Origin of the sequence: Vibrio sp. Isolate25 (genome assembly GCF_022398025.1) — a bacterium.
GTDB classification, from domain to species: domain Bacteria; phylum Pseudomonadota; class Gammaproteobacteria; order Enterobacterales; family Vibrionaceae; genus Vibrio; species Vibrio coralliilyticus_A.
The window spans coordinates 230,687-346,029 of record NZ_JAKEUT010000001.1; the positions used below are offsets into that span (position 1 = coordinate 230,687).

Consider the following 115,343-nt stretch of genomic DNA (forward strand, 5'->3'; position numbering starts at 1 on the left):
AGGCTATTGAACCAGAGGGTGTTCTTTTGCATGTCTTTCTCCAGAAACATTGCAGCTTTGTAGGGAAAGGCAAACGATTACGCGTGGGCTCAAAAAATTTTAACAATTTTTCAAAGCTGTGGGGGACGTAACTGTCAGCCGGGTTTTATTATCGATATTATGGTGACCATCCTACTCAAAAGAATTTTAAAGTTTAAATAAAACATGCAAATTGATATTCAAAGTCGTGATGTATTCTATGTTTCTGACGGAACGGCCATAACATGTGAGACATTAGGCCATGTTGTTTTGGGTCAATTCCCGTTTAACGCTAACGAAAAAACGTTTCCGTTTGTCGAAAGTGAAGATAAATTGGCTGATCTTCTCAAAGAGATTGAGCTGTCTTACCAAGAGCATGGAGTGAAACCTTTAGTGTTCTTTTCCATCGTCATTCCAGAGATCAAGCAGAAGCTACTCGAGGCTCCCGCATTCGGTTATGACGTATTGGCGAGTATTGTCCAGCAGGTTAAGGACGATATTCAAATGGAGCCGAAGCCGAAGCTGCAGCGCTCACGGAGTGTGGGTAAAGATTCTGATACTTATTTTGATCGTATCGCAGCAATTGAGTACACCTTAGCGCATGATGATGGAATTACGCTTAAGGGGCTAGATAAAGCTGACATTATCTTATTGGGTGTATCGCGAAGTGGTAAAACGCCAACCAGCCTTTATATGGCGATGCAATTTGGCCTGCGAGTTGTGAACTATCCATTCATTGAAGAAGACATTCGTCGCCTAAGACTGTTGCCAGAATTCGAAATTCATCGCCATAAGTTGTTTGGCTTGACGATAGATCCTGAAAGATTGACGGAAATTCGCGAGAACCGTTTGGCAGGTAGTGAATATGCCAGCACCGAGCAGTGCATCAATGAACTCGAGAGCGTGGAGGCGCTATTCCGTAGAGAAGCGATTCCGTATATCAATACTTCATCGTTATCAGTTGAAGAGATTTCAACTCGTATCCTTGAGAAAGCAGGGTTAAGAAGACGTTTACTGTAAAATGAGTCGGCTTGTCGTTGGATCAGACAGTCTTCACTTGGTCTGACGTTCTCTCAAACCTTTATCGAGAATCCTTTTCAGCGCTGGCCCATGCTCATACTGCTTAGAAATCAGCATATAAAACTTATGCTTAGGCATATTTGGAATCGGCTTAGATTCAATGTCTTCACTGACGTAAGTAATTCCCCAAACGTTTCTAATGCCTTCCAGTATCTCTTGCCAAGACAGAATAACCTCGCATCGTTGTTCTTTGAGTTCTGTAACGAGTTCATGCATGTTGTGTGAGTATTGGTCAACATTGTTAAGCCAGAAATCGCCATAGTTGTAGCCGTGGATCCCACAGACCTTGTATTGCTCTAATTCTGCGACGCTATCAATGTTTAACCCCTGAGGGAATCTCGACTTTTTGTATAAGTAGTGGGGGGTGACGTGATAGTACCAAGTTGTATACAGGTAGTGCTTGGCACGCTCTTCTGAGTGTGAAGCGCTGACTGCAATTTGGAATTCACCGCTCTTCGCACCTTTAAGGCAACGGGTCCACGATGTCATAGTAAAATTGAATGTGATGTTTTGTGGCAGCAAAAGCTCATTAAGTACTTCGAGATCAAGGCCTTTGACATCTTCTCCATCTAGGTATGTATAGGGAGGCCAGTCAATAGAGTCGCCGCAGATACTCAGGTGCACATCACGTAACTCTATCGCCTTTGCTAGGGTGTTAGAGCTCATCAGAAGAATCAGAAGGCAAAAACAAACTCGTAAATTCATCGGGGTGTTTTCATTGTCACTGTTAAAGACAAGTATAGGCACCCCGAGAGGGTTTAAGCTACCTTGCGCGCTGAAACGGTCTTAGGTGTTGGCCGAAAACGTTAATCAGTGCGCCAATAACGATGAGTGAGCCGCCTAAATATGTCCAATAGGATGGGATTTCGTTAAACACCCAAGCGCCAAGCAGAGCTGAGAAAACAATTTGTATATACGAGTAGGCTGAGGCTTTCCCTGCGGCTTGAGTCTGCATCGCTTTGGTTAGCCCATACTGACCTATCTGAGTAAAGACGCCAACTAGGATCAGCATCATGGTCAAAAATAGACTTGGCCACACAAAATCATCGCCTATCAACATCAGAGAGGTTGGCAAGGCCATTAGTGGAAAATAGAAAATAATCACTGAGCTGTCTTCTGTTTGACTTAACTTTCGAACGATGACATAAGCAATAGAACTACCCATCGCCCCAAGCAGTGCCATCATCACGCTGAATAGCGGTAAGTCTGAGCTGGAACCGGCTTGCATGCTGGGTTGTACCATGACGCCTAACCCTAAAAGGCAAAGTGCGATGCAAAGCAGGGTAGAGAATTGAATACGCTCTTTTAGGAAGAAAACGCCCAATAATGCAGTAAATACAGGATGAACATATTGAAGTATGGTTGCTTCCGCGAGCGGAAGGGTTGTCACCGAATAGTAAACACACATGAGAGCGACCGTACCGACTGCACCGCGAAGCATTAACAAGGGCTTATTGTGCCCCCATACTGAAATTCGCTTGCGCTTGACATCCAAGTAACTGATCACCAAAGAAACTAGTGCCCGAGCAGCAACTATCTCAAACACGGGAATACCATAGTTGCTTACGTACTTCACGCAGGCTGACATCAAGGCAAAGCCAAGTGCAGAAAGCAACATAAAGCGCACCCCGACAGGAATGATAGAGAAAGTGGTATTCATAGAAAATAGGTCGCTAGCAGAAAGTAGAAGTCGAACTTTAACATATTTGCCAGTTTGAAAGCGTTAGGCAGATGAAAGAAGGGTTGGGATATAAAAAAGCGGCCGTTCAAGCCGCTTTAAAACCATTACTGTTTCTACTCTTGTATTTTAGTGGTCGAGGCTTGTCTGGTGTTCACTAATCAACATGTCCAGTGCAAGCTCCGCTTTTTCTTCCGCCACTGCGAAGCTATCTGCCTCATCAAATGCTTCGACGACTTCGTAGTAGCACTTCAGCTTAGGCTCTGTGCCTGATGGGCGAACGATGACGCGTGCACCGCCAGATAGGTGATAAATCAGTACATCACTCGTTGGTAGGTCAATAGATTCAATTTTTCCGTCTGCAAAGGTACGTGTTGAAGACTTCAAATCTTCAATCACTTCGACTTTACGGCCCGCGATTTGACTTGGCTGCGCGGCTCGAAGCTTATCCCCAACAGGTGGCGCTTTCGGATCCAGTGCAGTGCTATGTTGAGCGTTAATATACATGCCGTGCTCGCGATAAATGCTTTCCAATTGATCCCACACCGTTTTCCCCTGACTCTTTAACTCGGCGGTTAGCTGAGAGAAAGCGACCAGAGCAGACAAGCCATCTTTATCCCACACTTTATTACCCACGGTGTAGCCTAGTGCTTCTTCATAAGCGAACAAGAATTGCTTCTCTGCGGTTTGTTTTTGCATGGCGATATTGGTCAGCCATTTGAAACCAGTTAGAGTTTGGTAGTATTCAGCCCCATGAGAAAGCGCAATCTTCTTGAGTAGAGTGGAGGACACTATGGTGTTACCAATCAGTTGTTTGGTTGCATCAGTACGGTTCAGTAGGTAGTGACCAAAGAGAGAGCCCACCTGATCGCCAGTCAGCATCTGGTATTCGCCATCAGGTCGACGAGCAGCCACTGCAAAGCGGTCTGCGTCAGGGTCATTGGCGCAAGCGATGTCGGCGTTGTTAGCTTTTGCCAACGCGACCACCATATCCATGGCACCAGCTTCTTCTGGGTTAGGGAAGTTGACGGTTGGGAAAGCACCATCCGGTTCACGCTGCTCAGCGACACTGTAAACTTTGCTGAAGCCAGCATCTTTTAACAATGTTTCTGCCATATCAGCACCGACACCATGCATTGCGGTATAGGCAATGCCAACCGCCTCTGGCTGTTGATGATTAGCCAGCAGTGGGTTGTCATTCATCGTTTGACGATAAGTCTCGTAGTAGTCTTGTTTTAGCCACACGAGAAGATCATGCTTTTCTGCATCATCAAGATTCATCAGAGGGATGGGTTTTGTGGCGGCTTCGTCGATTTCTCCAGCAATACCAGAGTCATGAGGAGGAATGATTTGAGCGCCATTTTCCCAATACACTTTAAAGCCGTTGTACTCGGGTGGGTTGTGGCTGGCCGTGACGACAACAGCAGCGGCGGCATTAAAATGACGAACACCAAATGCAGCGATAGGTGTCGCAGCTACATCGTGTGTCAGGTATACCTTGATACCTAAAGAGGTCAATACAGAGGCGGTATCATGAGCGAATTGCTTTGAATCTGGGCGTCCATCATACCCAATGACAACACCGCGTTTTTCCGCGTCTTGCACCTGTTGGGTGAGGTAGTGGCCAAGTCCAGCAGCAGTTTCCTGAATAACCAGTCGGTTCATGCGGTTTGGACCACAGCCCACTTTTCCGCGTAAACCTGCAGTACCAAACTCTAGCCTCTGACTGAATCTGTCTGTTAATTCTTGGTATTGCTCTTCATCAATTAAACGCTGAAGTTCTTCACGTGTACGTGGATCCGGATCTTTTTCCAACCAACGAGTAACTTGTTCCATCATAACTTATTTCTACCTTTGACTATTGTTATCCCAAGTGTATGACATTTGAGAAATAATGGATGGATATTAAATGATATTGATTATCACTTGCGAGAGCGCAATCGTTAAATCAAGTATTGTGATCAATCTTCAATTTAACCTGCTCAAATAAGCAACATTTCCATTAGCACTTTCTTGCACAATTCTTAAAGGCCAACTAGCTTTTATTAACATAACTATAACAAAATACGTCAAATTTGCTGTTTACAAGGAATTTTCCGCACCCATTTGCCCAATAGGACTTTTTTGTGTCATTTAGGCTTAGGGCGCCTTGACTAAATCATCAGAGATGATGCCTCAGGCAGAGGAGAGGTCTTTTGAAAAGATTACAGGTTTCACTGTGGCAACTGATCAATTTTTTGTTTGTTGGTTTTGCTACTTCAGTTAATGCTGAAGAAAACACCTTGAACATGACTAAAGGTGTGACAGGTATCAGTAATGAAGTCTATGACTTACACATGCTGATTTTCTATATCTGTTGCGCTATTGCTGTCGTAGTCTTCGGGGCCATGTTCTATTCCATGTACCATCATAGAAAATCAAAAGGGGCAGTGGCAGCCAACTTCCATGAAAGTACCAAAGTGGAAGTGATCTGGACGGTCATTCCTATTATCATTTTGGTTTTAATGGCGATTCCGGCAACGCGCACACTGGTGGCGATGGAAGATACTTCCCAATCCGATCTGACGGTCAAAATTACAGGTTCTCAATGGAAGTGGCATTACAGCTACTTTGGTGAAGATGTCGAATTTTTCAGCTTGTTAGCAACCAGCCAAAAAGCCATTGATGGTATAGAGGACAAAGGCGCACATTACCTTCTTGAAGTTGATAACCCTCTCGTGTTGCCAATCAATCGAAAAGTACGATTCCTCCTGACTTCCGATGATGTGATTCACTCTTGGTGGGTCCCTGATTTTGCAGTGAAAAAAGACACTATTCCTGGGTTTATTAATGAAGCATGGACACGTATTGATGAGCCTGGTGTGTATCGAGGTCAGTGTGCAGAGTTATGTGGCCGAGCCCACGGATTTATGCCAATTGTCGTTCATGCCATGGAAGAGGATAAATACGACGCTTGGTTGTTGGCGAAAAAAGCAGAGATAGAGAAAGCGAAACAAGAAGCTGCCGCCTCTTTGACCGCATCGCTGTCGCAAGAAGAATTGATGACGATAGGCGAGAAAGTGTATGTCGACCGATGTGCCGTCTGTCATCAGGTCAGTGGTGCGGGTATTCCGGGGGCATTCCCTGCAATCACTGGTAGTAAAGTCGTGAATGGTGATGTTTCGAATCACATTGATATCGTGGTCAATGGCCGATCAGGAACAGCGATGCAGGCATTTGCTAATCAGTTATCTGACAAAGAAATTGCCGCTGTCGTGACTTACCAACGTAACGGTTTAGGAAACAGTACGGGTGATGTGGTGCAAGCATCCGATGTGAATGCATTTAAGGCATCCAAGGAGGGACAATGAAAACGTCCAAACCTGAGTCAATGAATTCTGAATCAGTAAAATCAGCACCAGCGGCTGATGCCGAGTTAGGAAGAGCAAACAGTGCGATTGCCATTGATGAACACGATGATCATGAGCATCACGAAGCGCCTTCTGGCATAGCCCGCTGGATTTATTCGACCAACCACAAAGACATCGGGACGCTTTACCTTTGGTTCAGTTTCATTATGTTCCTGACCGGTGGAGCGATGGCGATGATCATTCGAGCTGAGTTGTTCCAACCCGGTCTGCAATTGGTCGAGCCTCAGTTCTTTAACCAGATGACCACAGTTCATGGTTTAATCATGGTGTTTGGTGCTGTCATGCCAGCCTTCACTGGCTTAGCCAACTGGATGATTCCGATGATGATTGGCGCACCAGATATGGCGTTGCCACGGATGAACAACCTCAGTTTTTGGATCTTACCTTTTGCGTTCTTAATCCTGATTGCTTCGTTATTTACCGAAGGTGGAGGCCCTGATTTCGGCTGGACATTCTATGCGCCGCTTTCTACGACTTATGGGCCTGACAGTACTGCGCTGTTTGTGTTCTCAGTTCACATTATGGGGATTAGCTCGATCATGGGCGCGATCAATGTGATTGTCACCATCGTCAATATGAGAGCGCCGGGGATGACTTGGTTTAAGATGCCTATGTTTGTTTGGACTTGGTTGATTACTGCTTTCTTGTTGATTGCCGTCATGCCTGTACTGGCAGGGGCGGTGACGATGGTGCTTACCGATAAGTACTTCGGCACATCATTCTTTGATGCCGCGGGTGGTGGTGACCCTGTTATGTTCCAGCATATCTTCTGGTTCTTCGGTCACCCGGAAGTGTACATTATGATTTTGCCATCGTTCGGTATTGTGTCGGCAATTATTCCTGCGTTCAGTGGTAAAAAGCTGTTTGGTTATCACTCGATGGTGTATGCCACTTGTAGTATCGCGCTGCTGTCATTCTTGGTTTGGGCGCACCATATGTTTACAACAGGGATGCCCGTGTTCGCCGAACTATTCTTTATGTATTGCACCATGCTGATTGCGGTGCCCACTGGTGTCAAAGTGTTCAACTGGGTGGCTACGATGTGGCGGGGCGCAATGACGTTTGAGACACCGATGTTGTTCGCCATTGCTTTCATCATTCTGTTTACCATAGGTGGGTTTTCTGGTCTTATGCTGGCGATTGTTCCTGCTGACTTCCAGTATCACGATACGTATTTTGTGGTTGCGCACTTCCATTATGTGCTGGTTTCAGGAGCGGTATTCTCGATTATGGCAGCCGCTTATTATTGGTTACCGAAATGGACGGGGCATATGTATGACCACAAGTTGAGCTTGTGGCATTTCTGGTGCTCAGTAATTTCGGTAAATGTCTTATTCTTCCCGATGCATTTCCTTGGCTTAGCTGGGATGCCACGACGTATTCCAGACTATGCGATTCAGTTTGCCGACATCAATCAGATAGTGTCGATTGGTGGTTTTGCCTTTGGTTTGTCTCAGCTCATTTTCCTCTGGTTAGTAATTAAGTGTATCCGTGGAGGAGAAAAAGCCGAGGCAAAACCGTGGGATCGTGCTGAAGGGCTGGAGTGGACAGTGCCAAGCCCAGCACCGCACCATACATTCTCTACCCCACCGAAAGTGGATTGAGGGAAGCGCTATGGATGGACAACAGCAATCCAATAACAGATTAACCTTAAAGCTGCTGGCAGCAGTGGTGGCGATGTTTGGCTTTGGTTTTGCTCTTGTCCCGTTATATGACGTGATGTGCGAAGCTTTAGGAATCAACGGAAAAACCAATACTGAGTCTGCGCTACAGCCACAGGGTATGGTTCCTGACACATCACGTCTTATTCGAGTTGAGTTTATGGCACACAGAAATCAGGGTATGCCTTGGTTGTTCGAACCTAAGCAACAGTCAATGGATGTACATCCCGGAGAAGTGATTCAGACGGCCTACATAGCAACAAACCAGTCATCCATAGCAACGATTGGCCAAGCCGTTCCTTCGGTATCACCGGGCATGGGGGCGTCATATTTCAACAAAATCGAATGTTTCTGCTTTAATCACCAACCACTGGAAAGTCAGGCCAAGGCCGAGATGCCTTTAATTTTCTACATTGAGCCAGATATTCCGGAGTCGATTCATACATTAACGCTGTCGTATACCCTCTACGACATTACGGATAAGGTTCCACGACCCGTTGAAGTAGCACGAATGGAACCGAGTGGCGACCTCACACAGCAAGGAGCTAAGCCATGAGTTCAAAACATCAATCATATTATGTTCCCGCTCAAAGCAGCTGGCCAATTGTCGGAGCGGTTGCGCTGTTTCTTATCGCGGTTGGCGCGGGGATCACGGTGCAGAACATGGCCGAAGGTGGAGAAGGCAGTATCTTCGGTAAGTTGATTCTTCTGGCTGGATTCCTGTTCCTGCTCTATATGTTTGCGGGCTGGTTTAGCAATGTGATTACCGAGTCGATGACGGGTAAGTATTCTGAGCAAATCTCTCGCTCTTTCAGGCAAGGGATGAGCTGGTTTATCTTCTCTGAAGTGATGTTCTTTGGCGCCTTTTTCGGAGCACTGTTTTATGCACGCATGATTTCCGTTCCTTGGTTAGGTGGGGCGAGCAATAATGCCATGACTCATGAAGTTTTGTGGCCCGCGTTTGAAGCACTTTGGCCGCTGACGACTACACCTGATGGTGGTACGACACAAGCGATGGGATGGCAGGGGATTCCTCTGATCAACACCCTGATTCTTCTGACTTCCTCTATTACTTTACATATGGCACATACGAGTCTCGAGCAGAACAAACGTATGGCGCTTATTGTCTGGCTTGAAATTACAATTGTATTGGCGGTTTTTTTCCTTTACTACCAAGGTGTTGAATATGCACACGCTTATCAGGACCTCAATCTTACTCTCCAGTCAGGTATTTATGGCAACACCTTCTTCTTATTAACCGGCTTCCACGGCATGCATGTTTTGTTAGGAACGACGTTCCTGATTATCTTGCTTGCGCGGGTAGCGAAAGATCACTTTACTCCCAAGGACCATTTTGCGTTTCAGGCGGGCAGCTGGTATTGGCACTTTGTTGATGTGGTTTGGCTATGTCTGTTTGTTTTTGTTTATGTATTGTAAATACGCCCTTTAATAAGGGCGGACATTGGGTTCAATGAGACCAGTAAGAAGAGCGGCAATTAACAATACGACGGCGAGCGCAGAGAGGAATACTCGGCGGCCAAGATAGTAGCTCATGGGTTTATCTTGGCGGGGCTCCTCATCATGATCATCTTGAGGTCCCTTGACCATTTCGAACATCGCCCTTGCGAGGTTGATGATGATAAACAGCAGTAATACTACTAATAGTGATTTGAAGATGAATACCATAAAGTCTTCCCTATCCGTTCAGATGAAGTCGTACTCGTTTTGGGTTGGTCTGCTATTAACTGTGGTTGCCTTTTCGATTTTGGTCAACTTAGGGCTGTGGCAGCTTTCTCGAGCAGATGAGAAACGTCAAATGGAGCAGTTTTTGGCTGAAAGGGAGCGTGCGTCTGCTATCGAACTTGAACAGCTGAATACCACGGATAATGTTTATCTGACAGGTACTTTAGTTAGGGTTGAGCTACGACCCATCAAGGGAAAATACTTATTGCTGGATAATCAGACATATCAAGGGGAAGTGGGCTATTTGGCTTATCAACTTATGGCATTTGGGGTTGATCGCGCGGTTTTGGTGGAGCGTGGCTTTATTCCTTCAAAGGGCCAGCGAGATAGCCTGCCCAGCGTTGACTGGCTGAACAGCCCACTGATATCAGAAGCGAGAGTTTACCAGCGCTCTTCGAACCCGCTGAGTGATGAGCTGTATATTGAGCCGAGTGTTCCGCATCGAATTCAAAACCTCAATATTGCTGAACTTGAACAATATTGGCAGCACCCAATAGAGCCTTACATTTTACAGCCCCACACGTCAGATTGGCCCTATGGGCAGCCTTGGAAACCTGTCCCGCTGGGTTCCGCTAAACACACAGGATATGCCGTTCAGTGGTTTAGTATGGCCGTGGCCCTAGTGCTGTTGAGTGGCTGGGTTTTTATCAGAGCATTAAAACAAGGAGGTCAGGATGGCTAATCCAGTTACAAGAGGCAGAATCATTCTGGTTGCCTTGGTACTAATGTTTGCTTTGCCCGCAGTCATTGCCAAGACATTTCTCGCCAATCATTGGTATGAGTCTGGCGTGACAAACAAAGGCCAATTGATTGAACCAAAGCAAAGTTTTGACGGGCTTGGAATCAGCAACCCTTATGCAAGTGAGCAATGGCAATTGGGGTATTTGATTCCGCAGCAGTGTGATGAATTTTGCCAGAAGCAGGTGTATTTGCTGGGGCAAAGTCATTTAGCGCTGGGGAAATATCAGAGCCGGGTCGCACCTGTGCTGCTTATCTCTGAGCTCAGTGATACATCGGTATTGGAAAAGGGTGGGTTTGAAACCATCAAAGTGAATCAAGCCTTCCATCAGGTTGTGTCTGACTTTGAGTACGTCATTGTCGACCCATTGGGCCAATTGGTGATGCGTTATCCCAAAGTGGGATCAAAAGGCGATTTGGTCCGCCAAAGCAAAGATGTACTGGCGGACTTAAGGAAGCTACTTAAGTTATCAAGAGTAGGCTAACAGCAGGGAAGGAGTTTGGTTATGGGATTGACCAATTTAGTTCGCCTAAGTCTCGTATTGACGTTCATCGTCATCATGCTTGGTGCCTATACTCGACTGGCTGACGCTGGGTTAGGATGCCCGGATTGGCCGGGATGTTATGGCCAGTTGACCGTACCTAACGATCAACAAGAAATAGCACTGGCAAAATCCTTGTATCCAGAGCTCACTGTTGAAGCGAATAAAGCTTGGCTGGAAATGATCCACCGTTATTTTGCGGGCACACTAGGTCTGGTGGTATTCGCTATTTCATTTCGAGTGATTAAAGAGAAGTCGTTGCCTAACGTTTTACCGATTGTTATCTCTCTGGTCGTGGTTTTTCAGGCGCTCTTGGGTATGTGGACGGTAACCATGAAGCTGATGCCGTTGGTGGTGATGGGGCATCTTATTGGCGGGTTTACGCTATTTTGCTTACTTGCGCTTTTGTATTGGCGCTTACTCGCCCAAAAAGCACCGATTGAAGATGTCGCTTCTGTGCCGAGTTGGTTAAAGATCTTGGCGTCTGCCACTTTAGGTTTGATTATTATACAAATCGCTTTAGGAGGTTGGACATCATCCAACTATGCCGCCCTGATGTGTACAAGCCTTCCTGTCTGTGAGGGAAACTGGGTGGCTTATCTCGACTTTGAACGTGCTTTTCAATTAATTCAACCGAAGCAAGAAACCTATGAGTTTGGCACGCTAGATTATGGCTCTCGGATGACCATTCATGTGACACACCGATTCGGTGCAGCTCTAGTTACTCTGTTCTCTATTAGTTTAATTTGCGCTTTGTTATGCGCCAGAAATCCTAAGTTAACAAGTGCCGCTTTCAAAGTGGGTGTGTTGCTGATTCTACAAATTAGTTTAGGTATTGCTAATGTCTTACTTAGCTTACCGCTTGTGGTGGCGGTAGCGCATAACCTAGTTGCCGCTTTGTTGCTGCTTTCAGTCCTTCATGTCAATTATCTGCTGCGACAGAAAGTCACTGCTAATGCCTATTCCACTCGATTTTTTCGTAAGGAGAGTTCGCGATGAGTAATTCTATCAGTCACATTTCTGAACAAGACAGATCGTTATGGCGAACCTACCTAACTCTGACTAAGCCGAAGGTGGTTGCTTTAATGCTGCTTACGGCTCTGGTCGGTATGTGCTTGGCGGTGCCAGGATCTCTGCCTGTTCAGCAGTCGATTCTTGGTATGTTGGGGATTGCCTTGATGGCAGGTTCTGCTGCAGCATTTAACCACCTGATTGACCGACGAATTGATGCAGTTATGGCTCGAACGTACAAGCGACCTCTGCCATCTGGTGAACTCAATGTGCGCAATGTGTTTGCGTTTGCCACTGGAATCGGGCTCGCTGGATTTGTGGTCTTGTATGTGTGGGTGAATGCGTTGACGGCTTGGCTGACTTTTGCCAGTTTGCTGGGTTATGCCGTTATCTATACCATGTACTTAAAGCGCGCTACGCCACAAAACATCGTCATTGCGGGGATTGCTGGTGCGATGCCGCCATTACTTGGTTGGACGGCTGTCACAGGTGAAATGCATGCCAATGCCTGGTTGCTTGTGATGATTATCTTTATATGGACCCCTCCGCATTTTTGGGCATTAGCGATTCATCGCAAAGAGGATTATGCCAAAGCCGATATACCAATGCTGCCTGTCACGCACGGTGAGGAATATACAAAAACATCAATACTGCTTTACACTGTATTATTACTTATCGTTTGCCTATTCCCTGTGTTGGTTGGGATGGCAGGAGTCTTCTACCTAGCCTCCGTAACAATACTGTCTGCGTTGTTTGTCTATCACGCTTGGAAGTTGAAATTTGGTTCTGACGAGAAGCAAGCCATCAAAACATTTAAGTTCTCTATTTGGCACCTGATGTTGCTATTTTCAGCGCTATTAGCCGAGCACTATTTGATTTGAGGGAAGTACCTGTCTAGTCATTTGCTTGATGTTTTAATGAATGACGCTCAAGCCTTTTAAATAAGGTAGAAAGCGTCAGGCAAAATATCAGGTAAGTGGCGCCTACAATTAGCCAAATTTCAAAGATAAGGCCGGAGGAATTTGCCATCTCTGTTCCAACGAAAGTCATTTCTTGAATCGAAATCAGTGACACAATCGAGGTATCTTTAACTAATGAAATGGCTTGTCCGGCAAGTGCAGGAGTAATTGCGGCTAATACCTGAGGGGCGATGACCAAGCGGTACTTAGCCCAAGTGGACAGCCCTAATGCGTCTGCCGCTTCCCATTGTCCTTTTGCTATGCCAGCCAAACCTGAACGTACTATTTCAGCCACATAGGCAGAGGAAAGGAGCCCGACACAAAGTACGCCAGACAGCAGGTTTTCCCATAGAGGCTTAGGCCCGAACATCATCGACTGCAACGCATTCGCCTCTCCGGAGTACTCCCTTAGAATTCCTTCCAACCCGATAGCGGGAATGAGCTGATTTGAGATAAAAAAATAGAAGATAAACACAAAGACCAGCGGGGGAATATTTCGGATTAACTGGATATACACATTGGCCAGTGAACGAAATACGTAAATGGAAGAATGCCTAGCTACACCAATGAGTGTTCCCAAGGTTAGTGCCAGTAGCATTCCCCAAACACTGAGCCGTAATGTCGAGATCACACCCTGAATGAAGTAGGGCAACGACCCATCAGAGCGTGAAGTAAAGATCAGCGTGAATGCTTCGCTCCATCGCCAAGTGTAATTCACTCCGATAGAAGCACGTTGGTAAAGCCAGAACCCAAATCCAGCTAAAACAAGCAATAAAACTACATCAAGTTTATTGAAGTTCCAGCTGGGTTTTCTGTCCTGACTGGCGGTCAGTAAATTCGATTTATTCACCTAACGTCCTGCTAATCTTTATGTCTTATCAATCATCCTAGGTTTAAGAAACGTGGTTATTGACCGGTTGCAACTTGCTGCTGCCAGTCGAGCGTCGCGAACCAGTACTCGTATCTTTGCTCAAGCCAGCCATCCTCGGTACGGGCTTGTATCCACTGGTCGAAGAAGGCTTGTTTGTCGTTTTCACCAAGACGAACGGCGAACGCCTCGTTGCCCTTAGATAGGCGTTCATGAAACGGGATAAACAGTTTGTCGGCATTCTTCACAGCTTCATGTTCAGGTTTAGGGCTAGAAGCAATCACAGCGTGAGCGTTACCATTGAGGACTTCCTGAAATGCTTGAGCATCGTCGTCGAACTGAAGAATTTTAGCTTTTGGAAAAGCTTCTCGAGCAACTTGCACGGTGAAGGCGCCACGGCGTGCGGCGATTTTAACGCGTCGAGAATTGAAATCGCTCATTTCAGAAAAGCCTGAAGCCAGTTCTTTATTGGCAGCCACCTGAACACCAGAGTGTGAATAAGGAGTGGTAAATAAGACACTCTTAGAGCGTTCGGGAGTCACGCTCATGCCGCCAATAATGACATCAAATTTTTTCGCCAGAAGCGCTGGAATAATGCCGTCCCAAGCGGTGGGTACAAATTCAACTTTCCAGCCAGAGTCCGCGGCAAGGCGTTCAGCTACATCGATTTCGAAACCGATTAAGTCCCCTTGCTTGTCGCGCATTGCCCATGGGACAAAGGTCGACATTCCAACGCGTAAGGTGCCGCGCTCGTTAATCTTATCCAAATTTGGAGTTTCACTGGCAAGCGTTGGTAGCGCCACAGCAAGCCCAAGCAAGGCTGTAATCGCTTGCTTGAAAGCTCTCAACGAACGAATCTTTTGTCCTAAGTATTTCATTTGATTTCCTTATTATTGAGCACGCCATTGGGCGCCAAGTTTGTGTTCTAGCCAAGCGGAGATTCCCGAGAGTGACAGTGTGAGTAAAAGATATATCGCTGCCACGCTAAACCATATCTCAAATGGCATAGCGGTTTCCGAAACAATGTTTCTTCCTTCTGTCGTCAGGTCGAATATGGCCATTACGCTGACAATTGAGGAGTTCTTAACCAGAGAAACCACTTCATTGGTTAAAGGCGGTAACGTTCTTTGTAGTAACTGTGGGAAAATAACGTCGTAGTAGGTAGAGAAAGGGCTGAGTCCAAGGGAGCGAGCTGCCTCAAACTGACCTTTAGGGATGCTGTTCAGGCCTCCACGAAAAATCTCAGCGGTGTAGGCACCCTGGAAAAGTGAGAGCGCCAAAATCGCAGTCGCGAATCTATCAAGGCCGATCACAGGCCCAAAGACGAAATATAAAAGGTATATCTGAACCAGAAGCGGCGTATTGCGAATCAGCTCAATATAAGTATTTGCGATGGTTCGGCCTACAACAGATTGAGAGAGCTTGAGTAAAGCCGTCGGCATTCCAATCAGCAGAGTAAACAATAGGCTCCAGGCCGATATCTTGATAGTAACCCACAAGCCTTCGAGCAGTTCAGCAGGCCACCACTCACCATCTTCATAGAAGGCGATATAGTCAGGTACTCGGTGCCATTGCCACTGGTAATCTATTGCTTTCGCACCCGAATCCAGCAGCCACCACAGCCCTAAACCTAGTATTAGGATTTGAGCGAAGGCGGACAAAACGGGCTTTAAAATTCGGCTAATCATTGGTGGCTCAGGATTTGCTCCAGAAACTGTTGTGTTCTAGGGTGTTGCGGCGCACTAAATAATTGCTCAGGAGTAGCCATTTCGAGTATTTCTCCCTGATCCATAAATATCACTCTATCGGCCACCGTTCGGGCAAAGCCCATTTCATGTGTTACGCATATCATTGTCATGCCGTCTGTGGCTAAATCTGTCATGACTTCCAATACTTCTTTGATGGTCTCAGGGTCTAGAGCGGAGGTTGGCTCGTCAAACAACAAAATCTCGGGCTTCATACACAAAGAGCGTGCAATCGCGACACGCTGCTGCTGTCCGCCAGACAATTGAACGGGATATTTGTTTGCCTGTTCCGTGATGTTGACGCGATCTAGAAAGTGCATGGCTGTATCGATAGCTTGTTGTTTCGACTGCTTCAATGTGCGCATCGGTGCCAGCGTCAGGTTCTCTAATACGGTTAAGTGAGGAAAAAGATTAAAATGCTGAAAAACCATACCGACTTTTCCCGGTGATACAGAAGACAAAGGCTGGCCGAGTACCTGAATATTGCCTTTTGAGATGGTTTCCAACCCGTTGACGGTACGAATTAAGGTCGATTTTCCAGAACCAGAGGGGCCACAAACGACTAACCTCTCTCCTTTTTGTACTGAGAGGCTAATATTCTTCAGTGCCTGAAATTGGCCGTACCACTTGCTGACGTGCGTAAAATCGATGGCGCTCATGCCGATTCTTTATATGCATTTATTTGTATTTCCACCTTAACAATATCAAAGAGATATTGCATCTCATGCGGTTCAAATAGAGCTAGAAAGCCTGATATTGCTCACTCTTTATCGTATGTAATTTAAATTTTACATACGGTGTAAAATGTAAAAATAGAAGAAATATTGCCTTTTGGTTCAAAAAGTGGTTGCAAGCATCGTTTTTGATAGATAAGTTACAGGGAAGATGAAAAACAAAATAGAGCATTTATGCACCACTAATTTTTGGTGCGGTGTTCAAGCCAAGAGAAATAGGAAGACGTAAGCAATGTTCCAGACTGATGATGTACGAATTAGCAAAGTAAAAGAATTATTACCGCCAGTAGCTGTTTTAGAGAAGTTTCCGGCGACTGAAACTGCGTCTTCAACGACTTTTCGCTCGCGTGAAGCAATCTCTAAGATTTTAAACGGCGATGATGACCGCCTGCTGGTTATCGTTGGTCCTTGTTCTATTCACGACCCTGAAGCAGCAATCGAATACGGTAAGCGTTTGAAAGTATTGCGTGATGAGCTGGGTGACCGCCTAGAAGTCGTGATGCGAGTTTACTTTGAGAAGCCACGTACTACTGTGGGTTGGAAAGGTCTGATTAACGACCCGTACCTGAACGATACGTTTAAGATCAACGACGGTCTGCGCATGGGTCGTAAGTTGCTGCTGGATCTAACTGATCTTGGCCTACCAACGGCGAGTGAATTCCTTGATATGATCACTCCGCAGTACGTTGCAGACTTAATCAGCTGGGGTGCTATCGGCGCACGTACTACTGAGTCTCAGGTACACCGTGAATTGGCTTCAGGTATCTCTTGCCCAGTCGGCTTCAAAAACGGCACTGATGGCAACATCAAAATTGCATCAGATGCAATCCGCAGTGCGAGTGCTTCTCACCACTTCTTGTCAGTCACTAAGTACGGTCACTCAGCAATCGTTGAGACTGCAGGTAACCCAGACTGCCACATCATCCTACGTGGTGGTAAAGAGCCTAACTACAGTGCTGAGCATGTTGGTGCTATTAAATCTGAACTTGAAGCGTCAGGTCTGCCTCAGAAGGTGATGATCGACTTTAGCCATGCTAACAGCTCGAAGCAGTACCAGCGCCAGATGTTGGTTTCGGAAGATGTTGCGGGTCAAATTTCTGCAGGTGAAGATGCTATTTTTGGTGTAATGATTGAGTCGCATCTTGTTGAAGGTCGTCAAGATCTTGTTGATGGTCAAGCTCCAACTTACGGTCAGTCTATCACTGATGCGTGTATTGGTTGGGAAGATACTGAAAAGGTTCTTCGTCAGTTAGCCGATGCTGTAGAAGCTCGTCGTAACAAATAACCTCTCTCTTATTTGTAAGAAAAGCTCCCAAGTCGGGAGCTTTTTTCGTTTTAGGGGTTTAATTGAACACTGTTTAATATATTATGGAAATCAAACTTATCGACCCCAATGATTCATGAAGCGAACGTCAAAGATTATCTGGACTGTCATATTATGCATGGCTTTATCCCCATGGACTCACGCGGCCCAAAGCGAGAGTGATTTGTTTATTTACACCCTGCCCAAGTACGATGACTCGCGCAATGAGATGAACCAAGACCCGATTGATGTAAAGGTCGATAGTACATCGCCTCCACCAACTTTGAAGCTAGATTATGAGGTCCCTTGCGATCTCAAGTGTGGCATCGGTCATACAGGGCTCTTCTTACTTTATATTGCAGCGGAAGGACAGAAAGATCAGCAATACCGGTATTCATTAATGAATCCAAACTACGAACCTTAATCTGACTAATTTGAACAAGGGCTCTCGGTAGAGAGCCCTTGTATATTTATTTACCAACGAAACCTACAACAACCGTGTCGCCTTCCAAACTCCGAGAGAAAACATAGGCTGAATTGTTGCCAATTTCTTTGTGTACACCTGCTCCTATTGCAGGATGGGATTGACGGAACTGGCCTAACGTTTGCCATTGCTTGAGAAGTTGTTGGCGCTCTTTACTTAGCTCCCACAGCATGTCAGAGCGAGTGCCTTGATGGAAGTCATCAGCATAGGGGCCTAAATCTCTTCCCACTTCATCACCGTAGTAAACCTGAACAGCGCCGGGGCTAAGTAATAAAGCGTTGGCGGCGTTACGCTGCATCTCAAACGAGTTGAAGCGACTGAAAAACAGTTCTGTGTCGTGTGAAGACATGTAGCTGACAGGGGTAAAATCTGGCGTTTCTTGCATTGAATCGGCGTAGTTTTGATAGGTCTCCTGCATTTGGCTCAGGCAAGCGGCACCTTTGTCGAGCTTCTTCTGCATATCAAAGTTGATTAGCGCATCGAAACCTTGGTCAGCATAAGGAGAGCGGTAAGCAGAATGACCCCAGACTTCACCCATCATCCAGAAAGGTTGTCCGATCTGATTATTATCGGCACGCCATTGATCAAGGCTCTTTGTGGCCTCGTTTTTCAACCGTTTCCACACATCTCCTTCAACGTGTTTAACGGTATCAACTCGAAAACCATCAATACCAAATCGTTTGACCCAGTCGGCTTGCCACTCGATGAGATAGTCGGATACAGTGTAGCTTTCGCGTATTTGAACGCGGGTTCCTGGATTGTTGAGTAACCATTCTGGTGGCGTTACGTGCTGCTCAGACTCGGTCAAAAAATCAGGTAAGCCGGCCAGTGTCATTGTGATGTCGCTTGAGCCGGGTTTGCTGTAGCCTGGCAGACCTGCACGAACCCAGTCTTTACCCCACCACTGATGCCAGTTAGAACTCGTATAATCAACGGAATCATTAAAGCTATGCCAGTTCTGCCCTGATTTGGGTTCCCAGTCTTGCCATTTATCGGGCATATTTTCGGTGTTAACAACGTTTATATTGTCGAACTGTAAGTCTGCCAGTGTTGAGTAACCTGAATGATTGACCACGGCGTCAAGGAAGATACGCATACCGCGTTTGTGCGCCTCTGTGACCAGCTGCTTTAGATCTTCTTCATTACCAAAGTTTTGGTCAATTTTAGTGAAATCACGAGTCCAGTAACCGTGGTAGCTATAGAATGGAAAACTGCCTTTCTCTCCACCACCGACAAAGCCGTGGACTTGCTCTACGATAGGAGAAAGCCAGATCACGTCAGTGCCAAGGCTTTGAATATAATCGAGCTTTTCGGTTAGCCCTTTAAGATCCCCTCCATGAAAGGTGCCTATCTCTTGTTTGCCATCTTTCTTTCGGCCATAGCTGTGGTCATTGGATGTATCTCCGTTGTTGAATCGATCCACCATGGCGAAATAGATATTGGCGTTTCGATAGTCGAATTGCGCGGAGGAGGCGCTGGCGTCGGCCTGTTCAAGTAGAACAAGTCCACCACTGTTCGGGGAGGGCTTTAATCTGACTTGGTCGTTTTGCACAGTAACAAGTTGATTTGAAAATGCTTCTCTTAATTGAGTACCATCAGTGAAGATGCCACCTAAAGAAAGTGTCACCTCTCCACCTTTGTATTGCTCGCAAACAACATCGGGGATAGGGCGGGTAAACTTCTTGGCTGCCACTTTCTTAGTTTCTCGAGCTATCGTGATCGTGTGTTGGCCCTCATCGTAGGCAAATGAGTAGTCACCACTGAAGCGAATTTTGACCGATAATTCAGTGTTGCTACTGCAATTGAGGCTCAGTGGTTTACGAAACTTAACTTTCTGTTCTGCTACTGATGGGCACGTACCATCGATCCCCGATATATTAACTTGATAAGTTTCTTTTTTGAGTGGCAGGACCAATGGATCCGATGCGCTTAAAGGGAAATCCCGACTTGTGGTGGTGGTTGAAATGGTGAGAGTCGGCGCGGCTATACTTGCTGAACTGATTAGGGCAGTCAGCACAGCAAGAGATACATGTGTTTGCTTCACGTTCATTCCTTGATTGTTTTTTAAACAAGGTTAAACCGATTACTTTAAGCTGACATCATTCCCCTAATCTACGCCCCTAAATTTGCTCAAAATCACAGCAGTCATCCTTTATGTTATACGAATGACAGTTTCAGCGTTGTGCCTTTATCTGGAGGTTTAAAAATTGCACCATGGCAGATTCATCCAGGTAGCCATCGGCTTTCTTGTGACCTCGTAGATATTGATAGCCTGCAATGACATGGCGGTGTTGTTCGTGGTCTTTTGGCTCAAAGCCATGGACGTGTCGATAGGCCATTATATAGGCGTCCATGTCGACCACTTCAGCTTGTCTATATAGATACCCGCAGCCAGTAGCCAGCCATTCAAGTGAACAGTTGGCTTTCATGGCTATCTGATTAGCTTTCGACAAACTCGGTTCACTCCCGTTGAGGTATTTGCGAATCAGGGCTTCTGAAAGTTCTACTCGGCGAGCAAAACCAGAAACCGACTCCTCACCAATCAATTGTTTTAGCCGTTCGGAGAAACTCAATTTTTCGTACTCTGGTTCGAATTTGTTGTCAGTATACGTTGAGCATTGAATTAAACAAGAATACTGTAAAGGCAGTTTTTATTAGGAGGTAAGTGATGGTGTTTAAAGTCACAATTGCGCCGCAAGGCCCAGAGTTTTCTCAACTGGTTCAGGGTTACTGGCGCCTTGCTGAATGGGGTATGACGCCTCAGCAAAGATTGTCGTTTCTCAAGCAGCATATTGAGCTAGGTGTTACAACAGTCGACCATGCTGATATCTACGGCAATTATGAATGTGAAGCGCTGTTTGGTGAAGCGTTAAAGTTGGATCCTGCCGTCCGTGATGAGATAGAGATCGTTACTAAGTGCGATATTAAGACCTGTAATGACAAATTTCCTCAGCGCAAGGTGAACCACTATGACACCAGTGCGGGGCATATTTATGAATCTGTGAACAATTCGCTTGCACGTCTGAACATCGAGCAAATTGATGTCTTGCTTATCCATAGACCTGATGTACTGATGGATGCGGATGAAGTGGCTGATGCGTTTAATGAATTACACAAAGTGGGCAAAGTGAAGCACTTTGGCGTGTCTAACTTCACGCCAAGTCAGTTTGATCTTCTACAATCTCGTGTGGCCAAACCGCTGGTTACTAACCAGGTTGAAATCAATCCATTGAATTTTGAAGTTGCCCATGATGGTACGTTAGATCAGCTTCAAATGAAGCGCGTGCGACCAATGGCGTGGTCTTGTTTAGGTGGAGGAAGCATCTTTACAGGTGCAACCGAGCAGGCACAACGTGTGCGTGATGAGCTAGAAGCAATTCGATGTGAAGTAGGTGCGCAGAGTATTGATCAAGTCATCTACGCATGGGTAAATAGACTGCCATCACGACCTCTGCCTATAATTGGTTCAGGAAAAATTGAACGCGTGAAAAGCGCAGTTGAAGCGATAGACATTGAAATTACTCGTGAGCAATGGTATCGCGTCTGGGTAGCCTCTAAAGGTCATGGTGTGCCATAGACTGCGATTTTACATGAGAAAGTGTCGACTTAGCTGTCATGTAATCAATTAAGAACATCGAGAGCTGAGTGTCCGCTTCTTAAAGGCCTGACAAATCCGATATTAGGAAACTAATATCGGATTTTTATATTTCTTATCAGTCTATTCGTCACTACTTTTCACTTACGAAACATTTTTCATGGCCTTGACTCACTAATAACCTAAGTTTTTAGTGGTTATTCTCACATGTGAGATTGGTGTTTTAACTAATGAGTTAACTGTTTAATATCATGATCTTAGTTAATGCAACGAAGTCAATTAACCTGTCTATACTTACTCTAATAACGAGCAACGGTCATATTATGGAAATAAGCACTGGAATCACGTACAAATTTTGATATTTTTGTCGCCAATACGCTTGTTGAATATTATTAAAATTCTTAATTGTTGTTGACTTGCTTAGTCAGATTGAGGGGATAAGTATGGAAGTCGAAATTGTACGCCAGGCTCGCATCGTTGAAGAGGTAAGTGGTGATGTTATTGCCGTGAAGCCAGATGGTGCTGCGAGAAAAGTCATTCAAGGCGAGACTATCCAGTCGAATGAAATTATGATCACCGCTCGTAATGCCTCCGTGGTGTTGAGTGCTAGTGGCATTCCTTCAATTGTTGACGAAAATAGCATTTCCTTAGAATTAGAGAATGTAGATGGAAACGCTTGGCATTCTGCGCAAGTTAACGGTGACATTGGATTTGATTTTACCCAGATTGGCGACGGTGCTTTAAGTGAAGATGACATCGCAGCGATCCAAGGCGCCATTTTAGAAGGTGCTGACCCGACTCAAATTCTAGAAGCAACTGCTGCCGGCGCAGGTGGTGCTGGTTCTGCTAATGGCGGCTTTGTGACCATCGAATACAATGGCACCGAAGTGTTAGCAAGCACTTTCTTCGAAACATCAGCGCAAGCACAAGACGATGTAGAAGAGACCGACGATGAGTTAAGAACCTTAGTATTTGCTGCTGGTGGTGAAAGCATCTCAGAAGCGCTTGTTGAGGGCTCTCTATCAGCAGGTACTTACCCCCAGTCAGAAACAGCAACAGTGACTATTTTTGCCGGTGACCTTCCCTTAGATGCTGATAGTTTTGTCCCTGAACCTGCTTCACTCGCTAGTTTATTGGCTGAACTCAATTCTGATATCACATCTTCAGGCGAAGCCGTTACGTTTACTTATGATTCGGCCGAGAACGCTATTATCGGTGTCAACGCTCAAGGTGAAGTGTTGCGCATTGATATTGATACGACTTTGGTCGGCAAAGATGTCAGCCTAGAGCTGACCACAACAGTAAGCCAGCCTATTGATCACGTAGATTCTGTTGGTGGTGGGCAAGTCGCAATCAGCGATGATCAGATTTCAGTCAGCTTTGATATCACAGGTGCTGACTCAGGTGGTAACGCTATTCGATCTCCCATCGATGCTCAGGTTTCAATTGGCGATGGCGTTAATCCAACACCTCAAGCGACGAATGTTCAGAACGTCGAATCTGGTTCAACGTTAATCCAAGGTGAACTCGCTGCAATTGGCAGTGATGCACTAGCCTCAGTAACGTTTGACAGTTCTGCACTTCAGCAATTTGATGGCTTACTCAGTGACAATCAATCCACGACGGCAACGCTGTCAGATGACGGGACAACAATCACGTTAACGGCTGATGGTTCAGGAGATACCGTACTGACGGTTAGCGTTGATACGCAAGGGCAGTATGAGTACCAGCAGTTTAAGCCTTTGGAACACAATGGCTCTGATACGATTTCTCTTTCACTGCCTACCACTATTGTAGATTACGACCAGGATACGGTCACCAATGACATAAATATTGAGATTACTGACGGCGACAACCCTGTTATTACTAATGTTGATGGGTTGAGTCTTGATGAATCAGGTGTTGCTGGTGGCTCGCAAGTCGGCACAGTAGCAGTCTCGGGTAGTGGTTCTATTACAGCCACCGCAGGCAGTGATATCATCGATCACTTTGAGCTGGAACCAAGCGAATTTAATACTGACGGCTCACTGACTTCACAGGGGCAGCAGGTCACCCTTGAGCTAACGGCTAATGAGAACGGTGTTCGAACGTACGAAGGTGTGATTGAGCTCAACGGCAGCCGTGTCACAGTGTTCGAAATTAAGGTGGATTCACCTGCGCAAGGTGAGTATGAGTTCACGTTGTTTGAACAGCTTGATCATTTAGGTGCGAATGATGAGTCATTGACGATTGAACTCCCAGTTTACGCGGTTGATGCGGATGGTGACCGTTCTGAATTAGCGGGCGGTACGGGTTCCGAGGAAGCAGGCAAGATTCTCATCCAAGTGAAAGACGATGCACCGACGATTAGCGGTGCTGATGCTTTGTCTCTTGACGAAGATGATCTCGCTTCAGGTTCCTCACCAGACGCGGCTTCTTTGACGGCAAACGGTCAGTTTACTGTAACTGAAGGTGCAGATACGGTAGTTGAATACCGACTCGATACCAACTCTAATCCAGTAGCGGGTTTGAAGTCCGATGGCTTGGCGGTCTCACTCAGTGAAACCTATGACAGCGCAACAAATACCTATACCTATACCGCTTCAACGTCTGCTCAGGATGTATTTGTCCTGACGATAAAAGGAGATGGCTCCTACTCATTTGAGTTGAAAGGACCGATTGATCATGCTGCGAATGCTGATGATCAAACATTGAATTTCGCGGTTATTGCCAAAGATAATGATGGTGATACGGTTGCCCAAAATATTTCTGTCAATATTGTCGATGATGCTCCTTCGATAACCCATGCTGAGGCGTTGATCCTCAATGAGAATGACTTAGCCAGTGGCACTAGCCCGGACGCGACACGTGTGAGCCAAGACGGAGACTTCACCACGCTTGAAGGTGCGGATAAGGTCGTGAGCTACGAGCTTGACCTGACCACCAACCCGATTGATGGCCTGACTTCTCAGGGCAAAGCGGTGACGCTCTCTGAGTCCATTGATGCGAATGGTGTGGCCACCTACACGGCTTCAAGCACTGATGGCGATGTGTTTGTGCTGACGCTACGCCCTGATGGCAGCTACACCTTTGAGCTGAAAGGTCCGATTGACCATGACGCTAACAGCGACAGTGAACGCTTTGATTTCACRGTGGTGGCGACCGACACCGATGGCGACACTGACCGTATTACTCTGCCAGTTACGATTGGCGATGATAGCCCGAACATCGCATCGGCTGAGGCGTTAGTCCTCAATGAGAATGACTTAGCCAGTGGCACTAGCCCAGACGCGACACGCGTGAGCAAAGACGGGGATTTCACCACGCTTGAAGGTGCGGATAAGGTMGTGAGCTACGAGCTTGACCTGACCACCAACCCAATTGATGGCCTGACTTCTCAGGGCAAAGCGGTGACGCTCTCTGAGTCCATCGATGCCGATGGTGTGGCGACGTACACGGCTTCAAGCTCTGATGGCGACGTGTTTGTGCTGACGTTGCGYCCTGATGGCAGTTACACCTTTGAGCTGAAAGGTCCGATTGACCATGACGCTAACAGCGACAGTGAACGCTTTGATTTCACGGTGGTGGCGACCGATACCGATGGCGACACTGACCGTATTACTCTGCCAGTTACGATTGGCGATGATAGCCCGAACATCGCATCGGCTGAGGCGTTAATCCTCAATGAGAATGACTTAGCCAGTGGCACTAGCCCAGACGCGACACGTGTGAGCCAAGATGGAGATTTCACCACGCTTGAAGGTGCGGATAAGGTAGTGAGCTACAAGCTTGACCTGACCACCAACCCGATTGATGGCCTGACTTCTCAGGGCAAAGCGGTGACGCTCTCTGAGTCCATCGATGCCGATGGTGTGGCGACGTACACGGCTTCAAGCACTGATGGCGATGTGTTTGTACTGACGTTGCGCCCTGATGGCAGCTACACGTTTGAGTTGAAAGGTCCGATTGACCATGACGCTAACAGCGACAGTGAACGCTTTGATTTCACGGTGGTGGCGACCGATACCGATGGCGACACCGACCGCATTACTCTGCCAGTTACGATTGGCGATGATAGCCCAAACATCGCATCGGCTGAGGCGTTAATCCTCAACGAGAATGACTTAGCCAGTGGCACTAGCCCAGACGCGACACGCGTGAGCCAAGATGGAGATTTCACCACGCTTGAAGGTGCGGATAAGGTAGTGAGCTACAAGCTTGACCTGACCASCAACCCGATTGATGGCCTGACTTCTCAGGGCAAAGCGGTGACGCTCTCTGAGTCCATCGATGCCGATGGTGTGGCGACGTACACGGCTTCAAGCACTGATGGCGATGTGTTTGTACTGACGTTGCGYCCTGATGGCAGTTACACCTTTGAGCTGAAAGGTCCGATTGACCATGACGCTAACAGCGACAGTGAACGCTTTGATTTCACRGTGGTGGCGACCGAYACCGATGGCGACACTGACCGTATTACNATCGGCTGAGGCGTTAGTCCTCAATGAGAATGACTTAGCCAGTGGCACTAGCCCAGACGCGACACGCGTGAGCAAAGACGGGGATTTCACCACGCTTGAAGGTGCGGATAAGGTAGTGAGCTACGAGCTTGACCTGACCACCAACCCGATTGATGGCCTGACTTCTCAGGGCAAAGCGGTGACACTCTCTGAATCCATCGATGCCGATGGTGTGGCGACGTACACGGCTTCAAGCTCTGATGGCGACGTGTTTGTGCTGACGTTGCGTCCTGATGGCAGTTACACCTTTGAGCTGAAAGGTCCGATTGACCATGACGCTAACAGCGACAGTGAACGCTTTGATTTCACGGTGGTGGCGACCGATACCGATGGCGACACCGACCGCATTACCCTGCCTGTGACCATTGGTGATGATAGCCCGAACATCGCATCGGCTGAGGCGTTAATCCTCAATGAGAATGACTTAGCCAGTGGCACTAGCCCAGACGCGACACGCGTGAGCAAAGACGGAGATTTCACTACGCTTGAAGGTGCGGATAAGGTAGTGAGCTACAAGCTTGACCTGACCACCAACCCGATTGATGGCCTGACTTCTCAGGGCAAAGCGGTGACGCTCTCTGAATCCATCGATGCCGATGGTGTGGCGACGTACACAGCTTCCAGCGTGGATGGCGACGTGTTTGTACTGACGTTGCGCCCTGATGGTAGCTACACCTTTGAGCTGAAAGGTCCGATTGACCATGACGCTAACAGCGACAGTGAACGCCTTGATTTCACCGTGGTGGCGACCGACACCGATGGCGACACCGACCGCATTACATTGCCTGTAACGATTGGCGATGATAGCCCGACAATTCGCTCTATTGACCCATCAAGCACGTTTGTCGTTGATGAAGATGACACGGCAGCAGGTTCTGATTCGTCTGGTGCAGTCGCCGTTGCGACAGGTAGTTTTGTCACCTCACAAGGGGCTGATGGTGTTGTTGCCTATGAGTTGGTGAATATAGCTGATACGCAAAATGGTCTAACGTCTAATGGGCAAGCCGTTACGATTTCTGAGGTGAATGGCGTTGCCGGCGCGACCACTTATCAAGGTGTGGCTGGCGGTCAAGTGATCTTCACTTTAGTGCTGTCTGACAACGGTGATTATACTTACACCCAATTCAAAGCTTTGGACCATGCACAAAACAGCGATACGTTGACCATTCCGTTTGATGTGGTTGCGAACGATAAAGACAGCGACACTTCACCAGCTGTCCGCTTGCCAATTGAAGTTATTGATGATCAACCTGTACTAACGGGGTCGACAGGGGAAACATCTGTCGACGAAGATGACCTAGCGGGTATTGGCTCGGATCGCTCTGAAGACACCACGATTAATGGTAACTTCATTATCGCTGAAGGCGCTGACAGTGTTGTGGAATATGAGTTAACTAATGCAGGTGATACGTTAGATGGCTTGTCTGCTGACGGCGAAGCGCTTGAGTGGGCTGCTGTCCAAACCAGTGGTACGACGTTCACTTATACAGCAATGACTGAAAATGGTCATGAGCCAGTATTTAGAATTGTTTTTGACACATCAGACAACAGCTATCAATTTGAATTACTTAAACCTCTTGATCATCCAGACGGTGCGGGTGAAAACAGCGTCCAAATAGACTTTACAATCAAAGCGACAGATTTTGATGGAGATGAGTCCGCTGAGATTACTTTACCAATTACCGTCGTCGATGATGTTCCATTGTTGACTGACCACTCGATTTCTAGAGTTGAAGGCAGTGGTTTCAAGAGAGTGAATATGTTTGAAGCCTCCACTGATAAAGGGGCTGATGACGCTGCTATTACGATGATTGAAGGGACTACAGATGGTACTTCGGTGATTAAATTTGGCGGTGAAAATGGTACCTATGTCGATAGTGTCGATATTCAGTCTGGCAATCAAACGATCAAAGTTTACGAAGAATACGATACTGATAGCGGAACAAGAGATATCCGCGAACTGGGTGAGTTGAGAGTCAACTCTAATGGTGACATCCGTTTCAAAGCGTACGATAACCTAGAACATGACGGTGATACGTTTGATTTTAGTATTGACGTGACTGCGACGGATGGAGACAAAGATACCTCAACGGCGCAATTGGATCTGACCATCGTCGATAGGAAAGCGTCAGCAATCGCTCTCAAAGTTACGACTTTCGAAGAGTCGGGGCGTGATCCGTCGATTGACTACGATCCAAATAATCCGAATACCCTTGATACCGCTAACGCTCAGGATAACCAGAGCGGTATTACGGGTCTTGACTCCCCAACACAGATTTTGCTTCAAGCGAATTTGTATGATGCGGATAACAACGAATCTATCGGTGGCATGACGATCAAAGCGGGAGATCACCACGGTACCTTCTATTACTATGACGGCAGCCAATACGTCGAACTTGAGCCAGACAACAGAGGCAAAATTTACATTGATGGAGCTTTGATTGATCAGACATCGAGTGTGAATGGCGATGGCGATCAAATCACCACAATCACTAACCTGTATTTTGTGCCAGATAGAAACTACTCGACCAATGAGTCAGGTATCCGAATCAGGTACCAGCTTGAAATTGATAACGATGGAGTATTGGATCATCGGTTGAACTCTAGTTTCAGAATTGAAGTGGAAAGTGTCGCCGATATTGCCACTTGGGATGATGCTAATAGCACTTACGAGTACACGTTAACAGAAGATGGCGCTCATCAGACGCTTAACTTGAGTGCAGTGACACAAGATACCAGCAATCCAGAGACGATTACGTACCGTCTTGAGGTGACTCAAGGTCAAGGCGAGTTTGAGTTACTGGATGCGTCAGGAAACCTTATTTCAGAGTCTTCGTCAGGTGTGTACCTGATAAGCTCTGATGACATCAACAGTGTTCAGTTAAATCCGAGGGATAACTTCTCTGGTGCGATTAAGTTTGACGCGAAAGCATTAACTGAAGAAGACTCCAATGCTGTTTCTGGCAAAGAAACAGCAGAATCTGTGGTGCAAGAGCTGGTATTTAATGTTACACCGCAAGCCGATGAAAGTAGTTTCTCAGTTAATCGTATTGCCATTTTTGAGGATAATGCAGCGAGTCAAAATACGGTCGATCCTGACACGGATCATGAGCCGTTGACACTCGACAAAGTCATTACGCTCAACTCGACTGCCGATATTGATACTCCGGGAGATACGTCTGAAGTACTCTACGTTCGTCTGTCTGATTTTACTGACGAAAATGGTCAGCCGCTGGCTGGCTTTGAAGTGCGTTGGGTGAGTTCCGGTGATCCGCTACCATTGATTACTGATGGTAGTGGTAGCTACTATGAGATTGCACAATCTGACTTAGACAAGGTCGAGATTCAGCCACCGCTGCATTCCAACGAGGACTTCACCTTTGAGGCAACGGGTGTGGTGAAAGATACCGCAACACTTGGTGATGGCTCTCAGGTCACCGATGTGACGGAAATGAGTGCTGGTAAAACAGTCCATGTATCTGTCAAAGGTGTTGCTGATATTCCTTATCTTCCCGATGTTCCTGATGTGCCTATCACAGGTGCTGAACTTGATACTTGGTACAGCTATACAGACGGCAATGGTAATGCAGGTGCTCAGGTTGTTATTAACGAAAACTCAAGTATTGAGTTGAGCTTTGCTGTCCTATCGGGTGAAGAAAAAGATGGTGTCAATGATAACTCTGAATCGATCACTGTGCTGCTTTCAGATATCCCCGATGGCGTGCAATTGTACGACAGCAATGGCGGTGTTATTGATTTGGTATACGCAGGTAGTGACGCTAACGGTCCTATTTATCAGGCTAATATTACTCAAGAGCAATACAGTTCAGGTATTACGGTTGAACCGCCAAAACATTCGACCGAAGACATCAATATCACGACGAAAGTTATCGTTACGGAGAACGATGGCCACATCAGAGAAGTGGATGGTAGCATTCTGGTTAAAGTTGTGCCTGTGATTGATGCTGGTGGGAGTGATGATGCTTACAGCAGGACTTCTACAGGTAACGAAGACAGCTTTATTGTCGTCCCTTGGAATCTGCAAAATGCAGAGAATCCTGACAGAGCACCAGATGCCAATGATCGTGATTATGAGTTCGTCTCATCCATTACTATTTCAGGTTTCCCTGAAGATGTTGAGATTACGATTGATGGCGTTCCAGTGGCTAACTACACAGGCGGCACCGCGATGTATGATGACGTCAGCAATACGTTGACGATCACAGGATTGGATGAAAACTCCAGCCAACCTGTCGTTCGGGTTAAGCCGCCAGAAGACTCTAGCGTTGATATGGACTTACAGACCAAATTGATTGTCGAAGAGCATGATGCTGATAATAATGGCGACAGTGTTGCCACGAAAGAAGTGACTGGTTCACTCACCGTTGTTGTTAGGCCAATTGTTGAGAGTGATGGTGATCTTCAGGTCAAATCGAATAATGCTGTTGTGACCACGATTGACGATACAGATGATGATGGTCGTATAGACTTCACTATCAACGATCAGAATGGTGATGCGAATGTTATTGCCTTTGAAGACTTTGATCCGAGCTCGGACGAACTAGTCAAAGAAGTGGTGGTGCGTTTTGTCGGCATTTCAGGCGATGATTTGGATCAGCTGTTTGTCACAGGCGCGGTGAATAATGGTGACGGCTCTTGGACAGTGACTAACGAAGAAAACTTCAGTATCGTTGCGCCTGATGGCCTTAATTACACCGATAGTAATGGATTACCGAGCAGTACCTTGACCGTTGAGTTTGTCGCTCAGGTTTACGATAAAGGTGATGAAAACGAAAGTGGTTCGGTTAGTGAAAAATCAACCACGATAGATTTGACTTTCCCAAGTAGTGTTGTTGGCCAAAACAGTGAAGCAGCTGTGATTGAGCAAATAACAACTCCAGACGCCATTATCACGGGAGTCGAAGACAACTACATTGACCTTAGTAGTCAAATAAGCAATGTTGTCCAAATTGGTGTCGATGGTAGCAATGTGAGCACTGCTGATAGTGTGGCTGACCAGTTCACCATTGTGATTGACCCAAGCGACATTCCGGCAGAAGTAAGTGGTCTTAAGGTCATCGGGGCTGAGTACGATTTTGCTAATAACCTTTATCTGTTTGAAGCAACCATCAACCCTGACGGCAGTATTTCTATTCCTGATGGCCTAAAATTAGAACTGCCTGAAGATTATGCAGGTGACTTCAATCTGCCGATTACCTTTGTCACCACGGATAAAGCATCAGGTGATGAGAATCGCGTCGAACTAAATATCCCTGTCGCTGTGACACCGGTAGCTGATATAGCGGCGGGAGCGGGTGAGCAGGGTCAGCCTCTCGACAGCGATGTCACTCCTGAAATAAGCCTGAGTGCGACTTCAGTGGAAAAAGGCACGGGTACTCAGTTGGACGCTAATGCACTGGAAGATAATCTTATTAAGTTAGATCTTGATATTGATTTGGCAGATGTTCGCAACGATAGTCACAAAGGCCAAGAAACACTGACGAGAGTAGAAATCACGTTACCTGATTCTAGCTTGGGTTATTTTGCTGATGTAAATGGTGACCCGATTCAGCCAGACAGCAGTGTGTTTGTCGTTGATTCTAACGATCCTGCGGTCATTCAGGCGGCATTGGATGGTTTGTACTTTGTGCCTAAAGAAAATTATCCGACGGACAGCAGTGGTAATTCTATCTCCTTTACTGTGAAAGGTACGGTGGTCGACCAAACCACTTTTGATACCACAGGTACGACGCAAGTTTCCAATACGAGTAGTGAGCGCACCTTCACGCAGAACGTGGACATTGATATCACGCCGGTCCTAGATCCTGTCACTATGCCAACCGCAGCGGACAATATCGTTGTGGTTGGCGATGAAGATACCGACATTTCGCTCACTTCAGGTGGTTCTGGATTGTCGATCGCCTTGAATGACACGGATGGCTCAGAGCAATTCCTTTCAGCCAAATTAACGGGTGTGCCTGATGACTTTATAGTAACCAGTACTTCGTCTGACTTTGTAGTGAAGAACAGTGGTGGTGGTGAATGGGTTATTCAATTGACTGACCCGAGCGTTACAGAAATTGATCTGTCAGCGATTGCTATTCGCCCAGCAGAGCACTTCAGTGGCACCGCCGATATTGGCATTACCGTGTTTACTCAAGAGCAACTGTTACAAGAGCCGACTGCACATCAAGGGCAATTCACCATTGATGTTACCCCTGTTGGCGATGTGGTAGACATTGACCCAACAAGCCGTGTGACAGGTAATGAAGGTGAGAACATCGACATTGCTATCAACGCGAGTATTGTTGATAAAACCGATCTGTTACCGGGTGATTCTGCTCAGGATCAGCCAGAAACATTGTTAATTACTGTTGAACAAGTACCGGACGGTGCGACGATTTACTACCCAGATGGTGTGACACCTGCGACCAATCTAGGCAATGGTAAATGGGAGCTGCGTGTCGATGCTCAGGAAGTCGACAAGATTGTGTTTAATTCCGGGGATCACAACAAAGGGACTTGGAATGAAGATAGCCTGAAAATTACCGTCCAGTCGGTGGATAAAGATGCGGATGGCAATGAATATCTTGGTCCGACAACGAATCAGGTCTTTGATGTCGCCGTTGATGTTGAAGCAGTGAATGACCGCCCAGAGTTCAACAATATCGCTGATATTCAGACCGCAGAAGATACTGTCGTGGCGATTAAAGGCTTCACGGTGTCCGATGTGGATTCTAGCCTTGATGATCCCGATGCTGAATACACGTTGACTTTAAATGTAGATAGCGGCGAGCTATTCCAAGACACCACGATAGCAGCTAACAATGGGCTCACTGTCTCTGTGGGTGCCTCAGGTCAGACTGTGACGATTACGGGTAAAGTTGCTGATATCAATACGGCTCTTGCTCAAGACCTTGTCACATTCAAGCCGGATGAAAACAGCAATGATTTGATCGACACTGATGGCGTTAAAGTGACGACCCACATCGACGATCAAGGCAATGTGGGTTCGGTGGATGCTGCAAACCCAGATACCTCAAACACCAACGAAACGTCATTTGTTATTCATGTCTCTGAAGTAAATGATGAGCCTCAAGCGGGTGATCTTGATCTAGGGGATATTCTTGAAGAAGGCAGTATTCAGATTACCGCTGCGCAACTGATTGCCGCTAGCAACGACATTGATGGTGATGATTTGGTGGTTAAGTCCATCTCCGTCCCTGCAGAGCAAGGTACACTGACTCTTAACCCTGATGGTGTTTCTTGGACGTTTACGGCAGCAGATGACTTTAATGGTGATGTGTCCATCAGCTATACCATAGAGGACAATGGTACAACTAACGGGATCAATGACTTCCTTCAAGATACAGGTACGGTTTCATTGTCTGTGATAGGGGTAAATGATAAGCCTGAGATTGATGTGGACGACATTACGACCATCATCAATGAGTCTTCGGGTCAGTTGATCAGTGGAATCTCCGTTAGTGATGCAGACTATGTCGACGCATTTGCTGATGATGCTATGACAGTCACGCTCACGGTCGATTTTGGACAGCTGAATGTAACCATACCTACGGGTTCTTCAATCACAGCAACTCCGTCGTCGGGCAGTTCAATTACATTGACGGGCACCATTGGAGAACTGAATGCATTGCTGGACTCTCCATCTGCTGGCACAGGTGTAACCTTTGATGCGACGCACGCGCCATCTGACAGTGTGATGCTTACCATTACCGCGACGGATTCAGGTAACCCTTCAGGTATGGTGATGTCGGAGACAACGCAAAAACCGATCACGATTACGCCTGTTGCCAACGCGCCAACTCTATCGATTGCGCCAGATAACAATTATGTGAAGAATATTAATGCCAGCCTAACAGCAAGCAACAACGGCATCGCTCTACTGGGGTTCGTTGCGGCACTCACGGATGTGCATGAAGTTCTATCTCTAGAGTTGTCGGGGCTTCCTGCTGGATCAACGGTGGAAACATCGTCAGGAACACTGGTTCCAGTGGACGGTAAAGTTGTCGTGCCAGCAGATGATATTGATAGCGTCTCTATTGTTGGTGCTCAAGAAGGGTCACATACCATTCAATTGACCGCGGTGTCGACTGAAACGGATAGTTCTTCGGCTGAATCAGCACCTATTGATATCAACCTTAACGTGACCAATGATGTCTCCGATATTGATGTTTCTTCCTCTAGCCAAGATAACCAGCTATTGGGAAGTGACGAAGGTATAGAGTTGCAGGCGGGTTCCGGTGACGACCGAATCGAAGGAGGAACTGGCAATGATACTCTCATCGGTGGTGCTGGTGATGACACCTTACTGGGCGGCGCTGGTGACGACATTCTTGATGGTGGTTTAGGTTCAGACATCCTGACAGGCGGTACTGGTGAAGATATCTTTACTTGGCATGAAATTGATGATGGTACGACGGACACTATTACCGATTTCAGTATCGCTGAAGGAGATCAGATCGACCTGCGTGAAGTGTTACCTGAACTGAAACAAGCTAATGTGGATATGGATACTTTATTGTCCCATTTGGATGCCAAATTAGTAGATGGAGATGATATTGAACTTAAAGTGCACCCTGATGGCAATGGAAATGGCGAGCAAACCATTCTGGTGGAGGATTTAGGTCAACAAATTGACTTCAACAGCATGGATTCATCGCAAATTATATCGACCTTGCTTGAGCAGCATATTATCGTCCACGATCAGTAATTCTGGATAGAAAAGCGCCCTCAACCTCGTTCAGGCTAGGTTGAGGGCGCTTTGTTTTATTTCATGCTCTTAGCCTATAACAACCTGACCTAGCACGTATCCTAGGCAGCATGCACCAATCACACCTATCAAGCCGACCGACATAAATGAGTGGTTGAAATACCACTTACCGATTTTGGTTGTACCGGAAGTATCAAAGTTCACCGTGGCAATATCTGAAGGGTAATTCGGGATGAAGAAATAGCCGTAAACGGCAGGCATCAAACCAATCAATAGGGCAGGATCTAAGCCGAGCCCCAGACCAACAGGGAGCATCATACGAGCAGTCGCTGCTTGCGAATTGACCACAACAGAGACGATGAATAAAGCCAAGGCGAAAGTCCAAGGGTAGTTTGTCACCATTTCAACGATACCAGAGCGAAACTGTGGCATGGCATATTGAAAATAAGTGTCGGACATCCATGCAATACCAAAGATGGCAATCGCTGCGACCATACCTGACTTAAATACCACGCCGTTGGGAACATCGCGGGGGTCAGTTTTGGTCGCCAATAAGATCACACCACCGAAACACAACATCATCATTTGAATGATGACCGACATCTTAATCGGCTTATCCCCTTCAACGACGGTGCGAATTTCCGGCACCATCGCGATGATCACAATAGTGATAATCGAGGCAAGGAAAATGAGTACTGCATTACGCGCGGATGCCGGTAAGACTTCGTCGAGAGAAGTTGCAGTGGTACTTTCAATACGTTTTTTCCACTCAGGATCTTTGAGCCTCGCTTGATACTCAGGATCTTCGCTTAACTCTTTACCACGTTTAAGACTGTATAGAGACATCAAAAGCGTGCCAAATAGCGTTGCGGGTACCGTAACCATCAAGATAGAAACTAAAGTGATATCGTGTTGAATATCGGCAAGCTGAGCGAGGTAATAGACTACTGCAGCAGATATTGGTGACGCAGTGATCGCTATCTGTGAAGCGACTGAAGAGGCTGCCATTGGCCGCTCAGGACGAATACCATTTTTCAGTGCTACATCGCCGATAATAGGCATGATGGAATACACAGCATGACCTGTCCCCAAAAGAAACGTCATGGAATAAGTGACGAATGGAGCAATGAGTGTGACGCGTTTAGGATTCTTGCGCAGAAGCCGCTCAGCCACTTGCAACATATATTTCAGTCCTCCAGCCGCTTCTAAGATAGATGCACAAGTGACAACGGCGAGAATGATCAGCATGACGGTGACTGGCGGTGATGTCGGTGGCATCTTAAATATGAAGACTTCAATCACCAAACCAATTCCTGAAACGACACCTAAACCGATACCGCCGTAGCGAGAGCCGATATAGAGCATAAGTAACAGGAAAAGAAACTCAAAATACAACATAGAGCAATTCCTTAAATATATTGTGGATAAAGACATTGTCAGAAGCTAACGAATAAATTTCTTCGTTGGTGGTCACACAATACGGATGAGTAAAAATGGAAAGTGCTTTCTAAGATACTGCTCACAGAGATATCAATACAACTTACTGACTCTTAACAATAGTTTCACACTATTGGAACCTAAATGGGCGGTGGGTTTAGGATGTTTATCTTTTAAACGGAAGGCGTAGGTTTACCAGCTTGCAGTTATTAAATATGCAATGACTTTCAATGGTTGTTTGAATAATTACTCAAACTTTATTCGGCAAATTATTTTATATACTCAAAATTGAGACAACTTCGCCAACACCAATGAGATACCCTATAGCCGATTTATGGTTTGCACGAAACCTATATAAATTTGGTAAGTAATTATGGAAAGTATGCCTTCTATCCTTATTGTTTGTATGGGTAATATTTGCCGTTCGCCACTCGCTGAGGTTGTTCTGAAAACAAAAGCAGACCAGCGAGGCCTAGCACTGGATATTGCTAGTGCTGGAACCCTCCGGGATCAGGTCGGGAATTCACCAGATAGGCACGTTCAAACGCTGGCGAGTCAGCATGGTTATAACCTAAGTGGTTTGACGGCAACTCAGGTTAAGGAAGAAGATTTTTCCAATTATGACATGGTCTTAGCGGCAGATAGAGCCAGTTTGGCCTCTCTACATGACCTATGTCCTAGAGAGCACAGGAGTAAGCTGGCTTTGTTCCTCTCTTACTCGGACATTGAAGAAAAGGAAATCCCTGATCCTTATCAAGGTAGTCGTGCACGTCATCAAAAAGCGTTTGAACTAATTGAGAAAGGCAGTGACGGGGTGCTTAATTTTATAACGTCAATAGAAGCGTAAGCTTTGTTGAAAGTGTATTAGAAGTGAGACGCTCCGAGGCAGTGTTTATTCGTTGAAACAGAGTCTTTCTTACCAAAAAGACTGACTTCTTATTTTTTATTTATTTTTGTTTATTTCTTGCCGAGCTTAGATTCGGTCGGATAGCTATTGATTGAAATTTATCGATGACGATAAATGATGCTTGGCTTAATTCAGGGAACAAGTGTTGTGAAAAAGGTTTTAATTACGTTTGGTACTCGACCAGAAGCGATCAAAATGGCGCCTTTGGTTCACCAAATGAAAGGTGACGCTCGATTCGAAACCAAAGTATGTGTGACGGGTCAGCACAGAGAAATGCTGCATCAGGTGTTAGAGCTCTTTCATGTCGAGCCTGATTATGATCTCGATATTATGGAACCGGGTCAGACACTGACGACGGTAACCACCAAGATCTTAACTGGCATGGAACGAGTACTTAGTGAATTTAAACCTGATGTTGTTTTGGTTCACGGTGACACGGCAACAACCTTAGGCGCAACGCTAGCCTCGTATTATCAGCAAATTCAGGTTGGCCATGTTGAAGCGGGCCTTCGTACAGGAAATATATACTCTCCTTGGCCTGAAGAAGGCAATCGAAAACTCACAGGCTGTTTGACGAATTTCCATTTTGCTCCAACCAAAACTTCGCGACAAAACCTTGTAGACGAGAATGTGGCTGACACGGATATTCACGTGACAGGGAATACGGTTATTGATGCTTTGTTTATGATCCGCGATAAGATTGAAAACGATTCGGATCTCAGAGCCACGCTAGACAGCGTATTTCCAATGCTGGAAGCAGACAAGAAGCTGATTTTGGTAACAGGTCACAGGCGAGAAAGCTTTGGTGGCGGGTTCGAACGTATTTGTCAGGCACTGTCCGACACGGCTAAACGCCACCCAGACTGCCAAATTTTGTATCCTGTACATCTTAATCCGAATGTTCAAGAGCCTGTCAATCGCCTGCTTAAGAACATTCCAAACATTCATTTAGTTGAGCCTCAACAGTATCTCCCGTTTGTCTATCTGATGAATAAAGCTCACATCATTTTGACAGATTCAGGCGGCATACAAGAAGAAGCACCATCTCTTGGTAAACCTGTTTTAGTGATGCGAGATACCACAGAAAGGCCAGAAGCTGTCGAGGCGGGAACCGTCAAACTGGTCGGTACAGACAGTGGTCTAATTTGCCGTGAATTAACTCAGCTTTTGACGGATAAGACCGCATACGAATCTATGAGTCAAGCTCATAATCCGTATGGCGATGGCCTAGCTTGCCAAAGAATTGCAGATATTTTAGCGCTTTAAAGATTAAGGAACACAAGATGTTTAACAAGGTTTCAGTTGTAGGTTTAGGCTATATCGGTTTGCCAACGGCTGCGGTGATTGCTTCTCGCGGAATTGAAGTGATCGGTATTGATGTCAACCAGCATGCTGTAGATACCATCAATAAAGGTGAAATCCACATTGTAGAGCCAGATCTTGATATCGTGGTTCGTAGTGCGGTAATGACAGGCAAGCTTAAGGCTACAACCGTTCCTGAAGCGGCGGATGCATTTATGGTAGCGGTACCTACACCGTTTAAAGGTGACAACCACGAGCCTGATCTTAGCTATATTGAGAGTGCAGCAAAGGCAATTGCCCCGGTATTAGAGAAAGGCAACTTAGTGGTTTTAGAAAGTACGTCTCCAGTCGGTGCAACAGAAAAAATGGCTGGATGGCTTGCAGAAGCGCGACCTGATCTGACGTTTCCACAGCAAAATGGTGATGCGGCAGATATTAAAGTGGCGCATTGTCCTGAGCGAGTATTACCGGGTTACGTTCTTCAGGAACTGGTCAGTAACGATCGTGTGATTGGCGGTATGAGCGACGCTTGTAACAAACGTGCAGTTGAACTTTATCAGACTTTTGTGCGCGGTGAATGCATTCTCACGAATTCTCGCACGGCGGAAATGGCAAAACTGACTGAAAACTCATTCCGTGATGTAAACATTGCTTTCGCCAACGAACTCTCTCTCATTTGTGAAAAGCTTAAGATCAATGTTTGGGAATTGATCAAGCTATCTAACCGCCACCCTCGTGTCAACATCCTTAATCCAGGTCCAGGTGTTGGTGGACACTGTATCGCTGTTGACCCATGGTTCATCGTGAACAGTTGCCCAGATGAAGCAAAAGTGATTGCAATGGCTCGTGAAGTTAACGATGGCAAGCCTCATTGGGTGATTGATCAGGTTAAACAAGCTGCGGATGAATTTAAAAAGCCAGTGATTGCATGTTTAGGTTTGGCGTTTAAAGCCGACATTGATGATCTTCGAGAAAGCCCAGCACTGGACATTACAACAAAGCTTGCCAATGAAAATGTGGGGCAGGTGATCGCTGTCGAGCCTAACATCTCTTCGCTGCCTGAAAATCTGGTTAAAGCGGGGGTTGAATTTATGGATCTAGAGCGTGCTCTTGAAGTAGCGAATGTGGTTGTTGTCCTTGTCGATCATAAGCAGTTTAAAGCCGCAGACAAACTCGCTTTCAGCAAGAAAGTGGTCATTGATACAAGAGGTGTTCTGGCGTGACCTATTTCAGAGAGCGGAAGAAATAAGTCATTCGCTCTCTGAATTAACTCGTCTAAGGTTCGATGATGAAAAAAGTCCTGCTGGTGATGCCATTGAGTACCCTTAAATGGGGAAGCGATAACGCAGGCGGCGTTGATTCTGTCTGCCAGCAAGTTGTTCAGTCACTTGAATTAGATGCTCCTGAAGGTTATCAGTATGAAATACTGGCAATCAAAGTGGGTGCATCTAAACAAGAGTTGAATAAAAGAATCCAACTTAATGAACAAACGCATGTCACTTTTATTGCTAAGAAAGGGAAAGTATTAGGGGTACCTGTACCTGGATTTGTCTTCCAAAACGTGATGTTAAGGAAGTTGGCTCGTCGTTTCCAGCCCGATGTGATCCATAGTCATTTACCGAGTCTTCCACTGCTACCAAGCCGCAATCACCGTTCAGTGATTACTCTCCATTCATTAGGAAAGGTAGCCAGAAAAAGTCGCGGCTGGTTAAATGATTTGATTTTTGAAACCCTGCTACCTGCTATCAGTTTACGATCTGCTGATCGATTAACCTATGTCGGTGATATCTTGTTTGACTCTCTACCAAACGCTATGCGCCATAAAGCACGTAAGGTAGGGAATCCAGTCAATGATGTTTACTTTAAGCAAACCAACCGACTCCAGTCAGATTCACTGCGTTTGGTGACTTGTTCGTTAATTACTCCACGTAAACAGGTGGATCAGATCATCAAGTTAGTTGCTCAGCTAAATACCAGTCTTGATGCTGCCCTGAAGATCATTGGTCCCGTTGATGAGAGCTATGTGTCAGAGCTAAACAAGTTGGCTGAAGAGCTTAATGTAGCGGATAAAATCTCATGGCTGGGTCCAATGAATGTTGAGCAAATTAAGCAAATCTACGCTGAGTCCGATGTCGGGGTATTTCTTTCACGTGAAGAGACTTTCGGTCTTGTACCCTTAGAGATGCTAGCGTCAGGCTTACCCGTTATCGCTACTGCAGTCGGTATTTTACAGGAGGAGCAGGCGTTTTTCCGTAACGCTGGTGTCCACTATACCTTAGCGGATGGCTCGGCATCAGAAGCTCAAAACGTTTTACAGTTTTTAGATAACTTGCCCGCTGTTGATACAAAGTCTCTGAGTGCTAAGTTTTCACCACAGGCAGTGGTCGATGACTATCAAAGGCTGTATGGAGAGCTGTTGTGATTAAAAAGCTGCTCACTTATGCACCTGTTCAGATCCTTTCAGCTTTAAGTCTGTTCGCACTTATTGCGATACAGACGCGTTTTCTGTTACCCGAAGAATACGGCTTTCTCGCCGTGTTGATGGTCATTGTGGAAGCGTCACGTTCAGTGTTAGTTCAATGGATAAACAACTGTCTCATTCGTTTTTACCCAAGCGCTGAACAGGACCAACAAATACAAATCAGCGCGACGCTTGTGCGTTGGTTAATCGGTAACACGCTCTTGTCATGTTTTGTCATTGCTGCCTTAGTGGCGTTGCTGAGTGTGTTTGAGTGGCGTGTCTTTTTTGCTGTGTATGCTTTTTTCGTCGCAAAAGTCATCTATTTGTTTGTGATCGAATATGCACGCGTGAACCAAGAGTCAGGGTATTACCGTCGTTCTGTTATGACTCAAGCTGTCCTATCAATCGTCATGACAGTAGTATTGCTCTCTTTTATACCTGCATTAGAAATGGCTTTACTTGCTTTAGTGATGAGCTATTCGGTAGCAGCCGTTATCAGCCTTCGAGCTGGAGAGTGGCACCTCAGAGTAGCGACCAACACTGAAACTAAGAAAGCGCTATTTTCTTACGGCGCACCGCTTATGTTGTCTGGTTTACTGGGTATATTGGCAGCAAGAAGTGATCGTATTTTTATTGCTAACCTCACCGGGCTTGAGCAAGCGGGGCAATATGCCGCGATTGCGAATCTTTTGTTTGGCATTATGGCTCTGGTTTTTATGGCTATTGCATTGCCTCTTTATCCAGAACTCACCAAGCTTACCCAAGATCGAACACGTTTAATCGCTAAACACAAAGTATACAGTGGGTTCCTGATTGCTTTGAGTCTACCGGCGTATACGGGTCTGTGTTTATTAGCGCCGATGCTTGTCGGTATTTTTCTCGGTGACGCCTATGGGAATGTTGATCTGACGACGTTTTACTTGGTGGCCGCTGCTGCCTTACTTTTTAACTTACGTGCACATTTCTTCGATCATGGTTTGCAGTTTACATTGAAGACCAAGTATGTGCCTTTGATCATGGCGTTTGTTTTGTTGGTCCAAGTTTTGGCCGCATTTGCTTTGATTCCACAATTTGGTGCATTAGGTGCAGCGATAGGTATTGTGATAGCTATGTTTGTTGGACTGTTGCTGACAGCATGGATAGGTTGGAAAGCTGGTTATCATTATCCGGTACCTAAAGCCTTGTTGCGAACAATGATTGCGACAGCGGTTATGGCACTGGCAATACTTCAAGCTAAGCAATATATTGAGTTGGATAGCAGTGTGTTGACTTTGGCTCTTTTAGTAATGACTGCTTTAGTCGCGTATGGTTTAACGCATCTGCTTTTGAACAGTTTCCAGATCAGAACCTCGCTACTTAAGTTAAGGGGGCGTCAGCGTGCTATCTAGGATTTACCTGTTGCCCTTTGTTGCTATCGCTTCATCAATTCTTCTTGGTGGTTACTTGCTAGAGGACCTTGGGGTACCTTACGTTTCTCAGGGGGGATCACCTCTCTTTAAGATTCATTTGTACTCTTACTTAATTCTTTTGGGCTTTGGGTTGGTTTTTCTGCTTGATGGCATTAAAGGAATTGCACTGAGGCTGGGTAACTACTACCGTTTTTGGCTGATGGCGCTGGCGTGTAATGTGTTTGTGATCCTCTACGGTTTTGCTATACACGGCACATCTGGGATGGCATATCTGATCAATACTTTTTTGGCGCCAGTTTTGATTGTCCCATTGCTTGCTTATCTTACTGACAATCAAAAATCCTTATTGCTTAAATTGATTGCCTACCTGATATTGCTCAATTCGTTTGTCGCTGTGATGGAGTACATGCTTCATTTCCGTCTGGTTAATGTTGAGTTCCAAGAGTTTTCATTCTTTCGCTCGACGGCCTTTTTGACCCACCCGCTCAACAACGCCTTGGTAACGGTCAGCATTGCTCTATTGGTGGCAAGTAGAACTAAGCTACCTAGTTTTGTTTATATGTTGATTGTGTCGCTCGCATTATTCGCATTTGGGGGGAGAGCGGCGCTGGCTATCTTTATTTGTGCGGTATCGGTTTCCATGGCACCAATGTTGTGGAGAGCCATTACCCAAGGGATTCCAGACAATAAACAAAAAATTGCCTTGTTTATGCTGATCGGGTATTTCGCATTTTGGGCTGGTGCATATTTGCTGGTGTCTTCGGGTATCACGGAGCGCATTGCCTCAAAACTCTATATCGATGGTAGTGCGTCTGCGCGATTGAATGTGTTCTATCTGATTGACCAGCTTAGTTTCCGAGAGTGGTTATTAGGTGCAAGTCATCGCTTGATGGAATCGATTGAGCTTTATATTGGTATCAATGTGATCGAAAACTACCTCATTGGCTGGATATTTACTTTTGGTTTGGTAGGGACTATTCCTTTGTTTTTAGTGGTGTATGTGCCACTGACCTATTTCGCTGTCACAGGAAACCTCATTGAAAGAATGAGTGTTTTTTCGTTTGCGGTAATCAGTATTACCAACAACTCCCTGACGACTAAAACACCAACTTTATTACTACTTTTCACCTGTCTGTATTTAAGCAAGTCATTGCGTGAAAAGTGGGTAGATTCTCAGAACTCTCAATTAAACTCGGGTTACACACATGCCTAATGCTATTGCTATTTATCGAATTGCGCGCTGGTTTTATCTGAAAAAAGTCCCGCTGATTCCCAAGCTTTTCCAGTTATTTATTTTCATGTTTTATAACTGTCGAGTACCTGTTAAATGTCATATCGGTAAAGGCAGCTTTTTTGTCGTTAAAGGTATCGGTGTATCACTGCATGACAAAACGGTTATTGGTGAGCAGTGCAGCATCGGCATTGGATGCAAAACGGTCGGTAAAGGACCATTTAAAGAAGTCCCTAGAGTGGGTGACCGTGTATTTATTGGCCCTGGAGCCGTTTTAATTGGCCCGATTATTGTGGGTGATAATGCCATCATCGGCGCAAATAGTGTGGTGACGAAAAGTGTTCCTGAGGGGGCCATTGTTGGGGGAATTCCGGCCAAGATCATTGGTTGGGTGAAAGATAATGATTATGACATTCACGATAACCGCGCTGATGTTGAAGGAACAGCCCCCTTCTTGCAAGATACCCGTGGTTAGAGGGCGTTGATGTGTATACTTCGTCCATTTACAAGAAGTCTCCTGTCTTTGTTCAAAACATTATGGTGTCTCTGCGTGACTTAGTTCGTGGAGCCATTCGTAGTGAAAGTCGTATTGCTGGCTTAAAGCAGCAACTGAGAGAAAATGAGTATTCTCATGATGCACTAAAGGTATTTTGTGACAAGCAACTGGAAGCCGTTCTAGAGCGTGCGAAAGATGTGAGTGCTTATGGAGACAAGCAGCAACTAGACCAGTTTGATTTTATTGATAAACAAGATGTCAAAGCCTCACCGAATGCCTTCCTTAACACAAGTTTGAACCCTAAAGTGACGGTGAAAGGCAGCACCAGTGGTACGACTGGGACACCTCTTTCTATCCCTCAAGATCTCGACTCAGTTCTCAGAGAACAAGCTTTTGTCTCTCGTCACCTAGAGTGGGCAGGATACCAGAAAGGCGATAAGCGAGCTTGGATACGAGGCGATATGGTTGTGCCGTTATCGCAGAAAGAGGGGCCTTATTGGCGTTATTCTATCTTTGAAAACATGATTGTCATGTCGTCGTTCCACCTCACGTCAGATGCGATTCCGAGTTATCTCAAAGCGATGGAGGATTATGGCGTAGACATAATCCAAGCATACCCATCTTCTATTGCTACGTTAGCCAAGTTTCTGGATAGCAAAGATGAGTATTACAAAGGTCAGTTAAAGTCGATTGTTACTTCCTCTGAATCTTTGTCTGATGAAGATCGCCAAGTGATAGAAAAACGTTTTCGATGCAAGGTCTTTGATTGGTATGGGCTATTTGAGCGTGTTGCTGCGATAGGCAGCTGTGAGTACGGTCATTACCACCTCATTTCAGATTACTCTCATGTTGAATTCCTACAAACGGAAGAGGGTAAGCATGAGATCGTGGGCACTAACTACAATAATGCCCTCTATCCTCTGGTTCGCTACCGTACAGGTGACCACGTTGTTTTGGCCGAAAATCAACGTTGCTTATGTGGCAGAACTTACCCTGTAATTAAAAAAATTGAAGGGCGGGTTGGTGACTATCTGCTTGGAGAAGATGGTCAGAAAATTCATATTCTCAACCATATTCCTAAAGGGGTAGAAGGGTTAATCAGTTGCCAATTTGTTCAAGACAAAGCGCATTTAATCAAAGTGCTCGCTGTGGTTGATCAAACTAAATTTACAGTTCAGCAGGAGCAGCAATTGATCCTTAATACTCAGGAACGAGTTGGACAAAGCCTACAAGTCGAGGTGCATCAAGTGAGTGCATTACCGAGAACGAAAAATGGCAAGGTGCGTCAGGCGATATGCAGTGTGGAGAGCCAGAGTTGAAAAAGAACATCAATCTAACTATTGCGACTGACATTAAAGGACAAGGTGGCATTGCTACTGTGCTGAATGTTTATCAACAAGCAGGCTTTCTGTCTGATAATGCCGTTCGTTTGATCGCAACGCATTCTACTAACAATCGTTTTGGTTCTTTGGGCGCACTGATGCGTTATCTCAGCGCGCTAGTTAAAGTCATTTATTACTTTGTTTTTTACCGAGTGGGGTTGGCACATATTCATGTTGCTTCACGAGGTAGCTACTTACGAAAAGCATTACTAGTTAGGTTGATTAAAGTCCTCGGCGGTAAAGTGATTTTGCATTTGCACGGTGCAGAGTTTCGTGATTTTTACGCCAATGAATGCGATGAGAAGAGGCAGAAACACATACGTGACACATTTGAAATGGCGGATGTGGTGATTGTCCTTTCTTCTCAATGGATAGATTGGGCGCGAGCGACTTTTACCCGCTCAGAGCATTTTCAATTGGTATACAACGCTGTTCCATCACTTGAACTTCCCGCTAAAACTAACCCTTCACCGGTGATTAGCTTCCTTGGCAGAGTGGGTGAGCGAAAAGGGATCCAAGATCTGCTAACCGCGATGGTGCGAGTCAAACAGCAATGCCCTAACGTCAAGCTATTGATTGGGGGAGATGGTGAGGTTGAGAAGTACCGCGCAATGGCACGGGATTTGGGATTGGAAGCACAAGTGGAATTCTTAGGTTGGGTCTCGGGTCAACACAAACTCGATGTGCTGCAGCGGACCCAAATCTACTGTTTGCCTAGCTACAACGAAGGTTTTCCAATGGGCGTATTGGAGGCCATGTCGGCTGGAATTGCCGTGGTATCGACGTATGCAGGTGGTATTCCGGATGCAATTGCCAACGGCAAGGAAGGTCTTCTTGTCGATGCGGGTGATGCAGACGCCTTAGCCGATGCACTTATTGAACTACTGAACAACCAAGAAATGAACCAATACTATACCCAGAACGCAAAACAGAAATTCGATGAGCATTTTTCTGTTCAAGCCATTATTCCTCAAGTGCAACGTATTTATGATGCCGTGCTTATCCAAAGGAGTCGCGCATGATCACTGATATTCAGCGTTGCTTGTTAGCTGATGCTTCAAGCAATGATTTTGCGGGTTATGATCCATTTGATGGTCTAAACGCTCGTCTCTTTGATGTGTTTCCACGTTTGCGCAATTCGCTATTTGGCCTTGCATGGATTCAGATGTTCAAACGCTCGAACATCAATATGCGCCATCTTCTTGGGGTACCTAAGAAGCGTAACCCTAAAGGGGTTGCATTGTTTATTTCTGGGATGTTGGAGCAGTACCAAGTGACCCAGGAGAAGCATTTGCTTAAAGAGGCTGAGAAACTGGCTGATTGGTTGCTAGAGAATCAATGTTGTCGCGAGACATGGGGAGCATCATGTTGGGGATATCACTTTGATTGGAAAGCGAGGGCATTTTTCGTACCTAAAGGCAAACCCAACGTTATATCGACAATTTACGTCAGCCGAGCATTATTTGATCTCGGTAAATTGACCAATAAGCAAAAATACGTGGATACCGCCTGTTCCAGCGCCAAATTTATTGTTGAACACCTTTATACAAAAGATCAGCAAAGACAGTTTTTTGCTTATATTCCTGAAGAAAAAGCATTTGTTCACAACGCGAGCTTGTGGGCCGCTGCTTGGGTTGGCTTTGTCGCATCCGAGACCGAGAACAATGAATATCGTGAGTTAGCTCGATCGGTTGCTTGGCAAAGTGTGAAAGAACAGTCACCTGATGGCAGTTGGGTGTATGGCGCACGTAGCCATCACCAATTTATTGATGGCTTTCATACTGGTTACAATTTGGAAGCTTTGTACGAGCTTAAGTGCGCGTTGCAAACCGATGAATTTGACGAGTCAATTGGTCATGGCATGGCTTACTACAAAACGCATCTTTTTGAAGCTGATGGGACGGCAAAGTATTACCACAATAATCGTTACCCTCTTGATCCACACTCAGTCGCGCAGGCGGTGATCACTTTGATCAAGGTTGGAGGAGAGCAGGAAGATGTAGACATGGCAGGCAAAGTGCTCAATTGGTCAATTGCAGAGCTTTACCTTTCAGACAAGAAACAATTCGTTTATCAAAAGAGTGCACGTGCAACCAACGCAATTAATTATGTACGTTGGACTCAGGCTTGGATGTACCTGTCGATGAGTGTTTATTTAAAGAATCACAAAGGAGATAAATCGTGAGCCGAGTAACTTTTCTAGGTAGCCCAATGGACACCATGACTATGTCTGAAACGGTTGAAGCGATTAAAGGTCGTATTGAAACCGGTGAGTTTACTCAGCATGTAGTCGTTAATGTCGCTAAATTGGTGAACATGAAGAAGGATCAAGAACTGGCTCAATCAGTGACCGAGTGTGACATCATCAATATCGATGGGATGGGGGTTGTCTGGGGAGCTAGGTTTGTTGGACATCAGATCCCAGAGCGAGTGGCTGGCGTTGATTTATTTTATGAGTTGAATGCTATGGCGGAGAAAGAGGCGTTTCCAGTTTTTTTTCTTGGTGCCAAGCAAGAGGTGGTCGAAAAAACCGCTCAGATTATGAAAAGCAATCATCCAAATCTTAATATTGCGGGACATCACCATGGGTATTTTTGGGATGACGAAGCCGCTCTGGTGAAGAAGGTTAAAGACTCAGGAGCAAAGTTGCTGTTTGTCGCCATTACATCACCTAAGAAGGAAAACTTTATTAATAAGTGGCGAGATGAGCTGGGTGTTGATTTCGTTATGGGTGTTGGCGGCACATTTGATGTCGTAGCGGGCAAAGTCAATCGAGCTCCAGCATGGATGCAAAATGCAGGGCTTGAGTGGTTGTACCGTGTTATTCAGGAACCGAGAAGGATGTGGAAACGTTATTTGGTCACAAACTCAAAATTTGCTTTTTTATTATTGAAAGAGCGTTGGGGTAAATAATCAATCTCCCCCTCTCTCTTTGTATTGCGACTTGGGTCACTCTTTTGATGTAACGGCTGAAAACTTTGTCTTTGATTAATAAGTATAATGAATACTATAAATATACTTAGTTTTTAAATTGAATGTAAAACATTCAGTTGTTACGCTTTGTTTTGTTGTACTAATAATCCTTTTTACTAACATTCTGGTGTGAAAATGAAAAAACTAATTGCCGCTCTACTTTCGGGTAGTATAGCGTTGAGCACTTCTTTGTCTGTATTTGCTGCAGATAATCAATCAGAGAATGAAGAATTTCTTCTTGATGCACAAATTCAACTTTCTAAAAGCCAAGTACCAACAGAAGGTGGTTATTTATCTGCAAGTATTGACTTAACCAATATCGGTGGAGATGACGCTGACCTTAAATACTGGGTTTCGGTTAAAGGACCTAAAGGTATTGTATTTCCTGCTAAGTCAGTTGTTGGTTTAAGTAGTTCTGAATTCGACAGTGAAAATATTGAAGAAGGCTCAGCTCTTCATATTGAACGCGGTATTTGGGTTCGAGAATATATGGACGATGGTTTGTATCAAGTTTCTGTTGAAGGTGTAAATGTCGAAACAGGAAAAAGTTTCTCTAAATCAGAGACCTTTGCCAAGGGTGTGAGCCTTGAACAGCCAGCGGCTATTGATGGCTTAATACTTGAAGCATTTGCTGTGAACGACACCGTGTACCCAAGCGAAGGCGGTTATTTGATTCTTGATCTACAAGCTCAAAATACCAGAGAAGAAGCCGCGAATATTGAGTTTTGGGTAACCGCAATCGGTCCTGATGGTTTGGCTATCCCTGTCCATGCTCGCGTACTTAAGTCAGTGTCAGCTTTTGATGAGCTGAGCATTATCCGTGGATTTACTTTAGATGCTAGTTACCCAGATGGTGAATATACTATCGTGCCTCAACTGTATGATGTGGACAGTGGCAAACGTGTCGAAGGCGCTATTAAAGTATACAAAGGTGATTCTGCTATTATTGACTAACCTTTATCTTATTAAGCCCTGATTTTCAGGGCTTAATTCTCACCGACTATTATTTTTTTCTTGTTCTCTTCAATATTGATATTTTCAGATGACATATCAATAGATAAAAAATCACAACCGGACTCTTCATCATATTCGTTACCAATAATATTGATGTTATCAAATGAGTAACTACTATTCTGGCTATAAGTTCTGATTATTTTTTTATACTTTTCTTCGCTTATATTTTCACAAGTTACATTGCTGAATCGATTGTAAGAAATAGAAATGTTTTCTACTGATTTGGTTGGAGACTCATTAGATGTAAAGCTTTGTAGCCTGATCCCCATTGTACTATTTGATATGTCATTATTGTGAAATTCAATATTCCCCCAATATACTGGTTGTTCTGCTCGTGTATTAGGGTAAACGTTCATAATAAACCCTGTAATATCGTCAAAATTATTATCTTTTACTGATACATTCGAGTAATAACTTAACTCTAATGCGGTACTGTTTATCTCCTTAAAAGTATTGTGATAAACAAGGGCGCCTTGAACCTCTTTCCGGCTTGATAACTTGAGGGTACAAGCCTGAAACAAGTTATATTCGAAAGTAATGTTTTGCGTACCTGGAGCGCTAGAACCTTGAGTCGCTTGAGTCGTGGTTACCTGACTGCAGTTGCGAAATGTATTGGCGAATAAGGTGGCGTTTTGTGATAGTGAGTCCGTTGGGTTAGGCCCGGTTGTCACCCTTAATGCAGCGTCGCCAAAATTTTCAAAAGTATTATTGGATAGGTGAGAGTCGGAGGTACTGGCAAGGTAAACCCCTTGCTCTCCCCAGACTTGTGTTATATTGCCGTTATTGAGGCCGATGAAATGAATCCCCCCAATGAACACCTTTTGAGTCTCTTTGATGTACAGTAAATATTCGCCACTAAAGTCAGAACATTTACGTAAGATTGCCCCTTGGCTGCCAATTAAAGAAATTTGTTTGGTATTCGTTAAATACAGGGTTTGACACACATCATAGATACCTTCAGGTATAACCAAAATATCTCCAGGATTGAGAGAAGATAGAGCAGTTTGAATCGCTTGGCTATCGTCTTGGGAGTCATTGCTAATCGCACCAAAGTGATCCAGCCGATACACCTTATCCTGAGATAGGGCGGGTAGTGCGAAAAGGGCGGCAATGATAAATAACGGTATTTGCATAATAAACTGACCTAGCTTAGGCGTCGGTACGTTTTCTCGAATTATGGTTGCCATTCTATACGTCGTTGGATACTGAGATAAAAGTTTTTATCTTTTGTCTGTTAAATGAAGCGATATCCCACTTTAAATGTCTCGTTTCTAAGATGTCTCATTATTGAGGCATGTTCTTCTCGCTGAATTGTTGAACAGAACAAATTACATACAGATAATCTGCGCGAAACAATCTAACCGCTTATTTCTGGGTGAAGCAACGTAACGGGAGAATTACGCCAGTCTTGAGCAATACATTAATTTGGCAACAAATCAGCGAAGGGTGTTCTAAATGGAACGTAAATTATTAGCAGTGGTATTTGGCTCATTTGCCTTAGCCAACATAAGCTTGCCTGCCTATGCTTCCGAACCTATGGGATGCATTATCAGTCAGCAGTCGGGGGAGAAGTATTGCCTTAAAGCGGGAGAGCGCTCAGGTTATTCACTTCCAAATTGGATTTATGCGCACCCGGTCGATGTACTCGCACCGAGTGGTGTTTCCGTTATGTTGAGTGACTGGGATAACCTGTCATACAACAGACTTGCCGTTTTTGACACTTATACGTCAAACGAACAACTTAAAAATGTGAAAGCGTATAATGGTCGTTACTTAGACTTTTCTAAGCCTCGTTCGATGCGAGTATTGGCGTCTGAGCAATACCCAGAGGCGTGTATTGTCAGCCTAGAGAATAATGAACGTTACTGTCTAAAAGAAGGTCAACGTTCTGGTTACTCATTACCAGAGTACATCAAAGGTCATGAAGTAGAGGTGCGTGCTCCAGAGGGACTTGGTGTGATGCTAAGTGACTGGGATAACCTTTCTTACAATCGCTTAGCGGTGTTTGGCGGTTACAAGTCAAATACACAGCTTGAGTCAGTGAAGGCTTACAACGGTGAGATCCTAGATTTTTCTAACCCTCGTTCGATGCGAGTTCTTGCTTATTCAGAGCCAGATAAAAAAATTGAAACTGAACTAAAATGGTCTTGGCAAGGCAGCAGCTTTAAGCCTGAGTCAAATCAGGTAATGGTCACGCCAGTAACCGGTCAGCTTAACGACGACAATGGTGACGGCCGAATCGATAACCAAGATGTCGCTGATGTGATTATTGTATCGTTTGAAGGTCGCAATTACTCACGTGGTGGTTTAGTTCGTGCGCTGAGCGGTGTGGATGGCTCAGAGCTATGGAGCTACGATAACGGCGGTGTTGTTGCTGATGCTCGTTACAGTCCTGCAGTTGCAGACTTAGATCACGATGGTATCGTGGAAATTGTCACAACCAGTACTGGCAGCGATTTCATCCAGGTGCTTGATAATCATGGTAATGTGAAGAAGCAGATTGCGACGGTTGAATCTGGCTGGAAAACGGTGGGTGACATCGCTTTAGCCGATTTGGATGGTGATGGTGATATCGAAATTCTGTCTGCTGATGGTGTTTACGATTATCAATCTGGTCAGCCAGTGTTTAGCCATAACTGGTCTCCAGCATCAATCAGTGGTGACTTTGATGGTGATAATCGTCAGGAAGTCTTTGCCGACGGCACTTTATTCCAAAGCTCAGGCGCTGTTGACTGGCAGTACAGTGCTGCTGACAAAGTTTGGTTCTCTTCATTGGTGAATCTAGATTCAGACAAGCATCCAGAATTGGTGGTTTCTGTTCCGGCAAGCTACTCGTCTGCACAAAAGAGCTCTCTGGCGGTATTGGAACATGATGGTTCAACTAAATGGGAAATCACTAACGAGAACAACCCAGGTGGCGGCGTTCAAGCGGTTTCAAGTTTCCTAGCGGCTTACAGTGAGTCAGTGACTCAGCAATCAGAAGTCTTTGGTTATGAGAAAGGCAATGTGGAGTCGGCACAAGTTAGCGATGAAAACTTGCTCTATGTTCGTTCTGGCGCGGCTATCGATGCGATTGGTACTGAAGCCCATAACACGATCGGCGGTAACGGTGGAGCGCTTCGCGATCCTATCGATCTTTCGCAAGTGACAGCTATTGACGTCACTTACGGTAAGTACTTCTGGGGTGGTCGCCACCTTCTGGCCATGGAGTTTTCTCTGAAGAATGGCTCCTCAGTCATGCTGGGATCGAAAAACTATAGCTACCATCTGCAAACGAAACGCTTTGTTCTTCCTGAAGGTGAGAGTGTTACGGGTGTGAATGTGTGGTCACAAGGTTGGCTGGTAGAAGGCGTTCAATTTGAGACGGCTACGTCAGTAGGTACTGACAGCATCGGTATCGTGTACGCAGGCTATAAAGCCGTAGACATGTACAACGCAAAAGGTGAGCTGGTTTGGTCGGTTGAAAACGATGATATCGGTAGTGGCAAGATAGGGGTATCTGCTTACGACTTTGATGCTGATGGCATCGATGAAGTGCTTGTTCAGGACCATTTCAAAGTGCGTATCCTTGATGGTCAGACAGGTAAAGAGCTTGCTGTGATCGATAACTCGACTGGAACCTTGTGGGAATACCCAATCGTTGCAGACCTAGAGGGTGACGATAATGCTGAACTGATTGTGGTAGCCAACAACTACGACAGCAAATACAACATTAACAAGGGCGTATATGTGTATCAGTCTGCTCAAGCTGATAAGCCATGGACAAACGCGACACGTATTTGGAACCAGCATTCGTTCAACCTGACTAATATCACTCAGGCTGGACAAATTCCTGAGACGTATCAGCCAAGTTGGTTAAGCCACAACACTTACCGCTCAAGCACACTACGTGCGGGTAAAACGGAATTCTCTCCGATCTTTGGTTATCCGAATGGTGATGTTCAAAAAGCGGAAGTGACGACAAGTGATGTACTTTACGTACGTTCTGGTCTTGCGATTGATGCTGTTGGTACAGAACTTAATGCGCTTATTGGTGGACATGGTGGAGCACTACGTCACCCCGTTGATCTGAGCAAAGTTAAGAGTATTGAAGTGTCTTCAGGTCATTACTATTGGGGAGGTAACCATATCGTTGCACTTAAATTTAAGTTCAAAGATGGCTCTTCAGTCATGATGGGCTCGAAAGGTTATGCATCGCCAATCAAGGTTGAAACATTCGAGGTCCCTCAAGGGAAGCAAATTAAAGCCATCAATGCTTGGACTGCAGGTTGGCTGATTGACGCTATTCAGTTTGAATTGAACTGATAGTTTGATGAAAACGCCTCACACATGTGAGGCGTTTTTTTAATAGGCGGTAATGCCAAACTCTCTTAATTTCGCGGGAAGCACATCATCAAGGTGGTCGATGTCTTCAGGCATCACTTCAATTAAGTCAAATTGGTGCTCGTGATATATACGCTTGATATCGGCTTTCTTATTCTCAGGGAAATCGCCATTATCGCGTCCCCAAAATTGTAAATAGACTTTGCCAGTCGGTAAGTAAAAATCGCTTAGCACATCTTCATCAATCGGTAATTGGCGATCATACGCATGCACGATGCCATTCATATAAAGCCAGTTGTCGATCTTGAGCTCTCCCTTAGATCGCACATAATGTCCATCTAGCGTTCGGTGTTTGGCTTCGAATTTCTGCCGGAAGCTGGATATTGATTTATCGGTAGCATGCGCTTCAGCATCCAGACCTGAAAACTCGATGACTGATTGTTTGAGACGCTTGTTGCGGACAATTGAGTCATGCCAAACAGCAAAATGATTCCCACTTTCTTTGTCATGGCGTTGATATCCACCGACTTTGAGGCCATTTGCCGTTACCTCCCAACCCGTATCCATTTTTTGCAGCCAGCCTAATTCCTGAAGAAGCTGGTTGATTTTCTTAGCGCTGAGCGAGAATCGCTCCCCGATTTGAGTCGCGCTGAGAGGTTTACCACTGGTGGCTACTGTATTAATCAGGAGGTTTTCTGGCCATATAATGAATTGGCCAAACTTTTGATGCTGAGCATATTCACCACCAAACGTTCGACCGAGCTCCGTCAATACCCATGCTTCATCAGAACGATTGATATAGCCCGCCAGCTTGAGATCTTGAAACAACTGTTTTGGCTCGATCTCTCGTAATTTTGCAAGAGCTGTGGTTGAGATTTTGTTCACTCTATTTCCTCCTCAGCCAGTTTGACTAGCGTAAGGTTATTCTTTGAGAAAAAGGAAATCTATTCAAGCAGATAGTTGCAGTTCTGATAAATGATCATCAGAACTGCGTCCAATTAAGCTTTCGCGTGGAAGATGGCCATGGAAGCCGGTGCAATAAGTACCTGCTTGTGATCAATCGTCTGGTGGAGATCATGGTTGTCAGTATTGCAGACCATGGTCCATTGCTGTCCATTGTCGCTTGGTAGTGTAAATCGTGCCGGAGCGTTGGTTTGGTTGATGCAATAGAACAACTCGTCGCCGTGTTGTCCAATACCGAGCTGCAAGGCAACGGAGCTGAGCTGATTCCAATCATCGTGTTCCATGAAAGTGCCGTCAATACGACGCCAGTGGATTCGGTTATCATTTCTGTTCTCACCACTGAATGCGCGGATAAATGGCACCATATAAGTTTGGCGGGCTTGAACCATGTTGGCTAACCAAGCTTTGAATTCGCCTTTTTCGGGCGAAGTTTGCCAATTCAACCAACTTAATTCGTTATCCTGACAATAGGCATTATTGTTGCCTTTTTGGCTATGCGAGAGCACGTCAGCTGTCAGGATATGCGGAATGCCGAAAGCAAACAGCAAGCTGGCCATAAAATTGCGTTTTTGCTTTTCTCTTTTTTCTGTGATGATAGGGTTCTCGGTTTCACCTTCTACACCATAGTTGTCAGAGCGATTATCGCCATGGCCGTCACGGTTCTGTTCTCCATTAGCTTCATTGTGTTTTTGGCGGTAAGACACCAGATCTTGCATAGAGAAACCGTCATGATAAGTAATGTAGTTCACGGTGAGTTTGTACGGCCAGTTAGCCGCACTGTAAAGATCACGAGAGCCCATTAGACGGGTGGCAAACTCTTTGAGGTAGCCTTGATCACCACGCCAAAAACTGCGGGTAATATCGCGTAATCTATCGTTACACTCATTCCAACCCAATGGGAAATTGCCCACCTGATAACCATTTGGGCCGATATCCCAGGGCTCAGCGATCAGTTTCACCTCTTTAAGAACTGGGTCTTGAGCTACTGCCTTGAAGAACCCTGAATTGGCATTGAAGTGTTCTCCTTCCCGACCTAACGTCGCGGCAAGATCGAAACGAAAACCATCAATTTGATACTCTTCAACCCAGTATCTGAGTGTATCCATGACCAAGTTGAGAGTCGGTTGATATGACAAATCGAGGGTATTCCCACAGCCAGTATAGTTGGCGTAATGCCCAGCATGTTTAACGTAATAATGCTCATCTAGCGCTTTTAGATTAAAGACTGGGCCTTGCGCATCCCCTTCAGCAGTATGGTTGTACACCACATCGAGAATGACCTCGATACCATGTCGGTGCAGCTCTCTAATCGTTGTTTTTAGCTCAGTTACTGCATCTTGGGCGGCGTAGCGTGGATCGGGTGCCATAAACACGTAAGGGTTATAGCCCCAATAATTCACCTTATCCATCTTGAGTAAGTGAGCTTCATGCATACAAGCTGCAATAGGAAGTAATTGCAAAGTATTGATGTTTTGCTGCTTATAAAACCCAAGCATCGCTTCACTGACTAGTCCAAGGTATCGCCCTTGGTGCTCTGGTTGTACGTCTGGGTGGAGTTTAGTCACCCCTTTCACGTGGGTTTCAAACAGCACCATTTCTTCACGTGGACGATGTGGTCTATTGACACCTTGCCAGTCGAACTGGTCATCGGTCACCACACATTTTGATAATTCAAAACTTTTCGCTGAATTAAAGGGAATGGAATAAAAAAGAGGTTTATCCAGCGATTTTGCATAAGGATCTGAAATTAAGTGCGCTTTTCCTTTTTCAACAATAATGAATCCGTATTTCTGACCGGCTTTTATATTGGGAATGAAGGTGTGTTTTATTCCTGCATATTCATTTTCCAACGGATAGGTTTGGTAATGATTGCTTTCATCAAACAGAGCCAGCAAGAGATCTTTATTCTTCGGAGCATAAACCGCGAAGTTACAACCTTCGTGATTTAATGTAGCGCCAAGAGGATAGGGGCGAGAGAACGGCATGGTTAATCGCTTTATACGCTTGTAATTTAGTAACTGGAACTAAGTAAATAGCTTTGTTGTTAAGACGTCAAGAACCTTATGTATAAAATAAAAATGTAATTTTATTTCAAATTGAAGGCGCCTTTTTGTGTAAAAGGTGAGCTATGTGACGTTTTGTGAGGAAGCTATAAAAGAATCTTATACCTCCTCCCCCTTATATTTGTGACATAAGCCTAATGTACGGCGTTCGGTTATTTTTCTCATCCCTTCTCATCCCCCCAAAATAAGTGTTAGGTGGAGGAAGTCAGCCTTGAGCCTTATCAGTAAACTTGTCAGCAGTTGAAGCAAATGGGGTTTAGGCGATATCGCTTGGCCCATCTTACCTCTCTTTTTGATGGGTTCTGTTCCTGCCTTTTCAGAGCGATTCAACGAGTGAGCTAAAAGAATAATAAACCCTAAATGGAGTTAAAAATGAAAAAAGTAAGTGTAATTGCTGCCGCAGTGGCTGCGACATTAGCAGCGGGTTCTGCTTTCGCAGAAGACAAAGTTCAGCAAGGATGGCAAGTTAACGGTTATGGTCATCTTTTGTATAACGTTGGTCAGTCTCTGGCGCTAAACGAATCGTACGAACACCGACGTGACTACCGTGCGGCCGGCGCTCCTTTCTCAGGTAACCCAAACCAAGTGGAGTTCACTGTCACTCGTGGTGATAATTATGAGAGCGGTTCTTGGTCTAAATATGTTCTTAAAACAGAGTATGGAAACAACGAAGGTGGAAATGGTCGTGGATTCTATGGCTCTTCATCAGGAAATGAAGGTCACTTTGAAACCGGGCAGCTAGAATTTAAAGAAGCCTACGTTGAACTAGGCGATTTATCTTACTTTAAAGAAGGTACTAGTGTTTGGGCTGGTAAGCGTTACCTTAACCGTCAAGCTGGTATTATTACTAAAGAGTTTTGGAAACAATCATCAGGTGTTGGTGGTGGTATCCAGTACAATGACATGGGTCTTGCTGTTGTGTCTGCTGACTCAGGTGAGGGTAGCTGCCTAGATGCGAGTACTGGTGATGACTACAGCTGTAAAAATGATGGTCTAGACGATCAGCAACGTAGTACGACGATGACGTCAGTAGACTTTTACTACTACGGGTTTGAAGCATTAGGTGGTCGTTTTGACTTCGACGCTAAACTGATGACTCGTACCAATGTTGAATCTGTTAACACTGCAGAAGATGGATTTGGCCTTTCGGTGACTTACTCTCGAGATTACTATGGCTTTGATGGCTGGTCTCTAACAGCTTTGACTTATGGTCAAGGTGTTGCAGCAAACCGCGGGGTGAACTTTGGTCAGTGGAGTGGTAACTGGCAAAAAGATGATGAATCAATCTTCCTAACTTCTTACGGTGTTGCAAACATTACGGATAAACTGCAGTTAGGCACAGAAGTGACATACTGGGATCTTTCAAATGATGAGACGAATCAAGTATGGGGCTCTCAGGATGGTTTATCTCGCTTAATTGTTGGTGCGACTCCTTCTTATAAAGTGAACGAAAACTTCCGTATGGAAGCGACATTTACCTACGCTCTTGAAAGTTTGGGCTCTGATGGTACTTGGGGACGTGAAAAAGCAGATACGAGCTTCTATACCGCAACCCTTGCACCAGTTATGACTGTCAATGCTGATTATTGGGGACGTCCACAAATCAAGCCTTATGTATCCTATATGTCATCTAGCGATAGCGGTTATAAATGGAGTAATGGGGGAGATGATTCAGAAACACGCGTTGGTATTGAAGCAGAAATTTGGTTCTAACCATCGGCCATTACTTGGTAATATGTAATTTGGAAGGCGGTCGTTAGACTGCCTTTTGTGCTTTCGAGAATAAGGAAAATCAAATGAGAAATAGCCTCATATTGCTGCTATCTGGTATCGGATTATTTGGATGTTCTGCTTCTAGTGAAAATGCTCAACTAATGGAGCAAAGCCTTTCTCCAGTGCAAGCTCAAGTTTGTTGTGGAACAAGTCAAGAATTCCCATGGATTTTCTTAAAACAGAATGAAGAGCTGGAATTTACCATAGATACCGCTTCCCCAGTGTTTGATTTTAATACGGGGAAAAGTTATTTCGCTCCGTTTGCGTTTGACTCTCAGTCTGGTGCTGTTGAGCTAGTGATACGAAGCAATATGGAAGATAACCGTGTTGCTATCCCAGTCATAGAGTTGCTCGATCAAGATTTTAATACCGTAAAAACGCTTAAACGTGATGATTTCCAAATAAAATTTTCAGATGCTTTTGCGAGAAATAGATTTGAATTACAGATAAGTGTAGACACGATTCAAACCCCTTATATGGTGATATATTCAGACAACTCTGATCTGGGTGAAAGAATAATGGTTCCTCATCCGGCGAAGTTGAGAGCACAAGAAACAGGAGATCCTATGCCAATTGTTACGGATCCCACGTACTACGCTGCGAATCTTGGCTCTTTTAGCGTGAAGGTTAAAACGTTAACTTTGAGTGGATATAACCAAAAGAAACTCGTCGAGCAAAAGATAAGTTCAGACACGAAGAAATCGCCTTCAGCACAAATATTGGTGCCTGTTCCAGAAACTCAACAATACTACCATCAGGCGATTACCGCTGCGGTAGAGTCGAATGATTTAAACAAAGCCATTAGTTTGCTAGAAGAAGCAAAAGCACTAAATGTTGAAGGTGCACAAGAAATTTTCGTCAAAGCGGTAAACGCGAAGAAGTAAAAAATAATGGTTTAAAAAGCCGCAGCCAGAGGCGTCTGGCTGCGGATTTTTCGAGCAGGGGTTAGACTTTAAAGTACCTGAGCTGAGCTGTGAGATGTTCTGCTGTATTCGCCATCAGTTGGCTATCTTCTGCGAGTGACTGGGATGCTTGAAGCACTTCATTCGCTGCCAGATGAATACCGGACACATTTTCGTTCATTTCTGTAGCAACGGTACTTTGCTGCTCAGACGCTGCGGCAATTTGAGCGACCATATCATTTGCGTTTTGCATCTCATTGACGATGACATCAAGCTGTTCACGTGTTTTCGTTGATGCCGCAACACTTTCGTCGACTTTTTCATTACTGCTTTGCATTGCCGTAAAGGTTCTGCCTGCTTGCTCGATGAGTTTTTCAATGGTCATTTGAACTTCATTGGTCGAGTTTTGTGTTCGGCTGGCAAGATTACGTACTTCATCGGCGACAACCGCAAATCCTCGGCCTTGTTCACCCGCTCGTGCTGCTTCAATGGCAGCGTTCAATGCCAATAAGTTGGTTTGCTCTGAGACATCGCGAATAACCCCGACTACATTACTGATCTCATTAACGCCAGTTTGCAGGTCCGTTACCAAATCGTGAGCGGTGGAAATATTGCGAGAGACTTCTGCAATAGTGTGTGAAGTGGTTTGCATGGTTTGATCATTACGGTGAGCATGTTCGACCACTTTATTGGTGCTTACCGAGGTGTTTTCTGCATTGGTTGCCACATCTGAAATAGTCGCGCTCATCTCAGTCATCGCGGTAGAAAGTAGTTCTAACTGGGCATGCTGAGAATTAACGCTGGTCGCTGCTTCTTCACTGGCTTGAGCAATATTGCAGGCCATGGCACTGGATTGTTCTGCTGACTGGTGTGCGGTACGTAATGTCCCTTGCAGTTTGCTGAGCATTTTGTCGATTTGTTGGCTCATCTCTCCCAATTCATCTTTTCTCGACATACTCATACGAACTCGTAAATCACCATCGGCAATTTTATGAGTGTTATCGATCAACCGATATAAAGGCGTAATAATATTGTTTGAAATGGTATAGCCCATGCCGAGTAAGATTGCTGAAAGGATAGCAGCGACAAACGCTTCTTTCAGAGCAAGGGCATAAAAAGCCTCCTGAATATCAGAAACTAGTAAACCCGAACCGACAATCCAACCCCATTCTGGGAACAGCTGAACATAGGAGATCTTATCCTTAAGCTTGCCTTGGGGGCTTTTCCATTGATAGTCAAGAAACCCTTTTTGTGCACTGGTTTGAGAAATAGAGACCATTTCTCGCCAGTGGAACTTTCCCGCTCCGTCTGTGAAGCTCTTGGCATTTTGCCCATTTAATGCAGGTTTAATTGGATGCATAACAATTTGCATTTGTTGGTTTAGAATCCAAAAATAGTTTGATTCGTCGTAACGCAATGCCTTGATGGCATTTAACGCTTGCTGTTTAGCGATTTCTTCTCCGATCTCTTGTCTCTGATCGTAATAGTACTGAACTAGGCTGATAGCCGCTCCCACTTGAGCACTGAGCTTGTCTTCTCGCTCGTTCATGGAAGATTCCCTTTGCTGGATCAAATTATAGATACAGGCCATAGCGATAAAAATTATTGCCAGAGCCACTATGGTCGCCAGTTTATATTTGATAGTGAGGTCGCTGAGTTTCATTGTTAAGCCATTTTTATAGTTTGTGTTTTCATTTTGAAGGTGAACAGAAAGGCTATTCAATGTTTTGGAGATGAAAATTGATTCTTGTCATGAATAAATAATATTCATTTGGTTGCTTAATGAGTGGTGAGCTGGATCAAGGTAAAGCAACGGAGAATCATTTTGTTTGATGCATAGGTTCACATATTGCGATTATATCGTTGCTGTGAATGCATTAATGTCGTTTCAATGAGTTATTGAATTTGGTGTTTGGTCATATTCCTACCACAATCTATTAATAAACCTATTTATTAGATTGCGGTTGCCTCTAGTGAAGTGGTGTATGAAAAGCTTATGAATAATGAAATTAATGTGTATAGGATGAAAAGAGATGAGAAATCTAGGTTTTAAAAAGCTATTGCTCATTTCCATTATTGCGCTGGTGGTCATATCTGTATCTGTTTCAAGTTATGTCGCTTATGTGAAGCAGGAAGAGACGCTGGTGGAGTTAATTACCGCCTCAAACCAAAGCTACGTGAAAGGGCAAGCACAAAAGATAGCGGATCAACTAGGAGAGAAGGTTGGTGGTTTAGAGAAGTTGGGTAAGCACTTTGAAAGTAAAGAAATAACGGGTACGCCTGACGATTTTATTGAGCTCACTCATGTCATTGCTAATGCCACTAATTTGAATAGCTCTGTCGTTGCCTTTACTAATGGTGACGCGTATTGGAACCAAGAAGCCAGCTCATGGCCTAACCACAAGTTTGATGGGGATGTGACCACTCGGGGCTGGTATCAGGCAGGGCGGCAAAGTACCACGACATCAATTACTGAACCTTATAAAGGCAGTGAGGGCAGTGAGTATTGGGTGTCGATTGTCCGTAAGACATTAAGTGGCATGATTTCTGTGGATATGCAGCTGGGTTTCCTTAATGAGATTGCTAAGAGTGCAAACAACATTCCTGGAGCGGTTGCTGTCATACTAAATAGTGATACTACCATTCTGGCTTCATCAATGGATGATGTGGAGGCCGGTAACAAGACAGACAAATACCCTTGGCTTAATACTGTCGCCAATAAAACAATAGGGAAGACGGATGTTGTTTACGATGGCCATGAAGGAGAGATCGAAAAACTGTTCTTTTCCCATGAAATCAATATTGCGGGCAAGAAGTGGTATTTTGTGGTCGGTCTGGACAAAGACATCGCCTTTGCTGATCTTGCGTCCGCTAAGCAAGCGGCCATCTTTACTGCAGTGATTGCGACGGTGATCAGTATTATTGTTGCGTTACTTGTCATGCAGGTACTGTATCGTCCTATTTTGGTGTTAAAAGAAACCATCGCAGGGCTGAGTGAAGGTAATGGCGACTTAACACAACGTATCACAGTGACTACGAATGACGATTTAGGCCAAATTTCGGAAGGTGTGAATAAGTTTATTGCTAGTTTGCAAACCATGATGTTGGAAATCAGCGAAGCGACTAACCAGTTGAACGGCAGTGTAGATCGTATGCGTGATCAGAGTCAGCGTAACTCCTCCATTCTCCAAAGCCATGTACAGGAAACAGAGCAAGTGGTGACGGCGATAGAAGAAATGAACTCTACCGCTGAAGCGATGGCAACAGATGCGGCGAATACGGCTCAGCTGACGCATAAAGCTAACGAAGCGGGTTCAGCATCGAAGGTGACAGTCACTCAGGCGCAGAGCAATGTTCAGGACTTGGTCGATGATGTTAGTGTCGCTTCAGAGAATGTGAACAAGATGGCGGCGGAAACGGATGGTATCAATACTATTTTGGGTGTCATAGGCGATATTGCCGAGCAGACCAACTTACTGGCTCTGAACGCTGCTATTGAGGCTGCTCGTGCTGGTGAACAAGGGCGTGGTTTTGCGGTCGTTGCTGATGAAGTTCGCAAACTCGCGAGCCGAACTAAAGACAGTACCGAAGAAATTGAATCCGCATTGGCTAGTTTGCTTCGAGGTAGCCAATCAGTTGTTGATTCTATGGATTCCACCAAAGCAAAATGCGGTCAGACAGCCGAAGGCGCAGGGGAAGTAGCTGAAAGTCTTGATGTGATGACTGACTTCGTGACAGAGATTAATGATCTGAGCACGCAAATTGCGACCGCAGCTGAAGAGCAAAGTAGTGTCACGCAGGAGCTGAGCCGTAACATGAGTGCGATTAATGACATCGTGGGTGAACTCGATAGTAATGGTCAACGGGCACTTGAAGATGCGCACAGTATTGCTGATATCAATGCTCATTTATCGAGTATCGTCAGTCGATTTAAGCTGTCATAGCATTGAAGAGAACCTAACAAGGGCCTTGCTTAACCGCAAGGCCCTTTTCGTTTTTGGTTAAAGTATGACTGAGACAGGTTCAATAAAGCAATTGGGTGTTTTGTTAATTACTTGTTAATTCGTGACGACATTCTACGAACGGCACTTCTATGTGATACTTTTTATGCATCTTGTTGTCTACTCGTTCATCACCTATAGACATTAGGCGACTTGCCAAAACATAACAGGATGTGTGAGGAGGACAATTTGCGACACTCAGCGATTACTCAGGAGCAAGCTCCAGCTCTGGCTGCGCTACTTGATAGCGACTACCGACTTAATTTTCAGGAGCTTATGGAGCAAATTAAGTTGTCTAACAAACCACTGTCGCTTGCAACGATAAGATTCATACTTGAAAACGTGGCTTTGAATGACACTGAAATAAAGGCATTAGCCAGCTTTGATAAAGACAGTTATTGCCGAAAGCGTCTGTTTAAAAATGACCACTGTGAAGTGCTCATCTTGAGTTGGCTAAATGGTCAGAGAAGCAAAATTCATGACCACTTAAATACCGCCTGTGGCGTGCGTGTACTGCATGGTGAAGCAACAGAGACCTTATTTGAAACGGCAGCGAACGGCCATATTTACGCGTCTCAATCCTCCCATTACCAGCAAGGTAGCGTGACTGTCAGCAAAGACAACGATATTCACCAAATTTCCAATTTGCAGGCTGATGATGAGCCTCTGGTTACGCTGCATGTCTACTCTCCGCCGTTACAACAGTTCCATTTGTACCAGCTTGAAGGGGGCGAGCCAGAGCTGCTGGATTTGCAGCAAGATTCTTGGTTCTATGAAATTTGATATCGAACTGACAGCTAATAATGCGAAAGGCGAGCCATGTTGCTCGCCTTTTCATTTCTACCGATATTCTGAAATCAACATTGCTCGTGTATCTTCTTCCAACGCTTCAAACATATGTGGCAAATCTCCGGGGTAGGAAATGTAATCCCCTTCCTCTAGTTCATGAGGGTCCAATTGCAACCCGAGTTTCGCTCGACCTTTGACAATAACCACATGCTCTACAACACCCGGGTGATGAGGTTCTGAGATAAATGGCTGACCGGGTTTGACTTCAATCCAATAGATGTCGCGGCACACATTCGCTGGGCTGGCTGCGAGTAACACGGCTTGGTAATCCTTTTGCTCCGAAAACACGCTCACTCCCTTACCGTAGCGAATGACTTTGGTCGTTGGAGTTGGTGTTTCGATTAGACGAGAAAAAGGAATGTCAAGGACAACGCAGATGGACCAGAGCGTCTCTATACTTGGGTTTCCAACGCCATTTTCGAGTTGTGAGAGCGTCGATTTCGCGATGTTAGCGCGTCTTGCGACCTCAGCGATACTTAAGCCAGCATTCAACCTTTCAGCATTAAGAGTGGCAGCGATTTGTTCGATTGGCGGTTTACTTTGATCCACAACGCTCTCTCTGGTCAGTGTGTTTCCGTTCATTATAAAAAACGATAGCATAATTTGACAAACGTTTTTCTGGTGTTCATTATAAAATTCATTCGTTCATTATAATGTTTATTTTCGGTTGCATTCGGTGGTAGTAACCAATAAACGTCGAGGTTTTTATTATGGAATACCTACTCTCTGTCGCTTTGTTTGCGGTTTCATCTTCAGTGACCCCGGGGCCAAATAACATAATGGTGATGACATCTGGACTGAATTTTGGAGTAAAACGCAGCCTGCCGCTGTTAACCGGTATTTGTGTTGGATTTACTTTGATGTTGCTATTGGTAGGGCTGGGCTTTGGCGAACTTTTTTCTTTGTTCCCTCAGCTTTCTTTGGCGGTCAAAGTCATGGGAACGCTTTATCTTTTATATCTCGCATTGCAGATCGCCATGGCTGACAGTGTGAGTGCTGAGAAAGCTCGAAATCGACCGCTTGGTTTTCTAAACGGAGCTTTGTTTCAGTGGGTCAATGCCAAAGCTTGGGTGGTGGCAATTGGTGCGATATCCGCATTTACGACAATAGGTGAAGGGTATATGACTCAAAACCTGACCATCGCCTCGATGTTTTTTATTGCCTCGTTCCCTTGTGTTGGCGTGTGGTTGGTGTTTGGCTCTTCGTTACGCCGATACTTAGACAAACCAGCCTATTTGAAAGCTTTCAATAAGCTGATGGCGTTGCTACTCGTCACCTCTGTCTTACCTGTGGTTGGAGAGATCATTGGGCAATTCTGAATGAAAAGCTTGGCGCTATTATGACTATTGATGAGAGGCGTGCAGTAAGTGCGAGAATCCGTTGTCTTTTAGGCTTCGCTCCATGAGAGCAATCACCTGGCGACTGGTTTCATGAGGAACAAAGTCCGAGCTCGATTTACCATCAATGATCAGCTGGGATAAATGAGAAGCTTCAAACTCAAATCCACCGCCTGCAGGTAAGTGTGAGATCTGGGTATGTTCACCTTTGTAAGTGACATCAATGACGGTTGGATTCCACCACTTATCTTGGATAACAATTTCGACCTCTGTCCCACGTATTGTCGCGACGCGTTTTAGGTTTTGGCTGATTGAAGCGCCAATCTTACCCTGGATACCGTGACTAAACGTAAACTCTACGGTTTCGTCTACCTTGGATTCATTGTTGTGCTTCTGATAGGTCACCGATGGTGGTTGGATCTCACTCTGTTTGAGCTGGCAAAGATCAGCGTATAGCCAGAGCGCATAAACGCCGACATCTAAAGTCGCACCGCCGCATAAGTTAGGGTTGAAAATTTGTTGTTGAACATCAAATTCATGCCAGTTGCCGAACGCCGCTTCGATTGATTCTATCTCAATACTGTTTTTTTGAATGAAATCCCGTAGCGCTCGGTAAGCTGGAAAAGTCACTGACTTCATTGCTTCCATGAGCAAGAGGTCTTGTTTATCGGCCAGTGCCTTCATGTCGTCCCAGTCTTGGGTGTTAGTGAACGCCGGCTTTTCAACCAGAACATGCTTGCCATGATCTAAGAACAGCTCAACCATGCTTTTGTGAAACGGATGGATAGTCGCAATGTATACGGCATCAACATTTGGGTCTTCTGCCATGGCTTGATAAGAAGAATAAGCGCGCTCAGCCTGATATTGCTGGGCAAAAGCAGCAGCGCGTTGTTCATCTCTGGCTGCGACGGCATATAGATAAGCGTTGTCGACATGCTGAGTGAGATCGGCGGCAAATCGATGTGCAATTTTACCCAGCCCGACAATGCCCCAACGTACTTTTTGTTCTGCCATATTAATTTTTATCATTCTAGTATTTGTGAGGTTGATACTAGCGATGAGCACGGGATTACGTCAAATAGAAGTGGTTGGACTGAATGAGAAAGCCGCCGGAGTCGGCGGCTATAGATTGAGGTAAGCGCGCACCTTTACCTAGGTTGTTTTTAGGACTTGTTTAGTGCCCAATACTGCTTAGCCGTTATACCGTAATACACTTTATCGTCGAATCCTGATTCAACCTTGTAGTAGTCAACTTGGCGACCTTCAAATGTAAAACCGCATTTCTCCATAGTTTTGTATGAACCTGTGTTAGCGCCATAGCACTCAGCACTGACTTTGTGGCTACCTAACTCAGTAAATGCAATATCAGTGAGCAAACGACAGGCGCGAGTAGCGATCCCTTTGCCCCATGCATGGACGGGAAGTTGATACCCGACTTCGTAGTTACCTTCGAGAAACATCACCTTAGATAATCCGCACATGCCCATGTAATGGCCTTGTTTGCCTCTAATCACAAATGTTGGGCTATCTGGCCATTCACCTTTGGTTATTGCGCGTTCAGTGTTTTCAATGATTGGGGTAAAAAACGCGTGGAACATGCTTTCCTCTGCGGGAGCAAAGAATAAGTAGGCGTTTACCTCTTGGTCGTTAAGCATTGGAATGATGTCATTTAGATCTTCGCGTTGAATCAATTTGATGTTTAGTGAGTCGCCAAAGGAGATTGATTCACCACGTTTTAGTTTTTTGTATGTCATTGTGTACCTCTCAATTTGCTCAGCATGGTAGATCAATATCCGCGCCGAAAATTGGATATTTGCGACAAGTGCTATTCAAAATCCCCGTAGATGTCGATAGTCAGGTCTCGGTTTTTGAGGTACTTAGCTGGTGTCCGATTGAGCTGGTTTTTGAGCTGACGGATTAAATGGGATTGATCACTAAAACCAAATGCTTGTGCAAATTCAGCCCAGTCGGGCTCGGTATCTTGCTCATAGATAGACAGCACAATTTCTTCCAGTTTCATCATCATAAGATATTGTTTCACGCTTAGCCCAGTAACTTGTTTGAAGTACCTTTCTAGTGTTCGCCTCGAACATGCACATTGGTCGGCAATCTGTTCGATACTCCAGTCGGATAGGCGATTTTCTACTATTTTGGTCGCTTGCTGTGTAATAGAGAAAGCGCGGTCTTTTTTGCTATTTAGGTTGAGCTGGTGGAAATGATGATGAAATACGTCAAGCAGATTTGATTTGTCATTTGATTGCCATAGCTGGTTGTGGAGTGCGGGTCCGAAAAACGTATCCAACCAAGTAGGCCAGCCACATTGGTTAAGATGATGACCGACAGAAGAATTGAGTAGGTACAGCCCCTCTGGCCTGAAAGTGATACCTATGCGTTTTAGTGGGACAGAGTCGTCTAATGACAGTAATTGATCACTCACCGAAAGCAGGTGACTCCCTTTACCTTCAAATTTCGTTATGCCGCTGTCGTAACTGTATTTTTGTTCGTCCGGCGTAAAGAGCAAATGAGCCCTTGGATTGGGGATGAGCCTTGGCTGCTGCTCGATGACATCGTCTGCTGCCAGCTCCAGATACCAGATTTGATGTATTAACCATTCGAAATCTTGTAGCGGTTGTTTCCAAGTAATCATGGCACATTCAGTTTAGGGTTTTGTAAACAGTTTATGTGATGCAGCGTTCTGACAAAACGCTTCTAATGAGGTTTTGCTATAAAAAGTCAGGAATTTCGGATGGTTACGCATTTCATTAGGTGATCCACATGTCAGTAAAATGAGTCTTTTTGGTGATGCCTAATCCATAAACAAAAAAATTCATATCAATTGTTCGTATAATCCCTTGTGATATCACATTTTATTAACATCTAAGTGTTGTTTTTTTAACCTAGTGCAAAGGCTCTCATCGGATGAGTTGAATAAAAGAGAGCCGAAGACTAATCCTATTTAACGAGCAAAAGTGGTTTCGATGTTTGGAATTTTGCTCGCTGATGACAAAGCAAATAACGCTAATTTCAGGACGAAAAGGTTAATAACATCATGAAAATAATGACAAAGATTGCCTCCATTGCAGTGGCAATTGCGTTTTCTAGTTTCACACATGCTGCCATAGGAAACTACAAGGTTGTGCTTATTCACGGCTTTCAATCGGATCAATTGCAGTCCAAACCTGATGCTGCTCAGGTTGAGCTTGAAGGTGAAGATTACTGGAAAGAGTACTGGCTCCAATACGCTGACGCTCGGATTGACTGGCCTGCTTATGAACGTGTTGAAGGCAAAATCTCCAGCGAATACGCTTGGCCTAAACTCCAAGAGCTGTCCCGCAATGGAACCTGCCAGTCAGGGTGTATTTTTGTGACGCACTCCGCTGGTGACCTTGTTGCACGATACCTGCTAGACAATCAGGAAAACTGGCTGACTAACGCTGGGTTAGAGCCTCTGAATGTTGTCGCTACTTACGATTTTGCTGGTGCTGGTGGCGGCTCTGAGCTTGGGGATATCGTGGTCAACATCATCGAAGGAGGAGGCTGGGCAAACAGTGCGATGCGCTACGCTATTTCACTGTGGCTGGGGGAAATGCCTAATCAGGAAAACTCAGGTGTACTCAATGATCTAAAAGTCTCCAATGCACGCCAGATAGCGCGTCTGTCAGAGCACCGCATTCCTCGAATTCGATTTATTGGTAATGGGACTGACTATTTCAAAACGACGTCGGTTTTTCTTCCCGGCAATGATGACGGTGTTGTGGCGGCGCATTCCTCTTGTGGCGCAGCAGAGTCAGGAAGTTACGACAGCTGTTCAACAAGCTTAGCGATGAACGGCAAGATCGCCTCACAAAGCAAAGGCGTCTCTAACTTTATGCCTGAGCACTATCCGTTGATCATGGGAGACGACTACAGCCATAGTGATGTTGTGGGCCCTAAACACAAAGGGGAAGTCACCTCTAGTGTGACGGATGTGACGCTAGCCAACGGACAGTCTGTCGGGGTTACAACTTACAAAGAAAATGGCTGGTGGGGAACCAAATATCTGTACGTACAAGGGTCTAATAAAGACACCATGTCTGAAATTGCGGTTGGCTTAAACTGATCGTATGCAGGGCTGAGTATGATGTCCCAGCCCTGATTTCCTGGAGAACCTTATGAAGACTAAGTTATGGGTATTCAGCTTCATCACTGCGTTGACAGCAGCAGGCTTCATCTTTTGGCCAAACCCCGTTGAGACATCCGAATACGCCAAGCCTAGGGGAAAAGTGGGTCATGATGCTGCTCCCCTTCCTGAAGGGGACAATCGCTTTGTTATTTCAAAGCCGGCCTCGACAAAGAGAGCAAACTCTATCGAGACGAAGGCAGTGGCATTGAAATTAAAGCAAGTGGCCATCAAACATCAACAAATCCTTCAATACCCATCATACTCTCAACCGATAGTTAATGAGAGCAGTCCTTACTTGAACTGGAATGCATTCGAAGTGGTTGAAACTCCGATATTGGACGGCAAATCAACGGCTTCGTTGGGCGTTAAAAAATATCGATACTTCCATCCTGAGCAGATTGCGGTTGAGCTCAAAACGCAGCAAGCCGTGCTTGGTGCTTCACTGGAGGTCGTCTCTGTCGCTACGCAGAAGAATCTCGCGACCTTATCTGCGGATGAAATGCAGTGGCAAATTACGCCGGGTAAAGATTGGCCTGAAGAGCTGAGATTAATCGCGCGTGTCGACTTTGAGCGAGGAGAAGATATTGTTAGTGCCGATGTGCGTTTGTATCATTCAGTCGCGAGTGTGGTGTCGGTATCAGAAGGATATGCTCAGGGGCCGGATATGAAGATTCCGGTCACGTTACAAATCGATAAAGAAGGCATATACAGACTCCGTGCGAACCTCTACAAGCAAGGCGGTAAAGCCATTGCGTCTTTAGTTGAGAAGCAACGATTGTCAGAGGGTGAGCAAACATTGGAGTTAAAAGCGTTTAAACGAGTCTTGCCAGAGGGCGAGATCGCTCTAGAGCTACGTGATGTGGTGATTGAACGTATGTCAGGTCACCCCGGAGAAAAAGCAGGTTATGGGCAGAGCGATGCTGAGAGTTATCCAGTTGGTCGTTTTGATTCCGGTACGCTGACGGATGAAGAGTACCAAATGACAGAGCAGGAAGAGCAGCAACTGGCTTTTCTGCAACAACTGCTTTGATATGCACTGGAGGTGTTGTGACCGAGGCAGAGTGCGTTATAAAGAAAAGGGAGACTCTGCGGTTTAATTTTTCTTGCGCCAGATTTGGTAACCACTTTCTCTGGTTGCCTTACCGAGCAAGTGTGCAGCCACAGGTGCAGTGATAAAAATAAATAGCATGGTGCCAATGACTCTTGAAACGACCGTAACATCCGGTATTGCAATTGCGACGGCTAATAGCAGTGAAGCTAAACCAACAGTCCCTGCTTTGGTCGCTGCGTGCATTCGCGTGTATAAATCGGGCATTCGCAAAATTCCGAGGCTGGCGATTAAAATAAACAGGGTGCCAAGACAGAGTAGTATTCCAACAGCAATGTTCATGACATGTCCTCTTTTCTTTTGAAGATCAGCCTTGCAAAGGCAATCGTACCTAGGAAAGCGACCAAGCCGAGTGTGATAGCGACATCCAACAATGACGCTTGTCCGCTGTCTAACGTGTAAACAGCAATGAAACCTACAGTGATAAATGCAATCAGATCAAGTGCGACTACTCTATCTGCTAATGTTGGCCCGAGAATCAAACGAATGAACGCCATGACGACGCTGAGCAATAAACCTAGGTAGGCAAACGTGATACTCATTGATAACCACTCAGCCACGAGTCACCTCCAAAATCCGCTTTTCTAGCCCATCTTTTATTTCCCTGATTACCTTTTGGTGTTCGGGAGCAAACATGGCATGCACCACCATATACTTCTTATCTGATGTGACATCTAAGCTCAGACTACCAGGGGTCAGTGAAACCATGTTGGCGAGTAACGAGATTTCTAAATCCGACTCAACGTCTAACGGAACATAAACAATATCAGGGTCACTTAAATGAGTGGGGGTGATCACATCCCAGACAACTTTAGCTACCGATATTATCATCTCATAACAGAAGTACAGCAGCAGGCTTATCAAAGATCGAAAGCGCCGGAAATAGCTGGTTTCCAATCCAAACGGTTGGCTTAGTCTCAAAGCAAAGAAGCCCACAACAAAGCCGACGATAAAGTTCACACTGGTATAGTCACCATTGAGTAACATCCATGCCAGCGCGAGGAATAGATTCAAAAAAAAGTAAATCACAGTGTCCCTCCCGTGGCATGTCCGTTGAGGTGTTCTACTCGACTTTCTCCCAACACGGCTTGGATGTACTCTTGCGGTTCAAGTAACTGCTCAGCGGCTTGAATGGCAAACTGGTACACTGGCTCAGCAGCCAAACCAATAATCAGACTCAGCGTGGTTAATATTGTGATTGGCGCGTAGTACAGCCATTGCGTGTATTGATTCAGAGGTTTTTGCTTTATATTTTGCGGCGACGGTTTCCAAAAGACTTCATTCCAGATTTTGGTCATCGAGAATACCGTTAGTAGACCAACCAATAGTGCCGTTCCTGCTAACCAGTAATGCTCGGCCTGTAAACTCGCTTTGATAACGAGAAACTTACCCCAGAACCCAGACAACGGTGGAAAACCTGCCAGTGAAAATGCAGGTACAAGAAACAAGAACGCGAGCCAAGGCATGGCTTTGTACACGCCACCTAACTGATTGAGGTTGCCAGAGCCATATTTACGCTCGATAAAACCCCCGATTAGGAATAGATTTGCTTTCACTAAGATGTGGTGGACGATGTAGAAAACCGCACCAGCGATCGCTATTGGTGTATAGACTGCTAAACCCATGATCATGTACCCGATCTGGCTGATGATATGGAACGATAGAATCCTTTTGATATTGTGCTGACTTGCCGCCCCTAATACGCCTGTCAGCATTGTCAGCCCCGCTACCCACATTAAGGTGGGTTGCCATCCACTTTCTGATAACGGAAAAATTAAAGTGAATGTACGGATGAGGGCGTATACCCCGACCTTGGTCAGTAAGGCTGCAAACAAGGCAACAACAGCGCTTGGTAAGGTGTGATAGGAAGCGGGAAGCCAAGCAAAAACAGGGAACAAGGCGGCTTTAATTGCAAAAGCAAATAAGAATAGAGCGGCGAGTAACGTTTTAGTGTCGGGTGCAATTAGGGAGGCCTTGGTATGTAAATCAGCCAGATTCAGTGTGCCAGTCGCACCGTAAAGCAAACCAATTGCGAGTAAAAAGACTAAGGTTGAAATGAGATTGAGCATTACGTATTTCACAGCCCCATCTATTTGCTTCTTTGAACCGTCCAAGATCATTAAGCCAAAGGACGCAATCAACATCACCTCAAACCAGACGTAGAGGTTAAAAATATCACCAGTAAGAAACGCGCCATACACCCCGGAAAGCAATACATGTATGAGTGCATGGAAGGTGCCGTATGAGCGCTTGCTTTGCAGATCTGCCATGGCGTAAAACACACTGATAACACCAATAATGGCTGTCACCATTACCATCGCCACCGTGAGATAATCTGCCACAAAGACGATGCCAAATGGCGCTGCCCACTGACCAAAAGCCACCGCCTGAGTACCACTTTGAATAATACTCTGTGTCAGCATGATACCAATAACTAAAGTCGCGATTGCACTGGTACCGCTTATCGCATCGACCAATTCATTTCTTCGCTTTGCGCAAAAAATCGCAACAGCAGTGAGGAGTGAGATCACGACAGGTAATGTCAGCCAAATCGTTGTCATTCATCCTCCTCTGAGCGCTGCATGGCATCGATATCCGCTGAGTCTGCTTCTGAATACGCGCGATAAAACAGCATCAAAGCAAAAACCAGCAGGCCGAAACCAATAACAATGGCAGTTAAGATCAAAGCTTGAGGGAGCGGGTTTGCCGCCCCTTCTGGTGGTAATATGGACTGTGTATCAATCAGCGGTGGTAACCCTGGTGTTAGTCGTCCAGCGGTGAAAATCGCGATGTTTACGGCGCTGCTTAATAAGATCAAACCAAAAAGTAAACGTAATATGTGTCGCTCTAGCATGAGGTAAATACCAGAAGCAACAAACACTCCGACAACAAGGCTCCATAGTATTTCCATCAGTCCAGCTCCTCATTCACACGCAGCAGCATCCCCATCACGCCACCAATAATGGCGAGATAAATACCTACATCGAATATTAACGGCGTGCCGAGCGGTAAAATATCCTTCCACCATAAACCGGTTAAAAACGGCAGGTTGAAAGCAAAGCTCATCAAACCAGCCACAAAACTTAGGAAAATGCCGAATAGAGCGATACTAAATGGTGAGTAATACAAGCGTTCGCGAACATACTTTGGTGATTCGGCAAACATCAGGAGCGCAAAACCGATTACGGCGATTAATGCACCGATAAAACCGCCGCCCGGTTCGTTATGACCGCGTAACAAGAGATAAAGAGAAAATACCAACATCAATGCCGCCACAATATGAGCTGTCGTTGCAAAAATGAGGGAGCGGATACGATTGCGTTTATGATAATGCGTTTGCAATAGACTCACAGCTACAATCCCAGCCATGACAACGACGATGACTTCACCCAAGGTATCGAAGGCACGAAAATCCACCAGAATCACATTGACGATGTTACGTCCATGCCCACCTGGAACACTGTTCTTTGCAAAGAAATCGGCCAGTGTGGAATCTAAAGGTTGCGCTGTAATGTTGATGAGTAGTGCTGTCACTGACATACCAATCACACCAGCAATGACGCCATGGATAAGTTTCCGGCGCATCGAATGTTGAGGCACTGTCAATAACCCTGGGATGTGGCGTATCAATAGCACCACAAATACCACCATTAAGGTCTCAACCAACAGCAAGGTCTTTGCGACATCAGGAGCGCTATAAAGCATGAAAACCAAGGTCGTCATAAAGCCCACCACCCCAAGGGAAGACACCGCCAGCAGTCGGGAAGTGGTAAAGGTACACACGAGCGCTGAAGCTATGAGCAACAAAGCAATACTGCTTTCATAAAAGCTGATGTCACCTAAAGCTGTAAAGCGCTCTTGTGGAACCGACAGTGGACTGCTCAATAACACACCAGCTAATACAACAAAGAAAAGCAGTACATAACGGCTTAAACGTTTTTGCTGTAGTAACTGTGTCTGCCATTGTGCTAAGCGGATCATGTTACTCATTATCTTGTCGAACATGGACTCTGCGGTTGGCAGTGTCGTGAATTTGCTTTGCCAACTCTTCAATAAGCTTGGATAGACGCGATACAAAATATAACCAAGCAGCAGAGTAAACACACTTAGTACTAAGGGTAAGTTAATCCCTTGCCATAACTTGGCGGCTTCTGGTGCTGAGTTTGGTAAGCTCGACAAAACACCCGGCTTGACGATGTTGTTGTTAATCCACTCTAAGCCTAATATCGGTGCGATTGCGCTGGCCATCGCAAGCAGCATTGCTGGTATCCAAAGTCCTTTGTTCACTTCTATCTTCTTCGTGGGCGCTGGGCTTCCCTCATGTGCGCTAAAGAAAGGCTTAATGACTAGTGCAAGCGCGAGAGCCACCATGGTGACGTTAACTACAAAGAGTACGGCAGTCGTGAGTAAATTGACGTCTAATCCAGATTTGTACATGTACTCCTTACTCAAGAAACCAAGCAAAGGTGGAACGCCAGATTTCGATAAGGCAGCAATGATGGCAGCAATGAGGCTGAGTACTAACACCGTTTTTAAGCCATGGAGTACTCGAATGTCACGCGTTCCTGCCGCTTTATCAATATTGCCCACGACCATAAACAGTGCTGCTTTGTAAAACGAATGTGCCAAAATAAACAGAAGTGCAGCTGTTACGGCAAACTCAGTCCCGATACTAATGAGTAGAACTAATTTGCCTAATGCTACATTGGTACTGTATGCCAACATGAGCTTTAAATCAGTCTGCTTAAGCGCTAGTAATGCACACCAAATGGCCGTGAAGCCGCCAAAGATACCCAATGTATAAAACCAAATGTCGCTGTGCGAATAGATAGGCGCAACTCGGGCAAGAAGATACACACCCGCCTTAACCATAGTAGCGGAATGTAAATAGGCACTGACAGGGGTTGGGGCAGCCATAGCGTTGGGCAACCAGAAGTGAAATGGGAATTGTGCCGACTTGGTAAATGCACCGAGCAAAATCAGAGTGAGTGAAGGAACGAACCAGTCATGCTGCGCGATGACTGCACTTTGCTCAATAATGGTGCTCATTTCATAACTGCCAGCCATTTCACCTAGCAGAATCAAGCCTGCCAATAAGGTGAGGCCGCCAGCTCCTGTGACGATTAAAGATTGCAATGCATTCTTGCGTGATTTGTCTTTCTCATGATGAAAACCAATCAAGAGATAGGAGGTGATGGTGGTCAGTTCCCAGAACACAAAAAGAAGAACAATGTTATCGCTCGTCACCACCCCCAACATAGCGAGCATAAATAGCGTCAGATAAAGATGGAAAGAAAACCGCGCAGAGGTACCCTTGAGATAAGCCAGTGCGTATGTCTGAATGAGTGCCCCGATACCACTAATCAAACATGCAAACAAGAAGGATAATCCGTCCAACTTAAAACTTAAGTTTATGCCTAGCCCTGGAACCCAACTGGCGTGCCAACTTACCCCTCCTGGCTGATAGAGGTCGATGAGCGTGACAAAAATAGCTAGCGGCAGCAGAGGAAAAGCCATCCAAGCTAGTGAATAAATGTTAGGTAATTGAATCTGTTTATTGAGAGTTGGTTTATTCAATAGCACTCATCCATTGAGTTGACAGTGAACAGGAAATAGCGGTGACAGATTTATTTATCTACCTGTGCAACCAGAGACCGCCTAATAATAGTAGACGGCCTCAACGGTGCTGCACTCTTTATTTTTTACAAGATTACCATAGGGTTATTTGCACTCTGATACCGTATACGAGCGTAATTCTCTCATTGTCTGCTCCTGGTTTAGCAAAGAAGCTGGTTCGCTCTCTCCGAGACTTAAGGCATCGAAAGAACAATCACCGATGTCATTTCTTGGGCAGATGTGGATATTGGAGCGTTCAAGCATTTCCGTATGACAAATTGGACATAGTGGTTTCATACTTTCCTCCTGAGTCGCTTTTTTAAGCGAACTTTCAAAACACTGAAATAGGTTGTAGGATCAGTAAAACAACTTGTGGCTTTATCCTATCGGCGAGACGAAGCCTTCAGGCTTAAGGGCCACCAATGAGCAATTGATGGATTGCAATATATTCTCCGCGGTGTTGCCGATCACAAAACCTGAAATACCGGTTCTTGCCAAAGTACCCATAACTAACACATCGACTTCCAGCTCATCGACATTTTCAGGTATTTTTTCATCTGGCTTGCCATGAATTCGATGTATCACCATATCTCCTGAGATACCAGATTCGTCGATAAGCATCTGCAGAGCTTGCTGGTGATTTTTTCGTGCGTTCAAAATATCGTTGGTGAGTTGTTCTTCATCGACTTGAATCCATACGTGATTGTCGAGATAGTTCTCCAAGTAATGTTCCCAACAAGAAATGATGTGAAGGCGGCTGTCACAGGTATCTGCAATTGAGCGAGAAAGTTCAAGTAAGCGTAACGAGAGATCATGTTGCTCTGCACTCGATGTCATTGGGTCAATAGCAACTGCAACACGGCGTTTTCCTCTAGGCTTATCACTCACTCGTTGTAACCAAACTGGGCATGGACATTTACGTAGCAGCGTCATATCTATGGCTTTGAATCCGTCAGTGCCTTCATTGAGTGGTTCAGCTTCTTTGATCACCAGATCGTGATTGGCTGTAATCGCTTCTTGAATGATACAAACCGCAGGTTGTTCGCTACTTTTAACGGTGAGTGGGAATGGCACTTGCTCAGGTGAAATGTCATTCTTTTCACGGATCTGCTCAATATTCTGTTGTACAGAGCTGCGTAGAGATTGTTGGTAGGTTTGCTGATACTGCTGCATGTCACCTGGGAAGTCAGGGCAGGCAACTAAGCCAGCAACAGGTACCTGATTGTTGGCAGCAATTCGAAGTGCTTGGCCTAGAGCATCACTATGGCCGGGAAATCCTTGTGTAGCAAAAAGTATGTTCTCGAATCGTCTCATACATACCTCCTTGGTAGTAGTTAAATTAAATCACTTGAGAGACATATTCGCCAACATAGAATTGTAACGGCTTATGAGAGGAATGATATTTGTTCTCAATCAGGAGGTTGCATCCATATTCAAAAGGCTTTAATGCCGTAAATGAGTCATATGCTTGAGAGGATGTAACAAAATGATACGGGTTGGGTACCGCTGCGTTGTTCGTTTAGAAGTTAGCGACCTAATCGCTACTAAGACCCTCTCAAGTGACAAGTATTGAATGATCTCAAGACCCAGTGGTAATCTCATTAACAGTTGTCTCGCATAGTATGGTGGAAGCTAGTTGTCGCTTTGACCTGAACTGCTACTAACCAAGGCGTATTTATGCAAAGTGCTGAGCAGCGTCAGACGGGGTCCACCCCTGATCAACAAACCGGCTCATCCTCCCAAGGAAAAAGTAAGAATCTCGGCATTCTTCTAGAACTGATTAAATTCATTAGACCATATCAGTGGAAAGTTATCGCCGCGCTGGTGGCGTTGGTTTTGACGGCGTCATTAACACTGTCAGTTGGCCAAGGTGTACGACTTTTGATAGATGAAGGTTTTGCCCAGCAGTCGACGCAAGAGCTCAGTAATGCTATTCAACTCATCCTCTTACTGACGGTGATGATTTCAATTGGGACCTTTTTTCGCTTTTACCTTGTTTCTTCGGTAGGAGAGCGCGTGAGTGCCGATATTAGGTTAGCGGTTTTCAACCATGTGATAACTCTGCACCCTAGCTACTTTGAGACTCATAGTAGTGGTGACATCATGTCGCGGATCACAACGGACACGACTTTGCTGCAAAGTATCATTGGCTCTTCATTTTCGATGGCGATGCGTAGCGCTTTGATGTGCATTGGCGCGTTAATCATGCTGTTTGCAACCAATATCAAATTGACGCTGATCGTTCTAGGATCGGTTCCTTTTATTCTCGTCCCTATTTTGTTTTATGGCCGCCGAGTAAGAGCTTTGTCCCGTCAGAGTCAAGACTCAATGGCTGATGTAGGGAGTTATGCAGGTGAAGCCATTGAGCATATCAAAACGGTTCAGAGCTACAGCCATGAAGCACAAGAAAGAGCTTCATTTGCTATGGAGGTTGAGCGGGCGTTTGAGATTGGTCGGCAAAGGGTTAAGCAACGTGCAATATTGATTTCGGGTGTGATTGTCATCGTGTTTAGCGCAATCGCAGGTATGCTCTGGGTGGGTGGTCGTGATGTTATCCATGGAACTATGTCTGGAGGTGATCTCGGCGCGTTTGTCTTTTATGCCATTATGGTGGCTTCTTCACTCGCAACCATTTCTGAGGTGCTGGGAGAATTGCAGCGCGCGGCAGGAGCCACCGAAAGGTTGGTTGAAATTCTGCACGTCGAAAGCCATATTGTTGCTCCAAACGATAAAGCCGTCTCGGCTCAGTACCTTACCAGCGAAGTGAAGTTTGAGGATGTTACATTCTATTATCCATCGCGACCAGAACATGCTGCAATTGAGAATTTAGTACTCAAGGCTGAAGAAGGAAAAGTATTGGCCTTGGTTGGGCCATCTGGCGCAGGTAAAACGACACTGTTTGAACTTCTACAGCGCTTCTATGACCCACAATCAGGGCAAGTGACTTTAGGGGGCGTTGATATTCGCCAACTGGACCCTAATCAACTGCGTCAGCAAATGGCGTTGGTGCCTCAACAACCTGCTTTGTTCAGCCATAATGTGTTACACAACATTCGCTACGGCAGCCCTGAAGCGACAGATGAACAAGTAATTGAAGCCGCGAAAAAAGCACACGCACATGATTTCATCATGAAATTACCACAAGGTTACGATAGCTTCCTTGGTGAGCGGGGAGTGCGCTTGTCAGGTGGCCAGCGTCAGCGTATCGCCATCGCACGGGCTATTCTCAAAGATCCTAAAATTTTGCTTTTGGATGAAGCGACCAGCGCACTAGACAGCGAGAGTGAACACCATGTTCAACAAGCGTTGGAAGCGCTTATGCACAACCGTACGACCCTCATCATTGCTCATCGCTTGTCGACGATTCAGCATGCTGATCAGATTGCGGTGTTAGACAGCGGTCAGCTTGTGGATGTGGGCAACCATAATCAGTTACTGCAAAGCTGTGATCTGTACCAGCGGTTGGTTGAATTGCAGTTTAAGCCTATGGACCGATAACGCTTACCCATAGGCGATGGCGGAAAACAAACATCTCTACAAACTCAAGGAAAGAATAATAATGAGCAGTCAGTTGAAACAGCTTTGTCATACGATTTTACCCGGCAATAAAGAAGAATCACCCGCCGAGCACTTTGCCAAAATGGCAGCATGGTGTGAGGAGCATAATGTCGCTCACGATATATATGGCGAAGGAGAAACCATTCAGGCGTTTGAGCAGAAAGTGGCGGATTTGCTTGGTTATGAAGCTGGTTTGTTTGTCATCACGGGAACGATGACACAACCAACCGTGTTGGAGTTGGTCACCAAACAGAAACGCAATCCAGTGGTGGCGATGCACCCTTCCAGCCATATCTATGTCCATGAAAGGCAAGGTTACCAACTGCAAAATCGTTTCAGTATTCTTCCGGTTGGTAACCTATATCAGGCATGGTCATTAAGTGATCTCCAGGCATGGCCGGATGAAATTGCGGCGGTATTGTATGAATTGCCAATGCGTGAAATTGGTGGCCAACTGCCAAGTTGGGAAAGTTTAGAAGAGATTAAGTCTTACTGCTCAGCGGATGATATCCATCTCCATATGGATGGTGCAAGACTATGGGAAACCGCTGCCTATTATCAGAAGGAATATCATCAAATCGCTAAAGGCTTTGATACCGCTTATGTATCACTTTACAAAGGGATCAACGGTCTGGGTGGCTCTATGCTACTAGGATCAAAGGAATTTGTTGAGCGCGCATCGATTTGGATGAAACGTCAGGGAGGAAACGTTTATCATCGCACACCTTATATTGTGTCAGCGGCAATGCAGTTTGACGATAGATTGGCAAAACTGCCTGCACTTTTTGAGCGAACTAAACAAGTTTACAAGATTATCCGAGAGTATCCGGCTCTTGCAGTGAGACCCGCTGAACCTCAGTCAAATATGCTGCATCTAATTGTTCCTTTTAGTTGTCAAGAAGTGAAAGAGCTGCAACACGCTTTTGCCACTAAAGAAGGTATTTGGTTCGGTCACCCACAAGTCACCGCGCATCCAAATCAATCCATCATAGAATGGTATGTTGGTGACAATCTATTGGAGTTCGAAGACAATGCTCTGAGAGATTTCTTCGCTAAGCTGCTGGATGACAAGGCGTGAGTCAATCACATGGGATCTCAATCTGAGAGCCGGTTAACATGCCTAATTGGAAGCTTAATGTATTCTAAGCGGATTCTTTATAGAGGACTCTATCAATGTCAAAAAACTCCAAGCTGCACAATGAAGATAAGCTGGTTAAGAAAGCGCTAGAAATAGGTGCAAAGATGGCTAAGATGCAGGGATTCGAGCTGCCTCAGTCGCCTCAACCAGTGAGAGTCAAAGCGATTTACCTATTTTTGGTTGATGCTAAGCAAATAACGCCGTTACCTGATAGCAAACTTGACGGTGCCAATATCAAGCATAGACTCGCATTATGGATCCACAGTGCATTGCCTGATAACGATCCTTTAAAATAGAAAAGATCCAGATGTAAAAAGGCGAACCAAATGGGTTAGTGCCGTTCGGTTTAGGACTTGAACGAACTTTGGATCGTATGATATTCCTCACTAACTTTTTTCGTGGGGATTTTTTATATGTGCTCAAAAATGGTTTTGGTACATGAAACTATTTGGGCTCCACCGCTATTTTTAAAACTTATTTAGCGGTTGGGAGAGCAATTATCGATCCCGTATTCAGGTAGCCGGTTTGCGGGCCGAAGGAAAAAGTTATAGGCACCCCCACGTGCCTGCTAGGGGGTAGCCAGTAGGCGCATATGAAAAACCACCGGCTATGCSGGTGGATACTTTTACCTGCTAATTAATAATGTAATATAAATTTAAATTAGTTATTGAAACTAAAAATTAATTCAATTTCGTCATCAAGCCTTCTGCCTGTCGGGGTAAAGCCAAGCTTTTGATAAACAGAGAGCGCATTACCTTCTTCTTTATCCATTGTGGTCAGGGACACTCCTTGTAAACCGATAATTGAAGCATATCGCTTACTGAAGTTAATCGCTTGATTTCCCAATCCCTTACCTTGAAAGCGATGGTCAATCATGACACGCCACACGTACAAGTGCTCTTTTTGAAAGTGATCATCGAACTTGTCGAGTAGTCTTGGATCGATAAGGGAGATGAGCCCTGCCGGCTTTTGGTCTAAATAAATGGCGTAGCTGATACAGCTGTCGTTGAAACTTGCCTGCGCAAGCCACTCTGCGTTGCTAGCAATGAGATGTTTTTGAGATTCTTCCACCGTGAGATCAATTATATCATCGATGATGTTGCCGTTTACTTTTAAAAAGCTAGCGTTATTCATGGTTATTTTCCTCGGATAGGTATTTATCTAAAGCTATTTACGCAATATAAAGATCTTGATAGGCAATTCCTGAGCTATAAAAAGTAATATCTTTTTTCCTTTCTTTAATCGAAGTTTGCTACCGAACTGATTGGGTTCTTTATCTGTAGCATGCCGGAGCTCACCAATCGTTTTTGACCGAGATAAATGATCACAATAGAGGGTGACGTTCTCAAATCATGATGGTGGAAGCTCCTGTTTTCCTATTTAATCTGTTTCCATTGTAGAAATATGAGCTCCATATTTTACTCACAACTTCTCTTGTGAGGACTTGCTCTTCGCCCTTCTTAGCTCTGCGCTAATTGGTTAGGGTAAGTCTGATTTCTACCAACAATCAGTACGCTAGAGAAGTCCTAACTTTTTAAATGGTAAGCGTTTAATATTTGGCTTTATGACCCGTGCCAAATAACGCGAGTACCGATGAATCTACTCAATATGGGTGATGAAACTATATTTGTCTGAGTCAGATTTGGTCATCCAATGTTCGCCACTTGCCGGTGCAGAATCCAAAGTGAAAATATAGAAATCAATACCTTTTTCTCCCAGCGTTTGCTTAAAGTAAGTTGCTTGTTTACGATGACTTTCGTTAGTGTAAGGGAAATCTTTGGCTGTTTTATTGCCCTCACCCCAGCTATGCACACCGATTTGCTTATTTAACTCAATGGCCTTAGTGTTGTCTGCTCGTTGTAACACTCGTGGATTACCCGCTGCGAATAGATCTGTGCCGCCAGAAAACACAGAACCCACTGGAGTAACGATTGTGGCCATATTATTTCTATTTATCATGAGACCAGTGTACATGTTGATATCATCATCAGCACTACCACCGATATGATTATTAAATTTCAAAGTCATCTCAAAACCTTGATATAGCTTAACGATATCGAAAAGTTGTGAATAAGTTGTCGCGCCAAGAGTAGATCTAATACGCTCAACAGTGCCTGTGTCCTGAAGTACATCACGATAAAATGCGTTGAAGGCAAAGGATGTAGTGATCGTTACCTTGTTTCCATTTTTGGTGTTATTCAGAATGGTAGACCCGAGGGTAGTAACGTATTGAATCCCTTCATTGTGATATTCAAGTGTCACTTGTTTTTTAGTATTCGTCGTTGTTTTAATTAACGTTGTATCATTTCCAATTGAGCGTTGAGCCGCACCACAATCAAAAAAATCAATAAAATTACCCTCACTATAAATTGCACAGTCACCAAATCCAGCATCAGGAAGGTATAGATCCACACTTTGACCTAAGCTATCCGCAATCTTAACGACTTTTTGCACACCACTGATATCTTCCGCAAACAAGATGGTTTTATATTGAACACCATCATAATCAAGCTTTATGGCTTCTTGTTGGAGCTCTTGTTGCTCTTTTAACAACTCTTCAAGTTTAGCTGATGAAAATACGTAATCAGCCTTGGGCTTCACTTGAGCTTTGGTTGTCTCTTTACCTGAATTACATCCAACTAAGAGAATAAAAGGTAACGCAAATAATATATTTCGAAAGTGGTTCATGTCGTTTTCCCAAAAATTTAAGAGAGGAAAACTCTATTATTTGTCTATTAAATTATCTGTCCTGAGAATGTAAGAGTTTGTATGTGTTTTTGGTCATTATCTTTTTTTCTGATTAAACTCATATCAGAATTGAATTCGTTGACTAGATTGAAAAGTATTTGATTGTTAATTTCAGTCACTTATCACGAAGATACTTAGCTCAATATGCAATATTGAATAACTAAAAAAAGACTTACTTACGTAGCTTCGTATAAGTTAAAAGTACTACAAGGGTATAATCTTAATGTTGACTGTAAGCAATGACGACTTGATTATTTCGGTGGTTTAGAAACAGAGACTGATGGCTGTGTAACCAAACCAAGAGTGACCATGGTTAGAGGATATCTGTGCTCAATACAATACAACCGTAAGGGCTTGTCAGAGCCAGCCTTAAAGGGTGAGGTATTTATCATTATTATCTAGTAAGGGAATTATTAGCTATGTAACAATTAGTCTTACAAACTCATACAGTAATTACAAAACAGCTCTGGAATAATGCTCCACATTGATAGGGATACTGTTTCCTTATGAATTTATTTAGTCTAGATAATTATGCCTCTGTCGTAGATGTTTTGTCATTACAGCTAAAATTAAATATTAGCAAAGTAAACCTTTAAACGTTAATTCACACGTTGTTGGCAGTTGGAACCATAGACTTACTATCTTAACTCTCCATTATCCTTAAGGTATTTTTATGAAAAAGTTATTGTGTGTCTTAGGCATTGTATCTCTAGCAGGTTGTTCAGGTATTACTCATAACGATGAAGTTTACACAGCGCACGCTGAAAGCTTCAATATTGTCGGTTTCCAAGTTCCTGGTAACACTCAAGATCGTGCAATGGAATTAGTACCAGAAGACGCTACGGTTGAAACAATTCACTCAACAAATTCTGATACAAGCTCTGTTATGGGTATCATCAACCGTATTATTGGCATCGATTACGTACAAGTAAGCGGTAAGAAGCAGTAATTCGCCATAGTTGCGTACCTTAACCGCTAGCCTGTACAAACTAAGCACATATCAGCCAGTGACATCGTCGCTGGTTTTTTTGTATAGAGACCCTCAGCCTAGCTGAGTTTTTTCTCTATACAAAAAACCACCGGCTATGCCGGTGGATACTTTTACTTTTATCTGTACAGGAGCAATAACTTAGTCTTCGTAGTTCTCGATGCTAGGACAAGAACAGATTAGGTTACGGTCACCGTATACGTTGTCTACACGGTTAACGGTAGGCCAGTATTTCCAAGACTTAGTGGCAGGTGAAGGGAAACAGCCAAGCTCACGCGAGTATGGGCGATCCCATTCTGTAGCAGACAGATCAACTTGAGTATGCGGTGCATTAACCAGAGGGTTATTCTCTAGTGGCCATTCGCCATTCTTCACTTTGTTCATTTCTTCACGAATGGCGATCATCGCGTCACAGAAGCGGTCGATCTCTTCTAAATCTTCGGATTCTGTTGGCTCAACCATTAGCGTACCTGCAACAGGGAACGACATAGTTGGTGCGTGGAAGCCGTAGTCCATTAGACGCTTCGCGATATCTTCTTCGCTGATACCTGTTTCTTCTTTAAGCGGACGAATATCAATAATACATTCGTGTGCTACGCGGCCGTTCGTACCACGGTAAAGAACAGGGTAGTGAGGGCGTAAGCGCTCCATCATGTAGTTCGCGTTCAGAATCGCAACTTTAGTTGCATCTGTAAGGCCAGCTTCACCCATCATGGCGATGTAAGCCCAAGAGATAGGTAGAATAGAAGCACTGCCTAGGTCTGCCGCAGAGACTGCAAAGTCTTCGCCTTCAACACCGTTTTCGATGTGGCCAGGAAGGAATGGCGCTAGGTGTGATTTCACACCGATAGGGCCCATACCCGGACCACCACCACCGTGTGGGATACAGAAGGTTTTGTGAAGGTTTAAGTGAGAAACGTCAGAGCCAATGAAGCCTGGAGACGTCAAGCCAACCTGTGCGTTCATGTTTGCGCCGTCTAGGTAAACCTGACCGCCAGCCGCATGGACCATTTCACACACTTCTTTCACTTGCTCTTCGTATACACCGTGCGTAGAAGGATAAGTGATCATAATGCTAGACAGGTTGTCTTTGTGCTTCTCGATCTTAGCGGCAAGATCTGCCATATCAATGTTACCGTTGTCATCACATTTCACTACGACCACTTTCATTGAGACCATAGAGGCTGTCGCAGGGTTAGTACCGTGCGCTGAGCTTGGGATCAAACAAACGTTACGGTGACCTTCACCGCGGCTGTCATGGTAGCGTTGAATCGCGATGAGACCTGCGTACTCACCAGACGCACCTGAGTTCGGCTGTAGGGAGAAATCGTCGTAGCCTGTGATTTCACACAGCTTCTCTTTCAAGTCTTTCGCTAGAGCTGAGTAGCCCGCTGCTTGTTCGATTGGTGCGAATGGGTGAATTGAGCCAAATTCAGGCCAAGTCACAGGGATCATCTCAGCCGCGGCATTCAGCTTCATAGTACAGCTGCCCAGCGGAATCATACCGTGCGTCAGCGAGAAGTCTTTGTTCTCAAGCTGTTTCAGGTAACGCATCATCTGCGTTTCGCTGTGATGCGTATTGAACACTGGGTGAGTTAGGTATTCTGAAGTACGACGAAGCGCTTCAGGAATTGCTGCGAACTCGTTGCCTGCGATTTCAGAAGAAAGCGCGTTGATTTCTTCTTTTACGCCGAATACGGCAAATAGCGCTTCGATGTCGCCTGTTGTCGTTGTCTCATCGAAGCTCACACCTAGCTTGCCGTCTAGCTTGCGTAGGTTGATGTCTGCTGCTTGTGCTTTCGCGTACAGCTCTTCTGTCTTACCAGCAGTGTTGATAGTAATGGTATCGAAGAAGCTGTTGTGCGCGAGCTCATAGCCTGACTTAGTCAGACCAGCTGCAAGAATAGCTGTCATGTGGTGAGTACGACGAGCAATAGTACGTAGACCTTCTGCGCCGTGGTATACCGCGTAGAATGACGCCATGTTTGCCAGTAGCGCCTGAGCCGTACAGATGTTTGATGTCGCTTTCTCACGGCGGATGTGCTGCTCACGAGTCTGCATGGCCATACGTAGCGCTTGGTTGCCTTTTGTATCGATAGATACACCGATAACACGACCAGGCATGGTACGTTTGTGCTTGTCACGTGTCGCCATAAAGGCTGCGTGTGGACCACCGTAACCCATAGGCACGCCGAAACGTTGAGCGGAGCCGATGACAACGTCTGCACCCATTTCGCCTGCTGGCTTCAATAGTGCTGAAGCAAGTAGGTCAGTGGCGACGGCAACCAGTGTTTTGTTGGCTTGTGCTTTGGCGATGATGTCCGTCAGGTCGCGGACTTCACCCGTAGTACCTGGGTACTGTACCAGTGCACCGAAGACATCTTGTTCCGGAAGTGACTCAAGGGAGCCGATGAGTACGTCAAAGCCAATGTATTTGGCGCGAGTCTTAACTACCTCTAGCGTTTGCGGGTGAACATCATCTGCGACGAAGAAAACGTTGCTCTTGCTCTTACCGGCACGCTTACATAGTGTCATAGCTTCAGCAGCAGCAGTTGCTTCATCAAGAAGAGACGCGTTAGCGATATCCATTCCCGTCAAGTCCATCACCATTTGCTGATAGTTCAGCAGTGCTTCTAAACGGCCTTGAGAAATTTCTGGTTGGTAAGGGGTATAAGCTGTGTACCAGCCTGGGTTTTCCAATACGTTACGTAGAATCACGTTTGGCGTAAAGGTGTTGTAGTAACCCTGACCTATGAATGTACGTTTAATTTGGTTTTGATCTGCGAATTCACGCATCGCAGCCAGCATGTCTGCTTCGCTCAATGCTTCAGCCATTGTCATTGGCTGTTCTAGGCGAATTTGAGCTGGTACGGTTTCGTCGATCAGTGCGTCAAGACTGGCAACATTGATCGCATCCAACATTTTTTGTTGGTCAGATTTATTTGGGCCGTTGTGGCGAGCAACGAACTCATTTTGTGTGCTGAGGCTTTGAAGTAATTCAGTCATTGTCCTTTACCTACTCCATCATTCGGGTATCGGATATCATTACTGATATAAATAATTATACGTCCGAACTTTGAAAAAAAGCTGCCTCCCGTTCGGGGGCAGCTTTAAACTCGTCCTAATTACTCGTCTTCGATCGAGTTTAGGTACTCTTCTGCGCTTTTCAGATTGTCTAGCTCTGATGCGTCTGACATCTTCACTTTAACAATCCAACCGCCTTCGAAAGGTTCTTCGTTGATTAGCTCTGGGCTATCTTCTAACTCTTCGTTGATTTCTAGAATCTCACCAGTGATTGGCGCGTAGATATCTGAAGCTGCTTTTACAGATTCAACCAAAGAGAAGCTATCACCCGCTTCGATCTCTGCTTCAACTTCAGGTAGGTCTACGAATACAACGTCACCTAGCATTTCTTGTGCATGCTCTGAAATACCGATAGTTACTGTGCCGTCACCGTTGTCACGTACCCACTCGTGGCTATCTGCAAACTTCAGTGTGTTGTCCATTGCTTAATCTCCAAAATATAACTTTGATTAAATTGTTTATTGGTAAAGTGGGTAGCGATTACACAGCGCTTTCACTTCTTTGCGAACGCGTTGTTCTACTTCTGCGTCACCTTCAGGGTTGTTCACCAATCCGTCCAGTACATCGCCAATCCAGTTACCGATGAGTTTGAATTCTTCAGCGCCAAAGCCGCGGCTTGTTCCCGCAGGCGTCCCCAAACGGATGCCCGATGTAATCATAGGCTTCTCTGAATCGAATGGGATGCCATTTTTGTTACATGTGATCCCCGCACGTTCCAACGCTTCCTCAGCCTTGTTACCTTTCAAGCCCTTAGGGCGAAGGTCCACCAGCATTAGGTGCGTGTCTGTTCCGCCAGTCACAATGTCACAACCGCGAGTTTGCAACACTTCAGCGAGAACTTTTGCGTTATTGATCACCGAATCAATATAAGTCTTGAACTCAGGGCCCAAAGCTTCACCGAAAGCGACGGCTTTAGCTGCGATAACGTGCATCAGTGGGCCACCTTGAAGGCCAGGGAATACCGCCGAGTTGATTTTCTTAATAATGTCTTCGTGGTTGGTCAGAATCATACCGCCGCGTGGGCCACGCAATGTTTTATGCGTTGTCGTTGTGACAACGTGTGCGTGTGGTAGTGGGCTAGGGTGAGCACCAGTTGCAATCAGACCTGCGATGTGCGCCATATCAACCATTAGAATCGCATCAACTTCATCAGCGATTTCACGGAATTTTGCGAAGTCGATAGTACGAGGAATAGCACTACCACCAGCGATGATCATTTTTGGTTTGTGCTCAAGGGCTAGAGCACGAACATCTTCGTAGTTGATTTCTAGTGATTCACGATCCACACCGTACTGAACGGCATTGAACCATTTACCAGAAAGAGCAGGGCGCGCACCGTGAGTTAGGTGGCCGCCAGCATCCAGAGACATGCCAAGGATAGTGTCGCCAGGTTGAAGCAGAGCAAGTTTAACTGCGCCGTTTGCTTGTGCACCTGAGTGAGGCTGAACGTTAGCAAAATCGCATTTGAACAGCTGTTTAGCACGTTCAATCGCAATGGCTTCTACGGTATCAACATGTTCACAACCGCCGTAGTAACGACGACCAGGATAGCCTTCTGCATATTTGTTGGTTAGGCAAGTGCCTTGAGCTTGCATCACTGCTTTAGAAACAATGTTTTCTGAAGCAATGAGCTCGATTTGTTCGTTCTGACGAGTGTTTTCCGCTTGGATACCTGCGAAAACCGCGTCGTCTGTAGCAGCAAGATTAGTCGAGAAAAAGTTCTCTAGGCTGTGATTTTGGTAAGTGTTGTTCATGGTAGATGACCTTCCATTCGTGCTAACGAGATTATTAATAGGGTTATCGTTCTCGTTAGTCCTCTTTCTGTTTACTGCCCTCAAGCACCGAAGACAGGGTGAATTCTATACCCCTAAGCGATGTGTCAAATCTCGGGGAAAAGCCGAATCTCACTGTTAAATCAATCTATCAGTCAGCTCGGAAATCGCATCTCTACAACTAACAAGTTGGTAACATAGCGGTTGTTACAAGAACAATCAACCAAAAATTTCCTATTGGAAACATGGTTTCTAAAATTGTTACCAAGAGCACGGTTTATTTCCTGTGCTCACCTTTCCACTCTGATGATGTTCGTGCACAATGAAAATGGAACAGGAAGTGGACGTTTAATAAGAGGGAAACATGCCCGAAGATATCTATGATGAGTACCCATCTTTGACATTGGCGAAAGAAGCTGCCGATCAAAATATCGAACCCCTAAAATTGGGCGAGAGAATCAAGGATATTCGTGGTAAGTTGGGGATTACTCTGGAAGAGGCAAGTCAACGTACTGGGCTGGCGCGTTCTACCTTGAGCAAGATTGAGAATGAGCAGATTTCTCCTACGTTTCAGGCGATGCAAAAATTGGCGATTGGATTGCAGATAGATATGCCTCAACTCTTTGAACCACCTAGAAAAAAGGTGGCAACAGGACGTAGGGATATCACTAAGAATAAGCAGGGAAAACCACACCCGACACCGACCTACGAACATGAGCTCTTGGCGACTCAGCTTTCCAATAAGAAAATGATGCCTTTTAAAAGCCAAGTTCATGCGCGAAACTTTGAAGAGTACGGTGATTGGGTACGTCATGACGGTGAAGAGTTTTTGCTGATTTTGTCCGGTTCAGTCATGTTCTATTCGGAGTTTTACGAACCGGTAGAATTGAGTGAAGGTGACAGTGTTTACTATGACGCGAATATGGGGCATATGCTGATCTCGACCAGCGAAAAAGACGCTAATATTTTGTGGGTGACTGCTAAATAATGCGATTTATAAAGAATTTCGTATAGTGAAAGCAAACGATTGCTTTTGTCGTTTATATAAGTACAATAGCGCCATTTCAGGCAGAGATAGCCTGAAATGGCGTTTTCTTTTTGGTGCGCCGAATGTGAATATGATGTTAAATGTCACACTTTAGACTGTTCCCCTGCTGTTAGTGGTGCAAAAATTCTCCGCTCGTGTTTATTATTGGAAACAAGGTTTCCTTGAACGGAAAACGAACCTGATTAAATGGAGACAACAATGACTCAAGATCTACTCAAAACACCACTTCATACGCTTCACGTAGAAGCTGGTGCGAAAATGGTTCCTTTCGCAGGCTATGACATGCCAGTCCAATACAAACTGGGTGTAAAGAAAGAGCACTTACATACTCGCGACGCAGCAGGGCTTTTTGATGTGTCTCACATGGGACAACTTCGTTTACACGGTGAAGGTGCTGCGGCATTTCTTGAGTCATTAGTTCCAGTTGACATCATTGACCTGCCACAAGGTAACCAGCGCTATGCTTTCTTTACTAATGAAGAAGGCGGCATCATGGATGACCTAATGGTGGCCAACTTAGGTGACCACCTATTTGTTGTGGTTAACGCAGCATGTAAAGAGCAAGACATCAATCATCTTGAAGCTCACTTACCTGCAGGTGTAGAACTAGAGATCATCGATGATCGCGCTTTGCTGGCTCTTCAAGGCCCTAAAGCAGTCGATGTGCTTAAGCGCTTCAACCCAGAAGTTGCCGAGATGCTATTTATGGATGTGAAGAAGTTAGACATCCTAGGTGTTGAGTGCATCGTTAGCCGCAGTGGCTACACAGGTGAAGACGGTTACGAAATCTCTGTGCCGAACACGCATGCAGAAGAACTTGCGCAGAAGCTAACAACGGAAGAAGAAGTGGAATGGATTGGCCTTGGTGCACGTGATTCACTTCGTCTAGAGTGTGGTCTGTGCCTATACGGACACGACCTTGATACAACGACGACACCTGTAGAAGCAAGCCTTCTTTGGGGTATTCAGAAAATTCGTCGTACAGATGGCGAGCGCGCTGGTGGTTTCCCTGGTGCGGATATCATCCTTAAACAGATTGAAACTAAAGACGTATCACGTAAGCGTGTAGGCCTAGTCGGCCAGACGAAAGCGCCTGTACGTGAAGGTGCTGAGCTGTTTGACGCTGATGACAACAAAGTCGGTATTGTGACAAGCGGCACAGCAGGCCCAAGTGCTGGAAAGCCGGTTTCAATGGCTTACGTTCGCGCAGATCTTGCAACTATTGGCACTGAGCTGTTTGCAGATGTTCGTGGTAAGAAACTGCCTATGACGATTGAAAAAATGCCATTTGTTCCACAACGCTATTACCGTGGGTGATAGTATTTTTGATTAATATGTTAATTTATGATGAACCTCTCTTTTTAGAGAGGTTTTTTTTATGCTTTTGTTGGGTAAAATCTAGCGCTTGATATTTAGGATAAGTAGTATGAAAAAAATACCTTTGTTAGTCGGTTTAGCCGCCACATTCCAAGCTTATGCTGCGGATGTGACTCCATATATTGTTAATGGTACCGATATCAGCGCGACCAAATATCCCTCTTTTGTTAGCCTTTTTTATGACAGACTAAATTATGATGGAGTTTACAGCACCAGTCCCTACTGTGGAGCAACACTTCTAGATAGTTCACATGTACTTACTGCCGCTCATTGCGTGTATGGCAGTGAAGAGGCTCAGCTTTTTACCTCAGTTGTTCCCCAGTTACAGTATGAAACAGATTTTCCATATTCTGTTATAGCAAGAGTGATGGTCAGTGAATATTACTATCCAGATGACTATAATGATGACACTCTTGCGAATGATATTGCGATTTTAAAATTATCATCTCCAATTACTGCGGTTAGTGACTATGTTCAACTCGCAGTTAATGCCGATGAAGTGAGCTATCGAGTTACTCCATCGGTTGATTTCTACGCTGTTGGACATGGAAATACACAACAAAATATAGATTGGGCTAATTCGCTTCAAGAAACACAACTCAGTTTTATAGAGAACTCGGATTGTCAGGTTTATAGCAATGCTGATACTTCTAATAATTTGTGTATGACTGGAGCAGCTACATCTTTGGGGTTAGATAATGCGACCTGTCAAGGCGACTCCGGGGGCCCTCTTTATTGGAATAATAAACAAGTTGGAATTACTAGTTTTGGTCCAACAACTTGTGGAGACACCAGCATAGAACCAAATTCGGTATTCACAGAAGTCACTCACCATTCCAGCTGGATACAGTCCGTTCTAGATGGGAATGAACTTCCTAAAGCAACTGCGACGGATGCAAAGCGAAATTCATTTCTTAACCCTAGTTCTAGCGGCGGTGGCTCTCTTGGCTTCCTATCTTTCTTATTTATCGGGGCAACTCTATTTAGAAGAAAACTAACAAGTTAGAATCCAGCCCGTTGCCCTTTCGTAAGCTAAACTTAAAGTTGATGGTTGCGAAAGGGAGACGGGAAGATGAAAAAGCCAATTTGGTTCCTTAGCCTGATACTGGTTAGCTCCCGATTACTGGCGATGGAAATTTCGCCTTACATCGTGAATGGCAGTAACGCGGACATTACTAATTACCCTTCTTTTGCCAGCCTGTTTTATCGCAACGGCAACACCTACAGTACGTCGAGTTATTGTGGTGCCACTATGCTTAATAGCCAGTTTGTCTTAACTGCTGCTCATTGTATTTATGACAATGAAAGTACTATGTTGTATACCGTGGTGGTCCCCCAATTGGAGGATGAATCGAACTTCTTGTCCACTCAGCAGGCCAAAGCAGAAGAATTTTATTATCCGGATGATTATATTGATTCAAGTTCTGAGCTTTGGCCTAATGACATTGCCATTATTAAACTTGAGACGCCACTTTCCGTATCTAATTACACCTCTCTCCTCAACACTTCGATCAATAACAGTTTCCCCAGCCCCGCAGATTACAAAGCAATTGGTCATGGATACATTGAAGGTAATGTCGCAGGTGGGACTCAACTTTTGGAAACCTCTTTGGAATATATCTCTCTGAGTAGTTGTCAATCTGAGTATGGTAGTAAGCTGACGGACAAGCAGATCTGTTTTGGTGGTCCTGAATCTGGAGGTTATCAAAACTCCACTTGTAGTGGTGATTCGGGGGGCCCTGTCTATTGGTATAATGGGAGCCAGTACATACAGGTTGGTATCACCAGTTTTGGCCCGAGTTTATGTGGTAACACGGCATTCAATGTGACTTCGGTATTCACGGATGTCTATGACTATACTGGCTGGATCAATAGTGTTATGAATGGGCAGGTTACACCCAAGTATTACGTCACCACAATCAATGGTAACCGTGTCTTGAATAGTAATGTCGATAACAGTGTGAGTGCTCGCTCTGATGGTGGTAGCGGTGGAGCCGTTAACTTTGCTGTATGGCTGATAATCGCAGTGTTCGCATTGAGAGGGAGGCGTTTCAACCAGCTTAATTAGGCATAATTGAGATTTAAATAAGTATCATAAATGAGAAAACACTATAATTATTTGAAACCTCCGCCTCAAATAGTGCGCGTGAGCATCTATTAATGATTTGTCGTGTTGACTATTTATAACTAAAAGATAATTTTAAATTACATAATAAGTTGAGCCGGAGAGTTCGCAGATGGCAAATCAATGTACTCACGAGATAACCTTTCTTTCAGATATAAGCATGCAATCCAAATTGTTTAAAGACTCTTTAGAGCAAGGCATTCAATTAAATGTATCGATTGTTCCAATTGAAGAGCTTGAAGCATGTGAAGGCAAGACATCTATCCTAGGCGATTACATTCTGTTTGACTACCACTACCTGAACGATGAGAAGTTTGATGGTTACAGTCAGATCCGCTCATTAAGCACTAAGAATCCGAAAGAAATCGTAATTAACTGTCCGAAAGATGTCCCCTCGACCCAGCTATTCAAATGGCGAAATTTAGTGGGTGTTTTTTATATTGATGATGATCTTTCTTTGCTACTCAGGGGCATGGAAAAGATTATGAAAGACGAAATGTGGCTATCACGAAAAGTTGCTCAAGATTATATCGAGCATTTTCGCTGTGCAAATAGTGTTACCACATCACAAGCTTATGCCAATCTTACCAAACGAGAAAAAGAGATCATGCGCTTGCTTGGACATGGAGCTTCCAATCTCCAAATCGCTGACGAGTTGTTCGTGAGTGAGAATACGGTGAAAACGCACTTACACAATATTTTTAAGAAAATAAATGCTAAGAACCGCCTTCAGGCACTGCTGTGGGCCAATAATAATGTGGCACTAGAAGAAAGAGTGTAGAGTTTTCTGGCGTGAGTAAAACGGGAGCTTTGAGCTCCCGTTTTGGTTAGTCGTATATGGTAGGGATCGGTTGACGCTTATGCTGAGTTGCTTGATAAATCGCGACAAGCTTATCTGAGACATCTTGAGAGACAGGCTTGCCTTCCAAAAAGTCGTCAATTTGGTCGTAGCTTAAGTTCAGCGCATCTTCATCCGCTTTTTGTGGGTCAAGCTCTTCCAAATCAGCGGTGGGCGTTTTCTTCACCAGTAGTTCAGGTGCTCCTAGCGTCGCAGCAACTTCACGGACTTGACGCTTGCTCAAACCAAACAATGGTGCCAGATCGCAAGCCCCATCGCCAAATTTGGTATAGAAGCCAGTAATGTTCTCTGCTGAGTGGTCTGTGCCTAGTACCAAGCCACCCACATAACCAGCAATTTCATATTGAGCGACCATTCGAGCTCGCGCTTTTACGTTGCCTTTGACGAAATCGATCTTGGAGGCTTGTGTTGGAAGAAGGTTGGTGTGTGCAAGCGCCTCATGAGAGGCTGCGTGTAAACCATCAACGCCTGATTTGATGTTTACAGAAACCGATTGTGAGGGTTGAATGAACTGCAAGGCGATTTGTGCTTCATCTTCGTCTTTTTGCTCTCCGTAAGGGAGGCGTACAGCAATAAATTGATACCCACCTTCTGTTTCTTCATTCAGTTCATTAATGGCGATCTGAGCTAGGCGACCACATGTTGTCGAATCGACACCACCACTGATACCAAGAACTAATGCTTTGCAACCTGCTTCCTGCAATTTGCGCTTAATAAATTCAACACGACGCGAGATTTCGAATTGAGGGTCGATTGACGGCAATACGCGCATCTCGTCGCGGATGAGCTGTTCCATGATGTTTCCTTCCTGCAAGCAATGATTTTAAGAAAATGATGGTAGTATCATACCTAAATGAACAAATTAGAAAACTGTGAACAATGAATTCACATTTATCAGGAAAGAAAATGAACAAAATCGCTGTATTCGGTAGTGCTTTTAACCCGCCCAGCCTTGGACACAAGAGTGTTATTGAATCACTCACTCATTTTGATCGTGTGCTTTTGATTCCTAGCATTTCACATGCTTGGGGAAAAGAGATGCTTGATTACAAAGCTCGGTGCGAGCTAGTTGATGTATTTATTGAAGATCTACAGTCGAGTAACGTCGAACGAAGCGGCGTAGAGGAAGTGCTCTATAAACCAGAGCAGAGCGTGACAACCTTTGCTGTGTTAACGGAACTACAGCGTCAGTTCCCTGAATGTGCCATCACCTTTGTTATCGGGCCGGATAACCTATTTAATTTTGCTAAATTTTATAAAGCAGATGAAATATTGAGTCGATGGTCAGTCATGGCATGTCCTGAAACGGTGAAAGTGCGTAGTACGGACATAAGAAGGGCTTTGAGCGATAAGAAAGACATTCACTCACTTGTGACACCAAAAGTTTACCAATTATTGGTCGAAAGAGAGTATTATTAAGAGAATGGTGTACTAATTATTTTGGTGGTGAATGAAAGGGCCTTTACTGATATTTCTGATGGGGTTGGTTTCTTATGCTGCGGATGGATGTGAGCTGTATAGTACTGACTATCAATCGGATTCGGTGTTGTTTCATTCTCAGCAAGGCGTCTGCTTCTCGTTACTCGATGGTATTCAATACACGGCAGATAAGTTAGATGCTTTTGAACAATGGGTGTCGGAAGAGTCTTCGGCTGATTATTCCTCTTATTGGGATGATTGGGTTCTACAAACTGAGACCAGCCCTATTTTAAGCCAAAGCCTTGCTTCTAACTATATCGGAATCGGGGTCTGGATGCCGTCTGAATTGGAAGAGCAAGTCCATGTGTCCGAAACTGAAGATTGGATTATGAGTCATGGGTTACAACTAAGCCTTGGCTTCGGTGAAAAGAAACTTGGTGAGCCAAGGTTACGCTTGGACTATCGCTGGCATGATGACTATGAACGTGATGTTATTATGCAGCTTGAGCTTCCCTTCTGACGCCTTCCACTTACTACTTTTTATGATTTGAACATATTTACTACCGCAGGCTGCTCACTGGGTACTGAATGTTTAGCTTGTGCTTTAATGATGGCCTTTGGTTTTTCTGGACGTGAGTAGTAATAACCTTGTATTTGGCTACAACCCATATCGTGCAACTTATCTAACGCTTCTTTGTTTTCCACCCCTTCGGCGACCAGATCGACCTTGAGCTGTTTTGCCAGCTGAATGATGAGCCAGACGACACGTTCAGAGGTTTCATTACTTAGCATGTTGCGAATGAAAGTAGCGTCGATTTTGATGCAGTCAATTGGGTAGTTGTGAATATAATTAAGGCTTGAGTATCCAGTACCAAAGTCATCCAAAGCGACGGTGAAACCAAGCAAACGTAGTTGCTCAAGTATGAATTTTACTTCATTGGTTTGTGACAGTAGTACAGTTTCAGTCAGCTCAATCGTGAACTCTTCAGGCTTAAAGCCGTGTTTACTTACTGTTGAAGTGAGATGTTCCAAGTAGCGATTAGTATCATTGAGTTCATGGGCGGAGCAGTTGATACCTAGTTTGACTTTATAGCCTAGCCCTTGCTCGAGCTCTTTTTTTGCTTGGCAAGCAAGGTCGATAATACGCTCTCCCAACTCTATAATGAGCCCTGACTGTTCGGCAGCTTCAATGAATTCTAATGGAGAAATCATTCCTAATTCACTGCTCTCCCATCTGGCTAGAATTTCAAAATAATCCCAATGACTATGATTACGGCGCACAATCGGTTGTGCTAAGACATAAATTTCACATGGGTTTAGGTTCGCTGGTGATAGTTCGTTACGTAACGCGTCAATCACCATAGTTCGTCGGTAGTATTGTGCACTTAAGTGGGTGTCATAGCATTGAACCTGAGAGTTCCTCGATTGTTTGCAATCTTTTAACGCTAAACTGGCGTTGAGAATTAATTGGTCAGCAGTCAGCCTCTTATCCGTTCTGCGTGCAATACCTATATTGACACTGACTTTAATGTTGTGGGCAGGGTCTTTGTACCCCGGCTCTAGCTTACTGAGAATGTTTCTGCATACTTCAAGTGGATCGCCGCTGTAAGTGATAAATGCGAATTCATCACCAGCAATTCTAAAGGCAAGTTGTTTGTCGTGTATCGATGACTCGATAGCATGGGCGACAAACTTAATGACCTGATCGCCAACGTAATTACCATATAAATCATTGATGGATTTAAAGCTGTCGATATCGACGTAAGCGAGTGTGAATGAATCACTGCTGGTTTCTGATAATCTTTCCAATTTGTCTGACAAGAAGCTTCTATTGAGTAAGCCTGTAAGGTTGTCATGCGAGACTTCATAACTTAGTTGATTAACCAAGCTTTCAGATCGGGCGGAAAGCCACTTCGCTCTCAAACTGTGCACGATGACGTGCGCAAAAAGAGTGTGGTAGTAAATGAGCTCTTTGCTGGTTTCAATAGGAGCCTTGAATGTAGAAAGCAATACACCGAGTACATCACCTGAACGTGTCCTCAAAGGCACACCGAGATAGGCTTGTAACTGGTGGTCTCGGATATACACATCTTCAGGGAAGTCTTGCTCCACATTACTGGCATATAGGACATAATCGAGCTCGGATTTACTGACATGGGCACAAGGGGTGCCCTGTAGAGAATATGAGGTCGGTTTATTCAGAGTTTGATTACATGCATAGGACAAGGTATGCGCATTAAAATTGAATTTATCAATTTCAATGATACAAGTGCAAAAGGATTCAAAATGTTTGTTTAGGGCAAGGGTGACCTGATCCAGCAGCGCTGAACCATCGAGCTGGAGCGTTTTATTCACCACATCTAAATCAATAGATGCGGGTTTTCCTTGTAACCTAGCCATTTAATTAACCTACCTTATCGTGATTGAAATCACTTATTTGTTGGTATTGGTTCAATTAAAATATGGTACATGTCTCATAATAATTCAAATCAATAAAATCTTTTTGGATTCAATGAGCCTGTCCTTGCTCTTTGGCCAAACGTTCCTTTAAGTAATCCAGAAATAGTTTGGTTCGGGTATGTTGGTAGTCAAGCTTCGGATAATAAGCGTAAACGGTGGCTTCATCTGCGGTTATTCGGGGAAGAATCCGCTTCAATGTGCCGGTTTTGAGCTCATCTTTGATCATGACATCATTGGAAATTAAAATGCCCATGGCATTTTTGGCGGCATAAAAAAGCGCTTCCGGGTTAGTGGTCGCAAGATTACCCGATAACACTATTTTTTTGCCATTAGTCAATGTGATTTCTCGATGAGGCCGTTCTCCCCATATCAAAGCATTGTGTGCTGTCAGCTCTTCTATGGTTTTGGGCTCACCATACTTTTCTAGATAGTCTGGAGAGGCATAAAATCCTGCTTTATGTTCGAAAAGGGCTGAAGCTTTGAAACTCAGTGAGTTAAGTTGTTCAATCTCACGGCTGATGAACAGATCTAGGCTGAGCTCAGGTAGCTGGCCGGGAGTAGTGGTGATTAACTGAATGCGAATGTCAGGGTACATTTGCAGAAAATCATTCAGATACTGAACTAGAAATTTAGAACCAACGGCAATGGTTGCCCCGATCTTAAGCAGCCCAGCGGGTGTCTGATTGACTGAGCGGGTTTCATCTACGATGGATTGCCAACCTTCTATTTGGACCTTCGCTCGTTCATAAAATAAAGCACCTGCTTCCGTTTGGGTGACGGTTCGAGTTGTCCGCTTAAGTAACTGCACGCCAATACGTTCTTCGAGCCAATGGACACGTTTACTGATAGCTGAGCTAGTAGTGTTCATCTTTCTGGCTGCCCCGTTGAAGCTGCCTTCATCCACTACTCGTATGTAGCTTTGAACACTTTGTATCCAGTCCATGGCATTCTCCAATTGATTCTTATCAGGAAATAATCAGTTTCCAATTGAGGATATTATCATTCATCAGCAACGAATTTAAACTTTATTGCATACAGATGCAACGAGGTGAGGCTATGAAGAAAACGCCAATTTTGCTGGCGATGATGATAATTGCAACGGGCCAAGTCGGCGTGAGTATCTATCTACCATCCTTACCTATGATCAGCGAAACGTTGCAGATCAATCAAGCTGACGTACAGCTTCTTGTGACGTTATTTTTAGTCGGTTTTGGGGCTTCTCAACTGTTCTATGGCCCGCTATCCGATGCGATAGGGCGTCGCCCCGTGTTTCTCCTTGGACAAGGAGTCTATCTGTTCGGGACGGTAATATGTGTGCTGTTCTCTCATAACTTGTGGATGCTGGTGTTTGGACGTTTGCTACAAGGACTCGGGGCGGGAAGTGCTTCGGTCCTAGGACGAAGTGTACTTCGCGACTGTTATGACGGTTCGGAGCTGACCAAGGCCCTTTCTTATGTTTCGGTCACCGCCTCTATTATGCCGGTGATTGCTCCGGTGTTTGGTGGTTGGGTGGCATTCTATCTAGGTTGGGAAGCGGTATTCATATTCGTTCTGCTCTACTTGGCGGCAATTTTTATATTGGGTTACCTCATCTTACCTGAGACTATGAGTTATGGTCGTTCCCCATTTAAAATCAGGCAAGTGGTGAAGAACTACGGTAAATTGATGACGAACAAACAAGTGCTCAGTAGTGCGAGTTATAACTGGACGACTTACCTCGCTTGTCTGGTTTCTTTATCAGTTATGCCATTTATGTTACAGCATGAGTTGGGGTTAACCGCCGCAGAGTACGGTTCGGTAATGGTTATTCCGTCTGCAGGATTACTCGTAGGGACACTGGCTTTAAATGTTTTGAACCGTTATTTAAGTACCCAGCAGCTTATGGCGTTGGCCATTTTTATCATGATGGCTTCTGGAGGATGGTTAATCTTCACGGGCTTTACCCTGTTTAATGTTATCTGGTCTTTCACTTGGATGACCATAGCACAAGGCTTATCATTCCCTTTGTCAATCAGCCTGTTACTCGCTCCTCATAAAAGGCAAGCAGGTTCTGTGTCCGCCCTGACTGGCTCCATTCAGATGTGTCTTGCTGGTGTACTGGGGGGGTATTTAGTTGAAAATTGGATACAGAGTCAATCTGCATTAGGTATGTTCTATATGGTATCAGCCAGTATCATGGCAATGGTGCTTTACTCAAGCCGAGTTAAGGCTACTACCCAACAAGAGTTTGCTTGAAAGGCGTTGGGTGGCTGATACAATGCGCCCCAATAATTGAAAAGACGATCTGAGAGGTCGACGATGGAACATAAACAGTTCGAAGAATTAGTCACGGCACTTTGTTCAAAAGAGAAGCTACCGCAAGTTCTTGAAGTGTTGAAACAACATGAAAATGAAGACATTGCTGAGGCGGCGCAGTCTCTTACTGGTCAGTTCGCTTTGGCAGAAGTTGACGGTGAACAGCGTATTTACCATGTGACGATGCAAGAAAATGAGCAGGGTGAAGAACAAGAATACGTTGAGCATGTGATGAACGAAGGCGATGACGTGATTCGCTTTGTTGCTTGGTTCTTTGAAGTAATGTTCGATGTAAAGCGTAAAGACACCTATCAGGCCGCAGGTAAAACGTACCAACAACCCAAACGCGCTAAATAGTCGAGTTTACGTTTTCTGTAAAAACAAAGCCCCATATTTGGGGCTTTGTTTCTTTTTAACCAACGGAGCTTTGGTTGTTATCCATAGTGACCACATTGTCGGGTACGCCACTTAACCCTTTTTCCGCTAGCCAAGCTTGCAGATTGTCGGCGCCACCGATGTAATGACCGTCAAGCCAGATCTGAGGAACGGTTACTGGTGTTTTTTCTCCGATAATGGCTTTCACCTCCGGGATCATGCGATACAGAGCCGCACTGTCTTTAACGACATCGTGATACTGGTAATCAATCCCAGCGTCATCAAGTAACTTCTTGGCTTTCACGCAGTAAGGGCAGGTCGCTTTTCCATAGACAATGTTCCCTTTCAACGTATCGCGTTTGGTCCACTCTTGGATAATAGACTGTACCAACACTCCGCGATTCAATGCTTCACCTTGGCTGACCACTTTGCCTTCGACCATAAGAATAGGAGCATGCCAAGCTCCAACCTTCAACGGTTCCCACCAATGAGAGAGCCAATCTTTCACTTCCAATTCAACGGGAACATCGGCCAATTCGTTCTCAAATGTATCTTTGAGAATGTCTTTGGTCAGGGTGCATTCGCCACATGGAATTTTTACACTGAACGGTCCCCAACTACCGGCCCAGCGATATAGTGTTACTTTGATTGGATCTGTCATAGAGCTCTCTCCCTTAAATGCCTTTAACTAATAGAACGGCGCGCGCTGATATTTATTTCAATTTGCGGGATTTTTTGATTCCCATTGAGTAATAAAAGCGACAGATGCAATGATGATCGCGGCTCCTAACCACAGTCTACCTGGTGGTACCCAACTGAACACGATCCAACCTGCTAGCACATTGAGTGGTAATTTTGCATGATCAAACGGTTGAACAAACGATGCATCGGCCACGGAATACGCTTTTACAATAGCCCATTGAGCTAATGCAGTCAGTGCTCCAGCGGCGAACAGCACAAGCCAAATAGTCCCGCCAGAGGGTGTCTGCCAGTCAGGGATAGCCAGTAGAATGTTAAAAGGGGTAATAAGAAGGAGCAGATAAACCACCATGGTAGAGGGGGAGTCATTAGAAGACAGTTTCTTAACCATTAAGGAATAGCAAGCCCAGAAGAAAGCGGCGCCAATGGGTAGTAATGCTGCCCAGCTAAAATCAGTAGACCAAGGCTCAAGAATGATCATTGCACCAATGAATCCAGCGAGTGTCGCGCTCCAGCGAGCGAGCCCGACCTTTTCTTTTAGGAACAGGCCAGAGCCAACGGTTGCGAACAGCGGTGAAGTCATCAATAGGGCAATGCCTTGCCAAATTGGTACAGGATAGGCGAGTGCCCATAGCCAAAGTTGAATACCAATCACAGAAAGAAAGACACGGAAAATATGCCAGCCGAGATGCTCTGTGCGTAAGGAGCGTCTAATACCTAGCGTTTTTAGGTAAGGTAGAATCACAACTAATGCGATCGCATACTGAATGAAAGCAACGGTTGTCGAAGATAAGCCAAAATTGATGCTGGCGATTTGTGCGAGGCTGTTTACCAACGCAAAAGCCAAGCCTGCAGTGAGCATCCAGCTCGCGCCCTGTATAGGGTGGTGGGATTTTGAAGCCATAATCGTTGTGTTAAAAAAATAATAGGCTGAATCATACGATGTTCTTAGGAGTACGTCATCAGCCTATCCTGTTGTACTTCATCAAAAAAACTGAAGAAACAAGATGTGCATATTGCTTGGCAGCGTGTTGTATCACTCGTTTTGGGGCGTTTTTGTTGCCAGATAAAACCAAATGTGGGTAGCCGCAATCTGTTCTATTGTTCCAGCTTCTCTTCAATTTGCTTCAGGGCTTTTTGATACATTAGCCATGCACTCGCTCCAGCGAATATGTTCCCAGCGAGAGCTCCCCAAAAAAGCCCTTCAATTCCACCTATTTTTGCACCTAACCATAGGCAAGGTAGGAAGAAGGCGAAAAGGCGAAGCGCTGAGATGGTTAAGGCTGTATAAGACTTACCGAGTGCATTGGCAATGGAAACCATCAACATACATATTCCGAGTGGCCCTAAACTGAAAGGGACGATTAGTAGGTGCCAAACAAGGATCTCAGAGACCTGCGCTTCACTGGTCATTAGAGAGGCTAGCCAATCTGCCGACAGCCAAGTCAGCAACGCAATCAGCAGTTGAAATCCGACCACAAACTGGCTAGCAATGATGACCAGGCGGCGAATATCAGCGATGTTTTTGGCCCCGAGTAATCGTCCGATCATCGGTGGCATGGACATAGTCAAGGCTAACACCGAGACAATGGCGAAGAATTCAAACCGGGAGCCCAGTGCCCATGCGGCAACCGCGGCAGTACCAAATCCTGCGAGTAATTTTGTAGCTAGCATCGACGAAAGAGGGGGAAGGAGTTGGCTTATCATTGCTGGCCCCATGATATTACCAATAGATTTCACACTCTTTATGATGTCGAGATCACTCCAGTCAAAGCTCATCCAACGTTTACGTGTGACCTTAGGTGCAACGATCAGGATACCGATACCAAAGGCGATAATGGTCGCGATGGCAGCGCCGTTCAGCCCGAGATCGAGAGTAAAAATGAAAATTGGATCCAGTATAAGATTAAGTACACTGGTGACCATCATCATCGTGCCTGGCAGCATAGTATTACCATTGGCTCGGCAAACACTGTAAAGGAAGTAGAGTAGAGCTCCGGTCCATGCACTGGCTAGCCAGTAGAGCCAATAGCTATCGATAACAGGGTAGATTGTTTCAGGAGCGCTGAGTAACTGAAGAATAGGAACACGTATCAGATAGATCAGAACTGAAATAATGGCAACACCGATGGTTCCTATCGCAATCACTAAACCGCCAAGCTGGTGGGCAAAGCGTGTTTTTCTGGCTCCTATCGCCTTCGCAATGACAGCCGTTGTTGCGATACCCAGCCCCACTTGAATACCGATAATGATCATTTGTATCGGCAATGTGAATCCTTGTGCTGCAAGTGGCAACACCCCGAGTTGGCCAATAAATGCACTGTCAACCAGTTGGAAGCTCATCAGAGACAACACGCCAAATAACATCGGCCAAGTCATCTTGAATAGTTGTTGCCCCAGAGATGGGGATGTTTCAATGTATGTAGCAGTCATATTGTTTAATCATTCGGTAAAATAAAAGACCGAGGCATTGCCCCGGTCTGAAATCATTCTTCTTTGAACTCTTCAGCGTAACCTTTGGGGGGCGGTGTCCAACCTCGCTCACCAGTTTCGTGCTTGTCTGAGCGATCAGTGTTCATCGCCTGCTTTATTTGTTCTTCAAGGTGCATGAAGAGTTTTCGGTAATTGTTGTCAAATCGCTCGCCCTCAGAGTCGTCTTCCCAAGCTTGATAAAGCGCGTCAGATTTTTTGTCCTCAATTTGGCGATAGGCGGCTTTTTGTTGCTCTACATGAAATGGGTGGTAACCAAGATTTTTCAAGGCCTGGGATCCAAGTTCAAGGGCAGAATGGTAGGTTTCAAGCTCAATAATGTCAGCACCGGCTTGACGTAGCAAGTATCCATGGCCTCGGTCAAACGCCCGGGCTAACACTGCTACCTTAGGATAGGTGTGTTTGACATATTTAGTCAGCTCGACACTTGCTTCTGGGTTATCAATCGCGATAACCAGCATAGAGGCCTCTTCGATACCTGCAGTATGTAGCATGTCTGGCCTAGTGGCATCACCGAAGTATGCTTTAGTTTCAATCCGACGTACAACATCGATTTGTGCCGCTTGATGATCAAGGACAACCGTTTTAACCCCATTGGCCACCAATAAACGGTTAACGATTTGTCCAAATCGACCAATACCAGCAATGATAACGGTGCCTTTCTCTTCGATATTGTCTGTTTCACGATCATTCGATTCAAGCTCGAAGCGAGGTAAAATTACTTTATCAAATAAGATAAAGAGCCCTGGAGTAAGGAACATAGAAAGTGCTACTACCAGAGACAAAGTTTGCGCAACATCCTGTGGAATGACGTGATTTTGCACTGTGAAACTGAGTAACACGAAACCGAATTCACCAGCCTGTGCAAGACTGAGTGTAAATAGCCAGCGGTTGCTGTTTCTGATTCTAAAGATAAGTGCTAACAAATACAGGATGGCCGCTTTTAGTAGCATAACCCCCAAAGTTAAGCTGATGATAAAAAAGAAGTCGTTGAACAGTATGCCAAAATTGATGCCTGCGCCAACAGTAATGAAGAACAGACCTAACAGCAGGCCTTTAAAAGGATCGATATTGGACTCCAGCTCGTGTCGAAACTCACTGTTGGCCAGAACGACACCTGCAAGGAAAGTCCCAAGAGCAGGAGAAAGCCCGACTAAACTCATTAGTGCTGCAATGCCAACCACTAACATCAAAGCCGTCGCAGTGAAAATCTCTCTAAGCCCTGAGCTTGCGACAAAACGAAATAATGGCCGACTTAAATAGTGTCCACCGACGACCAAACCGATCACTGAACCGACAATCACGAAGGCGTATGCCCATCCAGGCAATCCGGCAACCAAGCTCAATTCGTCATGATGCTTTGCCGCAGTGCCTACGGCATGCTGTGCTTGTTCGACCAACTCAGGGAGGGTCAATAACGGGATAAAAGCCAGCATAGGAATAACGGCAATATCTTGGAAAAGCAATACCGAGAAGGCATTTTGCCCGCCTTCGGTTTTGTTCAGCCCTTTCTCGTTAAAGGTTTGTAGGACGATAGCGGTTGAGGAAAGAGCGAAAATCAAACCAATCGCGAGGGCAATTGTCCATGGTTGCTCAAAGACGAGGGCGATTGCCGTAATCACAGCAGCAGTGCCGCCTACTTGTAAGCCGCCTAAGCCCAATAGGCGGTTTCTCATTGACCAGAGCATTTTAGGCTCCAGCTCTAGGCCAACCAAAAATAGCATCATAACCACGCCAAACTCAGCGAAGTGTTGAATAGTGGTGGTCTCTTCGCCAACCAAACCTATTATCGGGCCAATGACTACCCCTGCAATCAAGTAACCGAGCACTGAACCAAGGCCCAGCCGCTTAGCGATAGGAACGGCGATCACGGCAGCAATAAGGTAGATGAATGCTTGTAGGAAATAGCTGGTCATTGAACGCCTCCAACAATAATTTCATCAAGGCAGTGGCAAAGTTTCTCTACCTCCGCGGCCTTGTGATAATCAACTCTGTCATCGACTAAGGCGCCCAGTAAATGTTGCCAAGCCTGCACGTGGGATTTAATACGCCCATCTTCTTTCGCAGTACGTGAGCCAAATAAAGCAAATGGCGCTAGGTAATCCATTCCTGTAAGGGCTGCCATTTGCTCTAGAGGATGAAGTAGCTCTCGAATGGTAAAGTGGTTGTAGCCTTCGGATTGATATGCCTCTTCCTGACCACCAGCCGTCAGTGCACATAGGAATTTCTTGCCATGTAAGGCTGTACCGTCATGGCCGTAAGCAAACCCGTACTCCAGTACCAAGTCTTGCCACTCCTTTAAGATGGAAGGCGTTGAATACCAGTACAGTGGGAATTGGAACACAATAACATCGTGATCGATTAAGCGTTGCTGCTCACGATCAATGTTGATGTTGTAAGTGGGGTATTCGTAATACAGGTCTACAGCGGTTACCCCTACAATTTTTTGGCTGGCTTGAAACAGCGGTTGGTTAACTTCGGAACGTCGTTGAGAGGGGTGTGCATAGAGCACTAAAACTTTATTTTTTGACATTATCCAGTTCGCAGATCGTAGACTGAAAGTTTTATTGTGGCATATCGATCAACTTTTAACCATTGGTTACTTTTTGGTGGCTGACGAAATGGTTTCAACTGTCTGTAGATATTTGTCTAAGAACAAATCGAGGAGATCATGCAGATGATCCACGCTCAATGAAGCGTGTTGATTGAATGTGGTTGGCTTACCGTGAGTGACGAGACAAGATGGCATACGCGCATTGCTTGCCGCTTGCAAGTCATACATATAGTCACCCACATAAAGGATTTGCTCTGGGGGCAATTGCCACTCTCTGGCGAGTGCAAGCAATGAATCTGGCGCCGGTTTAGGTGGGAACTGTTCACGGCTGATGATACGAGAAATATTGAGCTGATTGTGGTCAACTTTACGTTGGGAAGCCTGTTGGCAATTGCGAGTAATAATCGCAGTATGGAGATGATTGAATGCAATAAAGTCCAGTAGTGCGAGGCATCCAGGCATGGGAGTTGAGTGTTCGGCATCATCCAATTCGTGCTGCAGTACCAGCTCCAGCTGTTTCGCTCTAAGCGCCGAATGAGAGCAACCCAGCTTGTCGATAAAAGTGAGCAAGTCGACGTCCCTTGGGCAGCCGACTTGAGCTCTTAACCACTGAAAGTCTAGGTTTGAGCTGACCAAGGTGTTGTCCAGATCAAAGACAATCGCTTTAATTTTGGCAATGTCCAGAGGAATGACATCCATGGCACTTTCCTGATTGTGGTTTAAGCAAATTCTTGTTCCAAGTAGGCAACAATATCAGAAGACTCGTACATCCATTCCACTTTGCCTTCTTTTTCAATTCTTAAGCAAGGTACTTTCACTTTGCCACCACCAGCTTCCAACTCTGAACGGTGGGCTGGGTTTGCTTTCGCATCACGCAGTTCAATATTGACAGATTGACGCTTCATAGCTCTGCGAACTTTCACACAAAATGGGCATGCCTCAAACTGGTACAAGGCAAGCGATTGTGCTTTTTCATTGACCGCTTGTTGCTCTTCTTGTGAACGCTTCACCCCTTTTGGTGAAAATACAAAGTTAAGCAAGAGGATAATACGGCCAAGGAACCAACGGATAAACTTCATAATATTCCTTTAAAATACAGATAAATAGTACGACTTCAGTGTGGGTGTTGCCCCACTTTTGTATTGCTAATAATGAGCGTTGGCATTGTACCCAAGTTACCGATTAATTAGTACTTATCTTGTGCTGCTTAGTGACTGTTATACCCAGTCGTTTTGCCAGTCTAATTAAGTTTGCTCGGTCGGTTTTTAGTTGTCGTGCGGCTTTTGCCCAGTTGTACTCTGCTTCGGTCAGGGCAAGAGTGATGAGCTGTCGCTGATATTCTTCCGTTGACTCGCGCAGCCCTTTAGTCCAGTCGATGGTTGGCATGCTCCCAGTTGAGTTAGGGATTACCACGGAGTCTTCTACAGGGAGAGAATGGAGTTCGCCTATATCATCAATAGAAACGGTGATCAGCTTACGGTTGTTACCTCTCGCTCGAGCTTTTAGAGCGGCGCGGTTGATTACATGTTCTAGCTCTCTTACGTTACCCGGCCAGTTGTAGCGCGACAGTAACAGCTGAGCTTCTTTCCCTAGCTTGATTTGGACGATACCTAGCTTGCGACGAGCTTGCTCTAGGAAATAACCGGCTAACAGGACAATATCCCCTTCTCGCTGACGAAGCGGCGGTACGTTGATTGGGTAAACACTGAGGCGGTGGTAGAGATCGGAACGGAAACGACCTTGGCTGACTTCTTCCTTCAAATTACGGTTAGTCGCTGCGAGCACACGCACATCGATTGTCTCGACCTTGTCCTGACCAACCGGCTGGATTTCGTTGTTCTGTAAAGCCCGAAGGATTTTGCTTTGTGCGGCAAGTGGTAGTTCACCTATCTCGTCGAGAAACAGGGTACCACCATCTGCAAGCGCAAATTTGCCCAGCCGTGATTTATCAGCCCCAGTGAATGCGCCTTTTACGTGCCCAAACAATTCACTTTCAACTAAGTTCTCAGGGATGGCTGCACAGTTGACGTAGACCAGAGGCTGTTTACGACGATGAGACAAATGGTGAATACTGCGCGCGACCAACTCTTTGCCTACCCCTGTTTCGCCATTGATCAGAATGTTGAAGTTGGATGGAGCAACGACCTCTATATCGGACTTTAACGTAGCCATCTTATCGCTTGCGCCAATAATCTCTCCCCCTTCGCGCTCCCATGCATCTTCATTGAGTTCTTCAAATCGTTGTTGAGTCTGTTTGGCTTGCTGCTCCAACTGACTGACAGTCATCGCAACTTTGAGAGTCGAGGCCACGATTGCGGAGAGAGCGTCTAAACTGCGAGTAGGGATCTGGTCAAAAACATTGGGGGTCAAACTATCGAGAGTCAAAATGCCAAGTAACTTGTCAGCATACAGTAAGGGTAAGCCCATACAGGCGTGCATGGGTAAATCACCATCGCAATCAAGAAGTAAGTTATCGAATGGGTCAGGAAGTTCACAATCCGCATCGAAGCGTACAGCGGATTTTGAAGCGCAAATGGCCTCAAACCTAGGGTGTTCATCGACTCTAAAGCGGCGCCCCAATGTATCCCTTGTTAGCCCTTGAATCGCGAGGGGCACCAAGGTGTCTCCTTGTAAGGAGAGCAATGCAACGCTGTCACACTGGATAGCTTTTCGGATAGCATCAAGCAATTTATTGAAACGGTCATGTTCATTGTGACCTGTTGCTAGGCCGATTGTCATATCAATCAGAGTTGATACTGAAATATCTTGCATGGTACAGCTAGGCTCCTGAATACGTAGTTTACGTTGGCTGAGAATAGAATGAAGTAAAAGTAACCAGTATCATTATGTGATTATTTTATTATAGAGTCATTTAGACATGGTTCAACAGTGTCACTATGACTTTTTAATAACGAATAATGCTTGATAATCCAATTGATTAGGCCATGTTCCAACTTGGCATCAATTGTGCTCTTGGAAGGGGAAAAAGATAATACCCATATGAGGAGAAAATGAAAATGCTCAACAATCAACATATCGAAGTCGTAAAAAGTACTATTCCTTTGCTTGAAGGTGCGGGCCCGGCTTTGACACAGCATTTTTACCAACGCATGTTTTCGCACAACCCTGAGCTTAAAGATATTTTCAATATGACGCATCAGAAAACCGGTCGCCAAAGTGTTGCGCTATTTGAAGCCATAGCGGCTTACGCGAAGAATATCGAAAACCTTGATGCACTGACTTCCGCAGTTGAACGTATAGCGCACAAGCATACTAGCTTTAATATTCAAGCGAAGCATTATCAAATTGTAGGGCACCACTTGATTGAAACATTACGAGAATTGGCGTCAGAGGCTTTTACTAAAGAAGTGGAAGAAGCTTGGACAGCGGCCTACCTATTTTTAGCAAAAGTATTTATTGATCGTGAAGGGGAGCTGTACCTTCAGCGTAAACAAGCGGTGGGCGGTTGGGAAAACGCACGAGAGTTTGTTGTAAAGAAGAAGCAGCCAGAATCAGAATTTGTGACCAGTTTTGTGCTTGAGCCAGTGGATGGTAGTGATGTTCTAGATTACTACCCAGGTCAGTATGTGGGGGTAGAAGTGAAGCCTTCCTCTGGTGAGCACAACGAGATTCGCCAGTATTCTTTGTCGCAAAAAGCTAACGGCAAAAACTACCGTATTTCTGTGAAGCGTGAAGTGGGAGAGCATCATGGTCTAGTGTCTAATTTCTTGCACGCAGAAGTGAGTGAAGGCGATACGCTTCATTTGTATGCGCCAGCAGGTGATTTTTATTATCAGGAAAAAGAGGCACCAGTTGTCCTTATCTCGGCGGGTGTTGGCGCAACGCCAATTCAGGCGATGTTGCAAACATTGGCAGATATGGGCAAAAAAGATGTGTCTTACCTCTATGCATGTCACAGTGCTGACCAGCATACGTTTAAGCAAGAGACAGAGCAGTTGGTTAGAGAGAATAGCTGGCAGCAATATACCTGGTACCTGGATGGCCAAGCGCATTTCTCAGGTCAGATGAACTTGTCTGCAGTGGAAACCGAATTACCACTCAGCCGCGGCGACTTTTACCTGTGTGGTCCCGTCGCATTCATGGAAGTCATGGTTAAACAATTAGAGGAATTGGGCGTGTCGCGAGATCGTATTCATTATGAGGTCTTCGGTCCTCACGCCTATCTATAAAGGTCAAAAAGGGCTTCCTAAAAAGGAAGCCCTTTGAGGGATTAGCCGAAGATCTTTTTAAACCAGCCCCAAATCGGATGGTGAGGCTCTGATATCGGAGAATTGTCTGAACCGAGGTAATAACTGGCAAGAAACTGAGTTCGAATCGTGTCTACGTCCAAACCAGATAAGTCACCTTGTAATTGTGCTGTTGTTTCAGCATGGTCATTAGCAAGGCTGAAGTCCATTTTGAGGTAACCTTGGACGTAGAGCCATACATGAGTAACCAGAGTCAGCATCTGGTAATCTTGATATTCAAAGCGTTTAGCGTTGTCTGTATCGAGGTTTTCGTGCAGTGCTTGCCACATGACCTTGACGGCTTCGCGATTGACCGCAACACGTGACAGACATTCAATATGTGCTTTGGTCATAATACCGAGTAAATGGGATTCGTCTGCACTGTCTGGTTTATGCTGCTTCACTTTCTCGAATAAGGCAGTGTGTTGTTGCAAAAACTGTTGCCACAGGGCTGGGTTTTCGGCTACTGCGGTAATGGCATCGGCACCTATCGACGCAAATGCCTGATGAAGATCAGTCATTGGATTGCAGTGTCTCAATCTGAACTTCAAATGAGCCTTTATCACAGTCAATGAAGAGGCTATTGCCAGTAATCATAATTGATAAATCCATACCACGTTCAACCACTTCTGATAAAGACTCAATACCCTCTGAGCTGAGGCGATAAATATGAGCGTCGTACTGATGGGATTTATTCTTTGTTTGCTCCCACCAGACATCGGACTTACTTGTGAATGTGAATATATCCACTCGTTTGGCTAAGCGTGTCGCTTTCTTAATACGATCCAGCGAAGGCTCACCGATTTCAATCCAGTGCAAAATAGAATCATCTAGATCCTTTATCCAGAGATCAGGTTCTTCAATCGATGATAGACCTTTAGTAAAAGCCAACTCAGGCTGATATTTAATACAATAAGCCAATATACGAGCAACCATCCTTGGAATCGTTTCAGAGGGATGTTGCGCAATAGTGAGTTGTGGGGAGTCGTACACATCTCGGTTGGTGTCCGAGAGAGAGATACGAAACTTATAAATGGTGGGTTTGAGTGCCATAGTTATTTGCTACACATAAAAAAATAGCCAGCATGATGCTGGCTATTGTAAATCTATTCCAGTTTAAAATTAAACTAGTTTGATGTTCTCAGCTTGAGGACCTTTTTGGCCTTGAGATACAGTGAACTCAACTTTTTGACCTTCAACTAGAGTACGGAAGCCGTCACCAGTGATTGCAGAGAAGTGAGCGAAAACGTCAGGGCCGTTTTCTTGTTGGATGAAACCAAAACCTTTAGTTTCGTTGAACCATTTAACTGTACCAGTAACAGTATTAGACATAATATGTATCCTTGATAAATCTTTGTAAAAGCCATGACGGCAACGATAGCGTGGAAAAGGAGATTGCTATTGCGCACGACGTTACGGAAGAGATACAAGAAATCCAACGAAACGGCGAAATAAAAACAAGAACCGTTTTCTAGCTGCCATCCAGTCTAAAGCTAAGTGGAACTAAGTCAATAAAATTCATATGATACTTTTCAGTTACCAAGGTCTTTTCATCCAAAATTTGCGCTAGGTAGAGTTTCGAAAATATTACTGATTAGGCTGTAGATAGTGTAACATTCTTTTGTATGGTGATTTATCCTGCTAAATTCAGGTTTGGTGAGTGGGTTGTCATCAGTATCTAGTTATTTATAAAACATCGATAGGACAAAGTTATGGGCAAGAGATCCAGAAAAAATAATTTGCCGAATGAGTCGCTTCAGGCGCATTTAGAGGTCGGACGAGGCGAAATAAAAGACAATGCACTAAAAGCAGTCGTTACTAGTCCACTTTTTAAAACACGAGTTGAACAAGCGAAAAAAGGAAAAGGGAGCTTCTCACGTAAGACGAAACATAAGGGTAAAGAGCCCTATTCAAAAGCGGCTTAAAAGTCATTTTTGAATAGGGCTCTTTAAGAGTTAACGTTCGATTTTTGGAGAGTAAATTGAGTAAGCGGTGACCTGCCCCGCGACAATAGCTGAAAACATGAACAGTGCAGAAAGGCCAATACTTGGAATAGGCAAAATAGATTGTTCAAACACGGATTGCCCCGCACTGACAAGGACTCGACTTCCTGGTACGAGAATAATGATCCCTTGCACAATGTAGATGGATCCGGTTAAGTCCATTTTCTTTGCTACCCATGTACCATATAAGGTAATCAAAACGGTGGTTATCCATGTGCCGACGACCCACCCGCTTTCAAACCCTAGATAGAATGGCCCCCACATCCCTAACACCGCCACGGGTAAACCCAATAAAATGTCTGTTGGTCTGGCGTTAAAAATGATGCCAAGAGAGACTGAAATCAGAAACAAACCTGAAATATGGAGCCAAGTGGGTATCTCATTAATATAAGCAGTGACATCTGCTTGCCCCCAAATGGACTCACCTATATTCAAGCCCATGATAATACCGACAAAGAGCTTGATAAGAGTGAGTGAGCTTTGCCCCAGTAAACTGGTGCCGGAGACTAAATCATTGAAAGCGAGACATTCAAGTGAGTTAGCAATCGACAAGCCAGGCACGAAGAGAACGATGGCTGCGATACATAGAGCCCAGACTGGAAGATCGGAACTTGTACTGGCAAAAAACGCCACCAAGATGCCTGTGACCAACGCAGCAACAAACTCAACAGCTATAGAGCGCCTTGCTTTACAAACTTGTTGTGCCAACCACGCCAGGAAGCCAAGAAAAATGGATATATACACGGCCTCTAATGTACTGCCAACCAGCATAAGGTACGCAGGAGGAATACCCATATTCGCCAAAGCAGTCACCCATTTAGGGTAACCTACGGGCTCCGGGACAGGCTCTTTACTTGGCTGATTAATCCGAATAATAGTATTTGCCAGCAAACTAAGGTTAATGGACGCCGGCTGGTGCCGTTTCATGACCACCGCATTGTTATCGTCAGGGAATTGATAATTGACCGTTGTCGGTGTGGCCTGAATCATGACATCTACGCCATGTTTACGGGCATAAAATTGGGTATATTTTTCTAATTTATATGGCGCGCAGCCACTGCGATGTAGGGTGTCGCCGATCTCAACGATCTTTTTGATTCTGTACTCTGAAGGCATGGTATGTAGTACGAAATATTGAATGCGCGCAAAGGTAACAAAGCCCTATGGTCTATTCGAGTCTAAATCTACCGAACAGTGGCTAGAGTCACACTCTTTTTGATATTTCAAAAGATAGTGAATTTGAAAAGTGAAAACTTAGGTTTCAGCAGCCCATTTTACGACTCAATCGATGGCTAAAAATGCATCTGATCACAAAATTACCAATGAATATAGATGTAAATATTGTTGCTTAAATGTAACTCTTTATTTCTCTTTTGGCTTAAATTGTGTGCTTTGGGCTTGAGTAGCAAGGAACCTTACTTATTGTTTTTTTAACCACTATTTTACATATGTCACAGAGCCATCAGCTGTACAAAAAATGTATCATTTTAGGGGTTGTAATTCGTATTGGATAGGCGAAAATATGCACAAAATGAGTTTGCAAAAATGAAAGGAAGCTTTTTCCAAGTTTAAAAAGCGAGGCAATGATGAAAC

At 45.0% G+C, this 115,343-nt stretch carries 98 protein-coding genes (2 of these 98 running past the window's edge); 50 read left to right on the forward strand and 48 right to left on the reverse strand.

What is annotated here, in order from left to right; genetic code table 11:
- On the reverse strand, nt 1-32 hold the beginning of the coding sequence (gene ppsA / locus L1D15_RS01025; protein ID WP_239874380.1) for a phosphoenolpyruvate synthase. The gene continues 2,341 nt to the left of window position 1, outside the view; the window shows 32 of its 2,373 coding nt (coding positions 1-32); its start codon is at nt 30-32; the stop codon falls past the left edge of the window.
- A 172-nt stretch (nt 33-204) separates the two neighbouring features.
- On the opposite strand from ppsA, the gene L1D15_RS01030 reads away from it, so the two are divergent.
- A complete protein-coding gene (locus tag L1D15_RS01030) occupies nt 205-1,038 on the forward strand; it encodes a pyruvate, water dikinase regulatory protein (RefSeq protein ID WP_239864613.1) in 834 nt (277 codons plus the stop codon).
- A 33-nt stretch (nt 1,039-1,071) separates the two neighbouring features.
- Here the strand turns inward: L1D15_RS01030 and L1D15_RS01035 are convergent, their stop codons facing one another.
- From L1D15_RS01035 to L1D15_RS01045, 3 genes are all read right to left on the reverse strand, one after another.
- On the reverse strand, nt 1,072-1,764 hold the full coding sequence (locus tag L1D15_RS01035) for a transporter substrate-binding domain-containing protein (RefSeq protein WP_239874381.1): 693 nt from the start codon (nt 1,762-1,764) through the stop codon (nt 1,072-1,074).
- A gap of 97 nt (nt 1,765-1,861) precedes the next feature.
- Nucleotides 1,862-2,758, reverse strand: coding sequence for a DMT family transporter (locus L1D15_RS01040; RefSeq protein WP_239874382.1), 897 nt, complete (start codon nt 2,756-2,758; stop codon nt 1,862-1,864).
- 147 nt (nt 2,759-2,905) lie between these two features.
- Nucleotides 2,906-4,615 carry a phospho-sugar mutase gene (locus tag L1D15_RS01045; RefSeq protein ID WP_239874383.1) on the reverse strand — a complete coding sequence of 570 codons (1,710 nt, stop codon included), beginning with the start codon at nt 4,613-4,615 and terminating at the stop codon, nt 2,906-2,908.
- Between the two features lie 356 nt (nt 4,616-4,971).
- Between L1D15_RS01045 and coxB the strand changes: the two genes are divergently transcribed.
- Genes coxB through L1D15_RS01065 form a run of 4 tightly spaced genes read left to right on the forward strand, consistent with a single transcriptional unit; the run spans nt 4,972 to nt 9,284 of the window.
- Entirely contained in the window at nt 4,972-6,126 is a 1,155-nt protein-coding gene (coxB, locus tag L1D15_RS01050; RefSeq protein ID WP_239835520.1) for a cytochrome c oxidase subunit II, read from the forward strand.
- On the forward strand, nt 6,123-7,790 hold the full coding sequence (ctaD, locus tag L1D15_RS01055; protein ID WP_021457923.1) for a cytochrome c oxidase subunit I: 1,668 nt from the start codon (nt 6,123-6,125) through the stop codon (nt 7,788-7,790). The genes coxB and ctaD overlap by 4 nt, the downstream gene beginning before the upstream one ends.
- 10 nt (nt 7,791-7,800) lie before the next feature.
- Nucleotides 7,801-8,403, forward strand: a complete 603-nt coding sequence (locus tag L1D15_RS01060) for a cytochrome c oxidase assembly protein (protein WP_239874384.1) — start codon at nt 7,801-7,803, stop codon at nt 8,401-8,403.
- Nucleotides 8,400-9,284, forward strand: a complete 885-nt coding sequence (locus tag L1D15_RS01065; protein WP_239874385.1) for a cytochrome c oxidase subunit 3 — start codon at nt 8,400-8,402, stop codon at nt 9,282-9,284. Before L1D15_RS01060 ends, L1D15_RS01065 begins: the two co-directional genes overlap by 4 nt.
- A 9-nt stretch (nt 9,285-9,293) precedes the next feature.
- Here the strand turns inward: L1D15_RS01065 and L1D15_RS01070 are convergent, their stop codons facing one another.
- Nucleotides 9,294-9,533 carry a DUF2909 domain-containing protein gene (locus L1D15_RS01070; protein ID WP_239874386.1) on the reverse strand — a complete coding sequence of 80 codons (240 nt, stop codon included), beginning with the start codon at nt 9,531-9,533 and terminating at the stop codon, nt 9,294-9,296.
- On the opposite strand from L1D15_RS01070, the gene L1D15_RS01075 reads away from it, so the two are divergent.
- The 4 genes from L1D15_RS01075 to cyoE are packed head-to-tail and all read left to right on the forward strand — an operon-like array spanning nt 9,523 to nt 12,762.
- The gene (locus L1D15_RS01075) at nt 9,523-10,272 is read left to right on the forward strand and encodes an SURF1 family protein (RefSeq protein WP_239874387.1); all 750 of its coding nucleotides are present in this window, start codon (nt 9,523-9,525) and stop codon (nt 10,270-10,272) included. The two genes, L1D15_RS01070 and L1D15_RS01075, sit on opposite strands and share 11 nt — an antisense overlap.
- Nucleotides 10,265-10,813 carry a hypothetical protein gene (locus L1D15_RS01080; protein ID WP_239874388.1) on the forward strand — a complete coding sequence of 183 codons (549 nt, stop codon included), beginning with the start codon at nt 10,265-10,267 and terminating at the stop codon, nt 10,811-10,813. The genes L1D15_RS01075 and L1D15_RS01080 overlap by 8 nt, the downstream gene beginning before the upstream one ends.
- A gap of 21 nt (nt 10,814-10,834) precedes the next feature.
- Nucleotides 10,835-11,869 carry a COX15/CtaA family protein gene (locus tag L1D15_RS01085; protein WP_239874389.1) on the forward strand — a complete coding sequence of 345 codons (1,035 nt, stop codon included), beginning with the start codon at nt 10,835-10,837 and terminating at the stop codon, nt 11,867-11,869.
- Nucleotides 11,866-12,762: a heme o synthase gene (gene cyoE, locus L1D15_RS01090; RefSeq protein WP_021457928.1), complete on the forward strand. Its 897-nt coding sequence runs from the start codon at nt 11,866-11,868 to the stop codon at nt 12,760-12,762. Before L1D15_RS01085 ends, cyoE begins: the two co-directional genes overlap by 4 nt.
- Before the next feature lie 13 nt (nt 12,763-12,775).
- Here the strand turns inward: cyoE and L1D15_RS01095 are convergent, their stop codons facing one another.
- The 4 genes from L1D15_RS01095 to L1D15_RS01110 are packed head-to-tail and all read right to left on the reverse strand — an operon-like array spanning nt 12,776 to nt 16,112.
- Nucleotides 12,776-13,690 carry an amino acid ABC transporter permease gene (locus L1D15_RS01095; RefSeq protein WP_239874390.1) on the reverse strand — a complete coding sequence of 305 codons (915 nt, stop codon included), beginning with the start codon at nt 13,688-13,690 and terminating at the stop codon, nt 12,776-12,778.
- Nucleotides 13,691-13,746: 56 nt separating this feature from the next.
- Complete coding sequence (locus tag L1D15_RS01100) at nt 13,747-14,556, reverse strand: transporter substrate-binding domain-containing protein (protein ID WP_239875096.1); 810 nt, start codon at nt 14,554-14,556, stop codon at nt 13,747-13,749.
- Between the two features lie 42 nt (nt 14,557-14,598).
- On the reverse strand, nt 14,599-15,396 hold the full coding sequence (locus L1D15_RS01105; RefSeq protein ID WP_239874391.1) for an amino acid ABC transporter permease: 798 nt from the start codon (nt 15,394-15,396) through the stop codon (nt 14,599-14,601).
- On the reverse strand, nt 15,393-16,112 hold the full coding sequence (locus L1D15_RS01110; RefSeq protein ID WP_239874392.1) for an amino acid ABC transporter ATP-binding protein: 720 nt from the start codon (nt 16,110-16,112) through the stop codon (nt 15,393-15,395). Before L1D15_RS01110 ends, L1D15_RS01105 begins: the two co-directional genes overlap by 4 nt.
- A gap of 307 nt (nt 16,113-16,419) precedes the next feature.
- On the opposite strand from L1D15_RS01110, the gene aroG reads away from it, so the two are divergent.
- Nucleotides 16,420-17,472: a 3-deoxy-7-phosphoheptulonate synthase AroG gene (gene aroG, locus L1D15_RS01115; protein ID WP_006960398.1), complete on the forward strand. Its 1,053-nt coding sequence runs from the start codon at nt 16,420-16,422 to the stop codon at nt 17,470-17,472.
- 202 nt (nt 17,473-17,674) lie between these two features.
- On the forward strand, nt 17,675-17,914 hold the full coding sequence (locus L1D15_RS01120) for a hypothetical protein (protein WP_234425369.1): 240 nt from the start codon (nt 17,675-17,677) through the stop codon (nt 17,912-17,914).
- Nucleotides 17,915-17,960: 46 nt separating this feature from the next.
- On the opposite strand, the gene L1D15_RS01125 is transcribed toward L1D15_RS01120, so the two are convergent.
- Entirely contained in the window at nt 17,961-20,018 is a 2,058-nt protein-coding gene (locus L1D15_RS01125; RefSeq protein ID WP_239874393.1) for an alpha-amylase, read from the reverse strand.
- 130 nt (nt 20,019-20,148) lie between these two features.
- Complete coding sequence (locus tag L1D15_RS01130) at nt 20,149-20,547, reverse strand: helix-turn-helix transcriptional regulator (RefSeq protein ID WP_029236130.1); 399 nt, start codon at nt 20,545-20,547, stop codon at nt 20,149-20,151.
- A gap of 95 nt (nt 20,548-20,642) precedes the next feature.
- On the opposite strand from L1D15_RS01130, the gene L1D15_RS01135 reads away from it, so the two are divergent.
- The 3 genes from L1D15_RS01135 (at nt 20,643) to L1D15_RS01145 (ending at nt 34,802) form a co-directional block, all read left to right on the forward strand.
- On the forward strand, nt 20,643-21,551 hold the full coding sequence (locus L1D15_RS01135) for an aldo/keto reductase family oxidoreductase (protein ID WP_239864585.1): 909 nt from the start codon (nt 20,643-20,645) through the stop codon (nt 21,549-21,551).
- Between the two features lie 461 nt (nt 21,552-22,012).
- Entirely contained in the window at nt 22,013-26,038 is a 4,026-nt protein-coding gene (locus tag L1D15_RS01140) for a retention module-containing protein (protein WP_239874394.1), read from the forward strand.
- Entirely contained in the window at nt 25,950-34,802 is an 8,853-nt protein-coding gene (locus L1D15_RS01145; RefSeq protein WP_275658268.1) for a cadherin-like domain-containing protein, read from the forward strand. Before L1D15_RS01140 ends, L1D15_RS01145 begins: the two co-directional genes overlap by 89 nt.
- Nucleotides 34,803-34,871: 69 nt before the next feature.
- On the opposite strand, the gene L1D15_RS01160 is transcribed toward L1D15_RS01145, so the two are convergent.
- Complete coding sequence (locus tag L1D15_RS01160) at nt 34,872-36,200, reverse strand: anaerobic C4-dicarboxylate transporter (RefSeq protein ID WP_239835507.1); 1,329 nt, start codon at nt 36,198-36,200, stop codon at nt 34,872-34,874.
- A gap of 412 nt (nt 36,201-36,612) precedes the next feature.
- Between L1D15_RS01160 and L1D15_RS01165 the strand changes: the two genes are divergently transcribed.
- The 12 genes from L1D15_RS01165 (at nt 36,613) to L1D15_RS01220 (ending at nt 49,354) form a co-directional block, all read left to right on the forward strand.
- Nucleotides 36,613-37,086 carry a low molecular weight protein-tyrosine-phosphatase gene (locus tag L1D15_RS01165; protein ID WP_239874395.1) on the forward strand — a complete coding sequence of 158 codons (474 nt, stop codon included), beginning with the start codon at nt 36,613-36,615 and terminating at the stop codon, nt 37,084-37,086.
- Between the two features lie 207 nt (nt 37,087-37,293).
- Entirely contained in the window at nt 37,294-38,412 is a 1,119-nt protein-coding gene (gene wecB / locus L1D15_RS01170; protein WP_239874396.1) for a UDP-N-acetylglucosamine 2-epimerase (non-hydrolyzing), read from the forward strand.
- Nucleotides 38,413-38,429: 17 nt separating this feature from the next.
- Nucleotides 38,430-39,671: a UDP-N-acetyl-D-mannosamine dehydrogenase VpsB gene (vpsB, locus tag L1D15_RS01175; RefSeq protein WP_239864577.1), complete on the forward strand. Its 1,242-nt coding sequence runs from the start codon at nt 38,430-38,432 to the stop codon at nt 39,669-39,671.
- Between the two features lie 62 nt (nt 39,672-39,733).
- Nucleotides 39,734-40,870 (forward strand): VpsD family glycosyltransferase, encoded by a 1,137-nt coding sequence (locus L1D15_RS01180; RefSeq protein WP_239874397.1) that lies wholly within the window; start codon nt 39,734-39,736, stop codon nt 40,868-40,870.
- Nucleotides 40,867-42,297: an oligosaccharide flippase family protein gene (locus L1D15_RS01185; RefSeq protein WP_239874398.1), complete on the forward strand. Its 1,431-nt coding sequence runs from the start codon at nt 40,867-40,869 to the stop codon at nt 42,295-42,297. The genes L1D15_RS01180 and L1D15_RS01185 overlap by 4 nt, the downstream gene beginning before the upstream one ends.
- Nucleotides 42,287-43,531 (forward strand): VpsF family polysaccharide biosynthesis protein, encoded by a 1,245-nt coding sequence (locus tag L1D15_RS01190; protein ID WP_239864573.1) that lies wholly within the window; start codon nt 42,287-42,289, stop codon nt 43,529-43,531. Before L1D15_RS01185 ends, L1D15_RS01190 begins: the two co-directional genes overlap by 11 nt.
- Nucleotides 43,524-44,024, forward strand: a complete 501-nt coding sequence (locus tag L1D15_RS01195) for a DapH/DapD/GlmU-related protein (protein WP_239835500.1) — start codon at nt 43,524-43,526, stop codon at nt 44,022-44,024. Before L1D15_RS01190 ends, L1D15_RS01195 begins: the two co-directional genes overlap by 8 nt.
- A gap of 11 nt (nt 44,025-44,035) precedes the next feature.
- The gene (locus L1D15_RS01200) at nt 44,036-45,364 is read left to right on the forward strand and encodes a phenylacetate--CoA ligase family protein (protein ID WP_239874399.1); all 1,329 of its coding nucleotides are present in this window, start codon (nt 44,036-44,038) and stop codon (nt 45,362-45,364) included.
- Nucleotides 45,340-46,449, forward strand: coding sequence for a glycosyltransferase family 4 protein (locus L1D15_RS01205; protein ID WP_275658269.1), 1,110 nt, complete (start codon nt 45,340-45,342; stop codon nt 46,447-46,449). The genes L1D15_RS01200 and L1D15_RS01205 overlap by 25 nt, the downstream gene beginning before the upstream one ends.
- Complete coding sequence (locus L1D15_RS01210; RefSeq protein ID WP_239874400.1) at nt 46,446-47,612, forward strand: aspartate-semialdehyde dehydrogenase; 1,167 nt, start codon at nt 46,446-46,448, stop codon at nt 47,610-47,612. Before L1D15_RS01205 ends, L1D15_RS01210 begins: the two co-directional genes overlap by 4 nt.
- Entirely contained in the window at nt 47,609-48,340 is a 732-nt protein-coding gene (locus tag L1D15_RS01215; protein WP_345772823.1) for a WecB/TagA/CpsF family glycosyltransferase, read from the forward strand. Before L1D15_RS01210 ends, L1D15_RS01215 begins: the two co-directional genes overlap by 4 nt.
- A 195-nt stretch (nt 48,341-48,535) precedes the next feature.
- Nucleotides 48,536-49,354 carry an RbmA protein gene (locus tag L1D15_RS01220; protein WP_239874401.1) on the forward strand — a complete coding sequence of 273 codons (819 nt, stop codon included), beginning with the start codon at nt 48,536-48,538 and terminating at the stop codon, nt 49,352-49,354.
- A 32-nt stretch (nt 49,355-49,386) separates the two neighbouring features.
- On the opposite strand, the gene L1D15_RS01225 is transcribed toward L1D15_RS01220, so the two are convergent.
- The gene (locus L1D15_RS01225; RefSeq protein WP_239874402.1) at nt 49,387-50,601 is read right to left on the reverse strand and encodes a right-handed parallel beta-helix repeat-containing protein; all 1,215 of its coding nucleotides are present in this window, start codon (nt 50,599-50,601) and stop codon (nt 49,387-49,389) included.
- A gap of 268 nt (nt 50,602-50,869) precedes the next feature.
- Here L1D15_RS01225 and L1D15_RS01230 point away from each other — a divergent pair, with 268 nt between their 5' ends.
- Nucleotides 50,870-53,719, forward strand: a complete 2,850-nt coding sequence (locus tag L1D15_RS01230; RefSeq protein ID WP_239874403.1) for a beta-prism lectin domain-containing protein — start codon at nt 50,870-50,872, stop codon at nt 53,717-53,719.
- 39 nt (nt 53,720-53,758) lie between these two features.
- Here the strand turns inward: L1D15_RS01230 and L1D15_RS01235 are convergent, their stop codons facing one another.
- Nucleotides 53,759-54,622, reverse strand: coding sequence for a glycerol kinase (locus tag L1D15_RS01235; RefSeq protein ID WP_239864563.1), 864 nt, complete (start codon nt 54,620-54,622; stop codon nt 53,759-53,761).
- A 113-nt stretch (nt 54,623-54,735) separates the two neighbouring features.
- A complete protein-coding gene (gene glgX, locus L1D15_RS01240) occupies nt 54,736-56,685 on the reverse strand; it encodes a glycogen debranching protein GlgX (RefSeq protein WP_239874404.1) in 1,950 nt (649 codons plus the stop codon).
- Between the two features lie 450 nt (nt 56,686-57,135).
- Between glgX and L1D15_RS01245 the strand changes: the two genes are divergently transcribed.
- The gene (locus L1D15_RS01245) at nt 57,136-58,476 is read left to right on the forward strand and encodes a carbohydrate porin (protein ID WP_239874405.1); all 1,341 of its coding nucleotides are present in this window, start codon (nt 57,136-57,138) and stop codon (nt 58,474-58,476) included.
- Between the two features lie 83 nt (nt 58,477-58,559).
- Nucleotides 58,560-59,420, forward strand: a complete 861-nt coding sequence (locus L1D15_RS01250) for a MalM family protein (RefSeq protein ID WP_239874406.1) — start codon at nt 58,560-58,562, stop codon at nt 59,418-59,420.
- A gap of 61 nt (nt 59,421-59,481) precedes the next feature.
- Here L1D15_RS01250 and L1D15_RS01255 read toward each other — a convergent pair whose 3' ends face one another.
- The gene (locus L1D15_RS01255; protein ID WP_239874407.1) at nt 59,482-61,101 is read right to left on the reverse strand and encodes a methyl-accepting chemotaxis protein; all 1,620 of its coding nucleotides are present in this window, start codon (nt 61,099-61,101) and stop codon (nt 59,482-59,484) included.
- A 370-nt stretch (nt 61,102-61,471) separates the two neighbouring features.
- Between L1D15_RS01255 and L1D15_RS01260 the strand changes: the two genes are divergently transcribed.
- Nucleotides 61,472-63,382, forward strand: coding sequence for a methyl-accepting chemotaxis protein (locus L1D15_RS01260; RefSeq protein WP_239864553.1), 1,911 nt, complete (start codon nt 61,472-61,474; stop codon nt 63,380-63,382).
- A 246-nt stretch (nt 63,383-63,628) separates the two neighbouring features.
- Nucleotides 63,629-64,222: a cysteine dioxygenase family protein gene (locus L1D15_RS01265; protein WP_239874408.1), complete on the forward strand. Its 594-nt coding sequence runs from the start codon at nt 63,629-63,631 to the stop codon at nt 64,220-64,222.
- A 57-nt stretch (nt 64,223-64,279) separates the two neighbouring features.
- On the opposite strand, the gene L1D15_RS01270 is transcribed toward L1D15_RS01265, so the two are convergent.
- Complete coding sequence (locus tag L1D15_RS01270; protein ID WP_239874409.1) at nt 64,280-64,837, reverse strand: XRE family transcriptional regulator; 558 nt, start codon at nt 64,835-64,837, stop codon at nt 64,280-64,282.
- A gap of 161 nt (nt 64,838-64,998) precedes the next feature.
- Here L1D15_RS01270 and L1D15_RS01275 point away from each other — a divergent pair, with 161 nt between their 5' ends.
- Nucleotides 64,999-65,607 (forward strand): LysE family translocator, encoded by a 609-nt coding sequence (locus tag L1D15_RS01275; RefSeq protein ID WP_239874410.1) that lies wholly within the window; start codon nt 64,999-65,001, stop codon nt 65,605-65,607.
- A 24-nt stretch (nt 65,608-65,631) separates the two neighbouring features.
- On the opposite strand, the gene L1D15_RS01280 is transcribed toward L1D15_RS01275, so the two are convergent.
- The 3 genes from L1D15_RS01280 to L1D15_RS01290 form a co-directional block, all read right to left on the reverse strand.
- Nucleotides 65,632-66,639, reverse strand: a complete 1,008-nt coding sequence (locus L1D15_RS01280) for a Gfo/Idh/MocA family oxidoreductase (protein ID WP_239874411.1) — start codon at nt 66,637-66,639, stop codon at nt 65,632-65,634.
- Between the two features lie 149 nt (nt 66,640-66,788).
- Nucleotides 66,789-67,379 (reverse strand): GNAT family protein, encoded by a 591-nt coding sequence (locus L1D15_RS01285; protein ID WP_239874412.1) that lies wholly within the window; start codon nt 67,377-67,379, stop codon nt 66,789-66,791.
- A 71-nt stretch (nt 67,380-67,450) separates the two neighbouring features.
- On the reverse strand, nt 67,451-68,272 hold the full coding sequence (locus L1D15_RS01290) for an AraC family transcriptional regulator (protein ID WP_239874413.1): 822 nt from the start codon (nt 68,270-68,272) through the stop codon (nt 67,451-67,453).
- A gap of 402 nt (nt 68,273-68,674) precedes the next feature.
- On the opposite strand from L1D15_RS01290, the gene L1D15_RS01295 reads away from it, so the two are divergent.
- Together L1D15_RS01295 and L1D15_RS01300 are read left to right on the forward strand one after the other, a co-directional pair.
- On the forward strand, nt 68,675-69,724 hold the full coding sequence (locus L1D15_RS01295) for a hypothetical protein (RefSeq protein WP_239874414.1): 1,050 nt from the start codon (nt 68,675-68,677) through the stop codon (nt 69,722-69,724).
- A gap of 52 nt (nt 69,725-69,776) precedes the next feature.
- Nucleotides 69,777-70,817 carry a hypothetical protein gene (locus tag L1D15_RS01300; protein WP_239874415.1) on the forward strand — a complete coding sequence of 347 codons (1,041 nt, stop codon included), beginning with the start codon at nt 69,777-69,779 and terminating at the stop codon, nt 70,815-70,817.
- 63 nt (nt 70,818-70,880) lie between these two features.
- Here the strand turns inward: L1D15_RS01300 and mnhG are convergent, their stop codons facing one another.
- The 8 genes from mnhG to L1D15_RS01340 form a co-directional block, all read right to left on the reverse strand.
- A complete protein-coding gene (gene mnhG / locus L1D15_RS01305; protein WP_239874416.1) occupies nt 70,881-71,177 on the reverse strand; it encodes a monovalent cation/H(+) antiporter subunit G in 297 nt (98 codons plus the stop codon).
- Nucleotides 71,174-71,437, reverse strand: coding sequence for a monovalent cation/H+ antiporter complex subunit F (locus tag L1D15_RS01310; protein ID WP_239875098.1), 264 nt, complete (start codon nt 71,435-71,437; stop codon nt 71,174-71,176). The genes mnhG and L1D15_RS01310 overlap by 4 nt, the downstream gene beginning before the upstream one ends.
- Before the next feature lie 10 nt (nt 71,438-71,447).
- The gene (locus tag L1D15_RS01315) at nt 71,448-71,924 is read right to left on the reverse strand and encodes a Na+/H+ antiporter subunit E (protein ID WP_239874417.1); all 477 of its coding nucleotides are present in this window, start codon (nt 71,922-71,924) and stop codon (nt 71,448-71,450) included.
- Nucleotides 71,921-73,456, reverse strand: a complete 1,536-nt coding sequence (locus L1D15_RS01320; RefSeq protein WP_239874418.1) for a Na+/H+ antiporter subunit D — start codon at nt 73,454-73,456, stop codon at nt 71,921-71,923. Before L1D15_RS01320 ends, L1D15_RS01315 begins: the two co-directional genes overlap by 4 nt.
- Entirely contained in the window at nt 73,453-73,806 is a 354-nt protein-coding gene (locus L1D15_RS01325; protein WP_239864534.1) for a Na+/H+ antiporter subunit C, read from the reverse strand. Before L1D15_RS01325 ends, L1D15_RS01320 begins: the two co-directional genes overlap by 4 nt.
- On the reverse strand, nt 73,806-76,412 hold the full coding sequence (gene mbhE, locus L1D15_RS01330; RefSeq protein ID WP_239875099.1) for a hydrogen gas-evolving membrane-bound hydrogenase subunit E: 2,607 nt from the start codon (nt 76,410-76,412) through the stop codon (nt 73,806-73,808). Before mbhE ends, L1D15_RS01325 begins: the two co-directional genes overlap by 1 nt.
- Before the next feature lie 204 nt (nt 76,413-76,616).
- The gene (locus L1D15_RS01335) at nt 76,617-76,808 is read right to left on the reverse strand and encodes a hypothetical protein (protein ID WP_239874419.1); all 192 of its coding nucleotides are present in this window, start codon (nt 76,806-76,808) and stop codon (nt 76,617-76,619) included.
- Between the two features lie 81 nt (nt 76,809-76,889).
- A complete protein-coding gene (locus L1D15_RS01340; RefSeq protein WP_239874420.1) occupies nt 76,890-77,825 on the reverse strand; it encodes a universal stress protein in 936 nt (311 codons plus the stop codon).
- A gap of 363 nt (nt 77,826-78,188) precedes the next feature.
- On the opposite strand from L1D15_RS01340, the gene L1D15_RS01345 reads away from it, so the two are divergent.
- The 3 genes from L1D15_RS01345 (at nt 78,189) to L1D15_RS01355 (ending at nt 81,503) form a co-directional block, all read left to right on the forward strand.
- The gene (locus L1D15_RS01345; protein ID WP_239874421.1) at nt 78,189-80,009 is read left to right on the forward strand and encodes an ABC transporter ATP-binding protein/permease; all 1,821 of its coding nucleotides are present in this window, start codon (nt 78,189-78,191) and stop codon (nt 80,007-80,009) included.
- A gap of 61 nt (nt 80,010-80,070) precedes the next feature.
- A complete protein-coding gene (locus L1D15_RS01350) occupies nt 80,071-81,147 on the forward strand; it encodes a beta-eliminating lyase-related protein (RefSeq protein WP_239874422.1) in 1,077 nt (358 codons plus the stop codon).
- A 95-nt stretch (nt 81,148-81,242) separates the two neighbouring features.
- Nucleotides 81,243-81,503 carry a DUF5062 family protein gene (locus L1D15_RS01355; protein WP_239864528.1) on the forward strand — a complete coding sequence of 87 codons (261 nt, stop codon included), beginning with the start codon at nt 81,243-81,245 and terminating at the stop codon, nt 81,501-81,503.
- Between the two features lie 364 nt (nt 81,504-81,867).
- Here the strand turns inward: L1D15_RS01355 and L1D15_RS01360 are convergent, their stop codons facing one another.
- Both L1D15_RS01360 and L1D15_RS01365 read right to left on the reverse strand, forming a co-directional pair.
- Nucleotides 81,868-82,341, reverse strand: a complete 474-nt coding sequence (locus tag L1D15_RS01360) for a GNAT family N-acetyltransferase (RefSeq protein ID WP_239874423.1) — start codon at nt 82,339-82,341, stop codon at nt 81,868-81,870.
- A 465-nt stretch (nt 82,342-82,806) separates the two neighbouring features.
- Nucleotides 82,807-83,895, reverse strand: coding sequence for an alpha/beta hydrolase (locus L1D15_RS01365; protein WP_239874424.1), 1,089 nt, complete (start codon nt 83,893-83,895; stop codon nt 82,807-82,809).
- A gap of 733 nt (nt 83,896-84,628) precedes the next feature.
- Between L1D15_RS01365 and L1D15_RS01370 the strand changes: the two genes are divergently transcribed.
- Entirely contained in the window at nt 84,629-84,904 is a 276-nt protein-coding gene (locus L1D15_RS01370) for a hypothetical protein (RefSeq protein ID WP_239863704.1), read from the forward strand.
- 180 nt (nt 84,905-85,084) lie between these two features.
- Here L1D15_RS01370 and gcvP read toward each other — a convergent pair whose 3' ends face one another.
- From gcvP to L1D15_RS01385, 3 genes are all read right to left on the reverse strand, one after another.
- Entirely contained in the window at nt 85,085-87,949 is a 2,865-nt protein-coding gene (gene gcvP, locus L1D15_RS01375; protein WP_239874425.1) for an aminomethyl-transferring glycine dehydrogenase, read from the reverse strand.
- A gap of 119 nt (nt 87,950-88,068) precedes the next feature.
- Nucleotides 88,069-88,449, reverse strand: coding sequence for a glycine cleavage system protein GcvH (gene gcvH, locus L1D15_RS01380; RefSeq protein WP_006961445.1), 381 nt, complete (start codon nt 88,447-88,449; stop codon nt 88,069-88,071).
- A 36-nt stretch (nt 88,450-88,485) separates the two neighbouring features.
- Nucleotides 88,486-89,781, reverse strand: coding sequence for a serine hydroxymethyltransferase (locus L1D15_RS01385; protein ID WP_239863708.1), 1,296 nt, complete (start codon nt 89,779-89,781; stop codon nt 88,486-88,488).
- A 382-nt stretch (nt 89,782-90,163) separates the two neighbouring features.
- On the opposite strand from L1D15_RS01385, the gene L1D15_RS01390 reads away from it, so the two are divergent.
- From L1D15_RS01390 to L1D15_RS01410, 5 genes are all read left to right on the forward strand, one after another.
- Entirely contained in the window at nt 90,164-90,787 is a 624-nt protein-coding gene (locus L1D15_RS01390; RefSeq protein ID WP_239874426.1) for an XRE family transcriptional regulator, read from the forward strand.
- Nucleotides 90,788-91,045: 258 nt separating this feature from the next.
- On the forward strand, nt 91,046-92,164 hold the full coding sequence (gene gcvT / locus L1D15_RS01395; RefSeq protein ID WP_239874427.1) for a glycine cleavage system aminomethyltransferase GcvT: 1,119 nt from the start codon (nt 91,046-91,048) through the stop codon (nt 92,162-92,164).
- Between the two features lie 109 nt (nt 92,165-92,273).
- Nucleotides 92,274-93,230: a serine protease gene (locus L1D15_RS01400; RefSeq protein ID WP_239874428.1), complete on the forward strand. Its 957-nt coding sequence runs from the start codon at nt 92,274-92,276 to the stop codon at nt 93,228-93,230.
- Between the two features lie 66 nt (nt 93,231-93,296).
- A complete protein-coding gene (locus L1D15_RS01405) occupies nt 93,297-94,292 on the forward strand; it encodes a trypsin-like serine protease (RefSeq protein ID WP_239874429.1) in 996 nt (331 codons plus the stop codon).
- 169 nt (nt 94,293-94,461) lie between these two features.
- A complete protein-coding gene (locus L1D15_RS01410) occupies nt 94,462-95,130 on the forward strand; it encodes a LuxR C-terminal-related transcriptional regulator (RefSeq protein ID WP_239835471.1) in 669 nt (222 codons plus the stop codon).
- A gap of 46 nt (nt 95,131-95,176) precedes the next feature.
- On the opposite strand, the gene nadE is transcribed toward L1D15_RS01410, so the two are convergent.
- A complete protein-coding gene (gene nadE / locus L1D15_RS01415) occupies nt 95,177-96,004 on the reverse strand; it encodes an ammonia-dependent NAD(+) synthetase (RefSeq protein ID WP_239874430.1) in 828 nt (275 codons plus the stop codon).
- Between the two features lie 110 nt (nt 96,005-96,114).
- On the opposite strand from nadE, the gene L1D15_RS01420 reads away from it, so the two are divergent.
- Both L1D15_RS01420 and L1D15_RS01425 read left to right on the forward strand, forming a co-directional pair.
- The gene (locus L1D15_RS01420) at nt 96,115-96,627 is read left to right on the forward strand and encodes a nicotinate-nicotinamide nucleotide adenylyltransferase (protein WP_239835469.1); all 513 of its coding nucleotides are present in this window, start codon (nt 96,115-96,117) and stop codon (nt 96,625-96,627) included.
- Nucleotides 96,628-96,658: 31 nt separating this feature from the next.
- A complete protein-coding gene (locus tag L1D15_RS01425; protein ID WP_239874431.1) occupies nt 96,659-97,147 on the forward strand; it encodes a hypothetical protein in 489 nt (162 codons plus the stop codon).
- 20 nt (nt 97,148-97,167) lie between these two features.
- On the opposite strand, the gene L1D15_RS01430 is transcribed toward L1D15_RS01425, so the two are convergent.
- Nucleotides 97,168-99,027 carry a GGDEF domain-containing phosphodiesterase gene (locus L1D15_RS01430; RefSeq protein WP_239874432.1) on the reverse strand — a complete coding sequence of 620 codons (1,860 nt, stop codon included), beginning with the start codon at nt 99,025-99,027 and terminating at the stop codon, nt 97,168-97,170.
- Between the two features lie 109 nt (nt 99,028-99,136).
- Nucleotides 99,137-100,030 carry a LysR family transcriptional regulator gene (locus L1D15_RS01435; protein ID WP_239874433.1) on the reverse strand — a complete coding sequence of 298 codons (894 nt, stop codon included), beginning with the start codon at nt 100,028-100,030 and terminating at the stop codon, nt 99,137-99,139.
- Between the two features lie 113 nt (nt 100,031-100,143).
- Between L1D15_RS01435 and L1D15_RS01440 the strand changes: the two genes are divergently transcribed.
- Together L1D15_RS01440 and L1D15_RS01445 are read left to right on the forward strand one after the other, a co-directional pair.
- Entirely contained in the window at nt 100,144-101,322 is a 1,179-nt protein-coding gene (locus L1D15_RS01440; RefSeq protein ID WP_239874434.1) for a multidrug effflux MFS transporter, read from the forward strand.
- A 63-nt stretch (nt 101,323-101,385) separates the two neighbouring features.
- Nucleotides 101,386-101,739 (forward strand): hypothetical protein, encoded by a 354-nt coding sequence (locus L1D15_RS01445; protein WP_239874435.1) that lies wholly within the window; start codon nt 101,386-101,388, stop codon nt 101,737-101,739.
- Nucleotides 101,740-101,794: 55 nt separating this feature from the next.
- Here L1D15_RS01445 and L1D15_RS01450 read toward each other — a convergent pair whose 3' ends face one another.
- From L1D15_RS01450 to norR, 8 genes are all read right to left on the reverse strand, one after another.
- The gene (locus L1D15_RS01450) at nt 101,795-102,418 is read right to left on the reverse strand and encodes a glutaredoxin (protein WP_239863725.1); all 624 of its coding nucleotides are present in this window, start codon (nt 102,416-102,418) and stop codon (nt 101,795-101,797) included.
- A 57-nt stretch (nt 102,419-102,475) separates the two neighbouring features.
- Entirely contained in the window at nt 102,476-103,360 is an 885-nt protein-coding gene (locus L1D15_RS01455) for a DMT family transporter (protein ID WP_239874436.1), read from the reverse strand.
- Between the two features lie 194 nt (nt 103,361-103,554).
- Complete coding sequence (locus tag L1D15_RS01460) at nt 103,555-104,889, reverse strand: MATE family efflux transporter (RefSeq protein WP_239874437.1); 1,335 nt, start codon at nt 104,887-104,889, stop codon at nt 103,555-103,557.
- Between the two features lie 53 nt (nt 104,890-104,942).
- On the reverse strand, nt 104,943-106,862 hold the full coding sequence (locus L1D15_RS01465; protein WP_239874438.1) for a monovalent cation:proton antiporter-2 (CPA2) family protein: 1,920 nt from the start codon (nt 106,860-106,862) through the stop codon (nt 104,943-104,945).
- The gene (locus tag L1D15_RS01470) at nt 106,859-107,479 is read right to left on the reverse strand and encodes an NAD(P)H-dependent oxidoreductase (RefSeq protein WP_239863729.1); all 621 of its coding nucleotides are present in this window, start codon (nt 107,477-107,479) and stop codon (nt 106,859-106,861) included. Before L1D15_RS01470 ends, L1D15_RS01465 begins: the two co-directional genes overlap by 4 nt.
- A gap of 66 nt (nt 107,480-107,545) precedes the next feature.
- Nucleotides 107,546-108,199 carry an HAD family hydrolase gene (locus L1D15_RS01475; RefSeq protein WP_239874439.1) on the reverse strand — a complete coding sequence of 218 codons (654 nt, stop codon included), beginning with the start codon at nt 108,197-108,199 and terminating at the stop codon, nt 107,546-107,548.
- Between the two features lie 20 nt (nt 108,200-108,219).
- Nucleotides 108,220-108,579 carry a glutaredoxin domain-containing protein gene (locus L1D15_RS01480; protein ID WP_239863731.1) on the reverse strand — a complete coding sequence of 120 codons (360 nt, stop codon included), beginning with the start codon at nt 108,577-108,579 and terminating at the stop codon, nt 108,220-108,222.
- A 103-nt stretch (nt 108,580-108,682) separates the two neighbouring features.
- Complete coding sequence (gene norR / locus L1D15_RS01485; RefSeq protein ID WP_239863732.1) at nt 108,683-110,272, reverse strand: nitric oxide reductase transcriptional regulator NorR; 1,590 nt, start codon at nt 110,270-110,272, stop codon at nt 108,683-108,685.
- 245 nt (nt 110,273-110,517) lie between these two features.
- Between norR and hmpA the strand changes: the two genes are divergently transcribed.
- Nucleotides 110,518-111,690, forward strand: coding sequence for an NO-inducible flavohemoprotein (gene hmpA / locus L1D15_RS01490; protein ID WP_239863733.1), 1,173 nt, complete (start codon nt 110,518-110,520; stop codon nt 111,688-111,690).
- A gap of 41 nt (nt 111,691-111,731) precedes the next feature.
- Here hmpA and L1D15_RS01495 read toward each other — a convergent pair whose 3' ends face one another.
- The 3 genes from L1D15_RS01495 to L1D15_RS01505 all read right to left on the reverse strand — a co-directional run bounded on the left by L1D15_RS01495 (nt 111,732) and on the right by L1D15_RS01505 (nt 113,079).
- Nucleotides 111,732-112,268, reverse strand: coding sequence for a hypothetical protein (locus L1D15_RS01495; protein ID WP_239874440.1), 537 nt, complete (start codon nt 112,266-112,268; stop codon nt 111,732-111,734).
- Nucleotides 112,261-112,800, reverse strand: coding sequence for a YaeQ family protein (locus L1D15_RS01500; RefSeq protein ID WP_239863735.1), 540 nt, complete (start codon nt 112,798-112,800; stop codon nt 112,261-112,263). The genes L1D15_RS01495 and L1D15_RS01500 overlap by 8 nt, the downstream gene beginning before the upstream one ends.
- 69 nt (nt 112,801-112,869) lie before the next feature.
- Nucleotides 112,870-113,079 (reverse strand): cold-shock protein, encoded by a 210-nt coding sequence (locus L1D15_RS01505; protein WP_006960450.1) that lies wholly within the window; start codon nt 113,077-113,079, stop codon nt 112,870-112,872.
- A 380-nt stretch (nt 113,080-113,459) separates the two neighbouring features.
- Between L1D15_RS01505 and L1D15_RS01510 the strand changes: the two genes are divergently transcribed.
- Entirely contained in the window at nt 113,460-113,672 is a 213-nt protein-coding gene (locus L1D15_RS01510; RefSeq protein WP_239835449.1) for a ribosome alternative rescue factor ArfA, read from the forward strand.
- Between the two features lie 30 nt (nt 113,673-113,702).
- Here L1D15_RS01510 and L1D15_RS01515 read toward each other — a convergent pair whose 3' ends face one another.
- Complete coding sequence (locus tag L1D15_RS01515) at nt 113,703-114,866, reverse strand: threonine/serine exporter family protein (protein WP_239835448.1); 1,164 nt, start codon at nt 114,864-114,866, stop codon at nt 113,703-113,705.
- Between the two features lie 470 nt (nt 114,867-115,336).
- On the opposite strand from L1D15_RS01515, the gene L1D15_RS01520 reads away from it, so the two are divergent.
- Nucleotides 115,337-115,343, forward strand: partial view of an NADH:ubiquinone oxidoreductase gene (locus L1D15_RS01520; RefSeq protein ID WP_239836361.1) — the start only. The gene runs 356 nt beyond the window's last position; the window shows 7 of its 363 coding nt (coding positions 1-7); the start codon lies at nt 115,337-115,339; its stop codon lies beyond the right edge, outside the window.

Bases quoted from the DNA above. Each gene is read 5' to 3' on its own strand.
- L1D15_RS01035 (WP_239874381.1), bottom strand. From the start codon at position 1,764: ATGAGCTCTAACACCCTAGCAAAGGCGATAGAGTTACGTGATGTGCAC.
- L1D15_RS01110 (WP_239874392.1), bottom strand. From the start codon at position 16,112: ATGAGCGCCATCGATTTTACGCACGTCAGCAAGTGGTACGGCCAATTT.
- L1D15_RS01350 (WP_239874422.1), top strand. From the start codon at position 80,071: ATGAGCAGTCAGTTGAAACAGCTTTGTCATACGATTTTACCCGGCAAT.
- L1D15_RS01440 (WP_239874434.1), top strand. From the start codon at position 100,144: ATGAAGAAAACGCCAATTTTGCTGGCGATGATGATAATTGCAACGGGC.
- cyoE (WP_021457928.1), top strand. From the start codon at position 11,866: ATGAGTAATTCTATCAGTCACATTTCTGAACAAGACAGATCGTTATGG.
- L1D15_RS01060 (WP_239874384.1), top strand. From the start codon at position 7,801: ATGGATGGACAACAGCAATCCAATAACAGATTAACCTTAAAGCTGCTG.
- L1D15_RS01500 (WP_239863735.1), bottom strand. From the start codon at position 112,800: ATGGCACTCAAACCCACCATTTATAAGTTTCGTATCTCTCTCTCGGAC.
- L1D15_RS01425 (WP_239874431.1), top strand. From the start codon at position 96,659: ATGAAAGGGCCTTTACTGATATTTCTGATGGGGTTGGTTTCTTATGCT.
- hmpA (WP_239863733.1), top strand. From the start codon at position 110,518: ATGCTCAACAATCAACATATCGAAGTCGTAAAAAGTACTATTCCTTTG.
- glgX (WP_239874404.1), bottom strand. From the start codon at position 56,685: ATGCCGTTCTCTCGCCCCTATCCTCTTGGCGCTACATTAAATCACGAA.
- ctaD (WP_021457923.1), top strand. From the start codon at position 6,123: ATGAAAACGTCCAAACCTGAGTCAATGAATTCTGAATCAGTAAAATCA.
- L1D15_RS01510 (WP_239835449.1), top strand. From the start codon at position 113,460: ATGGGCAAGAGATCCAGAAAAAATAATTTGCCGAATGAGTCGCTTCAG.
- L1D15_RS01220 (WP_239874401.1), top strand. From the start codon at position 48,536: ATGAAAAAACTAATTGCCGCTCTACTTTCGGGTAGTATAGCGTTGAGC.
- norR (WP_239863732.1), bottom strand. From the start codon at position 110,272: ATGCAAGATATTTCAGTATCAACTCTGATTGATATGACAATCGGCCTA.
- L1D15_RS01465 (WP_239874438.1), bottom strand. From the start codon at position 106,862: ATGACCAGCTATTTCCTACAAGCATTCATCTACCTTATTGCTGCCGTG.
- L1D15_RS01300 (WP_239874415.1), top strand. From the start codon at position 69,777: ATGAAGACTAAGTTATGGGTATTCAGCTTCATCACTGCGTTGACAGCA.
- L1D15_RS01385 (WP_239863708.1), bottom strand. From the start codon at position 89,781: ATGAACAACACTTACCAAAATCACAGCCTAGAGAACTTTTTCTCGACT.
- L1D15_RS01080 (WP_239874388.1), top strand. From the start codon at position 10,265: ATGGCTAATCCAGTTACAAGAGGCAGAATCATTCTGGTTGCCTTGGTA.
- L1D15_RS01430 (WP_239874432.1), bottom strand. From the start codon at position 99,027: ATGGCTAGGTTACAAGGAAAACCCGCATCTATTGATTTAGATGTGGTG.
- L1D15_RS01435 (WP_239874433.1), bottom strand. From the start codon at position 100,030: ATGGACTGGATACAAAGTGTTCAAAGCTACATACGAGTAGTGGATGAA.
- L1D15_RS01070 (WP_239874386.1), bottom strand. From the start codon at position 9,533: ATGGTATTCATCTTCAAATCACTATTAGTAGTATTACTGCTGTTTATC.
- nadE (WP_239874430.1), bottom strand. From the start codon at position 96,004: ATGGAACAGCTCATCCGCGACGAGATGCGCGTATTGCCGTCAATCGAC.
- L1D15_RS01065 (WP_239874385.1), top strand. From the start codon at position 8,400: ATGAGTTCAAAACATCAATCATATTATGTTCCCGCTCAAAGCAGCTGG.
- L1D15_RS01325 (WP_239864534.1), bottom strand. From the start codon at position 73,806: ATGGAAATACTATGGAGCCTTGTTGTCGGAGTGTTTGTTGCTTCTGGT.
- L1D15_RS01420 (WP_239835469.1), top strand. From the start codon at position 96,115: ATGAACAAAATCGCTGTATTCGGTAGTGCTTTTAACCCGCCCAGCCTT.
- L1D15_RS01250 (WP_239874406.1), top strand. From the start codon at position 58,560: ATGAGAAATAGCCTCATATTGCTGCTATCTGGTATCGGATTATTTGGA.
- L1D15_RS01345 (WP_239874421.1), top strand. From the start codon at position 78,189: ATGCAAAGTGCTGAGCAGCGTCAGACGGGGTCCACCCCTGATCAACAA.
- L1D15_RS01360 (WP_239874423.1), bottom strand. From the start codon at position 82,341: ATGAATAACGCTAGCTTTTTAAAAGTAAACGGCAACATCATCGATGAT.
- L1D15_RS01275 (WP_239874410.1), top strand. From the start codon at position 64,999: ATGGAATACCTACTCTCTGTCGCTTTGTTTGCGGTTTCATCTTCAGTG.
- L1D15_RS01295 (WP_239874414.1), top strand. From the start codon at position 68,675: ATGAAAATAATGACAAAGATTGCCTCCATTGCAGTGGCAATTGCGTTT.
- L1D15_RS01285 (WP_239874412.1), bottom strand. From the start codon at position 67,379: ATGACATACAAAAAACTAAAACGTGGTGAATCAATCTCCTTTGGCGAC.
- L1D15_RS01445 (WP_239874435.1), top strand. From the start codon at position 101,386: ATGGAACATAAACAGTTCGAAGAATTAGTCACGGCACTTTGTTCAAAA.
- L1D15_RS01040 (WP_239874382.1), bottom strand. From the start codon at position 2,758: ATGAATACCACTTTCTCTATCATTCCTGTCGGGGTGCGCTTTATGTTG.
- L1D15_RS01390 (WP_239874426.1), top strand. From the start codon at position 90,164: ATGCCCGAAGATATCTATGATGAGTACCCATCTTTGACATTGGCGAAA.
- L1D15_RS01340 (WP_239874420.1), bottom strand. From the start codon at position 77,825: ATGAGACGATTCGAGAACATACTTTTTGCTACACAAGGATTTCCCGGC.
- mbhE (WP_239875099.1), bottom strand. From the start codon at position 76,412: ATGGCTTTTCCTCTGCTGCCGCTAGCTATTTTTGTCACGCTCATCGAC.
- L1D15_RS01135 (WP_239864585.1), top strand. From the start codon at position 20,643: ATGGTGTTTAAAGTCACAATTGCGCCGCAAGGCCCAGAGTTTTCTCAA.
- L1D15_RS01255 (WP_239874407.1), bottom strand. From the start codon at position 61,101: ATGAAACTCAGCGACCTCACTATCAAATATAAACTGGCGACCATAGTG.
- L1D15_RS01370 (WP_239863704.1), top strand. From the start codon at position 84,629: ATGAAAAAGTTATTGTGTGTCTTAGGCATTGTATCTCTAGCAGGTTGT.
- mnhG (WP_239874416.1), bottom strand. From the start codon at position 71,177: ATGAACATTGCTGTTGGAATACTACTCTGTCTTGGCACCCTGTTTATT.
- L1D15_RS01470 (WP_239863729.1), bottom strand. From the start codon at position 107,479: ATGTCAAAAAATAAAGTTTTAGTGCTCTATGCACACCCCTCTCAACGA.
- L1D15_RS01225 (WP_239874402.1), bottom strand. From the start codon at position 50,601: ATGGCAACCATAATTCGAGAAAACGTACCGACGCCTAAGCTAGGTCAG.
- L1D15_RS01085 (WP_239874389.1), top strand. From the start codon at position 10,835: ATGGGATTGACCAATTTAGTTCGCCTAAGTCTCGTATTGACGTTCATC.
- L1D15_RS01245 (WP_239874405.1), top strand. From the start codon at position 57,136: ATGAAAAAAGTAAGTGTAATTGCTGCCGCAGTGGCTGCGACATTAGCA.
- gcvP (WP_239874425.1), bottom strand. From the start codon at position 87,949: ATGACTGAATTACTTCAAAGCCTCAGCACACAAAATGAGTTCGTTGCT.
- L1D15_RS01455 (WP_239874436.1), bottom strand. From the start codon at position 103,360: ATGGCTTCAAAATCCCACCACCCTATACAGGGCGCGAGCTGGATGCTC.
- L1D15_RS01320 (WP_239874418.1), bottom strand. From the start codon at position 73,456: ATGACAACGATTTGGCTGACATTACCTGTCGTGATCTCACTCCTCACT.
- L1D15_RS01450 (WP_239863725.1), bottom strand. From the start codon at position 102,418: ATGACAGATCCAATCAAAGTAACACTATATCGCTGGGCCGGTAGTTGG.
- L1D15_RS01505 (WP_006960450.1), bottom strand. From the start codon at position 113,079: ATGTCTAATACTGTTACTGGTACAGTTAAATGGTTCAACGAAACTAAA.
- L1D15_RS01475 (WP_239874439.1), bottom strand. From the start codon at position 108,199: ATGGATGTCATTCCTCTGGACATTGCCAAAATTAAAGCGATTGTCTTT.
- L1D15_RS01030 (WP_239864613.1), top strand. From the start codon at position 205: ATGCAAATTGATATTCAAAGTCGTGATGTATTCTATGTTTCTGACGGA.
- L1D15_RS01230 (WP_239874403.1), top strand. From the start codon at position 50,870: ATGGAACGTAAATTATTAGCAGTGGTATTTGGCTCATTTGCCTTAGCC.
- L1D15_RS01365 (WP_239874424.1), bottom strand. From the start codon at position 83,895: ATGAACCACTTTCGAAATATATTATTTGCGTTACCTTTTATTCTCTTA.
- L1D15_RS01355 (WP_239864528.1), top strand. From the start codon at position 81,243: ATGTCAAAAAACTCCAAGCTGCACAATGAAGATAAGCTGGTTAAGAAA.
- L1D15_RS01515 (WP_239835448.1), bottom strand. From the start codon at position 114,866: ATGCCTTCAGAGTACAGAATCAAAAAGATCGTTGAGATCGGCGACACC.
- L1D15_RS01075 (WP_239874387.1), top strand. From the start codon at position 9,523: ATGAATACCATAAAGTCTTCCCTATCCGTTCAGATGAAGTCGTACTCG.
- vpsB (WP_239864577.1), top strand. From the start codon at position 38,430: ATGTTTAACAAGGTTTCAGTTGTAGGTTTAGGCTATATCGGTTTGCCA.
- L1D15_RS01260 (WP_239864553.1), top strand. From the start codon at position 61,472: ATGAGAAATCTAGGTTTTAAAAAGCTATTGCTCATTTCCATTATTGCG.
- L1D15_RS01195 (WP_239835500.1), top strand. From the start codon at position 43,524: ATGCCTAATGCTATTGCTATTTATCGAATTGCGCGCTGGTTTTATCTG.
- L1D15_RS01405 (WP_239874429.1), top strand. From the start codon at position 93,297: ATGAAAAAGCCAATTTGGTTCCTTAGCCTGATACTGGTTAGCTCCCGA.
- L1D15_RS01280 (WP_239874411.1), bottom strand. From the start codon at position 66,639: ATGGCAGAACAAAAAGTACGTTGGGGCATTGTCGGGCTGGGTAAAATT.
- L1D15_RS01410 (WP_239835471.1), top strand. From the start codon at position 94,462: ATGGCAAATCAATGTACTCACGAGATAACCTTTCTTTCAGATATAAGC.
- L1D15_RS01460 (WP_239874437.1), bottom strand. From the start codon at position 104,889: ATGACTGCTACATACATTGAAACATCCCCATCTCTGGGGCAACAACTA.
- L1D15_RS01210 (WP_239874400.1), top strand. From the start codon at position 46,446: ATGATCACTGATATTCAGCGTTGCTTGTTAGCTGATGCTTCAAGCAAT.
- L1D15_RS01180 (WP_239874397.1), top strand. From the start codon at position 39,734: ATGATGAAAAAAGTCCTGCTGGTGATGCCATTGAGTACCCTTAAATGG.
- L1D15_RS01205 (WP_275658269.1), top strand. From the start codon at position 45,340: ATGCAGTGTGGAGAGCCAGAGTTGAAAAAGAACATCAATCTAACTATT.
- L1D15_RS01310 (WP_239875098.1), bottom strand. From the start codon at position 71,437: ATGAGTATCACGTTTGCCTACCTAGGTTTATTGCTCAGCGTCGTCATG.
- L1D15_RS01160 (WP_239835507.1), bottom strand. From the start codon at position 36,200: ATGTTGTATTTTGAGTTTCTTTTCCTGTTACTTATGCTCTATATCGGC.
- L1D15_RS01335 (WP_239874419.1), bottom strand. From the start codon at position 76,808: ATGAAACCACTATGTCCAATTTGTCATACGGAAATGCTTGAACGCTCC.
- L1D15_RS01495 (WP_239874440.1), bottom strand. From the start codon at position 112,268: ATGACTGATCTTCATCAGGCATTTGCGTCGATAGGTGCCGATGCCATT.
- L1D15_RS01290 (WP_239874413.1), bottom strand. From the start codon at position 68,272: ATGATTACTTGGAAACAACCGCTACAAGATTTCGAATGGTTAATACAT.
- L1D15_RS01045 (WP_239874383.1), bottom strand. From the start codon at position 4,615: ATGATGGAACAAGTTACTCGTTGGTTGGAAAAAGATCCGGATCCACGT.
- gcvH (WP_006961445.1), bottom strand. From the start codon at position 88,449: ATGGACAACACACTGAAGTTTGCAGATAGCCACGAGTGGGTACGTGAC.
- L1D15_RS01400 (WP_239874428.1), top strand. From the start codon at position 92,274: ATGAAAAAAATACCTTTGTTAGTCGGTTTAGCCGCCACATTCCAAGCT.
- L1D15_RS01105 (WP_239874391.1), bottom strand. From the start codon at position 15,396: ATGATTAGCCGAATTTTAAAGCCCGTTTTGTCCGCCTTCGCTCAAATC.
- L1D15_RS01480 (WP_239863731.1), bottom strand. From the start codon at position 108,579: ATGAAGTTTATCCGTTGGTTCCTTGGCCGTATTATCCTCTTGCTTAAC.
- L1D15_RS01165 (WP_239874395.1), top strand. From the start codon at position 36,613: ATGGAAAGTATGCCTTCTATCCTTATTGTTTGTATGGGTAATATTTGC.
- aroG (WP_006960398.1), top strand. From the start codon at position 16,420: ATGTTCCAGACTGATGATGTACGAATTAGCAAAGTAAAAGAATTATTA.
- gcvT (WP_239874427.1), top strand. From the start codon at position 91,046: ATGACTCAAGATCTACTCAAAACACCACTTCATACGCTTCACGTAGAA.